The following is a 114,874-nucleotide window of genomic DNA, read 5'->3' as shown; positions in this document are numbered from 1 at the left end:
GAACATCGGCGTCATGGCGGCCACCCGCGTCTACTCGACGGCGGCCTACTACGTCGCTGCGGTCGTCGCCATCATCTTCGGCCTCTCGCCGAAGTTCGGCGCGCTCGTGGCCTCTGTGCCGGGCGGCGTGCTCGGCGGTATCACCGTCGTGCTCTACGGCATGATCGGCCTGCTCGGCGCGAAGATCTGGAAGGAGAACGGGGTCGACTTCGGCAACCCGATCAACCTCGTGCCCATCGCGGCCGGCATCATCATCGGCATCGGCGGCGTCTCGCTCGTCTTCACGTCGGACTTCACGCTCGGTGGCATCGCACTCGGCACGATCGTGACCATCGTGGCCTACCACGCGGCCCGCGCCCTCGCCCCGACAGACCTGCGTGAGCGGGCCGACGCCGCGAGCGGCACGATGATCTCGCTCGGCGAACGGGAAGGGGACTACGGCGACGCCGACGGCATCGACGACCTCTACCAGGACCGCCCGGGCGGACCGGACCTGCGCCGCCGCTGAGACAGCACGCACCACCGGCCCGTGGGCTCCCGATCTCGGATCGGGGGCCCACGGCCCGTTCACGGCAGAAGTTGCCAAAAGCCCACGGGCAGCGATGCACAACCATCACTAGTCCCCACCGGGGGTCGGAAGGCAGGATCAGTTCGGTGAAGCCCGCCCCCTTCGAGCACCACGCACCGCTCACCGTCGAGCAGGCCGTCTCCGTCCTCACCGAGGTCGGCCACGACGGCAAGGTCCTCGCGGGCGGGCAGAGTCTCATCCCGATCCTCAACATGCGCCTGGCCTCGCCGGCGCACCTCGTCGACATCAACCGCGTCGCCGGCCTCGACACCGTCGAGGTGACACCCGAGGCCGTACGCGTCGGAGCGCTCGTGCGCCACGCCGGGCTCGAGCGCTCCGCGGAGGCGTATGCCGCCCTCCCCCTCCTGCGCCAGGCGCTCGTCAACGTCGCCCACCCGGCCATCCGCAACCGCGGCACGACGGTCGGCTCCATCGCCCACGCCGACGCGGCCGGTGAGATGCCCGCGATCCTCGCCCTGACCGGCGGGGTCGTCGAGGTGGCGGGCCCGTCCGGGTCGCGCGAGATCGCGTGGTCGGACTTCTTCCTCGGCGCCCTCGAGACGTCGCTCGCGGCCGAGGAGCTCGCCGTCGCGGTGCGCTTCGGCCGCTTCCCGGCCGGCACCGGCACCGCGTTCACCGAGGCGGCCCGACGTCACGGCGACTACGCCATGGCCGGCGTCGGGGTGGCCCTGACGGTCGCCGACGGCGTCGTCTCCGGCGCCCGCGCCTCGTTCGTCTCCGTCACCGACGTGCCCTCGGTCCTCGACCTCGGACCGGCCCTCGACGGGGTCGAGCCGGGCTCGGGCGCGTGGGACGCGGCGCTCGACACCGCCGCCGAGGCGGTGCGCGGACACGTCGACCCGGAGGGCGACATCCACGCGAGCGCCGACTACCGCCGCATGCTCGTCACCGAGCTGACCCGCCGGGTCCTCCCCCAGGCCGCCGACCGCGCCCGACGCCCCGCACCGAACGCTGCGTTCGGTGAGGAAAGGGGAGGACGATGACCGACCTCGGACCCGATGTTGCCGGCATCACGGAGCGGCTCCACGACGTCACGGTCTCCGTGAACGGCGTGCGCCACTCCGCCGCCGTGCCCGCTCGCCGGCTGCTCTCGGACTTCCTGCGCCACGACCTCGAGCTGACCGGCACCCACGTCGGCTGCGAGCACGGCGTCTGCGGCGCCTGCACCGTCCTCGTCGACGGCCAGCCGATGCGCTCGTGCCTCATGTTCGCCGTCACGGCGCAGGACCACGTGATCACGACCGTCGAGGGCCTCTGCTCGGCGCCCGACGCGCGCGTCGCCCCGACCGGCGAGTCGATGAACCCGGTCCAGCAGGCCTTCGCCGAGTGCCACGGGCTCCAGTGCGGCTTCTGCACACCGGGCTTCCTCACGACCGTCACGGCCTACCTCGAGGAGAACCCCTCACCGACGAGCGAGCAAGCACGAGAGGCGATCTCGGGCAACCTCTGCCGCTGCACCGGCTACCAGAACATCGTCAAGAGCGTCCTGCGCGCCGCCGAGATCAAGGCCGAGCGGGCAGAGGAGCTGGCGTGACGACCCAGATGTTCGGCGCGCCGATCAGGCGCAAGGAGGACCCGCGCCTCGTCACCGGCGGCGGCCGCTACCTCGACGACCTCGGCCACGACGCCCTCGCGGCCGCCTTCGTCCGCAGCCCGCACGCCCACGCCCGCATCGTCGACATAGACGCCTCCGAGGCGATCGAGGTCGAGGGCGTCGTCGGTATCTACGTCCACGAGGACCTCCCGGGCCGGGTCGGCGAGCCGCTGCCCCTGCTCATCCCGCACCCGACGCTGACCCACGGCCGCACCGGCTACGCCCTGGCCAAGGACGAGGTCAACCACGTCGGCGAGCCGATCGTCATGGTGGTCGCCACCGACCGCTACGTCGCCGAGGACGCCTGCCAGCGCATCCGCGTCACCTACGACCAGCTGCCCGTCGTCGTCGGCATCGAGGCGGCCCGCTCCGGCGAGCTGCTCGTGCACGACGACGTGCCCGACAACGTCGCGGCCCACATGCTCCAGGAGGTCGGCGACGTCGACGCCGCGATGGCCGCCGCCCCGCACACCCTGACGCTCGACCTCGACATCGAGCGCAGCGCGTGCATGCCCATGGAGGGCAAGGGCGTCTACGCCCGCTGGGACCGCGACCGCGACGAGCTGCGGATGTACTCCTCGACCCAGACCTCGACCGGCGTGCGCGCCGCTGTCGCCGCCAAGCTCGACCTGCCGCTCGCGAAGGTCGAGTGCATCGCCCCCGACGTCGGCGGCGGCTTCGGCGTCAAGATCGTCCACCCGTGGCCCGAGGAGGTCCTCGTCCCGTGGGCCGCGATCCTCCTCGGCCGCCCGGTCAAGTGGGCCGAGGACCGGCGCGAGCACTTCATCAGCGCGGCGCACGAGCGCGGCCAGCTCCAGCGGGTCACCGTCGGCTTCGACGACGAGGGCCACCTGCTCGCCCTCGACGTCAAGCTCTGGCACGACAACGGCGCCTACACCCCCTACGGCATCATCGTCCCGATCATCACCTCGACCCAGCTGCTCGGCCCCTACAAGCCGGGGACCTACCGCTGCGAGTTCTGGTCGCTCTACACGAACACCGTTCTCGTGACGCCCTACCGGGGTGCCGGACGCCCGCAGGGATGCTTCGCCATGGAGCGCACGATGGACGCCATCGCCGACGAGCTCGGCCTCGACCGCGCCGAGGTGCGCTCGCGCAACTTCATCCTCCCGGCCGAGATGCCGTGGGACCACGGCCTGCTCTTCCAGGACGGACGCCCGCTCAAGTACGACTCGGGCGACTTCCCGGCGAGCCTCGCCAAGCTCAAGGACCTCGTCGGCTGGGACGACTTCGCCGACTACCGCCGCGAGGCCGAGGCCGAGGGCCGCAAGGTCGGGCTCGGCATCGGCTGCTACGTCGAGGGCACCGGCGTCGGTCCCTACGAGGGCGGCCACATCCAGATCGAGACGAGCGGCCGCGTCAACGTCTCGACGGGCCTGACGTCGCAGGGCCAGGGGCACGAGACCGTCTTCGCCCAGATCGTCGCCCAGGAGCTGGGCGTGCGCATGGAGGACGTCTACGTCACCACCGGCGACACCCGCAAGATGGCGTATGCCGTGGGCACCTTCGCGTCGCGCGCCGCGGTCATGAGCGGCAGCGCCATCGCCCTCGCCGCCCGCAACGTGCGGGCCAAGGCGCTGCGCATCGCCGCCGACGCCCTCGAGGTGTCGTCCGAGGACCTCGAGATCGTCGAGGGCACGGTGCGGGTCAAGGGTGCTCCGGCGACGTCGATGAGCCTCGGCACGGTGTCGGTGCTCTCCAACCCGCTCCGCTACGCGTTCGACGAGGCGGCCAAGGCCGCGACGCAGTTCGCCGGCACCTTCGACCCCGACAAGCCCCCGGTGGCGGACGACGAGGAGCCGGGCCTCGAGGGCAAGGACTTCTACTCCCCCACCCAGGCGACCTTCGCCAACGGCATGCACGCGGCGATCGTCGAGACCGATCCCGTCACCGCCGAGATCAAGATCCTGCGCTACTGCGTCATCCACGACTGCGGCACGATGATCAACCCGATGATCGTCGAGGGCCAGGTCCACGGTGGCGTCGCCCAGGGTGTCGGCGGCGCGCTCTACGAGCGGATGGCCTACGACGAGTCGGGGCAGCTGCTCAACGCGAGCTTCATGGACTTCCTCATGCCCTACGCGTCCGAGGTGCCGACCATAGAGGCCGACCACCTCGAGACCCCGTCGCCGCTGAACCCCTTGGGCATCAAGGGCGCCGGCGAGGCGGGCTGCATCCCCGTGTCGGCCGTCATCGCGTCGGCCATCGAGGACGCCGAGGGCTTCCCGATCACCCGGATGCCGATCTCGCCCTACGACCTCTGGGAGCTGCGCCGCCGCCACGCGGACGGCGAGATCCCGTCCCTGCACCGCACGACCCGCACGACGCACCCGTCATCGAAGGAGCCGACCGCATGAAGATCACCGGATCCGCCACCCTCGCGGCCGACCCGCAGCAGGTGTGGGACGCCTTCCACGACCCGGCCGTGCTCGCGCGCTGCCTGCCGGGCTGCGAGCGCCTCACCGAGCTCGGCCCCGACCACTACGCCATGACCGTGACGGCGGGTGTCGCCGCCATCAAGGGCACCTACGACGGCGAGGTGTCCCTGCGCGACCCGCAGCACCCCGGATCCTTCACCATGAAGGCCTCGGGTGCGGGCGCGCCCGGCACCGTCGACGCCGACGTCGTCGTGCGGCTCGCACCGTCGAGCGCCGGTGGCACCGACCTGACCTACGACGCGGACGCGTCCGTGGGAGGCGTCATCGGCGGCGTCGGCCAGCGCATGCTCGCCGGCGTCACGAAGAAGATGGCGGGACAGTTCTTCTCGGCCGTCGACGCCGACATCTCGGGCGTCCGCCCCGCCACCCCGAGCGCCCCCGCGGCCCTCACGCCGACCGCGGCACCCGGCATACCTGCTGGCGCTGCGGCGCCCGGCACCCCGGTGTCGTATGCCGGTCGGCCGGCTCCCACGGGGTCGTTCGCCGGGCGCGAGTACGCCCTCGGCGTCGTCACCGGCGGGGCCGTCGCTCTCGTCGGTGTCCTCGTCGGCTGGGCGATCGGTCGGAGGAGCTGACGATGCGTGCCTTCACCGCCGCGGCCGTCCAGGTCGCCCCCGTCCCGGCCCCCCTCAGCGCCGAGACCATCCGGGCCAACGTCGACACGTGCGTCGACATGACGCGGCAGTGTGTCGCAGCCACCGGGGCCGAGCTCGTCGTGCTCCCCGAGACCGCGACCACGGGCTTCACCCCGGGCTGCTCCAAGGAGGAGCTCTGGGACCTCGTCACCGAGCTGCCCGGACCGATGGTCGAGCCGATCCAGGCCGTGGCCCGTGAGCTCGGCGTGCACGTCTGCGTCGGCACCTACGAGCGCGGGCCCGAGCGTGGCGTCGTCTACAACTCCTCGGTGCTCGTCGGCCCCTCGGGTGAGGTCCTCGGGATCTACCGCAAGACGCACCCGTTCTGCTCCGAGATCGTCAGCGGCGGCGGCTGGGTCACCCCGGGCGACACCGTGACGGTGTGCGACACCGAGCTCGGCCGCATCGGCATGATCATCTGCTTCGACGGCGACTACCCCGAGCTCTCGCGCATCCAGGCGGTCCAGGGTGCCGAGGTGATCTGCCGGCCGTCGGCGCTGCTGCGCTCCGCCGACATCTGGGACCTCACGTCGCGCGCGCGGGCCTACGACAACCACGTCTACGTCATCGGGGCCAACGCCGTCGGTGCCGACCCCGCGGGTGTGCTCTACTTCGGCAACTCGCACATCGTGACGCCGATCGGCCACGTCGTCGCCAAGGCTGCGACGCACCCGGGCTGGGTCTCGGCCCGGCTCGACCCGGCCGACGCGCTCTCTTCGCTGACCCCCGGGTCCAACGTCGGGCAGGCGTTCGACCACCTGCGCGACCGCAACCTCGACCTCATCCGCAACCACCGGGCCGAGCTCGAGGGCGTCGCCGAGACGTCGTTCCCGCACGCCCCGATCCACCGCGGCGAGGCCGGCTGACCTCCGGCGGCGCCCCGACGCCGATCCGCCGCCGACCCGGCGCCGACCCGGCGGCGACGAACCGACGACGTGGGTACGCGCCGTCGGGGCTCAGTCCTCCGGGGGCAGCACGATCGCCCGTGGGGTCGACGTGGGCTCGTGACCCCGGCCTGCGTTGGACGTCCAGTCGTAGACGACGGACGTGCGCAGCAGGATGTCCGGTAGCGACCGGTTCTCGCGGCTGACGACGACCCAGAAGAGGACGATCGGGAACATGACGCACGCCGCGGCACGCAGGAAGGCCCGCGCGAGACCGATCGTGCGCCCGCCGTCGTCGACGACCCGAAGGCCGAGCAGGCGGTTGCCGAAGGTGCGGCCCGTCGTGGCCCACGCGACGGTGAGGTATGCCGTGAGCAGCCCGAGCACGAGCAGGAGCAGTCGCAGGCCGCCGGGGTCGGGGAAGTGGAAGGACTGCGGACCGAGCAGGAAGATCGTGCCCGCCCACGCGGCATACATGAGGGCGACGCCGAGGAGGGCGACGACGAGGTCGACGGCTCCGGCGGCCACCCGCGTGACGATGCCGGCGCGGTGCCCCTGGACCGAACGGGCCGGGCCGGGCAGGACGATCCGCGAGACCGGGTCCCGGCCGGGGCGCGACGGTGACGTCATGACGCCGCGCCGCTCATCCGGCTGACCCGGGGATCACGGGTCGGGTGGTGATCTCGGTGGCAGGGAGGCCCGGACCCGGCGCCCTCGGCCTGCGCCGGAGCATGCGGTCGACGACGTGCGCGACGCGTTCGTCGGCCCCGACGCCCTGCCAGCGCACCTCGCGCATCCCCTCTGAGGCCATGGCCCCGGACGAGCTCTGGATGATGCCGGGGAGGTCGATCTCCTCGACGACGTACTCGGCGAGGCCGATGAGATCGAGTCTGCCCACGACGGCGTCGAGGTCCAGCCGCTGCGCGACGGCGTTGACGTCGACCCGGTCCAGGATCGCGTCGAGGTCGATGCGCGCGGCGATGGCGTCGATGTCGACCCGGCCGACGATCGCGTCGATGTCCACACCCGAGACGGCACGGTCGAGGTCCACCCGGGCGACGATCCCGTCGATGTCGAGCCGCTCGATGACCGCCCCGATGTCGACCCTGGACACCGCCCGGTCGAGGTCCACCCGGGCGACGATCCCGTCGATGTCGAGCCGCTCGACGATGGCGTCGACGTCGACCCGGGAGACGATGGCGTCGATGTCGACCCGGGAGACGATCGCGTCGATGTCGACCCGGGAGACGGCACGGTCGAGGTCCACGGTGCTCACGACCGCGTCGAGGTCGACGTGGTCGACGACGATGTCGGTGAGGTCCACGACGTCGAGCACGGCCTCGACGACGGCCGCGGCCACCCGTTGGGCCGTCACCTCGACGCGTCGACCCAGCTCGCCCCGTCGCGAGTGCCCACGAAGGAGCAGCTCCTGCGACCAGTCCGCGCGACGAAGCCGGGAGCCCAGGCCGGTCAGCGCCGCAGCCATCGGAGCCTTGACGACGGCCGTGACCAGCGTCGGTGGCCGGATCGCCCCGACCACGCGGCCGACGGTCTCGACCCCGACCGCGGCCAGACCGAGCACCAGCTCGGCGAGGTCCGAGGCCGTCAGCGGCTCATAGCGCACGACGGTCTCGTCCGTCCCGCCTGCCGTGGTCTCGTCCATGCCTCGTCCTCACGCCTCGGTGCGCCGTGACCCGCGCGGCCGGCGCCGTTGACTCGTTCCGTCGACTCGTTCCGTGTCCAGCATGCGTCCGACTGCCCGCCGCCGGCATCACCCCCGACGAGTGAAGGCCCGCCGACCCGGTCCCAGCCGCGGTGGCTCAAGCCTGGGGCGAGCGCAGTCGAGCGGCTCGGGCGGCGAGGTGCTGACGCTCCGCCTCGTTCGTCGCGGTCGCCGCCGCGCGGTCGAGCAGGTCGGCAGCCGGGCCCGCGTCGCCCGCCATCTCGAGCAGCTGCCCGCGCACCGCGAGCCAGCGGTGCGTCGTGCCGAGCCTGTCCTCGACCTCGTCGACGACGGCGAGGGCAGCCTCCGGGCCCTGCGCCATGGCCACCGCCACGGCCCGGTTGAGCGTGACCACCGGGTTGCCGGTGACCTGCTCGAGCAGCCCGTAGAGCGAGAGGATCTCGTCCCAGTCGGTGTCCGCGGCGGTTGGCGCCCGGTCGTGGACCGCGGCGATGGCGGCCTGCAGCTGGTACTCCCCCACGGCCCCGAGCGTCATGGCCCGGCCGAGCAGGTCGAGCCCCTCGGCCACGAGCGAGACGTCCCACCTCGAGCGGTCTTGGTCGGGCAACGGCACGAGCGCTCCCGCGGCGTCGCTGCGCGCCGGGGTGCGCGCCTCGAGCAGCAGCATGAGCGACAGCAGACCCAGGGCCTCGGGGTGGTCGGGAGACCCGTCGACGAGCATCCGCGTCAGGCGGATCGCCTCGCGGGACAGCGAGGTCCGCTGCACCCTGTCGCCGTGGGTGCTCGCATAGCCCTCGTTGAAGACGAGGTAGAGGACGTGGAGCACGGAGCGGACACGCTCCTCGCGGTCAGCACCGGACGGCATACGAAAGCCTGCGCCGGAGGCGCGGACCGTGGCCTTGGCGCGGCTGATCCGCTGCGCCATCGTCGCCTCCGGCACGAGGAAGGCCTTGGCGATCTCGGCGGTCGTCAGGCCGCCGACGGCGCGCAGCGTCAGCGCGATCGCCGAGGCCGGGGTCAGCGACGGGTGGCAGCAGAGGAAGAGGACCGTGAGGCTGTCGTCGTGGTCGACGGGGTCGTGTGCCGGGACCTCCCAGGCGATGACGCGCGCCTCGCGCTCGCGCCGGGCCGCGTCACTGCGCCACAGGTCGACGAGCCGCCGCGAGGCGGTCGTGACGAGCCAGGCACGCGGCTCGTCCGGAAGCCCGTCGACGGGCCAGCGCCGGGCTGCGACGAGCAAGGCCTCCTGGACGGCGTCCTCGGCGGAGTCGAAGTCGCCGAACCGGCGGCTGACGATGCCGACGACCTGCGGCGCGAGCGCGCGCAGCAGGTCGTCGACGGCGGGTGCAGAGGTCAGCGGGTGCCGCCCGCGGTGCGCAGGAAGGCGTCCATCTCGTCGGTGTTCGCGGGCGCCTCCTCCATGACCTGGCGCACGTGGATCGGCTGCCGGGTGGGCACGCCACCGCGCCCCGGCACCGCCGACATGAGCGACGCGATCTCGAGGGCGCGCTCCTCCGAGTCGACCTCGACGACCTGGAAGCCGGCGAGCCACTCCTTGAACTCCTGGAACGGTCCGTCGGTGACGACCGGCGCCGCACCGTCGTACCGGACGATCTTGGCGAGGTCGGGGCCCGTGAGGATCGTCGACGAGACGAGCTCGCCGTTGGCCTCGAGCTCGCCGACAAGCCTCTCGTAGTAGTCGAGGTGGGCCTGGACCTCCGCCGGGGTCCAGTCGGACATCGGGGCCGGGTCGTCGCCGGCCTGGAAGTCCACGCCGATGAGGTACTTCGCCATGTCTCACTCGCTCCTTCGTCGGGTCGTGCCAGCGTGGCACGCTCACCCGGGGGACGGAGCGGACGGCTCGTCCTCGACATCGACGCGGCCGTCAGGTCGGTTCTGGCGAGGGTTGGCGCGGAACCGGGCAGGTGTTGGCAGCATGTGCCAACGCCCCGGGAGGCGTCCCGCCGGTTGAATCCTCACCATGACAGCAGGCACCTCCGCACGCCGCCGGATCCGCATCGGCATCGACACCGGTGGCACGTTCACCGACGTCGTCGCGCTCGACGAGGACTCGGGCGAGCTCGTCACGACGAAGACGCCCTCGACGCCGAGCAACCCTGCCGACGGCTTCCTCGCCGGCGTCCGCAAGGTCCTCGACCTCATGGACGCGAGCGGTGACGACATCAGCGCCGTCTCGCACGGCACGACCGTCGCGACGAACAAGCTCCTCGAGGGCAAGGTCGAGGCGCTCGGCTTCATCACGACGGAGGGCTACGAGTTCATCCTCGAGATCGCCCGCCAGGCGGTCCCCGACGGCTACGGCAACTCCTACTTCTGGGTCAAGCCGCCCCGCATCGTGCCGGCCGACTACGTCAAGACGGTCGGGGGCCGCTTCGACTTCGAGGGCAACGAGATCCGCCCGTTCGACGAGGAGCGCGCCGTCACGGTCGCCCGCTGGTTCAAGGAGCGCGGCATCACGACGATCGGCGTCTGCTTCCTGCACTCCTACGCCGACGACAGCCACGAGCTCGCGATGCGTGAGGTGCTCCGTCGCGAGCACCCGGACGCCGTCGTGTCGATCAGCTCGGAGGTGCTGCGCGAGTACCGCGAGTACGAGCGGTCGATGACGACCCTCGTCGACGCCGCGGTCAAGCCCAACGTGTCCCGCTACGTCGCGAACATCCACCACCGGCTCGACGAGTTCGTCGGCAGCACCGAGAAGCTGCCCTTCTACATCATGAAGTCCAACGGCGGCGTGCTCTCGGCCGACGAGGTCGTGCACCAGCCGATCACGACGGTCCTCTCGGGTCCGGCCGCCGGGGCGCTCGGCGCCGGCCTCATCGCCGGCCGGGCCGGCTTCGACAAGGTCCTCACCTGCGACGGCGGCGGCACCTCGACCGACGTGTCCGTCGTCCTCGCGGGCGAGCCGACCCTGACGACCGAGGGCACGGTCGGCGCCTACCCGAGCAAGATCCCGATGATCGACGTCGTCACCGTCGGGGCGGGCGGCGGCTCGATCGCGTGGATCTCCCCCGAGGGCTCGCTCAAGGTCGGCCCGCAGTCCGCGGGCGCCGACCCCGGCCCCCTCTGCTACGCCAAGGGCGGCACCGAGCCGACGATCACCGACGCCCACGTGACGCTCGGACGCATCCCCCCGCACCTGCTCGGCGGCGAGATCCCCCTCGACGTCGAGGCGGCCCGCACCGGCGTCGCCGCACTCGCGGACCACCTGGGCCTCGACTTCGAGCGCTGCGCGACCGGCATCCTCGAGATCTCCGCGTGGAACCAGGCCAACGCGCTGCGCCAGGTGTCGGTCAAGCGCGGTCTCGACGTGCGCGACTTCATGCTCGCGACGTTCGGTGGCTCGGGATCGCTGCTCGCCTGCCGCCTCGTCGACATCCTCGGCCTCGCCGGCGTCGTCGTCCCGCAGAACCCCGGCAACGTCTCCGCCTTCGGCCTGCTCACCGTCGACGTCAAGAACGACTACGTCCAGACGTCCGTCGCACGTCACCACGCGCTCGACCACGCCGCCGTGCAGAAGACGTTCGACGACCTCACTGCGAAGGCCGCGAGCGCCCTCGACGGCGAGGGCTTCGCGCGCGAGAGCCACCGCTACACGCGCACCGTCGACCTGCGCTACTTCGGCCAGGCCTACGAGGTCCGTGTCGCCGCGCCCGAGGGAGACGTCGACGAGGCGTATGCCGCGGGCGTCGCCTCGCGCTTCCACGACGAGCACCGCGCGCTCTACGGCTACGACTTCCGGAACGACCCGACGCAGCAGGTCGAGTGGGTCAACCTCCGCGTCACGGGTGTCGGCCCCATCACGCGCCCGGAGCTGCGTGACCTCGCGCCGTCGGAGGGCGCGGCCGACGTCCGCGAGCGGGCCCAGCGCAGCGTGCGCCCGGTCTGCTTCGACGCCGACGCCGGCTACGTCGACACGGACGTCTGGTGGCGACCCGACCTGCTCGCCGGCGACACGGTCGAGGGCCCCGCGGTCATCGAGGAGTTCGGATCGACGGTCCCGGTGCACCCCGGCTTCGCCGTCCGTGTCGACACGCTCGGCAACCTCGTCATCACCCGGTCCACCGCCGCGCCGACAACCTCCTCGACGACCACCCCGGAGGCCTGACATGTGCTTCTCCTGCCAGACCGCGGCCACCCGGCTCGCCCCCGTCGACGCCGCCACGGGGTCGCAGCACCCTGACGCCTCGGCCGCCCACGACGGCGCGGCGGTGAACCCTGCGGGGCTCCCCACCGCATACGAGCACGGCAACCGCCTGACGCCCGAGGGCACGACGGTCGACCCGATCCTCGTCGAGATCGTCGAGGGCACGCTCGCGAGCGTCGAGATGGAGGTCGAGACGGCCATCGCCCGCACGTCACGCTCCCCCATGATCCGCGACGCCCACGACTTCCGCGCCGGCATCCACGACCGCCAGCTGCGCAAGCTGACGGGTCGCTCGTACAGCGCGCTCGTGCACCCCATCGCGCGCGACTTCCCGCTCGACGAGATGAGCGAGGGCGATGTCTTCTTCCACAACGACGTCTACGAGTCGGAGGGCGGCATCGGCCACCTCCCGGACCTCTGCGTCACCGTGCCGGTCTTCTCCGGCGGAGAGGTCGTCGCGTTCGTCCAGGCGTTCGGCCACCACGACGACATCGGTGGCGCCGTCCCCGGCTCGATGCCGAGCAACGCACAGACGGTCTTCGAGGAAGGCCTCTCGGTCCCGCCGATCAAGCTGTGGGACAAGGGAGTTCCGAACCAGGCGGCCCTGCGCATCATGACGCGCAACAGCCGCATGCCCGACAGCCTCGCTGCGGACCTCGACGCCGAGTGCTCGGCCTGCCTCATGGGAGCCCGTCGCCTCGGCGAGCTCTTCGAGCGCTACGGCCGGGACACGATCGAGGCCGCCTTCGACGCGATCCTCGACAAGACGACCGAGACCTACCGCCGCGAGATCCTCAGCAAGATCCCCGACGGCACGTACGTCTGGGAGGACTACGCCGAGCACGACGGGGTCGACGAGCCGAAGCTGCACACGCAGCGGATCACCCTGACCAAGCAGTCGACCGGCGGCCCCGGCCCCGGTGACGGCGGCCCCAAGCTGATCATCGACTTCACCGGCACGGCACCGCAGGCCAAGGGCCCGATCAACCACTGCGGCGACTACGTCGGCGGCAACTTCCTCAAGAAGTGGCTCGCGCCCATCCTGCGCAACCTCGCCGACACCCCCGAGCGGATGGCCGAGCTTGACGTCAACGAGGGCATCGTGCCGCTCATCGAGATGAAGTTCCCTGAGAAGGGCACGCTCCTCACGCCGATCTACCCCGCGCCGACGAACGCCCGCACCTTCGTCATCCTGCGCCTGCTCGGCGTCCTCGCCGGCGTCGTCGCCAAGGCCGTCGACGGCAAGATGCCGGCCGACCAGGAGACGATCCGCTACACCGGCGTCTACGGCAAGGACCGCGACGGCAACGACTACCTCATGCGTGAGGTGCTCGGTGGCGGCTCCGGTGGGCGCTACTACGCCGACGGCGAGGACACGATCCACGTCGTGCCCGACAGCCGCAACCTGCCGACCGAGTTCACCGAGAGCCGGTTCCCGTTCATCGTCGAGCGGCTCGGCCTCGCCGTCGACTCCGGCGGCGCGGGGCGGCACCGCGGTGGCCTCGGCTACGAGAAGCACATCCGGATGCTCAAGGACGCCCACTTCATGTCGATCGCCGACCGGTCGATCCTCGCCTGCTGGGGCGTCAAGGGCGGCAAGGCCGGTCGTCCCTTCGAGGTCACCGTCGACGTGGGCGGTCCGGAGGAGCGCACCGTCGACGCCCTCGCCGACGCCGAGGTCGTCAAGGCCGGCCAGGTCATCCGCATCCGCACCACGGGTGGCGGCGGCTGGGGCGACCCGCTCGACCGGCCCTACGCCGAGGTCGAGCGCGACCTGCGCTGGGGCAAGGTCTCCTTCGAGGGCGCGCGCCGCGACTACGGCGTCGTCGCGACCGGCGACCTCGACGAGCCCGTCATCGACGCCGACGCCTCGGATGCCTTGCGCGAGCAGCTGCGCGGCGACCGTGCGGCCGAGCAGCCCTTCTTCGACCGCGGCCCCGGCTACGCGACGCTCGCCGCGGGACAGACTGCGGCGGATGTCGACTGGGTCTGACCGTGACGACGGTCCTCGTGATCGGCGCGGCCGGCAAGACCGGCCGCGCCGTCACGCGCTCCCTCACGTCACACGGCGTCACCGTGCGCGCTGCCGTGCGATCGCCGGAACGGGCCGAGACAGCGTATGCCGCTGGGGCCCGGTCGATCTCGGTCGTTGACCTCGACTCCGGGCTCGGTCTCGACGACGCCGTCGACGGGGTCGACGGGGTCTATCACCTGGCGCCCAACGTCCACCCCGACGAGGTCGCCATCGCCGACCGCGTCGCCGGTGCTGCCGTGCGGGCAGGCGTGGCCCGATTCGTCTTCCACTCGGTGCTGCACCCGCACGACCCGTCGATGCCGCACCATCTGCGCAAGGCGGAGGCCGAGAAGGTCGTGCGCACCCACCTGCCGGGGGCCACGGTGCTCCGCCCGGCGGCATACCACCAGAACCTCCTCGACGCCGCCCACGCGGGCCGGCTCGCGGTCCCCTACTCGCTCGAGACCCCGTTCACGAACGTCGACCTCGACGACGTGGCCGAGGTCGCTGCGACGGTGCTGACCCGCCCCGGGCACGAGGGCGTCACCTACGACCTCGCGGGGCCCGAGGTGCTCTCGGTGCGCGAGCAGGCGCACGTCGCCGCCGACGTGCTCGGGCACCCCGTCGAGGTCGTCCGCGTCGAGGTCGCGGAGTGGGTCGCCGGACCCGGCGCCTCGCTCGCGCCCCAGGCGCGCGACGACCTGCTGGCGATGTTCGGCTCCTACGACCGCGGCGGTCTCGTGGGCGAGGCCGCCGCCCTGCGCCGGCTGCTCGGCCGCGAGCCGCGCTCGTGGGCCGACGTCATCACCCACACCTGAGCGGCCGCCAGACCGGCCGCGGCTCAGTCGATGTCGCGTTCCTCGATCGTCTGTCGCACGGTGTTGGTCGGGGTCGTCGCGCCGCTCGGGCGCTCCTCGCGGGTGATGATGCGCTTGCGGCGGGTGCCCTTGCTCCCGTGCCAGATGAGCGCCGCGCCCGCGATCATGAGGATGACGCCGACGATGGGCAGGCTGATGACGGACGTGTTGGCCCGCACCGCGAAGGTCAGGATGGCCCCCACGACGGCGAGCAGGACTCCGACTCCCACGGTCCCCCACCTCTCGGTTCGGTCGGTGGCGCCCCGGACGGCGCCCCCTCGGACATTATGTTCCTCGTACCCGCCCGACCGGTATGCCGGGCGTGGTTCGTGACGGCGCCCACCCGCCGGCTCGGCACGCTCGCGCGCGGCACGGTCGCGCGCCGCACCCGACGGCATACATCTGCCAATGTCGGGGGTCGCGTTGGGCAGGAGGTGACAACGCGCCCGCTCGTCCGCGCTCCCTAGGCTCACGCCATGACGACCGAGGACGCGCCGTGAGGGTGCTCGTGGCGCTGGGCGGCAACGCCATGACCGGGCCCGACGGCAGCGCGGCTCCCCAGGCCCAGCGGGAGGCCATCGCCACCGCGAGCCACCACCTCGCCGAGCTCGTCGCCGCCGGGCACGAGGTCGTCATCACCCACGGCAACGGACCCCAGGTCGGCAACCTCCTCGTCAAGAACGAGCTCGCCGCGAGCGTCGTGCCGCCGGTGCCGCTCGACTGGTGCGGCGCGCAGACCCAGGGGACGATCGGCTTCACGCTGCTCGACACCCTCGAGGCCGCCTTCGCCGTCCGTGGCGTCGAGCGTCGCGTCGCCGCGATCATCACCCGCACGCTCGTCGACGCCGACGACCGCGGCTTCACGCACCCGACGAAGCCGATCGGACGCTTCCTGCCGCGCGACCAGGCGCAGACGCTCATCGACCACGGCGAGCGCTGGGAGGACCGCGGCGAGAAGGGCTGGCGCCGCGTCGTCGCCTCGCCCGAGCCCGTCGAGGTCCTCGAGACGCACACGCTCCACACGCTCCTCGCCGCCGGCTACGTCGTCGTGACGGCCGGCGGCGGGGGCATCCCCGTCGTCCGTGCCGCCGACGGCAGCGTCCACGGCGTCGAGGCCGTCATCGACAAGGACCTCACGGCAGCGCTGCTCGCGCGCGCCGTCGACGCCGACGTCCTCGTCATCGCCACCGACGTCGCGCACGCGGTCGCCGGCTGGGGCACCCCCGAGGCCCACGACATCGGGCGCGTCACGCTCGAGCAGATGGAGGCGTATGCCGCCGCCGGCCACTTCGCGTCCGGCTCGATGGGCCCCAAGGTCGAGGCCGCCCTGCGCTTCGTCCGCTCGGGCGGCTCGCGATCGATCATCACGGCCCTCGACCAGCTCGCCACCGCCGTCGACGGCCACGTCGGCACCGTCATCGAAAACCCTGAAAGAGAAAGGTGATTCACGTGCCCGAAGCCATTGAGGTGCGCAAGGTCCCCATCCACTCGGTCGCCGACGCGTCGGAGCTCGCCACGCTCATCGACGACGGTGTCATGGAGGCGAGCCGTGTCGTCGCCATCATCGGCAAGACCGAGGGCAACGGGGGCGTCAACGACTACACGCGGATCATCGCCGACCGCGCCTTCCGCGAGGTCCTCGTCGAGAAGGGCGCTCCGGCCGACCAGGTCAAGCAGGTCCCGATCGTGTGGTCCGGCGGCACGGACGGCATCATCAGCCCGCACGCGACGATCTTCGCCACCGTCCCGGCCGACCGGGCCGAGCAGTCCGACGAACCCCGGCTGACCGTCGGCTTCGCGATGAGCGAGCCGATCAAGCCCGAGGAGATCGGCTACGTCGCGATGGTCGAGAAGGTCGCCGACGCCGTGAAGGTCGCCATGGAGCGCGCCGGCATCACCGACCCGGCCGACGTCCACTACGTCCAGACCAAGACACCGCTGCTGACGATCCACACGATCCGCGACGCGAAGTCGCGCGGGCACCAGGTCTGGACCGAGCACACGCACGAGTCGATGGACCTCTCCAACGGCACGACCGGCCTCGGCATCGCCGTCGCCCTCGGTGAGATCGAGATGCCGACCGACGCCGACATCATGCACGACCGGTCGCTCTTCTCGTCCGTCGCCTCGTGCAGCTCGGGCGTCGAGCTCGACCAGGCGCAGGTCGTCGTCGTCGGCAACACCAAGGGCATCGGTGGCCGCTACCGCATCGGCCACTCGGTCATGCAGGACGCGCTCGACGCCGACGGCGTGTGGGGCGCGATCAAGGACGCTGGGCTCGACCTGCCGGAGCGTCCGCACAGCAGCGACATCCAGGGCCGCCTCGTCAACGTCTTCCTCAAGTGCGAGGTGAGCCAGGACGGCACCGTGCACGGTCGACGCAACGCGATGCTCGATGACTCCGACGTGCACTGGCACCGCCAGATCAAGTCGGCCGTCGGCGGCGTCACCGCCTCGGTCACCGGCGACCCGGCCGTCTTCGTGTCCGTGTCGGCTGCCCACCAGGGCCCTGACGGCGGCGGCCCGGTCGCCGCGATCGTCGACCTCGGCGAGGGCGAGCCCACCGGCTACCGCTGGACCCGCTGAACCGCTGACGCGCCGCCACCACCGTCGAGGCCACCTGTGGCCCGGTGGGCGCAGTCGAAAGGCCAGTTCCCCGTGGGGAGAACTGGCCTTTCGACGTTCCGAGAGGGGCCGGACGTGGCCTCTCGACGGTGTCAGTGGGCGAAGTGGCGTGTCCCCGTGAAGTACATCGTCACGCCGGCGGCCTTGGCCGCCTCGATGATCTCCTCGTCGCGGATCGAGCCACCGGGCGCGACGACGGCGCGCACGCCCGCGTCGAGCAGGATCTGCAGTCCGTCGGCGAACGGGAAGAACGCGTCGGACGCGGCGACGGAGCCACGGGCCCGCTCCTCCCCCGCGCGGCGCACGGCGAGGTAGCACGAGTCGACCCGGTTGACCTGGCCCATCCCGACGCCGACCGCAGCGCCGTCCTTGGCGAGCAGGATCGCGTTGGACTTCACGGCGCGGATCGCGCGCCAGGCGAACTGTAGGTCGGCGATCGTCGCCTCGTCCGCGACCTCACCCGCGACCAGCCGCCAGTTCGCGGCGTCGTCGCCACCGGTCACGGCCTCGCCCTCGCCGCGCACGACGGCGTCGACCTTGTCGACGGTCTGCACGAGCAGGCCACCGCTGATGGCGCGCGTCTCGATCGGGTCGGCTGCCTGCGCCATCCCGGCGGGCAGGCGCAGGACACGGAGGTTCTTCTTGGCCGTGAGGATCTCGAGGGCCTCGGGCTCGTAGTCGGGCGCGATGATGACCTCGGTGAAGACCGGCTTGGCGGCCGCCGCCATCGCCGCCGTGACGGTGCGGTTGGCCGCGATGATGCCGCCGTAGGCGCTCACGGGGTCGGTCGCGTTGGCCCGCTCGTAGGCCTCCTCGATGCTGCCGCCGACGGCGATGCCGCACGGGTTGGCGTGCTTGATGATCGCGACGGTCGGCTGGTCGCCGTGGTCGTGCGCGGCCCGCACGGCGGCGTCGGTGTCCACGTAGTTGTTGTAGGACATCTCCTTGCCGTGCAGTTGCTCCGCGCTGGCCACGCCCGGGCGCCAGTGGCGGTAGAGCGCGGCGCTCTGGTGCGGGTTCTCGCCGTAGCGGAGCGCTGCCGAGCGGTCGAACGTCGCACCCGTCCAGGCCGGGAAGCCGGTGCCGTCGCTCGTGTCGGCGACGACGTTGCCCATCCAGTTCGCGACGGCGTTGTCGTAGCTCGCCGTGTGCACGAACGCCTCGGCGGCGAGGCGGCGGCGCTCGGTCAGCGTGAAGCCTCCGGCCGTCACGGCCTCCGTGACGCGGGCGTATGCCGTGGGGCTCGTCACGATGGCGACGCTCGCGTGGTTCTTGGCCGAGGCGCGCACCATCGACGGGCCGCCGATGTCGATCTGCTCGACGCACTCGTCCTCGCTCGCACCCGACGCGACGGTCTCGCGGAACGGGTAGAGGTTGACGACGACGAGGTCGAAGGCCTCGACGCCGAGGTCGGCGAGCTGCTGGACGTGGTCCGGGTTGCGCGTGTCGGCCAGGATGCCGGCGTGCACCTTGGGGTGCAGCGTCTTGACCCGGCCGTCGAGGCACTCGGGGAAGCCGGTCAGCTCCTCGACCTGCGTCACGGGCACCCCCGCGGCGGCGATGGTCTTCGCCGTCGAGCCGGTCGAGACGATGGCGACCCCGGCGGCGTCGAGGGCCCGGGCCAGCTCGTCGAGACCGGTCTTGTCGTAGACGGAGACGAGGGCCCGCTTGATCGGGCGGCGGCCGTCGGTGTCGGTGGACGGCGCGGCGGACGGGGCAGCAGTCATGGGGTGCACTCCTGGTTCGGTGACATCGGTCGCGGCGCATCCGGTCGGTCTGACCAGACGGCATCCGTTCTCGCGAGGCACCCAGGCGGTCGATGCTCCCGACGTCACTCCCCGGTGGTGTCCCACCCGCGCCAGTCGTGTGCGACCAGCGTAGCGGTCAGGGCCGCCCGATCCGAACTCGTCGTCCTTCGACGGCGAAGCCCTCACGCGCCAGTCGGCTCACGACGTCGACGAGCAGGTCTCGCTCCTGGACCTTGATCCGCTCGTGCAGGCTCTCCTCCGTGTCGTCGTCCTCGACCGCCACGACCCGCTGCTCGATGATCGGACCGGTGTCGACGCCCGCGTCGACGACGTGACACGTCGTGCCGGTCACCTTGACGCCGTAGGCGAGGGCGTCGCGCACACCGTGGGCGCCGGGGAAGCTCGGCAGCAGGGCGGGGTGGGTGTTGACGACGGGCTGCGCCCCGAGGGTCGCCCGTCCGAGGATCCGCATGAAGCCTGCCGTCACGACGAAACGCGGTCCGGCCGCGGCGACCTGCTCGGCGAGGGCGCCGTCCCAGGCGGCTCGGTCCTCGAAGTCGGCGGGCCGCACGAGGAACGTCGGTATGCCGGCCCGCTCGGCCCGCTCGAGCCCCGTGCACGGGCGGTCGGCCCCCACCGCGGCGATCCGCACGCCGTAGTCCGGGTCGGCCGAGGCGTCGACGAGCGCCTGGAGCAGGGTGCCGGAGCCGGAGACGAGGACGACGACGGGCACCGGGTCACCGGCGGCACCACCGTCAGTCCACGTCGATCGGCGGGCAGCGGCGTTCGTCATGGCGCGAGTCTAGGGGGCCCTACGGAGGCCGATCCCCCCTCACCGGGGTCGCACCGTGAGCGTGGCCGCCCGGCTGGCGGCGACACCTGCCTCGTTGGTGAACACGGCGCGGTACCGGGTTCCCGTGACAGCTGGCGTGACGCCGGCGACGACGAGCCGCCTGGAGTCGGCGCCCGCGATCGTCACCCAGGTGCGGCCGCGGTCCCTCGACCTCTGCCACGTCACAGTGGGTGCGGGTGCCCCGCTCGCCGCGGCCGTGAACGTCGCGGTCGCGCCTGACCTCATGGTGACGTCCTGTGGGTCCGACGTGACGCGCGGCGCCTGGGTCAGCACGGTGAGCACGGCCACACCGGTCACGGCGGAGCCGCCGACGTTGGTGAACTCGGCGCGGTACCGCGTCCCGGACTGGGACGACCGGAGGTCGGTGAGAGTCAGCCGGGCGGTCGTGGCGCCGGCGATCTGCGTCCACGTCACGCCTCCGTCGCCCGAGCTCGACCACTGCACGTTCGGTTGGGGGTCACCGGAAGCCGCAGCCATGAAGGTCGCCGTGCCTCCAGCGAGACCGTTGGTGCTGCTGGGTGAGGTCACGACACGGGGCGCAGCCGGAAGGACCGTCAGCGTGACGATGCCCGAGTTCGCCGTCCCGGTCGCGTTGGTGTACCTGACGACGTACTGCTCACCGTTCTGGGCGTACGTCACTGCCGGCAGCGTGAGGCTCGGGCTGGTGGCATCGGGGATCGCCGTGAAGGTCGGTCCCGCCGTGACGCGGTACCACTGTGCGGTCGGGGCCGGGTTGCCCGTCGCGCTCGAGGCGAAGGTCACCGACTCGCCGGCGGTCACCGTGGTGTTCGCCGGGACGAGGCCCAGGGAGGGCGCCACGGCCGCCTCGACGACCAGGCTCTGCTCGGAGGCGGTCGCCGCGAACACCGCGTTCGGCGTGGTGCGGATGACGAGACGGTACGTGTCGGCCGGGAGACCCTCGAGCGTCCGTGCCACCAGCCCGTCCGCGTTCACTGCCTGGTTGACCACCTGGATGTCCGGCCTATCCGTCTGGTTGGCAGAGCGGAAGAGCTGGAAGTCCACACGGGCCCGGGTGATGTCGCCCGGGTGGCCGTCGTCCACCTGACCCAACGTGGCCGTCATGACGGCGAGCCCGGGCGCGGTCACCGCTCGGGTGGTGCTGGTCAGCGTGGCGTCCTCCGGGGTGACGGTGGTGGCCCCGCTGTAGCCCAGGACGTAGTGGTCGCTCGAGTAGCCGCCGCAGCCGTTCAGCGGGTAGCTGCCCGGCTCCGCCGTGACCTCCCCGGTCGCAGAGACGAGACCGATGAGCCGCTCGCATCCGGAGAGCGTGCCTGTGATCCCGTCGAGGGCGAGGGGTTCAGGGATGAAGGGTGACAGCGAAGGCGCCGGGTCCGAGTACTGCAGTGGTCCGTCGCTCACGGTGATGAGGAACGCGCTCGGCCTGACCTGGAACGCCCTGCTGACCGGGGTCGCCGCCGGGAAGACACCGTCCCCTGCCTGCGAGGCCGTGATGCTGCACGTGCCCACCCCGGTCGCGGTGACGGTGCCGGAGTCGAGCTGGCACACGCTCTGGGAGCCGGGGTCCACGGCGAACGTGACGGGAAGCTGAGACGTCGCCGAGGCACGGATGCCCTGCGTCTCGAAAGGCCGTCCGTAGATGTTGCTCTTGCTGAACTGCATGTCGGCCGGGGGTGCGAACTCGATCGCGTTCGTCGGCTCGGACACCGTGAACGAGCGTGTGTCCGAGGCGATCTGCCCTGCAGCGTTGGTGACCTTGACACCCACGTGGCTGGGCCCGCTCTGCTCGAACGCCAGGACGAGCGTGGGCGAGCCGGGAACGATGCAGAACCCGCCGGGGGCGCCCGGGCACGTGTAGAGCCACTCGTAGGTCAGCGGGCCGGAGTCGTCGAGCACAGACGCGGTGAAGGTGACCGGCACTCCTTGCGGCGCCTCCCACGGCCCATCGAGCCGGACCTGCGGCGGAGCCACCGGGGCTGCGGGGTCCGGCGGTGTGCCGTGGACCATCTCGAGCACGTTGGCGGTGCGCCCCTGACCGTCGACGTACGTGATGTCGTCCCGGAGGCACGACATCCATGACATCCCGCTCGGCGCGATGGCGCCGCCTCCGGGATAGCACGAGGTGTCCAGCGCCGTGTCGCCGACCGGGGCGATGTTGAACAGGTACTTGCCCGTCGCGTTCTGGGTGCGCTCGGCGATGTAGGTCTCACCACCAGGCCCGCGGAACGGGAACCACGTGGACTGCCATTCCGGTGTCACCGTGCCGTCGGGAAGAACCTGCTGCAGGATCCACCAGCCCTCTCCATGCGGTCGGACCCAGAGAGATCCCTCGTCATCGGGCAGGTCCACGGAGATTCTCGGCGTCTGGCCCCAGCTCGTCACGGACCCACCGGACGCGACACCGTTGAGGAACTGCGGCTCCGCCTCGGTCCACGCAGGCGCGTTGCCCTCGCTTCCCGTGGCAGGCGCGTTCGCGCACTCATGCAGCTCGACGCCGACCTGGATGAAACCGCTGCAGCCCCACTCGGGCTCGGGGAAGGTCTCGTTGAGGAAGGTGGCCATCATTCCCGGGTAGGCATCAGCCTGCTTCATCAGTGCAGCCAGATCAGGGGTCCCCTCCGCCTTCGTGAGCAGCTCGGCCAGCTTCTTCGGCGCCTCGAGGTCGCTGTTGATCTGGATCGATGCGACGGTGGTGGTGACCACGATGTCGACGATGGCGCCCACCACCGACGTGATGGCACCGAAGACCTTGATCCCGGCCGTCAGCCGGGCCTCAGCCATCGCAGCCGCCTCAGTAGCGCGAGCCGCTGTCTCCGCATCGGCGATGGCGGTCACGGCCCCAGCCTTGAGGGAGTTGGCAGCCCTGAGCGCCGCGAACGAGCGCAATGCCTGCGCGTCGGCGGCGGCAGCCTCTGCGATCTTGATCGTGGCCTCGGCCCCCTGCAGTGCGGGGCTGGCGACGAACTTCGCCCGGGCCGCGAACGGGAACAGCTTGGTCACGAAGAGGTTGTCCGGTCCCAACGGGACGGCCAATGCCCGCGCGATGGGGATCGCGGCTCCGCTGGCGGCCAAGGAGACACCCATCCCCACAAGTGCGGACACCTGCCCCGCATGAACGGTGAAGTCGTTGTACGTCAGTGGGTTCCACGCGTTCGTGACTCCCTGTGACAGCGCCTCCAGCTGGAGGTACTGCCCGTACTTCACGAACTGGTCATAGGTCGGCCGGGGTGGGGAGAAGACGAGGAAGCTGAAGATCGTGAGCCCTGACTCGGTGCAGATCGTCGTCCCTCGTCCGTTGTACTCGGCCGTGGTGTCGTACCGGCCCGGCGGGTGGTAGTTGCAGTAGCCGTCGGAGCCGTTCCGCGGCTGGGGGGCGTACGTGTCGGTCTTCGTGTACGTGCTCTCGGTGAGTCCTGACCACTTGACGTACTCACCCACGGCAGCCTTCGCAGCGCCGATCTGCGTGCGTCGCACCTTGGCCGAGAACCACGCGTGGACGAGTCCCTCCGTCGCCGTTCTGCTCGCCGCCGGCTTGAGCATGATCACCCCGAGGTCGGCCCAGAGCTGGGTGCGGATGTCGTCGCGGGCGAGCGCCCGGACGCTCAGCTCGTCGCTCGGTGGGAGCGACTTGTTCTGGAGCACCTCGGCGACCGCCTTCGTCTCGAAGGCCGTGAGCGCCGCCTGGGTCTCAGCCGGGTACGGCTGGGGCAGCGGAATGTGCAAGACCGGATCCTGCACCAGGTCGAAGAGCTTGATGATCGGTGGTGGGGCCGGTGGTTCGGCGGCCGCGGCGGAAGGTGAGGGCGTCACCGTGGCGACCGTGAGGCCTGAGGCTGTGACGAGGCCGAACACGGCCACCATTCGCGAGAATCGGCTCATCACGGTTGGGCTCCTCTGCCGAGTGCACCCCCGCCGACTCAGCATGGCAGGCCGCGCACCCGTTCCATCGACGAATCGTCAGATGGGGCAGTGCCAGCGGCTTGGAGAGGGGGTGTGGGCGCTCGGGCGCCGGGGCAGTGCCAGTCCGGACGGCTCCCGCCCTCCTGCGCCCGCTCGCGATGGGCGAGGATGGACCACATGACCGAGCCGCAGCAGGAGCAGGAGATCGCGTTCGCCCGTGAGAAGGCCAAGCGCACCCTGCCCATCGCGCTCCTCGTGCTGCTCGGCCTCGTGGCGATGTACCTCCCGCTGCCGAAGCGCTTCGTCGCCGTGCTGCCGCTCGTGCTCGCGATCGTGCTGACCGTGCGCCTGCTCCGCTTCCTGTCGGCGCGCGGCGGCAAGGAGAAGATCTGGCCCGTCGTGACGCTCGTGATCTCCGGCATGCTGCTGTCGTCCCTGGCGCTCCAGGTCGTCTTCTACGACTCGGTCCAGGCCTACGAGGAGTGCGTCGCCCGGGCGCAGACGAGCATCGCCGAGGGCGACTGCGCGCCGCTGAAGGACGCCGGGATGATCGGCCTCGTCGCCCGCTGAGGCCACCCCGACCGTCCCGCGTCAGCCCACGTCAGTCCCGTCGACACTCCCCGTCAGTCCGCATCGGGGGCTGAGGTCTCCGCGTCCGCACCCGCCTGCGTCGCGACCCCCGACTGGTGCTCGCGCTCACGCTGCTCGGCGCGACGGTCACGGAGCACGAGCACGCCCGTGAAGAGCAGCGCACCCCCGACGACCTCGGCCGTCAGGGCCGCCGCGAACGACCAGAGGTGGGCCCCGACGGCCGAGAGCCGGTCGACGCCGACCGCACCGTTGCCGAGAGCGGTCAGGACGACGACGACCGCGACCGCGACGAGCGCCGCCACGGCCGTGGCCGACAACCGGGCCCGCACGTTGCCGAAGAACTCCAGCTCGGCGTCGACCCGACGACCGAGCCACACGCCGACGAGCACCGGAGCCAGCACGACGGCATACATCGTCGCCGGGTAGTCGCTGGCCTGCGGCAGCGCACCGAGCACGGGCACGAGCGGCAGCAGCCCGGGTTGGGCGGCTCCGGCGGAGATCGTCGAGCCGAGGGCGACCTGGAAGCCCGGGCCCGCGAGGAACGAGAGCGCCCACGTGGCCGCGTTGCCGAGGAGGGCGACCTGGGCGAGCGCGATGATGGCGATCGCCCCGAGGTTGGCGCCGTACTGGTCCTGGATGTCGGCGACGGCCGACCACGACGCGACGAGTCTCACGACGACGACGACGAACCCGAGGGCGAGCAGCACGCCCGCCCCGCGCCAGCCGGTGCGCCACACCGTCGGCAGCCACGTCGGGCCGCGCCGGAACCACGTGCGCACGAACGCCGGCGCGGTCTCGTCGTCGGGCCGGAGCATGACGAAGCCGAGCGCCGCGAGCGGCACGAGCAGCGACCCCACGACCGCGGCGACACCGGGCGTCGCCGGGCCCCCGAGGGTGAAGAGCGCGAAGACCGCGGACACGAGGCCGTAGCCGATGACGAAGCCGGGCACGACGCACTGCGCGACGCGGCTCCAGTCAGTCGCACCGACGCGCAGCCGTTCCGTCGCCGCGAGACGACGGGCGAAGCGGTAGGCGATGAGGACGAAGACGAGCAGGAGCAGCAGCGGCGTCATGGAGATCGCCACGGGGCCGGCACCGACCGACTGTCCGTGGCCGAGGAACCAGACAGAGCTGGCGACCGAGACCGCCGAGAACCACCCGACCGAGCTCTCGGGCGCGGCCACCCAGCCGATGAGCGCGGGCAGGACGACGACCGACCACGTGCCGACGGCGGCGAGGGCGCCGGCGCGCAGGGCGGCCGGCATCGCCGTCGAGGGGCTGGTCGACGAGGTCGCCGACGTGGTCGTCGACGTCGTGGTCGTGCTCGGCGGGGCCAGTGGTCTCACTCCTGCGCTGCGGGTCCTGCGGGCTCGTGCGTGGTCGCTCCCATGGTCACAAGATCCCCGCCACGGAGCGAGCGCCCACGCCGATGGGACCGAGAGCAGCCGGATGTGAGGCACGGATCAGCCCCGAAGCCCCGCGCGGCCGGCCCGGTGGGCGGACGATGGAGATGAAGGGGATGACCCATCATGAACAGCAGAACCCTCCACCTGCTGGCACCCCTGCTGGCAGTGCTCGCCCTCACCGTGGCCGCCGTCGGCCCGACCGCCCCGGCCCCGACCCCGCGCGCCGGCGTCGTCGCCAGCGCGCCGCTCGAGGTCGCCTCTCTGCCCGTCGCCTACGCGGGCACCGTCTACCTCACCTTCGACGACGGTCCCAGCTCCACGTACACGCCGAAGGTCCTCGCCGTCCTGCGAAAGTACGGCGTGCACGCCGTCTTCTTCGAGCTCGGCCAGAACGTCTCGTGGTACCCGTCGATCACCCGCAGCCTGCGCACCTACGGCAACCTCATCGCCAACCACACGTGGAGCCACCCCGACCTCACGACGTTGTCGACGTCGGCCGTCACGTCGCAGCTGAACCGGATGGAGTCGGCCCTCGGCTACCGGCCACGCTGCGTGCGACCGCCCTACGGGGCGACGAGCTCGCGCATCGCGACGATCATCGCGAACCGCGGCCAGCGCCAGATCCTCTGGACCGTCGACCCGCGCGACTGGTCCCGCCCCGGCACCACGACGATCGTGAACCGCGTGCTCGCGAGCGTCCGGGGCGGCTCGCGGATCCTCCTGCACGACGGAGGCGGTGACCGGTCGCAGACGGTCGCCGCCCTCGACCTGCTCATCCCGAGGCTGCGGGCCCGCGGCTTCGTCATCGGCCTGATGGCCTGCTGACCACCGATCGCGTATGCCGTCCCGCCGGGCCACGCGCCCGGGCGCCGGGCTCGACCGGGGCCGGCCACACGGCATACGCCCTCGGGAGACAGCAGAGCGGGCGGCCACCCGGAGGTGACCGCCCGCTCGGAAACGCTGCTGGCGCAGGCTACTTCGCGAGGTTCTTCATGATCTCGCGCATGAGGTCGGCCGTCTCGGACGGCGTCTTGCCGACCTTGACGCCCGCAGCCTCGAGGGCCTCCTTCTTGGCCTGCGCGGTGCCCGAGGAGCCCGAGACGATGGCGCCGGCGTGGCCCATCGTCTTGCCCTCCGGGGCGGTGAAGCCGGCGACGTAGCCGACGACCGGCTTCGTGACGTGCTCCTTGATGTAGGCGGCCGCGCGCTCCTCGGCGTCGCCACCGATCTCGCCGATCATGACGATCGCGTCGGTGTCGGGGTCTTTCTGGAACGCCTCGAGGCAGTCGATGTGCGTCGTGCCGATGATCGGGTCGCCACCGATGCCGACGGCCGAGCTGAAGCCGAAGTCACGCAGCTCGTACATCATCTGGTAGGTCAGCGTTCCCGACTTCGAGACGAGGCCGATGCGGCCGGTGCCGGAGATGTCGGCCGGGATGATGCCGGCGTTGCTGACGCCCGGGGTGATGAGGCCGGGGCAGTTCGGGCCGACGATGCGCGTCGTGCCCTTGTCCTTGGCGTAGTTGTAGAACTCCGCCGTGTCCTTGACCGCGACGCCCTCGGTGATGACGACGGCGAGGGGGATCTCGGCCTCGATCGCCTCGACGGCCGCGGCCTTGGTGAACTGCGCGGGCACGAAGATCACGGACACGTTGGCGCCGGTGGCCTCGATGGCCTCCTTGACCGTGCCGTAGACGGGGACGGAGACGCCGCCCTCGAAGTCGACCGTCGTGCCGGCCTTGCGAGGGTTGACGCCGCCGACGATGTCGGTGCCCGACTTGAGCATGCGCTGGGTGTGCTTCATGCCCTCGGACCCGGTCATGCCCTGGACGATGACCTTCGAGTCGGCGTTGAGGAAGATAGCCATGTTCGCTCGTTCTCTCTTCTGTGGCGAGGGGGTCAGTTGGCGGCGGGCCGGGCGGCGAGCTCGGCGGCGCGGCGCGCGGCGCCGTCCATCGTCGGCTCGATCGTCACGAGCGGGTGGTTGCGCTCCTGGAGGATGCGGCGACCCTCCTCGACGTTGTTGCCGTCGAGGCGCACGACGAGCGGGCGGTCCTCCTCGTCACCGAGCGCGTCGAGCGCACCGACGATGCCGTTGGCCACGGCGTCGCAGGAGGTGATGCCACCGAAGACGTTGACGAAGACGCTCTTGACCTGGGGGTCCGACAGGATGATGTGCAGGCCGTTGGCCATGACCTCGGCGCTGGCGCCACCACCGATGTCGAGGAAGTTGGCCGGCTTCTGGCCGCCGAACTCCTCGCCGGCGTACGCGACGACGTCGAGGGTGCTCATGACGAGACCCGCACCGTTGCCGATGATGCCGACGGATCCGTCGAGCTTGACGTAGTTGAGGTCCTTCTCCTTGGCCGCTGCCTCGAGCGGGTCCGCGTGGGCGGTGTCCTCGAGCGCCTCGTGGTCGGCGTGGCGGAAGCCGGCGTTCTCGTCGAGCGTCACCTTGCCGTCGAGGGCGACGATCTGGCCGTCCTCGGTCTTGACGAGGGGGTTGACCTCGACGAGCGTGGCGTCCTCCTCGCGGTAGACCGTCCACAGCTTCTGGATGACGTCGGCGATGGCCGCCTTGTCGGCCTCGTCGAAGCCCGCGGCGTCGACGATCTCCTGCGCCTTCGCGGCGTCGATGCCCGTGTTGGGGTCGACGGCGACGCGCGCCAGGGCCTCGGGGCGCTCGACGGCGAGCTGCTCGATCTCCATGCCGCCCTCCTTGGAGCACATGGCGAGGTAGGTGCGGTTGGCACGGTCGAGCAGCACCGAGAAGTAGTACTCCTCCGCGATGCGGGCGCCCTGGGCGATCATCACGGTGCCCACGGTGTGGCCCTTGATGTCCATCCCGAGGATGGCCTCGGCAGCGGCCTGCGCCTCGTCGGGGCTCTTCGTCACCTTGACGCCACCGGCCTTGCCGCGGCCGCCGGTCTTCACCTGCGCCTTGACGACGGTGACACCGCCCGACTTCGGTCCGATCTGCTCAGCGGCCGCTCGGGCCTGCTCAGGGGTGGTGGCGATGGCGCCGGCCAGCACGGGCACCCCGTGCTTCTCGAACATGTCGCGGGCTTGGTACTCGAAGAGATCCACGGGTGGGGTCCGTCCTCGTCGTCGATTCGAATCGTCGTCGATCGCGTCGCTGCGGCGTCCCGGGGCCCACGTGCTCACGCTCTCGCGCTCGGACGGGCCCTGCGCCGAGGCGCAACCGAATCAGGCTGTCCCTCGGACTCTAGTGGCTGTGACGTGTGGCGACCCCATCGGGTGCGCCCGACCGGACGAAGATCACACCCGCATCCCACCCCGCCCCGCCCTCCGTTTCGCGCGCTCAGCGCACGAGCGCGCGAGACACGCAGGTGCGCGGGTCCTTTCGCGCGCCCCTTCACCGGATCGCGCGCTCACGCCAGGAGCGCGCGATCCGGGCGTATGCCCGGGGCCGAGCTCTGCGTGCTGGTGGCGGCGCCGGTGGTGTGCGGTCTCAGGCGGCGAGAGCGGCCAGGCGGAGGGCCTCGAGCACGCGGCCGTGGACCAGCTCCGGTCTGGCGAGCTCGGACCACGTGAACCGGACGACCACCCAACCGCAGCGGCGCAGCGCGTCCTCACGACGCTTCTCGTCGAAGAGGACCGCGCCGTCACCCGAGGCGTACTTCACCCTGCCGTCGAACTCGACGAGGACGCGGGTGCCCGTGATGCGGAAGTCGGCGCGGTAGGTCCTGCCCTCCGCCACGACCTCGAACTGCGGCTCGACGTCGTGGCCGAGCCCGCGCAGGACGTATGCCGTCAGCGACTCGCCCGGGGACTCGTGCCTGCCGTCCGCACACCGGAGCGCGGCACGCACCGGACCCACGCCGCGGTGGCCCTCGAAGTCGGCGATGGCCACGGGCAACGACTCGGCTGTCAACAGCCCTCGAGCGAGAGCGGCGTCGGCGGCCACGAGGGCTGCCGTCGGCTCGCCGACGAGTCCGGCGCCGACGGCGGCGTGCCCGACCGGAGCGAGCGGGGCCGGGTGAGTGTGGCCACCCGCGGATGGCGCGCCGACCCAAGCGACTCCCTCCTGCTCGCGGTGGAGCAGGAGCCCGGGGCGACGGCGGGACTGCCCGCTCCAGGGCTGGGGCGCCTGGGCGTCGAGCGGCCGGACGCGGGTCAGGTGCACGACGCCGAGGTCCACGCCGTGCAGTGGCAGCCCGAGCAGGACGAGTGCCGAGGAGTGACTGACCACGGCCGCTCCTTCATAGGCTCGGGAGAGCGCGATCGCACAGAGCCGGTGACGGTCACGCTCGTCCGCGGGGACGCCCACGGCATACCACCCGTGGGTCAGCCTCGTGCAGACGTAGCGATGGCACAGCAGGGCCAGCGCCCGCCCGTCGACACCGGCGCGCAGGGCGTCTCGCGCGCTGAAGACTCCGTGTCTGGCAATGAGCTCGAGGTTCACCCGAGCAGGATCTCGGCCATGCATGGTGGCGCGCCGGTCTGGCCGCGCAGCTGTGGACGGTGCGGCCCGATGGCCGAAGGGTGTGGACAGTCGGGTCCCGCGCGGCCTGGGCGCGCGAAGTATGCACCGGGCGCCCAGAACCTCCCGCGCTCCCTGCTGGTTTCGCGCGCTCGGGCGTGGAGCGCGCGAAACGTGGGCGGGCGAGGGTGACCTGGCGGGGGCTGGTCAGGGCTGGTCAGGGCTGGTCTGGGCTGGTCAGGGCTGGTCAGGCGGCGTGGATGTGCTCGCGGACCCAGCCGACGATCTCCATCGTCGTCGCGCCCGGCGTGAACACCTTGGCCACCCCGAGCTTCTCGAGCTCGGAGATGTCGTCCTCGGGGATGATGCCGCCGCCGAAGACGACGATGTCGCTCGCGTCGCGCTCGGCGAGGAGCTCGACGACGCGCGCGAAGAGGGTCATGTGGGCGCCCGAGAGGACGGAGAGCCCGACGACGTCGGCGTCCTCCTGGATGGCCGCCTCGACGATCTGCTCGGGCGTCTGGTGCAGGCCGGTGTAGATGACCTCCATGCCGGCGTCGCGCAGCGCCCGGGCCACGACCTTGGCGCCCCGGTCGTGCCCGTCCAGACCCGGCTTGGCCACGACCACGCGGATGACGTCGGTCGACGCCGCACCCGCTCCGGTCGCGCTCGCGGTCTCGTCGTCGGTCACGGCGTCGGCGCCCAGGGACTCGCTCATGCCGGGCACTCTAGCCAGCCCCGCGAGACGCGACGCGCAATAGTGATGCATCGCCCACCGGTCGGGGTACGTTCGGGACGTGGCAGTGGCAGCACGGGCGGCGATGACGCCGCGACAGGCCGGCACCCCGAAGGGTGGCGCAGCGGGCCCTCGGGGCTTCGTGGCGACCGTCGGGGAGCTCGCCGGAGCGCTCCTGACCCCCACCGGGATCGCGGGCGCGGCTCTCGAGGCGACGTGGATGGGGCTGCACCTCGGGCTCTACCCGCTCGGGCTGCTCGGCTCGCGCGCCAGCGACCGGCGCCAGGGCTACCGTCTCGGTCACCTGCCACCGAGCCAGCGGGGACTCGCGATCCAGAACGTCGAGGCCGCCGAGACGCCGATCCTCCTCGTGCACGGCATGGTCGACAACCGCTCGATCTTCACCGTCCTGCGGCGCGGCCTCGTGCGTCGCGGCTTCGGGCGCATCGAGACGATCAACTACTCCATCTTCACCGGCGACGTCCGTGCTGCGGCCGCGGCCCTGGGCGCCGAGGTCGAGCGGATCGTCGAGGAGACCGGGTACGAGCGGATCCACGTCATCGGGCACTCGATGGGCGGGCTCATCGCGCGCTACTACGTGACCCGGCTCGGCGGCGACCAGCACGTGCACACGCTCGTCACGCTCGGCACCCCGCACCAGGGCAGCTACCTCGCCTACACGTGGAACAACGGGCTGACCCGTCAGCTGCGTCCGGGCAGCGCCCTCATGGACGAGCTCGCCGCCCCGGTCAAGGAGTGCCAGACCCGGTTCCTCGTCTACTGGTCCGACCTCGACCAGGTCGTCGTGCCCCAGCGCAACGCCGCCCTGCACCACGACGACCTCATGGTCCACAACATCGCCCTGCACGGCGTCGGCCACATGAGCCTGCCGATCACGAGCAGCGTCGTGCACGGGATCTCCACGGCCCTCGCCCACCTCGACACCTCGGGAGCGACCGTCACCCCCGGGGTCAGCTCCCTGGGGAGCCGGCGCACCAGCACGTCGACGACCCGTCGGGGTGGCACCGCGGGTCGTGTGGTGCCCTCGCGCTGACCCGGCCGACCCCTGTCACGAGAGGCTGCGAATTCGCGCAGATCCTCCTGTGTACATCCCGCACCGGGGCCCCGACATGCCCTAGTGTCATGCGCAGTCGCGTCCCTCCACTGCGGCGCCGGGACGTCCAGAAACGTGGCGTGATTTTGGATAACGAAATGGTCACGTTAGGCTGGCGGCTCGCCATCTGTGACCGATAGGTATCTTTTTCGTGCCCAAAACCAGTTACTCCGGCCGGCACAGGCCGGCAGCCAAGCCTTCGCGGGGTCGACAGTTCGTCGTCCCCGTCGCTCTGCTCTCCTCGACCGTCGCCGGTGGCCTCGTCATCCGCGACGCCGGTGCGAGCGAGCTGAGCCCCGAAGCGGCTGCCATGAAGAACGTCTCCAACTCGGTCGCAGGTCTCGGTCTCACCGCGGACCCCGACGTCGTCGCCGCCGCTGCCGCGAGCCGGTCCGGCGCCCGCTCCTCGCGTGACATGGCCCGCGACGCCAAGACGCTCATCGTCAGTGCCACGGCCACTGCCGCGCAGACCGCCACGGAGGCCCAGTCCGCTGCAGACAGGGCCGCGGCCGCCAAGGCCGCCGCGGAGAAGGCGAAGGCCGACGCCGCCGCCAAGGTCAAGGCCGCAGCCCGCGAGCGTGCGATCGCGATGGCCCACCGCTGGGTCTCCCCCGTCGCCGGCTACACCCTGACCTCCGGCTTCGGCTTCCGCTGGGGCAAGATGCACCCCGCGCAGGACCTCGCGTGCCCCACGGGCAGCACGGTCCGGGCCCTCTCGAGCGGCACCGTCGTCTTCGCCGGCTGGTCCACCGAGGGCTACGGCAACATGGTCAAGATCCGCTACTGGGACGGCACCGTCTCGTGGATGGCCCACAACAGCCGCCTGCTCGTCTCCGTCGGCGACGAGGTCTCCCCCGGCCAGCGCGTCGCCTACAGCGGCAGCACCGGCAACTCGACCGGCCCGCACGTGCACCTCGAGATCCACCCCGACGACGGTTCTGCCGTCGCACCTCGCACCTGGCTCGCCAAGCACGGCGTCCACCTCTGACCGAGGCCCTTCAGTGACACGAGGCCCGTCCCCTTCCGGGGACGGGCCTCGTCGCGTTCCCCGTCCCATCGGGGCCGCTACCTCCAGTCGCCTGCCGTATGCCGTATGCCGTATGCCGTATCCCGTTGTGCCACAACGGAGCCCGGCTGACGCCAGGGCTGAGCCACACGGCATACGCCACCGACTGTGACAGCTCCAACCCGCCCCGGACGGCGGTTCAGAGCTTGACGAGCGGGGCGTAGCGCAGGAGCAGGCGCTTCGTGCCGGTGTCGGCTCCGAAGTCGACGTGCGCCATCGACTTGTCGCCGTCGCCCTCGACGCGCACGACGGTGCCGAGGCCGAAGGAGTCGTGGCTGACGCGGTCGCCCGACTGGAGCGCGATGACCGGACGCTTGCCGGCGCTGCGGACGCCCGGCCGGGCCGCGAGCGTCGCCACGGCCGGACGGTCGGAGCCGCGGGCCCCGCTGAACGACGGGCCCAGGCGCTGCCAGTCGAGCAGGTCGCCCGGGATCTCGTCGAGGAAGCGCGACGGCGGGTTGTACTGCGGCGCACCCCAGGCGGACCGGACGGCCGCGCGCGAGAGGTAGAGCCGCTCACGGGCGCGTGTGATGCCGACGTAGGCGAGGCGGCGCTCCTCCTCGAGCTCCTTGGGGTCGCCGAGCGCGCGCATGTGGGGGAACGTGCCGTCCTCCATCCCGGTGAGGAAGACGACGGGGAACTCGAGGCCCTTGGCGGTGTGCAGCGTCATGAGGGTGACGACGCCCTGTGCCTTCGCCTCGGGCTCGTCGGGGATCTCGTCGGCGTCGGCGACGAGCGAGACCTGCTCGAGGAACTCCTCGAGCGCGCCTGCGGGACCGACGTCCTCGGGCTCGACACCTGGCGCCAGCTCGCCACCCGACTCCTCGAGCTCGGTGGCGCGGCGGTCGTCGTACTCCTGCGCGACGGCGACGAGCTCGGCGAGGTTCTCGACGCGGGTCTCGTCCTGCGGGTCGTGGCTCGCGCGCAGCTCGGCGAGGTAGCCGCTCTCCTCGAGCGTCATCTCGAGCAGGGCCGCGATGCTGTCGTCGGCCTCGTAGGAGGTGCGGAGCTTCTCGAGCAGCGCCGTGAAGCCCTGGATCGCCGCGACCGAGCGCGTCGCGATGCCCGGCGCGTCCTCGGCCCGCCCGAGCGCCGCGACGAACGGGATGCGCTCGCGCTCGGCGAGGGCGGCGACGCACGCCTCGGCCCGGTCACCGATGCCACGCTTGGGGGTGTTGAGGATGCGGCGCAGGTTGACGGTGTCGGTGGGGTTGGAGACGACCCGGAGGTAGGCCAGGGCGTCCTTGACCTCGCGTCGCTCGTAGAAGCGCGTGCCGCCGACCACCTTGTAGGGCAGGCCCACCCGCACGAGCACCTCCTCGATGGCGCGGCTCTGCGCGTTGGTGCGGTAGAAGACGGCGACGTCGCCGGGCTTGACGCCCTGGTCGGCGAGGTCGTCGATCTCCTTGGCCACGAAGGCGGCTTCGTCGTGCTCGTTGTCACCGACGTAGCCGGTGATCATCGCGCCGTCGCCGGAGTCGGTCCAGAGGTTCTTGGCGCGGCGCCCCTCGTTGCGCGCGATGACGGAGTTGGCGGCCCGCAGGATGCGCTGGGTCGAGCGGTAGTTCTGCTCGAGCAGGATGGTGCGGGCGTCGGGGTAGTCGTTCTCGAACTCGAGGATGTTGCGGATCGTCGCGCCGCGGAAGGCGTAGATCGACTGGTCGGAGTCGCCGACGACGCACAGCTCGGCGGGCGGCACCGCATACGCGCCCTCGGGGCCCTTGACCTCGCCGACGAGCTCCTTGATGAGCTGGTACTGCGCCTGGTTGGTGTCCTGGTACTCGTCGACGAGCACGTGGCGGAAGCGGCGGCGGTAGTACTCCGCGACGTCGGGGAAGGCCTGGAGCACGTTGACGGTCATCATGATGATGTCGTCGAAGTCGAGGGCGTTGGCCTGGCGCAGCCGGCGTTGGTACTGGGTGTAGGCGTCGGAGACGGTCCGCTCGTAGTGGTTGCCCTCGGTGACCCGGGAGGCGTAGGTCTCCTCGTCGATGAGGTCGTTCTTGAGGTTGCTGACCTGCGCCGAGAAGCCGCGCGGCGGGTAGCGCTTCGGGTCGAGGTCGAGGTCGCGCAGCACGAGGCCCATGAGGCGCTGGCTGTCGGCGGCGTCGTAGATCGAGAAGGTCGACTTCATCCCGACCTTGGCGGCCTCGCGGCGCAGGATGCGCACGCAGGCCGAGTGGAAGGTCATGACCCACATGGCACGGGCGCGCGGGCCGACGAGCGCGGCGACCCGCTCGCGCATCTCCGCCGCGGCCTTGTTGGTGAAGGTGATGGCGAGGATCTGCCCCGGCTGGGCGCCACGCTCGCCGAGCAGCCACGCGATGCGGTGGGTGAGCACACGGGTCTTGCCCGAGCCGGCGCCCGCGACGATGAGCAGCGGCGTGCCCTCGTGGACGACGGCCTCGCGCTGCTGCGGGTTGAGGCCCTCGAGCAGCACCGTGGGGTCGAGGTCGGCACGCCCCTGAGGGGCGGTCTCGACGCCGCCGCGGGCGGCGGCCTCGGCCCACGTGGGGACGCCCTGCTCGGTGACGTCCGCGCCACGCCCGGGGCGCCCGGACCCGCCGGAGGGCGCGCCCTGACCGTGCTCGAAACCGGGGATGGGGAGGTCGTCGAAGAGCGTGCTCATGATCGACCAAGCCTACGTCGAACCACCCACAGCGCCCGACCACGACGCACAGCCACGCGCGTCGGGAGAGGATGGCGGCGTGAGCGACTTCCAGATCCGTGAGGCCTCGGCCGACGACGTCCCCGACCTCATCCGCCTCGTCCAGGGGCTCGCGGCCTACGAGAAGGAGCCCGACTCCGCGACGGCGACACCCGAGCAGTTCCGCGAGGCCCTCTTTCCCGCGCAGGGCGACCCCACGGCATACGCCCTCGTGGGGGTGCGGGAGGGCACGGTCGTCGCCATGGCGATCTGGTTCCGGAGCTTCTCGACGTGGACCGGCCGCGCCGGGATCTGGCTCGAGGACCTCTTCGTCGACCCCGAGCAGCGCGGCCACGGCCTCGGCACGGCCCTGCTCGCCCGGCTCGCCGCCATCTGCGTCGAGCGCGGCTGGACGCGACTCGAGTGGTCGGTGCTCGACTGGAACACCCCCTCCATCGACTTCTACCGCGCCCACGGCGCCCGCTCGCTCGACGACTGGACGACCTTCCGCCTCGACGGTGACGCACTCTCGCGACTGGCGGGCCCGTAGGTGCCGCGCCCGCCGCGCCCGCCACGCCGGATGGGGTCGGCCGACGTCCTCTGGCTCAACATGGACCGCCCGACCAACCTCATGGTCATCGTCTCGGTCGTCCTCCTCGAGTCGGTGCCCGACTGGGACCGCGTGCTCGACGTGGTCCGAGAGCGGATCATCGAGCCGTACCCCGTCTTCAGCCAGCTCGCGAGGCGACCCCGGGGGCTGTCCGGGCACCGCTGGGAGGACGACCCGGACTTCGACCTGGCCCGGCACGTGACCCGGGTGACCCTCTCCGGCGGGGGGACCGCGGCCGAGGCGGACGCCGAGCTGCAGGCCTACGTCGAGGAACACCTGCCGCGGCCCTTCGACCGCACGCGCCCGCTCTGGGAGGTCCACCTCGTCGACGGCCACGGAGCCGGCGCCGCCCTCGTCTTCCGCATCCACCACGCGCTCGCCGACGGCATCGCCCTGACTCGGGTGCTGCTCGGCCTCACGGAGGACGCCGACGGACGGCCCGGCGACCTCGTCGGCCCCCCGGCGACGACCGACCTCGCGACCCTGCCGCTCGCTGCCCCGACCGGCGGCACCGGCGGGGGCGTCGTCGCGTCCGGGCTCCGGCTCGCCCGGGCGACCACGCGCTCGGGTTGGGATCGCCTGCGCTCCAAGGGTGCCCGCGCTGCCGTGACGGATGCCGCCGGGCTCACCCTCCGTACCGGACAGGTCGTCTCCGACCTGCTCCTGACGACGAACCCCAGGAGTGCCGTCGGCGGCGTCCCCGGGCACCGCAAGCGCCTCGTGTGGACCGAGCCGCTGCCCCTTCCCGGGCTCAAGCAGGCCGGGCGGCTCGTCGGCGCGACGCTCAACGACGTGCTGCTGAGCGCCGTCGCCGGCGCCCTGCACACCTACCAGGACGAGCGTGGCCGCGAGCCGGTCGACCTCGTGACGATGGTGCCGGTCAACGTCCGACCGCTCGACGAGCCGCTCCCGCGCGAGCTCGGCAACCGCTTCGCGCTCGTCTTCCTGCGCTTCCCGAGTCGCGACGCGACGCCCCTCGGGCGCCTCGCCCTGTCGAAGGCGCGGATGGACTGGCTCAAGGCGTCGCCCGAGGCAGCGCTCACCTTCGCGCTCATCTCCGTCATCGGCCGCGTCCCCGCAGAGCTGGAGCGCCGGGTCGTCGACTTCTTCGCGGACAAGGCGATCGGCGTGACGACGAACGTCGCCGGCCCGCGGGAGGTCCGCTACCTCGGCGGCGTCCCCGTGACGGGCGTGCTCGGCTGGGTGCCCGGGTCGGGGCGGCACACGCTCGGCTTCTGCATCGTCACGTATGCCGACGCCGTCCGCATCGGGATCATGGCCGACGAGTCCGTCGTCCCCGACCCCGAGTCGCTCCTCGCGGCACTCGAGGACGAGCTGGCCCTGCTCGTGCGCATCGGCGAGGCCGGGTCAGCGGGAACCACCGGCCCGAGGAGGAGGCGGCCGCAGTCGTAGGGTGGCGAGCATGAACCGAGCGACCAGCGTCTTCGTCTCCGAGCCCGGCGACCGCAGCGTCCTGCAGGTCCGCGACCACGAGATCCCCGACCCCATCGACGGCGAGGTCCAGATCGACGTGGCCGCCGCGGGTGTCAACTTCATCGACGTCTACAAGCGCCAGGGCGTCTACCCCGTGCCGACCCCCTTCGTCCTCGGCGAGGAGGGCGCCGGCACCGTGACCGCGGTCGGCGCGGGCGTGACCGGCCTCGCCGTCGGTGACCGGGTGGCCTGGTGCCAGTCGTCCGGGAGCGAGTCCACGCTCGTCAACAAGCCCGCCCACCTCCTCGTCCCCGTCCCCGACGGCGTCGACCTGGAGGTCGCGGCCGCCACCATGCTCCAGGGACTCACGGCCCACTACCTCGTCACGAGCACGTATGCCGTCGGGCCCGGCACCGTCGCCCTCGTGCACGCCGCGGCCGGTGGGGTCGGGCAGCTCCTCGTGCAGATGGTGACGGCCCGCGGCGGCACCGTGGTCGCGACAGCAGGATCCGACGAGAAGCTCGAGATCGCCGAGGCGCTCGGCGCCCAGCACCTCATCAACTACTCGACCGTCGACGACCTGGCGGCCGCGGTGCGCACGGCTGCCGGACGCGGGGTCGACGTGGCCTACGACGGTGTCGGGAAGTCGACGTTCGACGCGTCGCTCGCCTCGCTGCGCCCGCGCGGGACGATGGTCCTCTTCGGTGGGGCGAGCGGGCAGGTGCCCCCCTTCGACATCCAGCGCCTCAACAGCGGCGGGTCCCTCTTCCTGACGCGTCCGACGCTGGCGCACTACGTCGCCGAGCGCGAGGAGTACGAGTGGCGGGCCGGCGAGGTGCTCGGCGCTGTGGCCGACGGCTCGCTGAAGATCGACATCGGCGGGCGCTTCCCGATGACCGAGGCGGCTGCGGCCTACGAGGCCCTCGAGGGTCGACGCACGACGGGCAAGCTCATCCTGGTGCCCACCGCATGAGCCGCACGCTCTTCCGGCACGACCGCATCTGGACCGGTGACGCCGGTGTGCCCTGGACGACGGCGCTGCTCGTCGAGGACGGCCGTGTCGTCGCGGTCGGCGGCGACGCCGTCGAGGCGGCGGGTGCGGGCACCGAGACGGTCGACCTCCCGGGGGCACTCGTCATGCCCGGCCTGCACGACGCCCACATCCACACCGAGTGGCTCGCGCGCGACCTGTCGTCCGTCGACCTGCGCGAGGCCCGGTCGATCGAGGAGACGCTCGAGCTCGTGCGGGCGCACGCCGAGACGCTGCCCGAGGGCGAGGTGCTGCACAGCGGCCGCTGGAACCACAACCGCTGGGCCGTCCCCGAGCAGCCCGACCGGCACGCGCTCGACACGGTCTCGGGCGACCGCGTGGCCGCGCTGTCGAGCGTCGACGGCCACACGATCTGGGCCAACTCCCTTGCGCTGCAACGGGCCGGCATCACGCGCGACACCCCCGACCCGGTCGGCGGCGAGATCGTGCGCGACGCGTCGGGCGAGCCCACCGGGATCCTGCGCGAGTCCGCGCAGGAGCTGCTCGCCGTCATCCCGCACGAGGAGTCGCCGCTGCGTCCCTGGCTCGAGCGGTGCCAGGACTGGCTCCTCTCCGTCGGCCTCACGAGCATCACCGACATCGACGGCGAGGACGCCCGCACCGCCTACGCCGAGCTGCACGCGGACGGCGCCCTGCGGCTGCGGGTCACGAAGTGCACGCGCGACCCCGACCTCGAGCTCGCGATCGCCGAGGGGCGACGCTCGGGCCAGGGTGACGACGTCTTCCGCGTCGGGCCGGTCAAGTTCTTCAGCGACGGCGCACTCGGATCGCACACGGCCCACATGACCGAACCGTTCATCGGCCACGAGGGCTGCGGCATCGCCGCGATGCCCTACGAGCTGCTGCTGGAGCGCACGTTGACCGCCGCCCGGGCCGGCCTCGACGTCGTCACGCACGCCATCGGCGACGAGGCCAACCGCCTCGTCCTCAGCACCTTCGAGGCCGTGCGGGCCGAAGGGCTGGAGCGGCTCCTGCGCATCGAGCACGCCCAGCACGTGCTGCCCGTCGACATCCCGCGCTTCCGCGCGCTCGACGTCGTGGCCTCGATGCAGCCCAGCCACTGCACGGCCGACCTCGAGCTCGCGGACGAGATCATCGGCCCGCGTCGGCTCGCGTCGTACGCGTGGCGCAGCTTCCTCGACGCCGGGGTGCGCGTGGCGTTCGGATCGGACGCGCCGGTCGAGGACCCGAACCCGTTCTACGGTCTGCACGCCGCCGTCACCAGGCAACGGGCCGACGGACAGCCGCTCGGCGGCTGGCGCCCCGAGGAGCGGATCACCCTGACCGAGGCCGTGCACGCCTTCACGGTCGCCGCTCACGAGTCGGTCGGCCGCAGCGACGTTGGCCGCCTCATGCCGGGCCAGCTCGCCGACCTCGTCGCCGTCGACCGCGACCTGTGGGCGCTCGAGGAGTCCTCGCCCGCCGACATCCGTGACACGGTGGTGCTGCAGACCCGGCTCGGGGGCGAGCTGGTCCACGAGCGTCGCTGACACCCCGCGGCAGGCGGCTGACCGCGGTTCGAGGCACCGCCTCAGCGGGCGGTCCCTGTCGCGGGAGTCGCCCTGCGTCCATCCTTGGAGGAGGAGGACGAGGAGGAGGAGGACGCATGCGCGAGACCGACGCCGACTTCGCCGCCTGGGCACGAGCACGGCAGCTGCGACTGCTCCGCGCCACCTTCCTCGTCAGCGGCGACCCGAAGCGGGCCGAGCGCCTCGTCCTCTCGGCCCTCACGAGCCTGGCCCTGCACTGGCACCACGTCCGTCAGGGCGACCCCGACGCGTACGTCCGGACGCGTGTGCAGCACTCAGCCGTGGCCGCGGCCGAGGGCGACCTGCACGCCGACCGCATCCCGAGCGAGCTGCCGCAGCACCTGCGTGACCTGACGCCGCGCGAACGGGCCGTTCTCGTGCTGCGCTGGTACGAGGGCCGGTCGGTGGACGACACCGCGGAGGTCGTCGGACGCTCGCCGGAGAGGGTGCGCCGGGCCGAGCGTCGGGCGCGAGCGGCTCTCGCGCCGGGGGCACAGCGTCCGCTGACGGACGACGGGGTCACCGCGGCCCTGGAGGCCGCGGTCGCCGGCGTCCGCGAGGTCGACCTGGCAGAGCGCGCCTGGCACGACGCGCTGCTGCACCGGGCGACGACGCGGCGCCGTGCCGCCACGGCCGTCGCCGCGGCCGCGCTCGTCATCGGGGGCGCCACCCTGGCCGGCCGCGACCCCGTCATCACCGCTGCCTCGGCACCGTCGCCCGTCAGTCTCACGCGGGTGCCACTGCTCCAGCAGGCCGTGTGGCACACCACCTCCGGCGGTCTGAGATACGTCGTCGCCCCGACGGCCGGCGCTGAGGCCGACCAGCCGGTCCTCGACGTGGGGATGCCCGCCGTCATCGACCCCGGGCGGCCGCATCACCTGGCCAGCGGACCGCGACCCACCGGCCTGGGCGCCTTCGGCGACGCCGTCTACCTCGAGCGGCGCGCACCCGGGCGCTGGGTGCCCGTGCTCCTCTACGGCGACGGAGAGCTGCTCACCCTCGACACCGTCGTGCTGACGGACGTCCGCACTGCCTCAGGGCAGATCCACCCGCCGCTCGGCATCTGGGCCTTCTCGGGCGACAAGACGGCGCTCGCCTTCGCCCAGCCCGGCAAGGTCGTCGTCTTCGACGTGGGCACCCGCCAGGTGCACACCGTGGCCGTCCCGTCCCGCACGCTCGAGTGGGCGGCCTGGCGGGGCAACCACCTGCTGGCCGGGTCGGCCGTGGGGCTGTGGTCGCCCGGCGTCGCGCCGAGCCGGCCCGGGCCAGAGCCGCCGCGACGGCCGGGCGCGCGTGAGTTCCGGGTCGAGGGCGGCCGCACCGTCCTCGACGAGCACGCCCCCGACGTGGGCACGCGCCCGCAAACCGTCGGCTGGCCGAGGATCACACCGGCGGGCGAGACCGTCTCCGACGCAAGGCAGTTCGCATCCGCGTTCAGACTCGCCGCAGGCGGTCCGAGCGACGTGGAGGCCGTGAGGCCTCGACAGGTCATCGTCGCGACGAACAGCCTCGGCCGCGACCGCATGCTCGTCTTCGGCGAGGAGCAGCCGCGAGCGGCGGACTGCTGCTCCGTGTTGGGCTGGACCGTGCGCGGCGACCTCGTCTACGTGTCGGACGCTCCCAGCGGGACGTGGATCATGGCGTGGAACGTCGAGACCGGCGTCGTGCGCCGGGTGTCGCACTTCCTCACCTCGCACGAGGTGCCACCGGTCATCGCCCTCGGCGCACGTTTCACCGTTGGCTAGGAGGCCGCGAGCCCGTGCGGGCGCTCAGGCGCCACCGGGCACGACGGCCAGCAGCAGGGTGGCGAACCACGTCAAGCCACCGACGGCGAGCAGGAACCAACCGATCACGGCCATGTTGCCTGCGCCCTCGGCCCGGGACGCGCGGGCGCGTCGGCGCCCGACGACCACCAGCACGAGGCCCACCGTCAGCCAGACCAAGCCGATGAGCAGACCAGCGAGAACGCCTGCGCTCCAACGCATCTCAGCAACCCTCCGGGTGCGGAGCCCTGGTCACCAGAGGGCGGCGACGAGCACGTTGACGACCGCAGCGCCGCCCGCGATGTCGAGCAGTTTGCCGGTGTCCTGGCCCTTGCGGCCGCGGGCGGCGCCGATCTCGGCGGCGACGAGCACGACGAGGGCGATGACGAGCTTGACGGCGATCTTCGTGTTGTTGACCGTGTGGTCGTCGTCCTTGATCGCCGAGGCGATGCCGACGAGCGCGAGGCCGGTGACGAGCTGTGCGCGGGCGCCCCAGACGATCGGGGCGATGACGGTGCGGCCGCTGCGGACGGCGATCCAGCCTCCGACGACCGCGGCCATGCCGAGCAGGTGGAGGGCGACGAGGAGGTTGTAGACGAGGTCCATGGCCGACATCCTACGGAGCGTCGTACGTCGCGCGAGCCGGCCCCTCCCCGGCTAGGACCCCGGCTCACCCGCCAGCTCGTGCAGGGCGGCCAGCAATCGCCACGAGGACGTCAGGCGGTAGTCGGCGATCCGGTCGTACGGCACCCATCGTGCGTCGGACGTCGTGCCCCCGATGTCGTGGATGACGATGTCCGTGGGCTCGGGACACGTTGCGGCGTAGACGATCCGGACCGCGTGGAAGTCCTCGAGCACACCCGACGGCGCATGCCCCACCCAGTGCTGCGACTGGACCGTGAGCAGCGCGCCGAGCTCGATGCGCTGCCCCGTCTCCTCCCACACCTCACGGTGGACCCCCTCGACGGGCGACTCCCCGTCGTCGAGGCCACCGCCGGGCAGCCCCCAGTCCCCCGACACGTGGGTCTGGGCGTTGAACTGCGTCAGCAGCAGGCCGCGTCCGCTCGTCACGACGGCGTACGCCGCGACCCGCTGGTAGGGCTCGCCCACCTCGTCGTCGCCGACCCCCGCGTCCCGGCGCACCGCCTCGGCCCGAGGGCGTATGCCGTCCAGCTCGCGCACGCGGTAGCCGACCTCGAGCGCCCCGTCGTCCGCCACCGTCGCGAAGACCGGGTCCTCGACGAGCCAGCCGGCCGCGCCGAGCACGACATCGGGGTGCTCGCCGTGGCCCAGTCGCGCCTCGGCCACACGCGTGCCATCGCCCCGGACCCCGACGACGCGAAGGCCGCCCGGCACGTTGGTCCTCATCGCCGCACCAGCCCGACGGCCCGCTCGTACTCCGACACGGCGAGCGCCGCGACGCGCGCCCACTCCTGCTCGGGCGGGTGCGTTACGTTCCACCGTCGCAGGCGGTCGACCTCGCCGACGTCCTTGGCCAGTCGGGCGATCGCACCAGACATCTCCGAGTCACTCGACACGACGAGGCCGTTCACCCCGTCGGTGACGAACTCGCCCACCCCGGAACCGGATCGCCCGATGACCGGCAGGCCCACCGTCCGCGCCTCGAGGGCTGCGATCCCGAACGACTCGAGACGGGCCGGCGACAGGTAGACGTCCGCGGCGGCATACCTCTCGCGCAGCTCGTCGCGCGACACGCGCCCCGGCAGCGACACCCAGTCGAGCCCACGGTCTCGCACGAGGGCCTCGACCTTGCGCCGGTCGGGCCCCTCCCCCAGCACCGTCAGCGACACCGAGCCCGGACCGGCCACCCGCTCGGCCTCCGCGACGAGCTCGACGAGCGCCGCGGGACGCTTGCGGGCTGCGAGGCGCATCGCGGTCACGAGACGCAGCGGGCCCGGCTCGCGCGTGACGGGACCGACGGCCCAGCGCGCCACGTCGATGCCGTTCGGCAGCACTCCCACCGTCGCCTCCGGTCCGACGAGCCGACGCAGCGGCTCGGCGGCCACGTCGGACACGGCCGACATCGCGACCCCGCGCGCGGCCCAGCGCCGCACGAAGCGGGCCGCGTCGAAGACCGGCGCCATCCCGGCGAGCATGCAGTGCCACGTCATCGCGGTCGGCAGTCCCAGGCCCACGGTGACCCGGGTGCAGTCCCACGCGAAGGGCGAGACGACGCCGGTCTGCACGTGGGCCACGTCGAAACCCCCGGCCACGAGCCGTCGGCGCAGCTCGGCCGGGGCGAACGGGTTGATCGGCAGCTCCCACGGCATCCGGGCCGCGAGCCGGTGCACCGGCACACCGTCGACGACCGTGACTGCGCCGTGCATCTCCCCGTCGGCGCCACGGGTCGCCGTGAAGACCTCGACCTCGTGCCCGGCCGCCTGCAGGTGCTGCGCGAGGTCGTGCGTCTGGACCTCGATCCCGCCCAGTCGGGGCAGGTAACAGTCGGACAGGAGCGCCACCTTCACGGAAGACACTGTGCCATGGGCCAAGATGGGTGACTGTGCCGCACACGCTCCTCGCCTTCCACGCGCACCCCGACGACGAGGCCCTGCTGACCTCGGGGACGATGGCGCGCGCCGCCGCGGAGGGCCACCGGGTCGTCGTCGTCGTCGCGACGGACGGCGAGCTCGGCCTGGCCTCCACCGACTTCACCGGCGAGGGGACGCTCGCCGCCACCCGGATGGACGAGCTGCGCGCGAGCGCCCAGGCCCTCGGCGTCGCCCGCGTCGAGCACCTCGGCTACGCCGACAGCGGCCTCGGCCCCGAGGTGGCACCGGACCCGCCGGGCGCGACGCGCTTCGTCCGCGCCGACGTCGAGGAGGCGGCCCAGCGCCTCGCCGCGATCCTCCGCGAGGAGCGCGTCGACGTCCTGCTCCACTACGAGCCCAACGGCGGCTACGGACACCCGGACCACCAGCAGGTCCACGTCGTCGGCACGCGCGCCGCCGAGCTCGCAGGCACCCGGAAGGTGCTCGAGGCGACGGTCCCGCGCGACACGATCTGCCGCGCCATCGACCTCGCGGCGAAGGTCTACCGCTTCCCGCCGGAGTTCGACCGGTCGAGCTTCGACCGCGCCTTCTCGGCGCGCAGCGAGATCACCCACCGGATCAGCGTCCGCCGGCACATCGCGGCCAAGCGTGCCTCGATGCGCGCCCACGCCTCGCAGGCCAGTGCCGACGGCGGCGCCGACCGCACCCTGGCCGCCTTCCTGCGGATCCCCCGCCCTCTCTACGACCTCGTCTTCGGCCGCGAGTGGTTCGTCGACCGCTCCGCGCGCCCCGGCGATCCGATCCGCCGTGACGTCTTCGACGGGCTCGCCTGACCCGGTTCGTGGCCTCTCGACGCGGCCGCACCCGCAGAACATGGCCCCTCGACGCGGGCGCACCCGCAGAACGTGGCCTCTCGACGGTGTGATGCCTGTCCCGAACGCGGTCTGCGCGGTCGCGGGCGGCGGATCATGGAGGTGTGACCTGGTGGCGCGGCCGCTCCCCGGCGGTCTTCTTCGTCGCGTCGGCCGCCTTGCTGGCCGGCGGCGCGCTCGCCGCCCTGTCGGGGAGGGAGGAGCTGTCCGGCGCCCTCTGGGTGGCGGCCACCGTGCTCGGACTCGCGCTCTCGGTCCTCTGGACGGTGCGGTCCGTCGCCGAGCGCCGCGCCACGGTCGACGTCATCGCCGTCCTGGCCCTGGCGGGTGCGCTCTGGGTCGGTGAGGAGTTCGCGGGCGCCATGGTCACCCTGATGCTCGCGAGCGGTCGCCTGCTCGAGGCCCGGGCCGCCGCACGGGCCGACCGGGAGCTGCGCCTGCTCGTCGAGCGCACGCCGCGGACGGCCCGGCGGCGCACGGATGCCCGCGTGGACCGCATACCGGTTGAGGAGGTGTCCCCGGGTGACGTGCTCGTCGTCGGGACGGGCGAGGTCGTGCCGGTCGACGGCCGGCTGCTCGCGGCCGGCACGTTCGACGAGTCGGCGCTGACGGGCGAGCCGATGCCCGTCGAGCGCCCGAACGGGGACGACGTGCGCAGCGGGGTCGTCAACGCCGGCCCTCCGGTCGACGTCGTGGCCACCTCGTCGGCCTCCGAGTCGACCTACGCGAACGTCGTGCGACTCGTCGAGCAGGCGCAGGCGACCTCGGCCCCCTTCGTCCGGACGGCCGACCGTTTCGCGGTGCTCTTCGTCCCGTTGACGCTCGCGCTGGCCGGTGCCGCCTGGGCCCTGGCCGGGTCCCCGCTGCGGGCCGTCGCGGTGCTCGTCGTGGCAACCCCGTGCCCGTTGCTGCTCGCCGCTCCGGTGGCGATCATGTCGGGCCTGTCCCGGGCCTCGCGGATCGGCGTCGTCGTCAAGGGCGGCGCCGCCCTGGAGGCTCTCGCGGCCGGTGAGGTCGTGCTCTTCGACAAGACCGGCACCCTCACCCACGGTCGGCCCGAGCTCACGGCCGTCGTCGTCGCCCCGGGCGCCCCGCCCGCCGCGGAGGTGCTGCGCCTCGCGGCCTCGCTCGACCAGGTCTCGCCCCACCCGCTCGCGAGCGCCCTCGTCGGTGCTGCTCGGACCCGCGGCCTCGACCTCGTGCTCCCGACGGCCGTCCACGAGGTGCACGGCTACGGCCTCGAGGGTCGGGTCGGCACGACGGTGGTCCGTCTCGGCAAGGCCCGGTGGATCGTCGGTGACGATCCGGCGTGGCTGCGCCAGGTGCGCCGCCGGGCCGCGCTCGACGGGTGCCTCACGGTCTTCGTCGCCGTCGACGGCGCCCCGGCCGGCGCGTTCCTGCTCGAGGACCCGGTGCGGGCGGATGCGCCCCGGATGGTCTCGGCCCTGCGCGAGGTCGGGATCCGGCGGACCGTCCTGCTCTCCGGCGACCGTGCCGACATCGCCGAGACGGTCGGCCGGATCGTCGGCGTCGACGCCGTTCTCGCCGACCGCGACCCCGCCGACAAGCTCGCGGCCATCCGCGACGAGTCGGCCACCGCGCGCACCATCATGGTCGGGGACGGCGTCAACGACGCGCCCGCCCTCGCGGCCGCCGGGGTCGGGGTCGCCCTCGCCGCCCGTGGCGCGACGGCGTCGTCGGAGGCTGCTGACGTCGTGCTGACGGTCGACCGGGTCGACGCCGTCGCCGACGCCATCCTCATCGCGCGCCGGTCCCGCCGGGTCGCGTTGGAGGCCGTCGTGGTCGGGATGGGTCTCTCGCTCGTGGCCATGGTCGCCGCAGCGGCCGGCCTGCTGCCGCCGGCGGCGGGTGCGGTGCTCCAGGAGGGCATCGACGTCCTCGCGATCGGCATCGCCCTGCGTGCCCTGCTCCCGACCCCGCTGCACAGCGTCCCCATGTCCGCCGAGGACGTCGCCACGGCGCGTCGCCTGCGCGAGGGCCACGACGTCGCCATCGCCGCTGTCGAGCAGGTCCGGGCCGTCGCCGACGGCCTGCACACCCACGCCTGCGACCTCGCTCCCGTGCGCGCGCTCCTCGACCGGCTCGAGGCCGAGCTGCTCCCCCACGAGCGGGACGACGAGGCAGAGCTCATGCCCCTCGTGGCCCGGGCTCTCGGCGGCTCGGCCACGACGACCATGCGGCGGACGCACGCGGAGATCGAGCACCAGGTGTCGCGGCTGCGCCGCCTGCTCGACGGGATCGAGCCCGGCTCCGTCACCCCCGAGGACGTCACCGAGCTGAGGCGGCTGCTCTACGGCCTCTACGCCGTCTGCCGCCTCCACAACAGCCAGGAGGAGGAGGGCGCCTTCGCGCTCGTCCCAGCAGGCCCTCTCGTCACCGCACCTGCCCGACGGGGCGGTCGGCACCGGGCACCCGGCTGACGGGGGTGGGCTCCCCCTGACCCTGCCGTCGGCGTATGCCGTGTGCCCGGGACGGGCCCGTCCGTGCAGTCCCGCCGCCCACGCCATACTGGTCGTGCCGCACTGCGCGGCAGCACCACCGGAGCGGAGGCTCGAATGACGGCGGGACTGGAGCACACGTGGGTCGCCCACTACGCCAAGGGTGTTCCGGCCGAGATCGAGCCACCTGACTCCTCACTCGTCGACCTGCTGACCGGAGCCGTGACCACCTACGGCGACCGTCCGGCGCTCGAGTTCTTCGGCGCCGAGCTGTCCTACTCCGAGCTCGGGCGCCAGGTCGACGTGGCGGCCGAGGGCCTGCGCCGGCTCGGCGTCCGTCCGGGCGACCGGGTGGCGCTCGTCCTGCCGAACTGCCCCGAGCACATCGTCGCGTTCTACGCCGTGCTCCGGCTCGGAGCCGTCGTCGTCGAGCACAACCCCCTCTACACCCCGACCGAGGTGGCCCACCAGTTCGGTGACCACGGTGCGACCGTCGCCATCGCGTGGGACCGGATGGCCACGACGATCACCGCACTCCCCGGTGTCGAGCACGTCGTCGCCGTCGACATCACCGCGTCGATGCCCTGGACGAAGCGCCTCGCCCTGCGGCTGCCGGTCGCCCGGGCCCGGGCGCTGCGCGCGCAGCTCACGGGACCGGCTCCGGGCACGACCCCGTGGTCCGACGTCGTGAGGCACGGCCCGCTCGCCCCGTCGACCCCAGGGCCGACCGTGGACGACCTCGCCGCGATCCAGTACACGAGCGGCACGACCGGCGTCCCCAAGGGCGCGATGCTCAGCCACGGCAATCTCATGGCCAACGCCGCGCAGGGACGTGCCTGGGTGCCCGGCCTCACGCCAGGTCAGGAGGTCGTCTATGCCGTGCTGCCGATGTTCCATGCCTACGGGCTCACCTTGTGCCTCACCTTTGCGATGAGCATGGGGGCTCGCCTCGTGCTCTTCCCTCGGTTCGACGTCGACCTCGTGCTCACCGCCGCGAAGAAGCACCCACCGACGTTCCTGCCTGCTGTGCCACCCATCTACGAGCGCCTCGCCACCGCCGCCCGAGAGTGCGGGATCGACCTGACGGCAACGCGGTTCGCGATCTCCGGCGCCATGGCGCTGCCCCGCGAGACGCTCGAGCTGTGGGAGGACGTGACGGGCGGGCTGCTCGTCGAGGGCTACGGCCTCACCGAGACCTCGCCCGTGGCGCTCGGCAACCCCATCGGCAGCGACCGCCGGCCCGGCGCGGTGGGCGTGCCCTTCCCGAGCACCGACATCCGCGTCGTCGACCCCGAGGACCCGACCCGGGACCGCGCGCCCGGAGAGCGCGGCGAGCTGCTCATCCGCGGGCCGCAGGTCTTCGGCGGCTACTGGGGCCGGCCGGAGGAGACCGCAGCGGCCCTGCTCGACGGCGGCTGGTTCCGCACCGGTGACATCGTCGTCGTCGACCCCGACGGCTTCGTCTCGGTCGTCGACCGCATCAAGGAGATCATCATCACCGGCGGCTTCAACGTCATGCCGTCGGAGGTCGAGGCCGTGCTCCGAACGGTCCCCGGCATCACCGATGCCGCGGTCGTCGGGCTGCCCAAGCACGACGGCAGCGAGGACGTCGTGGCGGCCGTGACGACCGAGCCGGGCGTCGAGCTCGTCGTCGAGGACGTGCGCGCCCGCTGCCGGGCGGACCTCGCCGCCTACAAGGTGCCGCGCCGCGTCGTCGTCGTCGACGATCTGCCCCGCTCGCAGATCGGCAAGGTCCTCCGCAAGCAGGTGCGCGACTCGCTCATCGAGAGCTGACGCTCGGCACCCAAGCCACCGGGCGGCATACGCCCGAAAGGTCTTCAGGGAGAAGGCGCCTCGAAGACGATGGCCATCGGCGTCTGCTCGGATCCCTGTCCCAGCGGGTTGTCGGCGAACATCAGCTCGTAGCGCTCCTTGGGTCCCGGCGCGTCCTTGCCGAGGACGTTGCGGCCGATGTCGTTGGCGTCCATGACGACCGTGCCACCGAACGTGTCGCGGTAGGCCTCGGGTACCCGCGCGCGGATGGCCGCCGAGAGGTGTGCGGCCACGTCGTCAGGGTCCTTGGGACCGAGCTTGGCCGACACGTTGGCCGGGTAGACGGAGTACTCGGTCGGACCGTCGATGGCACGGATGTCACCGCCGACGAGGTCGTAGAACAGGCCCCGCTTGCCGAGCACCTTGCCGACGGCACCGCCCGCGGAGGCGAAGAGCACCCGCGGCAGGCCAGCCTCCTCGATGGCGAGCTGCATGGTGAAGGGTGAGCCGAGGCCGATGCCGGCCGGGGTGCGCGTGACATAGCGGCTGAGCAACCGCGCCGGGCGGCCGACCTTGATGTCCCAGATGAAGTACGAGCGACCCTGGGTGATGGCGACGATCTTCTCGGAGATGAAGAAGTACCACCGCCCGCTGGTGGCGGACGCGTGCTCGGGGCCGACGTCGGGCAGGCCGGAGAAGAAGCGCTCGACGTAACCGAGCGTCTTGGCCTCGAGGTCGTCCTCGCGGGCGTAGAGCTCGGTGCGCAACGGGTAGCGGCGGACCGCGGTGCCGTCCTCCGTGACGAGGTCGAGCTGCTTGCGGGCGTTCGGCTCGTAGTCGGTCTTGACGTGCTCGGCCTGACCGGGGTCCTCCGGCTCGCGCTCGTCGAAGAACTCCTGGAGCCAGAGCTCGAGGTTGAGCATGCGCCAGACGGTCATCGAGTCGATCGAGTTCGTGCCCTTGATCCAGCCCTCGAAGGCGTGCAGCACCGCCGTCTGGTCGAAGTAGGGCCGGTTGGCGAAGGACTCGGAGAGGAACTCGCCGTAGATGTGGTTCTTGAGGCGCATGAACCACTCGCCCTGCGGCGTCGTCGCGCCGACCTTGTCGCGACGGTCGAGGACGGAGTCCGGCAGCAGTCCCCGCATCGCGTCGCGGAGCACACGCTTGCCGACGCCGTCCTTGACGAGGGCGTCGTCGGCGAGGCCGAAGACGAACCGCACGAGGTCGCGGTCGACGAACGGCATCCGCACGGCGACCCCGAAGGCTCGGGCGTTCTTGTCGGTGTAGCGCAGTCGGGCCGGCAGCGAACCGGTGAAGACGTCGTCGACGAGACGGGCCCGCAGGTCGGCCTTCTCGACGTCATAGCCCTCGGCAGCGTGGGCGCGCGCGAAGTCCGCGTCGAGCAACGAGGCCACCGGCACGTCCTTGCGGCCGTGCAGCCGGTCGCCGATGAGCGGCCGGCCCCGCCGGTAGAGCACGTCGAGCGAGCGCCCGAGCTCCGAGGCGGCGCCCACCGCGCTGAGGTGACGCAGCTCGCGCAGGTGGATCAGGTGGTGCGGACCGAAGCCGGCCAGGGTCTCGTCGCCGCCGTGTCCGTCGAGGACCACGCTGTCGGTCTCGGACGCCTCGCGCAGCACGCGGTACTGCGTGTAGGCACCGGTCGAGACGAGCGGCTCCTCCTGGGTGCGCACGAGGTCGCGGAGGTCCTGCTTGAACTCGGTCGGCGTCGGTTCGATGCGGTGCTCCTGCACCCGCCCGTCCAGCGCTGCCACGACGGCGTCGACGTGCTCGACCTCGTCGTTGCGCGAACCGGGGTAGATGGCGGACCACGTGTCCTGGACGGCATCGGCGGCCGAGCGACCGGACTCGTGCTCGACGACGTCGAGCAGCGCCGCGATGGCGGCCGAGTCGAGGCCACCGGACAGGGCCGTCCCGACCCGCCCCGACGACGTGGCGCGGCGCCGTACGGCCGCCGTCAGCAGGGTGCGGAACTCGGCGGCGACCGCCGGGGAGTATGCCCGGGGGGCCTTCCCCAGCGCGGCCAGCTCCTCGCGGAGCCGCGTGTAGGGACGACGCTCGAGCCCTCCCGGCACGTCGGCGCCCAGGGTGACGACCTCGCCCGCGCCGACGCGCTCGATCCCGGCGAAGAACGTGGACCGGCCGTCGTCGTGGACGCGGAAGCGCAGGTAGCGGTAGATGGTGCGGTCATCGGGACGACGCTCGTGCAGGCCGCTCTCGAGGATGCCGCGGATCTCGCTCGCGACGAGCCACCCGTCACCGGCCCGGGCGAGGTAGAGCGGACGCACGCCGAAGTGGTCTCGCGCCAGCGTCATCCGCCGGGTGTCACGGTCCCAGACCGCGAGCGCGAAGGCGCCGTCGAGCCGGTCGAGGCCGTCGGTGCCCCACTCGGTGAAGGCTGCGAGGACGACCTCCGCGTCGCTGCCCACGCCGAAGTCGTGACCGAGGGTCTCGAGGTCGGCGCGCAGCTCGGCGCGGTTGTAGAGCTCGCCGTCGAGGGCGAGGGTGAACCGTCCACCGCGGGCCACCGCGAGCCTCGCGACGCCCTGCCCGTCGTCGTCCTCGGTGGTCACGCCCGGGCGCGCCTCCCGCACCCCGACGCCGGCGTCACCGTCCCGCGCGGTCGCCGCATCGCCCGAGCCCGGATGCGTCGCGAGCAGTCGGTCGAGCAGTCGGTCGAGCTGGGCCTCGTCGGCGTGGACACCCAGGTGTCCGGCGATTCCGCACATGAGGTCAACCCTAGACGGGCGGGGACCGGCCCCGCCCACCCACCGCCGGCGGCGACGCGCGGCTTTCCGAGCAGTTCTCTTGTGAAGTGAACCGGATCACGTCGGGTGAGCGTCGTCCAGAAAGGGAGCACCCAAGGCACCTCAACCACAAGGAGCACGACATGCACGGACCGACCCGCACCGCCACCCTCGTCGCCGGCGCCGTCCTCGGCATCTCCGCGCTCGTGGCACCCGCCGCATCCGCGAGCGACGGCCACTCGAGCAGCTCAGGCCACACGATCCTGCACTCTGACCTGATGGGCAGCATGCCCGACGGTCCGACGATCGCGATGGTTCCCCCGGCCCCGTTCGCCTGGGTCGTCGACGAGGGCTTCGCCCGCGTTCGTGAGGACGGCCGAGTCCGCGTCCGTGTCGAGGGCCTCGTCATCCCTGGCGTCGGCACCGGCACGGTGACCTCGATCAGCGCCTCCGTGGTCTGCAACGACATGGTCGTCGGCACGACGGGGACCGCGACCCTGGACATGGAAGGTGACGCCCGACTGGACGGCATGGTCATGCTTCCGAAGTACTGCCACATGCCGAGGGTCCTGGTGAACCCCAACGGGAACACGGCCCGCTACATCGCCGCCACCGGCCTCTGATCTCCGGCACGAGCTTTCACCGATCCTCACGGCCGACGGCCGACCCGGTGCCACCGCGCACCGGGCCGGCCGTCGCTGACCGTCAGTCCTCGACGCTGAACGGCGTCGTCGGCACGGTGAGGCTGCCGCCGGCGCTGCTACGGATCGTCACCCACCCCGGGTCGCTGCGCTCGTAGGCGAAGACGGTGCCGCCGTAGCGCTGCCCGCGGCCGTTGCCGACGTCCCCGATGAGCGAGCCGTCCGGCCGGTAGGCGCGCAGGTGCGCGGCCGGGTCCGAGCTCCTCGCGCTGATGAGCAGCTGTCCACCCTGGCTCTTCGTCGCATTGGTCCAGCACTTGCCGACCTCGATCCGGTCGACGTGGCCGCCACGGGTCGAGGACGTGGCGTCCCGGGCCGGGGCCTGCGAGGCGGTGGCCGTGGCCGGTGCGGGCCCGGCGTCCACGGGACCTGCCACGCGACCTGCCACGCGACCTGTCACGGAGGACAGCCCCGCCGCGGAGCTCGCCGCGGGGGCGGCGCCGTGCGCGTCGGGCCCGGCCCCACACCCCGAGAGGACTCCGCCCGCGAGCAGGACCGCGACGCCTGCCCCGACGAGCCGAAGGGTCCGAGTGGGCATCGGTCGACGTGACATCGGGTCCTCCTCGTCGTGAACGGGGCCCGGTGGGCCGCCTCTCCGGGGAGATGGAGGCGGCCCACCGGGTTCGCCGCCGGGGCCGGAGGTGCGGGTCCGACCCCGGCGGTACCTGCGGTGAGCTGTCGGTGTCGGGGGGTGCGACCCCGACAGCCACCGTTGACGGCGCCCTACTGCCGGATCTTGTCGAGCCTCGACGGGGCGCTGGTGCCGATCACCGCTCCTGCGGTGTTGAGCGACTTCACCGTCAGGGGCGCCTGTGCACACGGAGTGGCGTACACGCCACCCAGGTTGCAGGCCGGGGCGGGTGCCCCGACGGCCGTGACGGTGAACGAGCCGGGCGCGACGAGCGAGACCGTGAGGTTCGCAGCACCCAGGGTGGCGGGGTCGAACATCGTGCCCGACTCCGTGAGGTACGGCAGGAGCACCATGCTGCTGACCGTCGTGTCCGTCGACGTCGCGGTCACGATCAGCCGCTGCTTGGACGTCCGGTACTCGACCGGGGTCAGCGTGACGTTCGTCGGCACCGAGGCCGTGACGGTCACCGTGACCGACGTGGCCGGCGAGGACCCGTTGGCGTTCGTCGCCGTGACGCCGAAGGTGTACGTCCCCGCGACGGTGGACGTGAACTTCAGCTGCGACGTGCCCGTGGCCGTTGCCGCCGACGGCGTCTGGCTCAGGGCCGGGTTGGCCGGGCCCGACGTCTGGCTCCACACCCAGGTGGGCGCCGGCAGCGAGCTGCTCGAGGCCGTCAGGGTCACGAGGTTGCCCGCCGTCACCGTCTGGTTCTGGATGGGGGCGATGGTCGGCTTCGGCGCGGCCTGGACGACGATCGTCGTGGCGGCCGAGGCGACGCCGCAGGCGTTCGAGACGGTGAACGTCAGGTGGTAGGTGCCGGCCGCGAGTCCCGTCGCGTTGAACGTCGGGGTCGTGGTGCCGGCACCGGTGAGCGCACCGCCCAGGTTCGTGCCTCCGGCCGAGGTCCCGGCCGTCCACCGGAGCGTGACCGGGGTGGAGGCACCGGCGGTGACGCTGCCGGACAGCGGGATGGTCCCACCGTTGGCGACGGAGTACGGAGCACCGTTGATCGTCGGCACGGCACACACGACGGCCGGTGCCGCCACGCTGCTCGGCCACGGGCTCAGGACGCCTGCCTGGACGCCGGTGAGCGACGAGTACCCGCCGTACGCGAGGAACGGGATCGAGTTGAAGTTGTTCTCCGGCACCGGGGAGCCGGGGACGTTCTCCGGGAAGATGTACTCACCGATCGGGGCGTGGTACTGGCCGTAGTAGATCCCGTTGGCCGCGGTCTTGGCACTCGTGGTGCCGGGGACCTGGCTGCGGGGGTTCGCGTCCAGGGTGCCCGGGACGAACTCGGACAGCCCGTCGACGACGGCGCGGACCTCACGCGTGGGCGGGATGAACTGCCCGGCCGGAGGAGGCGTGCAGGCCTTCTGGGTGGGGACCGTCGCGGTGCACGGCGGCCGGAACCGCCAGCGTCCTCGCACCGCTCCGCCGGGAGGACCGGGGTCGGGCATGATCGTGCCCCACTCACGGTCGCTCGTGGCGCCGGTGGCCGGGTTGACGTCGATGCCGTAGAGACGGACCATCCGGCTCTCGTCCGTGGTCATGCCCTCGAACCTCGTTCGCACGGCTGCCTCACCGGCACCGAAGATCGTCAGGCCACCGGTGCCGAGGATCGACACGTCGACGGACACGTAGGCGGGGTCGACACCCGGCTGGGTGTAGATGCCCAGGCTGGCCACGATGGTGTGGGCGGAGATGTACTGGCCACCGTTGGCGCCACCGTCCTGCACGAGGTTGCCGGCGAACGTCACGTAGTCACCGATCTCGAACGGCGCCTGCTTGCGCGGGTCGGCGCACGTTCCGCGGGCGCACGTGTTGGCGTCGACGTCGGACGGCGCGTCCATCCGGAACATCGTGTATGCCGCGCCCACCGCAGGCAGCGCCGGCTGGGGGGTGATGCCCGAGGTGTCGGTCCCGGTGTAGACGGGCCGGTTGGTCTGCGGGCACTCGGCGTCGTCGTTCGTCGTCGTCGGCGCGGTGCGCGGGATGCACATCGGGAACCCGGTCTCGGCGAGGATCGTCGGGTTGTCCTGGTCGACCTGGAAGCGGTCGTCCGGCGACATCGCACGTCCATAGCGTCCGGACGTCGTCGACCCGGCGATGGCCGGGTCGTTGATCCGCACGCGCGTGCCGGTGCCGGCGACGCCCGGCGTGCCACCGACCTCCATCTCGCCGGTGGAGTAGTTGAGGTAGTTCACGTAGCCGGCCCCGTTGTTGAGGTCCTGCTCGGAGATGTCGACCATGCCGGCGATGTAGCGGTCACCGCTGCCGTTGATGACGCGGTTGCCGACGACGTGCACCTCGTACGTCGTGAGCGGCTTCGGGCTGTCGCCCAGGGCCATGCCGGTCTGCGTGGGGCCGTACGGCGCCGGTGCGTGGGTGAAGAGCTCCTGCCACGTCAGAGCGCTGGCCGGGAGGATGACGATCGTCTCCTTGGGGACGACGACCGTGTGACCGTTCAGCGTCAGCGTGCCACCCGAGTGCGGGTCGGCCGCCGAGTCGAGGGTCGCGGACTGCAGGAAGCCAGTGATGTCGAACTGCGTGCTCGAGGCCACCACGGGGTTGATCGCCGGAGCGACCAGCGGGGTGGCGGCGCCGTGCGCGGCGTTGCTCGCGACCGGGGCCAGGCCCGCCGCGAGTGCGATGGCGGCCGCGGCCGAGAGCAGTCGGCGCCGTCGGACACCGCCTCCCGGGTCGGGTCCGCCGACGTGGCGCTTCGAGAGCGCACCCCCCAGTTGACTAGACATCTCCGTCCTCCATCCATCTCCTGCTGCGTTGACTGGCATTGACATGGGGTGACCGGCCCTGGTCAGGGCTCCGCGACCGATCCCACGGGTCGGGGCGGCACGGTGCCCGGGTGTCGGCTCCCGGGTCCGGGGTGCGCGTGGCGGCGGCATCGCGCCGGCGGGGTCCGTGGACGTCGGTGACGGTCAAGCCGGTCGGGCCAGCACAGCGGCGAGCGGTCGCCGGTCGATCCGTTGCCGGACGAGCGTCACATCGACTCATCACGATCCCCCCTCAAGGACTTGCGTCCATCGTGGGAGCGTCGACACCGAGGGGCATGCGCCACGGTGGGGGGTGACACTCCCCGAGAATTGGGGGGCGACGGTCTGGGGTTATCCCGACGGGCGACACCCGGAAGTGCTACGCGCGACGCCGGGCGAGGTCACGGTCCGGGATGCGACGAGGGCGGCTCCGACCGTCAGGTCGGGGCCGCCCTCGTCGGGTCGTCCGGTCTCAGCGGGTCACTCCCACTCGATGGTGCCCGGCGGCTTGCTCGTGACGTCGAGGACGACGCGGTTGACCTCTTCGACCTCGTTGGTGATGCGGGTCGAGATCGTCGCGAGCACGTCGTAGGGCACCCGGGCCCAGTCGGCCGTCATGGCGTCCTCCGACGCCACGGGGCGCAGCACGACGGGGTGGCCGTAGGTACGGCCGTCACCCTGGACGCCGACCGAACGGACGTCGGCGAGGAGCACGACCGGGCACTGCCAGATGTCGCGGTCGAGGCCCGCCCGCGTCAGCTCCTCGCGGGCGATGGCGTCGGCGCGGCGCAGGATCGCGAGGCGCTCGGCGTCGACGGCGCCGATGATCCGGATGCCGAGGCCGGGGCCGGGGAACGGCTGGCGCCACACGATGACCTCGGGCACGCCCAGCTCGAGACCGACCTGCCGCACCTCGTCCTTGAAGAGGGTGCGGAGCGGCTCGATGAGCGAGAACTGGAGGTCGTCGGGCAGGCCGCCGACGTTGTGGTGGCTCTTGATGTTGGCCGCCCCCTCGCCGCCGCCGGACTCGACGACGTCGGGGTAGAGCGTGCCCTGGACGAGCCACTTGACGGGGTGCTCCTCGTCGCCGCGGTCGTGCACGACGTCGCGCGCGGCCTGCTCGAAGACGCGGATGAACTGCTCGCCGATGATCTTGCGCTTCGTCTCGGGGTCGGTGACCCCGGCGAGCGCCTCGAGGAAGCGCTCACGGGCGTCGACGACGACGAGGTCGACACCGGTGGCCTGGACGAAGTCCTGCTCGACCTGCTCGGCCTCGCCCTCACGGAGGAGCCCGTGGTCGACGAAGACGCAGGTCAGCTGGTCGCCGACGGCCTTCTGCACCAAGGCTGCCGCGACGGAGGAGTCGACTCCGCCGGACAGGGCGCAGAGGACGCGGTCCTCGCCGACCTGCTCGCGGATCGTCGACACGAGGTCGTCGACGACGTGACCGGGCGTCCAGTCGGGTGCGATGCCCGCGCCCTTCCAGAGGAAGTTCTCGAGGACGCGCTGGCCCTGCTCGGAGTGGAGCACCTCGGGGTGCCACTGGACGCCGTAGAGGCGTCGGTCGTCGTCCTCGAAGGCGGCGACCGGCGTGCCCGCGGTCGTGGCCGTGACCGCGAAACCCTCGGGAGCGGCGCTGACGGAGTCACCGTGCGACATCCAGACGGTCTGGCTCGGCGGCTGGCCGGCGAAGAGCGTCGACTCGACGTCGCTGATCGCGGCGTCGGTCTTGCCGTACTCACGCGCTCCGGTGCGGGCCACGGTGCCGCCGAGAGCCTGGGCCATCGACTGGAAGCCGTAGCACATGCCGAAGACCGGGACACCGGCCTCGAGCAGCGCCGGGTCGAGGCGCGGGGCGCCGTCCTCGTAGACCGAGCTCGGGCCGCCGGACAGGATGATCGCGGCCGGCTCCTTGGCGAGCAGGTCGGCCACGGCCATCGAGTGGGGCACGACCTCGCTGTAGACCTGCGCCTCACGGACGCGCCGCGCGATCAGCTGGGCGTACTGGGCGCCGAAGTCGACGACGAGGACGGGGTGGCTCTGGAGGTCGGTCGGCTCGTTCGGCACGGCGTCAGTCACGCGCCAAGACTATCGGCCCGCTGAGGGCTCCTCCGACGACGTCCCGTCGCCCGCGACGTAGGCGCGCGCGAGCAGCGCCTCGGTCTGGACGGTGTTGCGCCGCTCGGCGATCCACGGGACCACCGGAACGAAGCCGGCGAGGAGGTTCTTGACGATGCGCACCGGGCCCCACGCGGCCTTGAGGCCGAGGTTGGCGACCGACACGGCATACGCGAAGTAGATGATCCCGTGGATCGGGCTCCAGTACTCCGTGAGGACGTTCGTCTGCTTGAAGACGTACTTCATGACCATCTCGAGGATGAGCACGAAGAGGGCGATGCCGGCGACCGTCGCGAGGACCCGGTAGATCGACAGCGCCGACCGGATCTGTTGCGGCTTGGCCAGGGTCTGGGGGTACGTGCTCACGTGGTCGCGCCTTCTCTCCGTGCAGCGACGGGCTCGTCCGCCTGCTGCTCTGCTCGGAACATCTTCCACCACATCCAGATCGCGAAGATCCCGAAGACCCACCACTGGACCGCGTAGGCCGCGTTGCGCAGGTTGAGCGGGGCATCGAGCGGGGGCGGCGGGACGCGGCTCAGACCGGCGGCCGCGAGCGGGGTGCCCACCGTGCGCCCGGCGGACTCCGCCGACGCCAGCACGACGACGTTGTAGAGGTCGCCGGGCCACTCGTTGACGAGCGAGGCGAGGTCGACCGAGCGCACCTGCGGCGCGGGCAGCGGGGCGCCGTCGCGAGGCGACTCCCCCGGGCCCAGCGTGCCCGTCACCGTGACGACACCGGTGGGGGGCGCCGGCACGGACGCCGGCGTGCCGTCGACGAAGCCGCGCAGCACCGGGACGGTGCCGGCCGCGGTCTCGAGCGGCGTCACGACCCACGAGCCGACCCGGCCGTCGAGCCGACGGTCGACGACGAGCAGGCTGCGCCCAGCGGCATACGTCCCCGTCACGGTGACGGCGCGGTTGGAGTAGTCGCTCTTGAAGTCGCTGTGCGGCGCGGTCACCTGCTCGAGGGGCGCACGCTCGAGCGTCGACGCTGCGGCCACGGCGTCCTGGCGACCGGAGTCGCGGGCCACGCCGAGCTGCCACAGGCCGAGCAGGACGCAGGCGGCGACGACGACGGCCAGGGCGGCGAGCATGCCGACCCAGCGAGGGGTGAGCAGGCGCCGGAACACGCCCCAAGGGTAGGTCACCTTCCCGGCTCGGACCTGACCCGGGGCGTCCATCCGTGCCAGACTCCTGCGCCATGTCCTCGTTGCGCCGACGCCGAGCAGGTATGCCGGGAGTCGCGGTCGTCGTCCCCGCCATCCTCGCCGTGGCGTCCCTGCTCGCCTCGTGCGGCGCCACCGACATCCCGACGCCGCGACGCACGGTCACCGTCACCGTCGACGCGCCGAGCACGGCGCCGGCCGGCACGCCGGCAGCGACGACGACCCAGGTGGCGACCAGCGCGCCGACGTCGACGGATGTCCCGACGGCCCTCGCGGTCGGCAGGCTGCGCGGCGCACCCAGGTCGTTCGACGAGGCCAAGGCGCGCCTCGACGCCGCCCGCCCCGCGGCCTCCGTGAGCGACCGCTTCCGCAGCCCGAGCGGCAACATCGTGTGCCGCCGCAGCACCGACTCCGGCCTGGCCGCGTGCGAGGTGGAGAAGGGTCGGATCGACCCACCGCTGCCCTCGATCTGCCCGGCCGGTGGACCGTCGGACATCGGCCGCATCGAGCTCGGACCGAAGGGCGCGCTGCCGGTGTGCAACTCCGACACGATCCGCACGGGCGGCGAGCCCGAGCTCGGCTACGGCTCACGCACCCCACCGTCAGGGACGACCGCCTGTCTCAGCGAGAGCTTCGGCGTGACGTGCATCGACGAGTCGAGCCGGCACGGCTTCTTCCTGGCCCGCGACACGTTCACCACCTTCTGAGGCGCCGACGCCCAGAAGGCACAAGCGGGCGCAGACGTCGACGAACGCGTACCGACCTCACGAACGGACGTCACGACGGGACGTCCCGGCGACGCGGTTCGGAGCGGTCCTGATCCGCAGCTGACGGGGAGGGCCCCGCCGACCAGTGGTCGGCGGGGTCCTTCGCTGCACCTAGGATTGGGTCACGACCGACGCAGAACTGGACCGAGCTCGACACACCCGACGACCGAGGGGCCGCCGTGGCGCAACTGTTGCTCCTGCACCTGCTCGCCGCCGCCCTCGCGCCGTGGCTGGCCAAGGCCCTGCGCACGAAGGCCTTCCCCGTCCTCGCGCTCGCCCCCGCCGTGTCGTTCGTCTGGCTCGTCTCCGTCTCGAACGACGTCCGCGCGGGCAACCTTCCGACCCAACGGATCTCGTGGGTCCCCGGTCTCGGGATCGATCTCGACTTCCGGGTCACGACGCTCTCGTGGGTGCTCGGCCTTCTCGTCACCGGCGTCGGCGCGCTCGTCCTGCTCTACTGCACGTGGTACTTCACGGACCGCGATCCGACGCTGTGGCGCTTCACCTCGGTGTTCACGGCCTTTGCCGGCGCCATGCTCGGCCTCGTCCTCACCGACAACCTTCTCGTGCTCTACGTGTTCTGGGAGCTGACGACGGTCTTCTCCTACCTGCTCATCGGCCACAACCCGGCGAGCTCGACCAACCGGCGCGCGGCGATGCAGGCGCTCATCGTCACGACGTTCGGCGGCCTCGCGATGCTCGTCGGCATCATCATCCTCGGGGTCCACCACACCTACTCGATCTCGGCGCTGATCGCCGACCCACCGCCTCTCGACACCCTCACCGTGACCGCCGTCGTGCTGCTGCTCGTCGGCGCCCTGTCGAAGTCGGCGCTCGTGCCATTCCACTTCTGGCTGCCCGGCGCGATGGCCGCACCCACTCCGGTCAGCGCCTACCTCCACGCAGCCGCGATGGTCAAGGCCGGCATCTACCTCGTCGCCCTGCTCGCCCCGGCCTTCGCCGGCGCCCCCGCCTGGCACGCCCTGACCGTGGGCCTCGGCCTCTTCACGATGCTCGTCGGCGGGTGGCGTGCCCTGCGCCAGCACGACATCAAGCTGCTCCTCGCCTACGGCACCGTGAGCCAGCTCGGCTTCATCGTCGCCATCGCCGGTCTCGGCACCAAGGCGTCCGCGCTCTCGGCGCTGGCCCTCGTCATCGCGCACGCCCTCTTCAAGTCGACGCTCTTCCTCACCGTCGGGGTCGTCGACAAGTGCACCGGCACCCGCGACCTGCGCGAGCTGTCCGGCGTCGGGCGTCGGCTGCTCCCGGTCGCCGTGCCGGCGACGTTCGCCGGTCTCTCGATGGCCGGCATCGTGCCGCTGGCCGGGTTCGTGTCCAAGGAGAGCGCGCTCGAGTCGCTATGGGAGGACGTCCAGACCTCCGCGCCGCTCCCGGCTCCGTGGAGCTGGCTGACGATCATCGGGGTCGTCGCCGGGTCGGCGCTGACCGTCGCCTACACGGCGCGCTTCCTCTGGGGCACCTTCGCCACCAAGCCCGGCGTCGCCCCGACGCCCGTCAAGGCCGCCCACCCCGGCTTCGTCCTCGCACCGGTGCTGCTCGGCGTGGCGTGCCTGCTCGTCGGCCTCCTGTCGCCACTCGAGTCCCCGTGGCTGCTCCCGTATGCCGTGGGCTTCCCCGTCGGGGCCGAGCCGCAGTCGCTCGCCCTGTGGCACGGCCTGACGGTGCCGCTGATGCTCTCGCTCGTGTCGGTGGCCGTCGGCCTCGTCCTCTTCGCCCAGCGCGACCTCGTCGCCCGGGTGCAGTCCGGCGTTCCGTCGCTCGTCGACGGCGAGCGCGGCTTCGCCCGCACGCTGCGGTGGGTCGACCGCGGGGCGGTCGAGACGACCGCCGTGACCCAACGCGGCTCGCTCCCGATCTACCTCGCCGGCATCCTCATCGTCTTCGTCGCCCTGCCGGGTCTCGCGGCCGTGACCCGCGGCACGGTCCCGGACGTCCGGCTCTGGGACAACCCCGGGCAGGCCGTGGTCGGGGTCGTCGTCGTGACCGCCGCGGTGCTCGTGCTCGTGACCCGCCGCCGGCTCACGGCGGTCATGCTCGTCGGCGCGACCGGCTACGGCGTCTCGCTGCTCTTCATCCTCCACGGGGCTCCCGACCTCGCGATCACCCAGATGCTCGTCGAGACGGTGGCGCTCGTCGTCTTCGTTCTCGCGCTGCGCCGCCTGCCGACGAAGTTCACCCGCCACCCCCACTCGCCTTCGCGCACGTGGCGCATCGCGCTCGGTGTGGCCGTCGGAGCCTCCGTCGGAGCCATCGCGCTGGTGGCCTCCGGGGGCCGCACCGCCGTGCCCGTGTCGGCCGGGTTCCCCACGGAGGCCTATGCGTTCGGCCACGGCAAGAACATCGTCAACGTCACGCTCGTCGACATCCGCGCCTGGGACACCCTCGGCGAGGTGTCGGTCCTCGTGGCCGCCGCGACCGGCATCGCCAGCCTCATCTTCGTCCGCACCCGCAACACCCGGCTCTCCCGGGCGACCTCGAAGTCGTTGCCGTCGACCAATGCCAGCCGCGGCACGTGGCTGCACGGGGGGCGGACGATGCGCAAGGAGAAGCGCTCGGTCATCTTCGAGGTCGTGACGAGGCTCGTCTTCCACATCATGCTCGCGGCCTCGCTCTTCCTCCTCTTCGCCGGCCACAACCAGCCCGGTGGCGGTTTCGCCGGAGGGCTCGTCGCGGGACTCGCGCTCGTCGTGCGCTACCTCGCGGGTGGCCGCTACGAGCTCGACGAGGCCGCGCCGTTCGACGCCGGACTGCTCGTCGGCCTGGGCCTGCTCGTCGCGGTCGGCTCCGCGCTCGCCCCGCTCGCGTTCGGCGGGACGATCCTCGAGACGACGGCCGTCGACTTCACGCTCCCGCCGTGGGGCGAGGTGCACCTCGTGACGTCGCTCGTCTTCGACATCGGCGTCTACCTCATCGTCGTCGGCATGATGCTCGACATCGTCCGCAGCCTCGGCACCGGCATCGACCGTCAGATCGCCGAGGAGGAGGCCGCGGAGACCGAGGAGACGGATGCCTCCGCGGGCGGCCAGGCGGAGGTGGCCCGCCCATGACGACGCTCGCTCCCGCACTCATCGAGTCGACGCTCCAGCCCAACATCACGCTCGTCCTCGTCACCGTCGGGCTCGTCGCCGCCGGCACGGCACTCGCGCTCGACCGCAGCCTCGTGCGCGTCCTGCTCGGCATGGTGCTCATCGGCAACGGCATCGCCGTGCTCTACCTCGTCATCAGCGGACGCGCCGGGCGCGCACCGTTCGTCGGCGAGGACCCCGCGGCGATCAGCGACCCGCTGCCACAGGCCATGGTGCTGACGGCGATCGTCATCTCCCTCGCGACCATCGGCTTCCTGCTCGCCCTGTCCTACCGGCTGTGGCAGATCTCGGGCACCGACGACGTGCCCGACGACGCCGAGGACGCCCGCATCCAGCGCCTCGCCCTCGAGGACCAGACGTCGTCGACCTACGACCCGTCCGAGGAGTCGACGACGACGTCGGACGAGCTCGCGGACGGCGACGGGAGCCCCCGCCCATGAACCTCACCGACATCGCCGTGCCCAACCTCGTGCCGCTGCCCGTGCTGCTCCCGCTCCTCGGCGCGGCCCTGACCCTCGCCTTCCGCCGGTCCCCGCGCCTGCAGCGGAGCGTCAGCATCGCCGTGCTCGCCGCCGTCGTCGCGGTCGCCGGCGTCCTCGTGTGGCAGACCGACGCCAACGGCCCGCAGGTGCTGTGGCTCGGCGCTTGGCAGGAGCCCCTCGGCATCTCGCTCGTCGCAGACCGCCTCAGCGCCCTCATGCTCCTCGTCTCGGGCATCGTCACGCTGCTCGTGCTCGTCTTCGCCATCGGGCAGGGCCAGGCCGACAGCGACGACGAGAGGGAGAGCGAGACCCCGCTCACGATCTTCCACCCGACCTACCTCGTGCTCTCGGCCGGCGTCGCCAACGCGTTCCTCGCCGGAGACCTCTTCAACCTCTTCGTCGGCTTCGAGATCCTCCTCTTCAGCTCGTACGTCCTCATCACGCTCGGCGGCTCGGCCGCGCGCATCCACGCGGGCACGACGTACGTCGTCGTCAGCCTGCTCAGCTCCGCGCTCTTCCTCGTCGCCATCGCCGCCGCGTATGCCGCGACCGGCACCGTCAACCTCGCCCAGCTGGCGATCCGCATCGGCGACCTCGCCCCCGGCGTCGCGCTCGTGCTCCAGCTCTCGCTGCTCACGGCGTTCGCCATCAAGGCCGCCGTCTTCCCGATGTCGGCGTGGCTGCCCGACAGCTACCCGACCGCGCCGGCGCCGGTCACGGCCGTCTTCGCCGGCCTGCTGACGAAGGTCGGCGTCTACGCGATCATCCGCACCCAGACGCTGCTCTTCCCGGACTCGCCGTTGCAGGGACTGCTCATGTGGGCCGCGCTGCTCACCATGGTCATCGGCATCCTCGGCGCCGTGTCCCAGTCGGGCCTCAAGAGGATCCTGTCGTTCACGCTCGTCAGCCACATCGGCTACATGATCTTCGGCATCGCGCTGGCGACGCCCGAGGGCACCGCCGGTGCGATCTTCTACGTCGCGCACCACATCACGATCCAGACGGCGCTCTTCCTCATCACCGGCCTCGTCGAACGTCTCGCCGGCACGACGTCGCTCGACCGTCTCGGCGGCCTCGCCGTCGCTTCCCCCGTGCTCGCGACCCTCTTCTTCGTCTCGGCGATGAACCTCTCGGGCATCCCGCCGCTCTCCGGCTTCCTCGCCAAGGTCGGGCTGCTCAACGCCGGGATCGAGCTCGGCACCCCGCTCGCCTGGTTGCTCGTCGTCGGCGGCGTCGTCACGAGCCTGCTCACCCTCTACGCCCTGACCAAGGTCTGGAGCCAGGCGTTCTGGCGCACGCTCGCCGACGCCCCGCGCTCGACCGAGACGGCAGCCACCATCGAGGCGGGCACCCGCGACGTCGAGCCGGGCGCCGACCCCGCCGGCACCGTCCTCGTCGACACCGTCCGCGTCGACACCGGCCCCCGAGCGCTGCCCCGCACCATGCTCGGAGCCACCGCCGCCATGACGGTCGTCGGGCTGCTCATCACCGTCGTCGCCGGACCGCTCTTCGCCTACACCCAGCGTGCGGCCACCGACCTCATGAGCCGCGAGCCCTACATCACGAGCGTCCTTCCCGTGGAGGTCCGCCGATGACCGACATCAGGACGGCCACGGCCCCGCGCGAGCCCGAGTCGCCGCGCCGTCGGCGGCGGGTGCTGCAACCGCGTGCCGTTGCGACGATCGCCCTCGCCTGGGTGCTGCTGTGGGACCGCCTCACGTGGGGCAACGTCGTCAACGGCGTCCTCGTCGGCCTGCTCGTGACGTATGCGTTCCCACTCCCCTCGATCGAGTTCCAGGGGCGGCTGCGACCGCACCGCGTGCTCCTGCTCATCGCGCACTTCCTCGTCGACCTCGTCGGCGCCTCGTGGCAGGTCATGCGGCTCGCCTTCGGGCGTCGGCGCCTGCGCAACGCCGTCATCGAGGTGCAGCTGCGCTCGCGATCGGACTTCTACCTCACCCTGACCGCCGAGCTCGTGGCCCTCGTGCCCGGCTCGGTCGTCGTCGACGCCCGGCGCTCGACGTCGGTGCTCTACCTGCACCTGCTCGACGTCAGGGGCGAAAGCGCCATCGAGGCACAGCGGGCCCACGTCCTCGCGATCGAGCGGCGCGTCGTCCGAGCCCTCGGGTCCCGTGAGGAGATCGCGGCGCTCGAGGCGGGCGGTCCGCGGCCGGTGGCAACCGGCTCGGCGAGCGCCCCTCGGGGTGCAGGCGACCACCTCGACGCCACCGAGGGCCCGGACCTCGACGACACCAGCCCCCGCGACGGGGAGGAGCGCCCGTGACCATCGTCCTCGGCATCTCGCTCGCCATGCTCGGCGCCGCGGCGGCGCTCGTCCTCGTGCGCCTCTTCCGTGGCCCGAGCAACCTCGACCGCATCATCGCCGCCGAGATCCTCCTCGTCATCGTCATCGCCGGTGTCGCGCTCGAGTCGGCCCGCCAGCGGACCACGACCTACCTGCCGCTGCTCATGATCCTCGGCCTCGTCGGCTTCGTCGGCGGCGTCGCCGTCACCCGCTTCATGTCCCGTGACTCCGACGAGCACGACGCCGTCGAGGTGGACCACCCGGAGCCACGACAGCAGCCCGAGGGGTGGGAGCAGTCATGACGTGGTCGTCCGCCCTCGACGTCGCCGGAGCCGTGTGCCTCCTGCTCGGCTCGTTCCTCTGCATGGCCGGGGCCGTCGGCCTCATCCGCTTCCCCGACACGCTCTCCCGCCTGCACGCGGCGACGAAGCCGCAGACCCTCGGCCTCATCCTCATCCTCGCCGGGCTCGCCCTGACGCTACGCACGTGGGCGGCGGTCACGACGCTCGTCCTGCTCGCCGCGACGCAGTTCTTCACCTCCCCGGTGTCCGCACACCTCGTCGCCCGGGCGGCCTACCGCAACCGCCTCGTCGACCCCGAGACCCTCGAGGTCGACGAGCTGTCCGAGGCCCTTGACCGCTCGGGTCAGGACCCCGCGCCCTGACCTCGAGGCGGCCACACGGCATACGCCCTCGTGGTTGACCTCAAGCATGCTTGAGCTCCTACGGTCGGCCCCGTGACCGTGACGAAAAATGGCATGAGGCATACCCGCGCCGAACGTACGATGAACCAAGTGATCTCGCTGCCCCACGCCGACCCCGGCACTCCCGACCTGACCAGCCCGACGGCCTACCTCCGCTGGGTCGGCAAGGGCCAGTGGCGCACCCTCGTCGTCGCCATCGCCTTCGGCATCGTGTGGCTCGTCAGCCAGGCACTCTTCCCCGCCGCGATGGGCAAGGCCATCGACGAGGGCATCATCGGTGGCGACCCAGGCTCACTCCTGCAGTGGTGCGGCATCCTCATCGGTCTCGTGACCATCAGCGCCCTGTCCGGCGCGATGCGGCACAAGTACGCCGTCGCCAACTGGATGCAGGGCGCCTTCCGCTCGGCCCAGCTCATCGGTCACAAGGCGGCTGACACCGGTGAGGCCCTGTCGCGCTCGGTCCCGACCGGCGACGTCGTCGCGACGGTCAGCTCCGACGCGATGCGCATCGGTGGGCTCTACGACGTGTCAGCCCGATTCGCCGGCGCCGTCGTGTCCTACGTCGTCGTCGCGCTCATCCTGCTCGGCGCCTCGACCCCACTCGGCCTCGTCGTCCTCATCGGCGTCCCGGTGCTCGTCGCCTGCCTCACCTTCATCGTCCGCCCGCTCCAGGCGCGCCAGCTCGCCCAGCGCGAGGAGTCCGGCAAGCTCATCGGGCTCGGCGCCGACACCGTCGCCGGGCTGCGGGTGCTGCGCGGCATCGGCGGCGAGCACACGTTCCTGAGCAGGTATGCCGTCCAGTCGCAGTCCGTGCGCCAGGTGGGCAACCGGGTGGCCGGCTACCAGGCAGCGCTCGACGCCGCACAGGTGCTGCTGCCCGGGCTCTTCGTCCTCGTCGTCGTGTGGCTCGGGGCACGCTTCGCCATCGCCGGCGAGATCACGGCCGGGCAGCTCGTCGCCTTCTACGGCTACACCGCCTTCCTCGTCATCCCGCTCCGCACGGCGACCGAGATGGTCGACCGGGCGACCCGCGCCCACATCGGTGCCCGCAAGCTGACGAAGATCCTGCGCATCCAGCCCGACCACGTCGAGACGCCGGACGCCCAGCCGCTGCCCACCGGGCCCGCCCGCCTCTACGACCCGCGCAGCGGCGTCACCATCGAGCCCGGCCGGTTCACCGTCGTGGTGTCTGCGCGCCCGGAGGAGTCCGCGGCCCTCGCCGACCGACTCGGCCGCTTCGGTGTCGGAGAGACGGACGTTCGGCTCGACGGCACGCGCCTCGCCGACGCCTCGCTGGCCGAGGTGCGCCGCCGGGTCGTCGTGTCCGAGACCGACCCCCGCCTCTTCACCGGCACGCTGCGCGACGAGCTCGACCCGTGGGGTGACCACGACGACGCCTCGATCCTCGACGCCCTGTCGGTGGCGAGCGGCGACGACGTGCTCGAGGCGCTGCCCGGCGGCCTCGACAACGAGGTCGAGGAGCGCGGCCGGGCCTTCTCCGGCGGCCAGCGCCAGCGGCTCGCCCTGACCCGCGCCCTCCTCACCCAGGCCGACACCCTCGTGCTCGTCGAGCCGACGAGCGCCGTCGACGCCCACACCGAGGCCCGCATCGCCGGTCGCCTCACCGCGGCGCGCGCCGGACGCACGACGGTCGTCATGTCGGCCAGCCCGCTCATCCTCGACCAGGCCGACCACGTCGTCTTCCTGCGCGAGGGCAAGGTCGCCGCATCCGGCACCCACGGTCGTCTCATGGCCGACGAACCCGCCTACCGACGCACCGTCGTCCGAGGAGAGGAGGACTGATGTCGCTGACACCAGCGCCGTCCACGCGCACCCTTCCCGTGGCCGACATGGACTCGGTCAAGGACCACACCCGCGGCCTGCTCCGCCGCCACCGCGGCAGCCTGCTCACGGTCATCGGCCTGCATGCCGTCGCCGCGTGCGCCGCCCTCGTGGCGCCCCGCGTCATCGGCCTGCTCGTCGACGAGATCAGCCACGGCCGGTCGCTCGAGGTCGTCAACCGGCTCGCCCTCTGGATCGCCGGCGCTGTCGTCGTCCAGACCGTCGTCACGTGGTTCGCCCGGCGCGCCTCGTTCGTCATGGGCGAGACGATCTTCGCCGAGCTGCGCGAGCAGTTCATGGGGCGCGTCGTCGAGCTCCCCCTGTCGACCGTCGAGCGCGCCGGCACCGGCGACCTCGTCTCGCGCACGACGAACGACGTCGAGGCACTCTCGCACGTCATCCGCTTCGGCATCCCGTCGATCTTCGTCGGCGCCGTCACGACGACGATCACGGTCGTCGCGGCCTTCCTCACCGGCTGGCAGGTGGCGCTCGCCATCGTCGTCGGCGTGCCGATCCTCGTGCTCTCGACGCGCCGCTACCTGCGGTACGCGCCCGACGGCTACCTGCGCGAGCGCGCGACGTACGCCGTGCTCAACGGTGTCGTCACCGAGTCGGCCGACGGCGCCCGCACCGTCGACGCCCTCGGCCTGCGCAGCCGCCGGCGGCAGCGCATGGACGACGCCCTGCACGACTGCTATGACGCCGAGCTCTACACGCTGAAGCTGCGGATGCGGTGGTTCCCCTCCGTCGAGTTCGCCTTCTTCGCTCCCGTCGCCGTCACCCTCCTCTGGGGCGGCTACCTCATCTCGCGCGACGTCGCGACGGCCGGCACCGTCACGGCGGTGGCCCTCTACGTCCAGCAGATGGCCGGGCCGCTCGACGAGCTCATCTCGTGGCTCGACGAGATTCAGGTCGGTGCGACCTCGCTCGCCCGCGTCATCGGCATCGCCGACGTCCCGGCCGACCGCGCCGCGACGGGCGAGGAGCCGGAGGACGACCACCTCGAGGTCGAGGACGTCCACTACTCCTACCGCGCGGGTCGTGACGTGCTGCGTGGCGTCTCGCTCGACCTCCAGCCCGGCGAGCGCCTCGCCATCGTCGGTCCCTCCGGAGCAGGCAAGTCGACGCTCGGGCGGCTCATGGCCGGGATCGACGGCCCGCGCCAGGGCCGCGTCGACGTCGGCGGGGTCCGCCTCGTCGACCTCGAGCTCGCCCAGCTGCGCGGCCAGGTCGCGCTCGTGACGCAGGAGCACCACGTCTTCGTCGGCTCGCTCGAGGACAACCTGCGTCTCGCCCGCCCCGAGGCCTCGCGCGAGCAGCTGCTCGAGGCCCTCGCGGCCGTCGACGCGCGCAGCTGGGCGCTCGAGCTGCCCGACGGGCTCGACACCGTCGTCGGCTCCGGTGGCCACCGGCTCACCGAACCGCAGGCGCAGCAGCTCGCCCTCGCACGGCTCGTCCTCGCCGACCCCCACACACTGGTCCTCGACGAGGCGACCTCGCTGCTCGACCCGCGTGCAGCCCGCCACCTCGAACGATCGCTCGCCGCGGTCGTCGACGGCCGCACCGTGGTCGCCATCGCGCACCGGCTCATGACCGCGCACGACGCCGACCGCGTGTGCGTCGTCGAGGACGGACGGATCAGCGAGATCGGCTCGCACGACGAGCTGCTCGAGGCCGACGGGGCGTATGCCGCCCTGTGGCGCTCATGGCGCGACGAGCCGCAGCCCGCCCGCTGACAGCCGCTGGGACGAGCCGGCACCAGACCGCACCAGGCGGCACCGCATGACGACGGGGCCACTCGACGACCACGTCGAGTGGCCCCGTCGTCACTGCGTCCGGGAAGCGGTCTCGACAACTTCCGCAAATAAACGACAGAAGCCGTAACCCCCCTCGGCCTGCGTCGTTGTCAGCGCGGTGCCGGGCTGTTTCTCGACCGGTTGCTAGCCCGCACCGTCGGGTGGGGCCGTCTCTGAGGGGTGACGGCCTCACCCTCCCTCATCTCCCGGCCGGGTGCGCCCGACCCGACCGGTCAGGGGCACCACAGGCTCCCGGTGACGGCCGAGAAGAGCAGGAGCGGCACTCGCTGGGGTCGTCCGGTCGTGTGTGCACCTGCGGGGGTCAGGGCACCGTCGACCGCACCCAGCAGGGTCGCGGCCCGTCAGCAGGGTCGCGGCCCGACAGCCCGGACGCGCTCAGGCGTCGACGAGTCGGTAGGCCTCGCCCTGGGCCGGGCGCCGGTCGGCCTCGCCGCGCACGGGCCACAGCGACACGGCCCGCTCGGCCTGCGCCGTGATGGTCAGGCTCGGGTTGACCCCGAGGTTCGCCGAGACGGCCGATCCGTCGAGCACGTGCAGGCCGGGGTAGCCCCACACCCGCTGGTACGGGTCGACGACCCCGTGCTCCGGCGAGTCCGAGATGACCGCCCCGCCGAGGAAGTGCGCCGTCATCGGGATGTCGAGGACCTCGCCGACCGACGACCCGGGCCAGGCCCGCTCCCCCGTCGTGCGCTCGAGCCGCGCCGCCATGGCGCGCACGGCCTCGTTGCCCTCGGGGATGTAGGTTGGGTTGGGTTCGCCGTGGCCCTGCGTCGAGGTCAGGTGCCACCCGAGGAGGCCGCGCCGGCGGCGCACCTTGATCGAGTTGTCGCTGCTCTGCATGACGAGGGCGATGACGGTGCGCTCGCTCCAGCGCCGGCTCGACAGCGACCGGGCGAAGACCCACGGATGGCGCGCGACGGTGCCGGCGAAACGCACCCAGCGGGGGACGCGTCCGCCGCCGTCGACCTGCATGACGGCGAGCGCTCCCATGAGGTTGGACCCCTTGCCGTAGCGGCAGTTCTCGACGTGCGTCGTGTCGTTGACGTGGAAGCTCGACGTGATCGCCACGCCTCGCGTCAGGTCGACGCCGTCGGGCACCCGCGCCGTCATCGCCCCACCCAGGGCCTCCGAGTTCGTGCGGGTCAGCTCCCCGAGCGTGTCCGACAGGCGCGGCAGCCCCCGCCCCTCGGGCTCGGCCTTCATGGCCTGGAGCAGCTGGGCCGTGCCCCACGCCCCTGCCGCGACGACGACCTGGCCGGCCGTGACGGTGCGCTCCCCCGCCCGACGCCGACCCCACGACCCGCTGCGGACGGTCGTGACGGCATACCCCTGCTCCGGCGCGGCCGGGTCGAGCGGCCGCACCCGGGTCACCGTGCGCAGCGGCTCGATGCTGACACCGCGTCGCTCGGCGAGCGCGAGGTAGTTCTTGACGAGGGTGTTCTTGGCACCGACGCGGCACCCGACCATGCAGTTGCCGCACTCCGTGCACCCGGTGCGGGCCGGCCCCTCACCGCCGAAGTAGGGGTCGGGGACGCGCTTGCCCGGCTCGCCGAAGAAGACGCCGACCGGGGTCTTGCGGAACGTCTCGCCGACACCGAGGTCGGTGGCCGTGTCGCGCATCAACTGCTCGACCGGGCCGTGGCACGGGTTGACGGTCACCCCGAGCATGCGCTGGGCCGTCGCGTAGTGCGGCGCGAGCTCGGCCTGCCAGTCGGTGATGTGCCCCCACTGGCGGTCGCGGAAGAACGGCGCCGGCGGCACGTAGAGGGTGTTGGCGTAGTTGAGCGACCCACCACCGACGCCGGCGCCCGCGAGGACGAGGCAGTCGGGCAGTCGGTGGATGCGCTGGACCCCGAAGAGGCCGAGGCGCGGTGCCCAGAGGTAGCGGCGCACGTCCCAGCTCGTCCGGGCGAAGTCGTCGTCCTCGAAGCGGCGGCCCGCCTCGTAGACGTGGACGCCGTAGCCCTTCTCGGCGAGACGCAGCGCGGCCACGGACCCGCCGAAGCCGGACCCGATGACGACGACGTCGTGGTCGTGGTCGTGGTCGTGGACGGTCTTCATGGACGTCAGGCTAACGGTCCGAACACCCTAGGCTACCGAGAGTAAGTTCCTTGCGACGGCTTGGCGAGTGTCCGGGCCCGTGGTCGGCCGCGTGTAGAGTGGCCTCCCGTGGAGGGGAGAACTGAGTCGTCGGACCGCGCCGTGGAACTGTCCATCGTGGTCCCCTGCTACAACGAGGAGGCGACCCTCGAAGCCCTCTACTCGGCCCTCGTCAACGAGTTGTCCGACCGGGTCGGCTCCTGGGAGATCCTGCTCGTCGACGACGGCAGCCGCGACGACACGCGCCTGCTCGCGGGATCGATGGCGACCTCGGACCCACGGGTGCGAGCGTTGGGCCTGAGCCGCAACTTCGGCAAGGAAGCGGCTATGTACGCCGGGTTGCAGGCGGCGCGCGGACGGTTCGTCATCATCATGGACGCCGACCTCCAGCATCCGCCGGAGCTCATCCCGGCGATGCTCGACTACGGACGTCGGGGCTGGGACCAAGTCGTCGCCCGACGCACGCGAGGCCAGGAGAAGGTCGTCCGCAAGAGCGTGTCCCGCCTCTACTACCGCCTGGTCAACGGCCTCATGGAGGTCCGCCTGACCGACGGCGCCGGGGACTTCCGTCTCATCAGCCGCCGCTGCGTGGACGCCCTGCTCCAGCTCGGTGAGGTGCACCGCTTCTCCAAGGGCATGTTCGCGTGGGTGGGCTTCTCCCAGATGGAGATCAAGTACGACGACGTCGCGAGCTCTCGTGACGGGTCGACGTGGACCATGCGCTCGCTGTTCAACTACGCGATCGAAGGTGTGCTGTCGTTCAACAGCAGACCGCTCCGTCTGGCCATCTGGATGGGCGTGATCGTCATCTGCATCACCGTCGCATACTCGATGTGGATTCTCCTGGCGGCCCTCATCAACGGCGTCGACACCCCAGGTTACGTGACGACCATCGCGATCAGCTCTCTCATGGGCGGGGTCCAGCTGCTGACGCTCGGGATCATCGGAGAGTATGTCGGCCGGATCTTCAACGAGACCAAACGACGCCCGATCTTCCTGCTCTCCTACGACAGCCAAGGGTCCATGGCGAGCCCCCAGATCGCGCCACACGCGTTCGACGGGTCGCTCGATGAGGAGCCCGAGGTCGTCGACCTGGCCGAGACCGGCCACACGTCGACATGAGGGCGATGATCGACGAGCACTTCCGTCCCCTGATGCGGTTCGCGCTGGTCGGAGTGCTCAACACGGGGGTCTACTACGGCATCTACCTGCTCCTCGTCCAGGTCGCCCCATACCTCGTCGCCCACGTCGTGGGCTGGTTCGTCTCCATCAGTTTCTCCTTCCTCATGAACTGTCGATTCACCTACCACGTCAGGCCGACGTGGAAGAGATACCTGCTCTTCCCGCTCTCCAACCTCCCGAACATCCTCTTCACCTCGGTGGGGGTCGTGGGGCTCGTCGAGCTGCTTCACGTCAACGTGCGGCTCGCGCCTCTGATCGCGGGGATCTGCGCCATCCCGTTCTCGTACCTGCTAGGAAGCCATCTCATGCGTGACCGCGACCCGTTCAGTGACGTCGAAGCGTCGGCGGACGGCGCCGTGGTCGGAACGACCAGGTGAACCCGATCGTCTGGCGCGGGCCGGCGGAGCGGCTGCCGCGGCTGCTCGAGGTCGCGGTCCTGGCCGTCATCGTCGTGACCTTCGGCGTGCTGGCCGACCTGTTCCCCTACAGCGGGGACGACTGGGCCTGGGGCTCGCAGATCGGCGTCGACCGGCTGTCGACCTTCTTCGCCGACTACAACGGCCGCTACGCCGGCAACCTCGCCGTCCTCGTCCTCACGAGGTCGAGTGCCGCGATGGCGGTGACGATGGCCCTGGCGGTGGCAGCGGCCGCCTTCCTCGTCCTGCACCTCGCTCGTTTCCGGACGCTCACCGGATACGTGCTCGTCTATGCGCTCCTGCTCGCGACCCCTGTCGACGTCTGGCGCCAGGGCATCGTCTGGACCTCGGGTTTCAGCAACTACATGCTCGCGACGCTTTCCATGCTGGGCGTCATGGTGGCCCTCCGGTCTGCGCTGACGCGGACCTCCAACCGCCCCACTCACCCCGTCCTGCGGGGTGTCGCGCTCTTCCTGCTCGCCTTCGTCGGCCAGCTCTTCATCGAGCACGTGACGATCCTCGTCGTCGCCGTCACGGGTGGGTGCGTCCTCTGGTCGGTCGTCACGCGTCGAGGCGTCGGGGCGTCCCTGTGGTGCCTCTTCGTGGGCGCGGTGCTCGGGGCCGCCGCCATGTTCTCGAACGGCGCGTATCGTCGCGCCTTCTCAGGCGCGGATGGCTACCAGAAGATCGGGTCGCAGGGCGGGAGCCGAACGGAGCAGATGCTCACCTCGCTCGACACGATCATCGGGACATACGGCGTCGCTCTCAACACCGCACTCAACGTCGTCCTGTTGGGTCTGCTGGGCCTGGTGGCGGCACGCCGAGCGACTCACGCGAGCCGGGCCACCGCCCGACTCTTCTTCGGCGCCATCGGCGTGGTCGCCCTCTTGGCCGCTGTCCTCGTCGTGTGGTGGGTGCCACACGACGCGTCCGCTCTTACGTCGGGAGGAATCGCCAGTCTGGTGCTCGTGCTCGTGACGATGGCGTGTGCCATGGTCACCGTGGAGGACCACGAGGACCGGCGGCTCCTGCTGTTCGTCACCATTGGCTTCGTCCTCCTCATCGCGCCGCTCCTGGTGGTGAAGCCGCTCGGGCCCAGGTGCTTCGTTCCCTCGTACGTCCTTCTCCTCGTGGCGGTCGCCGTGCTCGCACGCGTCGGCCTGCGACACCTGGGCCGCGTCCCCGCTCGGGCCTCGGCCTACATCCTCGTCGCCGCTGCGGCGGTCATCGGGGTCACGGCCTTCGTCGTCCGCTACGAGATCTACCACCGCATCGACGAAGCCTCCGCGGCGCGACAGGCGACCGCTCGGACGGCCGTGGCGGATGGCGCGTCGCGCGTCGTGCTCAGGCACCTACCGTACGGCGGGCGGTGGGTCCATGCCCCCGACCCCGACTTCGAGCCGTGGGAGACGCGCTACAAGCTCTTCTACGACCTGCCGGCGTCCCTGGCGATCACCGTCAAGTAGTCGCCAGGGCGTGCACACCGTGCATGTCGGCCGCCGCTCAGGCGTTCCTCCTGGGGTCAGGGACGCAATGCCCTCGTCACCGCTGAGGCCACCTCGGGGTAGAGCGTCATGGAGTACTGCGTCGTCATGTGCCCGTGATCGAAGTACGTGATCAGACCCCCGACGACGGCGGGACACCTGCCGGACTTGCACAGCAGGCTGGTGGCATCCAGGGTGCTCACCGCTCCTGCTGGAAACCCACCCTGGAGTGCTGCTGAGGTCAGAGGGTCGGGTTCGAGGCCCTTGTCCACGTCGATTCCGCACCGCGTGAGGTCGTCCGCGTAGCGGGCCACGCAGTCCGGCACATTTCCTCCCGCGTCGGGGGTGTCGCGAATGACGAGCACCCGCAGGCCTTGGCGAACGAAGCCCTCGAGCACACGTCGGTAGGCCTGCTGCGCCACCACCGTCTTACGGTTGGCGGGCACACCGACCAGCGGTTGGAGCGTACGGTCCGACATGACCACGAGGTCGTAGCCGCCCGAGTTGATGCGCTGACGAGTCCAGTCGTTCCACGCTTGGCAGTTCGCCCCGATCTCGGGCGGGTTGAAGGAGATGGGCACGTCTACCGAGTAGCACTCGGAGGTGAGGTAGGTGTCGATCCGCCATCCGCGTTCGCGGGCCAGGCTGTGCAGCGGGGGAAACCAGGCACCCGCGTGCGAGTTGCCGTACAGGGCGATCCGCACGGGGGTCGAGCGTGGGCCGTAGCCGCACACCTTTCGTCGGGTGAACGGGCGTTCGTTCCAGCAGCCGTCGGAGTAGACCTCGGGTTTGTCCTTGGCAGCCGCGACCGGCGAGGTCAGCAATGGCATGTCGCGGGTGGCGCAGGCAGCGGTGCGGAAGAAGTCTGCACCCACGCACCTCGCCGAAGGGTCGACGACGACGGTCGCGGCAGACTCAGTGACCCGCTGGGCGTGCCACAGGGCGAGGCCCGCGAGGCCGGCCGAGAGCGCGAGGCAGGCCCCGAGCAGCACGAAGGAGCGCCTGACGCTCTGAGTCAGCTTCGGCGCGAGGCGGAACGGCTCCTCGACCCAGCGTTTCGACAGGCCCGACAGGCAGAGCACACCGGCGATCAGGACGCACTTTTGCCACGCCCGCATGTCGTCCTCGTCGAGCACGAACGGCGCGATCACGATCGCGGGCCAGTGCCACAGGTAGACCGAGTACGAGACGTCGCCGAGCCACTGGACGTGACGCCCGGACCAGAGCCGCCGTGGACCAGTTCGGAGGTCGTCGGACCTTGCCGCGATGACTGCCGCAGCTCCCAACGTGGGCACCAGTGCCGCGACACCCGGAAAGGAGGTCTCAACGGTGAACGCCACGGCGGACCACAGAATGGCGGCCAGGCCTCCCCAGACGAGCAGGGAGCGGACGACGGCGCCCCGGGCGCGAAGGCCGGCGTGGACCGCCGCAGCGACCGCCGCCCCGACCCCGAGCTCCCACACCCGGGTCGTGGTGACGAAGTAGGCCTGACCGGCATCCTCGCGGGTGAACCAGGCCGAGAAGGCAAGGGACACGAGGCTGACGACGCCGATCACCAGCAGCGGTGGGAAGCGGAACGAGAGCCCGCGGCGACGGCATACGAGCAGGGCCAGGCCGATGAGCACTGGCCAGACGATGTAGAACTGCTCCTCCACCGACAGCGACCAGTAGTGCTGGGTCGGCGACTGCAGCTGGTCGGTCGCGAGATAGTCGGTCGAGGTCAGGGCGAGCAACCAGTTCTCGACGTAGAACGCCGAGGCGAGGACCTCCTTCGCCACCCGCTCATGGACCGTCTGGGGAAGCCAGACGATGCTCGCCGCGAGCGTCGTCACGAGCACGAGGGTGGCCGCTGGGATGAGCCGTCGGATGCGACGAGACCAGAAGGAGAAGAGATCTTCGGCGCTACGGATCGGACGTTCGAGGAGGTGGAGCGTGATGAGGAAGCCGGAGATCACGAGGAAGACGTCGACCCCGACGTAGCCTCCGGTGAGGCGCTGCGGCCAGGAGTGGTAGACCACGACGAGCGCGACTGCGACGGCGCGCAGCGCCTGGATGTCCCTGCGCGGTTGCGCGACCTGAGCGAGGATCTCTCGGGGGCTGGTGACGACGTCCTCGGCGTCGCCGACGATCGCCACACTCGGTCTTTCGGGCAGTGCCAAGGGATCTACTCCGGATTGCTGGTACTCCTGTGCGGGCTGTGCCCCTGCCCACCGCGAAATGACCCAGACAAACTAACGCACGAACCTGCCGGAGACCGATTCGCCGGGCTCGTGGGGCGCTCGCGAGCACAGGCTCCGCTCAGACAACGGCCCATAGGATGGGCCGACCCTCCTCGACCGGAAGAGAACCTGCGTGCCCTCCGCCGCTCCCCTGCTGACCGTCATCTGCAATGTCCACAACGACGCCGCACGGCTCCCGAGGGCCGTCGGGTCGGCCCTCGCCGCGTGCGAGGGACCCGACGTCGAGGTCCTCGTCGTCGACGACGGCTCGACCGACGACACCGGCGCCGTCGCCGACCGGCTGGCCGCCGAGGACGATCGCGTACGCGTCGTGCACCGTGGCGTCAACGACGGCGCCCCGGGGGCGCCGCGCAACCTCGGCCTCGACGAGGCCCGCGGGGACTGGGTGGCCTTCGTCGACAGTGACGACACGTACGTCGCGGGTTCCCTGCGCCGGCTCCTCGAGGCCGCGGTCGCCCAGGACGCCGACGTCGCGGCCGGCGCCGTGGCCCGCTACAACGAGCGGACCGACCGCGTCACACCGCTTCCGGCGACCGGCTACACCACGGGGCCGGTCGACCCGCTGTCGCCCGGCTCACCCCTGTGGCAGGACACCATCGCCGTCGCGAAGGTCATGCGGCGGGCGCTGCTCGACGAGGAGGCGATCCGCTTCCCGGAGGGCATCCTCTACGAGGACCAGCCCTTCACCGTGGCGCTCTGGTCGACGGCGCGACGGGTCGCGACCCTCGACGAGGTCGTCTACCACTGGTACGTCAACAACGTCGCGGGCGAGGAGTCGATCACCGCGCGACGCCACGAGATCGCCAACGTCCACGACCGCCTCGCCGCCAACCGGGCCATCGACGTCCAGTTGACCGGCCGGCCGGACCTCGCGTCGGCCAAGCTCGACAAGTTCGTCCGACACGACCTGTCGCTCTACGGCAAGGACCTGGACTCCCGGGACGCCGACTACCGGACGGCCTTCCTCGCAGCGGTGCGGGACTACCTCACCGAGCTGCCCACCGAGCTGCGTGAGGGTCTCGACCAGCCCTACCGCCTCGCGGTCCGCGAGCTCGTCGACGGCAGCTCCGAGAGCGCCGTGGCCGCCTGCCTCTTCGCCTACCGCCGCCTCCACGTCGACCGCCCGCTCGCGTTGCGCGCCGACCGGTGGTGGTGGCCGTACCGACCCGCGGGCGAAGCGTCTGCCGACCACGACCTGACGTCGGTCGTCGCGACGGAGCATGCCCGGCGAGGCCGCATCTGGACGGCCACCTGTCGCGAGGTGCACGTGGTGCAGGGCGCCCTGCACCTCTCCGGCACGGTCGTCGACGGGGACGGCGCCATCGGTGCGCACGCGCGTCTCGCCGTCTCGCTCGTCGATCGTGACAGCAGCGCACGCCTGTCCTCGGCCGTCGCACGGCTGCGCCGCGACGGCGCCTTCGACGCGGTCCTCGAGCTGCCGTCACGCGGCGCGGCCGCGACACCTGCCACTGCATGGGACGTCAGGGTCGACGTCGTGGGTGCGCTGCGCAGCCGGCTCCCGGTGCGGACCCGCAAGCCACACCCCGTCGAGCTGCCCACGACCGTCGGACTCCCGTCGCTCGACGGCATCGAGGCCTACCGCACGCGCAACGGCAACCTGTCGCTCCGGCCGTCCAGCGACCGTGCGGGCCCGGCCGGCGACGCCGGCTGAGCCCGCGGCCGTCAGCGGCTCACAGCCGCGGGCTGGTCCTTCTTCGGGCGGCCAGGCTCACCCTGGCGGGCCTTGTCGAGCTCCTCGATGGCCGCAGTGACGCGGGCGCAGCACTGGCCGTCACGCATCGGGAACGTCGCGTCGATGCGGCTCTGGAAGTCCGGGCGGGCGGCATACCCGTTGTCGGCGATGTCGACGACGGCCGCGACAGCGGCCTCGACGTCCTCGACGACCGGCCCGAAACCGTCACGGGGGTACTGGAAGTAGCCGGCCCGGCCGACGTGCCCGCCGGCCATGACCCGCTGCGCGTCGAACTGGAAGTAGACGACGGGGCGGTCCATGTAGGCGGCGTTGAACGCCATCGACGAGTAGTCGGTGACGAGCACGGCGGACCGCGCGAAGTACTCCTGCACGTCAGCGCCGTCGAAGGACAGGCGCAGCACCGAGTCGGGCAGGTCCATCTTGGCCAGGACCGGCTGGATGTTCGGGTGCGGCAGGAACGCCACGGTGCGCCCGGTGCGGGCGGCGAGCTCGGTCAGCTCGGGGCTGCGCAGGAAGGCCGTCCACGCCTTGGCGTACTCGGTCTCGAAGAAGTGCGAGTCGATGACGCGACGCTGGCTGCCCGGCTTGAGGGGCGGGACGAGCCAGTTGCGCCAGGTCGGTGCGACGAGGATGAGGTCGCACGCGTCGCCCTGGATCCGCTGCGCCTTGGCGTGCAGGCGGTCGAAGCGCGGCAGACCGGTGAGGGCCACCTCCTTGGCCGTGAAGACGTAGGGCGAGCCGTCACCCGCGATCGACTCGTACTCCCCCGGCGTCGACGTGACGAAGATGTCCATCTGCTTCGGGTTGAGCCAGCGGGACAGGTCGTCCTTGATGACGCCGTGCTGGAGGAAGGTGAACTTCCAGCGCGGGTCGATGTGCTTGAGGATGGCCGGCGGCCTCTGCACGGGCGCGTCGATGTGCGAGGAGATGAGGTGCCCGGCGTTGATCATGAGCAGCTTCCACCGCAGCGTGCCGTGGGCGACGAGGCGCGAGCCGTAGCCCTCGGCCTTGAGCCGCTTCCAGTCCGGGGTGTCCTTCTCGAGGACGAACCACGCGTTGACGTCCTCACGGTTGTCGCGCAGCCACCGGAAGAGGATCTCGCCCGAGTCGTTGGCGTCGTGGATGCGGTCCATGAGCACCCAGGCGCCCTCGAACTGCTTGCGCACCTGGGCCCGGGAGGCGAGCACGCGCACCGGGTCGACCTTGAGCCGGTCGAGAGCCTCGCGACGCCGCCGACCCGGACGACGGAAGCGGTTGGCGATCGCCCGGGCGCCCAGGGCACGCGTGCGGACGCCCTTCCAGGCCCCGAGCAGCTCGACTCGCGAGCCGTCGAGACGCAGCTCGAGGGTGCCCCGGGCATCGACCCAGAGGACGCGCTCCCACATGAGCGTGTCACCGAAGAACTCGATGGCGCGCGTCTTGGCGTAGCGCGGGGCCTTGAGCTCACCGCGCGAGTAGACCGCCTCCTCGGGCGGTTCGCCGATGTAGCGGTAGAGCACGCGCACCATGCGCTTGGTGCGGTCGTACTTGTCCGTCACGGCGTACGAGGTGTGCCAGTCCCGGCCGCGGAGGCCGTGCAGCAGGATGTCGCGCCAGTGCGGCTGGAACTTGCGGATCGTGAAGGAGTCGACGACGTCAGGCGCGAGCAGCTCGGCGATCTCGCCGAGGGTCTCGCGGAACGTCGCCGCGAGGTCACCACTGATGGCGGACGCCGAGTTGGCCATGGCGTCCTCGGACGAGAAGTACCAGGACAGCTCGTAGAGGATGACGTGCTGGACCCACATCGGGACGGCGCCGTGGCGGCGACGCGCCTCGCGGAGCAGCTCGAGGTAGCCGTCGCGGGGGACGGTCGAGTAGCGGCCCGTCGCGGAGATGCCGGTCTGCAGCGTCGAGCTCTGATCGGCACGCTTGCGGTAGTAGTAGCACGCCGACCCGACGAAGCCGGTCTGCCGGCTGGGCGCCGCGAGCAGGTAGCGCACGGCGAAGTCGCCGTCCTCGAAGTTCGGGCGCAGCCCCGCGTTGAAGCGCAGGTCGCCGATGACGTCGCGGCGCATCAACGAGGTGGTCGAGCTACCCGGGATGTAGGAGGTCGCGACGTCGAGGTCGACGAGGCGGTCCTCGGCGTACATCTTCCAGCGCGGGTGCTTGCCGAGCTCGCCCGTGCCCTCGTTGCGCAGCACGACGTTGGCCGAGAGGAACTGGACCTCCGGGTGCGCGGCGGCGAAGGCGGCCATCGAGGCGAAGAACGTCGCGTTGACGGTGTCGTCGGGGTCGATGAAGGTGATCCACTCACCGGTGGCGCGCTCGAGGCCGGCATTGCGGGCTGCGGCCTGCCCGGCGTTCTCCTGGTGCAGCACGACGACCTCGCAGCGGGCGCGGGTGGCCCACTCCTCGAGGACGGCCCGCGAGTCGTCGGTCGAGCCGTCGTCGACGAGGACGAGTTGGAGTCGCGCGAGGTCGAAGGTCTGCGCCTCGATCGAGGCGATGTACTCCTCGAGGTAGCGCGAGACGTTGTAGACGGCCGAGACCACCGAGAAGAGTGGCCTGCCCGGACTCGGCAGGGTCACGTGCTCGGGAGTCGCCTCGGTCATGTCTGGTGCCTTTCCCGCACGGGGCGGCCTCGTGGCTCCCGTGCTCCGGTGGATCTGGTCTCGCGGCGGGAGTCCCCTGACACCATCCCGGCCGCGCCACCCCGCTCGGGGCGATTGCCGCACAAATACTATCTGTCCCGAACGGGGGCCGTTCGGGACGCCGTAGCCGCCCCCGAGGGGACGGCTGGGCGCTCAGTTGCCGAGGTAGGGCGAGACGACGACCTCGACGCGCTGGAACTCCTTGACGTCGGAGTAGCCGGTCGTGGCCATGGCCCGCTTCAGGGCTCCGATGACGTTGGTGGCGCCGTCGGCCTGTCGGCCCGGGCCGAAGAGGATCTCCTCGAGGGAGGCCTGGGTGCCGAGCGCGATGCGCTCTCCGCGCGGCAGCTGCTGGTGGTGGGCCTCCGGGCCCCAGTGGTAGCCGCCGCCGGGGGCGTCGGTGGCCCGGGCGAGGGCCGCCCCGAGCATGACCGCGTCGGCGCCGCAGGCGACGGCCTTGACGATGTCGCCGGACGTACCGACGCCGCCATCGGCGATGACGTGGACGTAGCGGCCACCCGACTCGTCGAGGTAGTCGCGGCGCGCGGCTGCGACGTCGGCGACGGCCGAGGCCATCGGGGCGTGGATGCCGAGGGCCGTGCGAGTCGTGTGCGCCGCGCCACCACCGAAGCCGACGAGGACACCGGCCGCGCCCGTGCGCATGAGGTGCAGGGCCGCCGTGTAGGACGCGGCGCCGCCAACGATGACGGGCACGTCGAGCTCGTAGATGAAGCGCTTGAGGTTGAGCGGCTCCGCGCGACCGGAGACGTGCTCGGCCGACACCGTCGTGCCACGGATGACGAAGAGGTCGACGCCGGCATCGACGACGGTCTTCCAGTGCTGCTGCGTGCGCTGCGGCGACAGGGCGCCGGCGACCGTGACCCCCGCCTCGCGCAGCTGGCGCAGCCGCTCGGTGATGAGCTCGGGCTTGATCGGCTCGGCGTAGATCTGCTGCATGCGCGCCGTGGCGGCCTCCGGCTCGATCTCGGCGATCTCACGCAGCTGCGCGGTCGGGTCCTCGTAGCGGGTCCACAGGCCCTCGAGGTCGAGCACCGGCAGGGCACCGAGCTTGCCGAGCACCGTCGCGCTCTCGGGCGAGACGACGGAGTCCATCGGCGCCGCCATGACCGGGATGTCGAAGTGGTAGGCGTCGATCTGCCACGACACCGAGACCTCCTCGGGGTCGCGCGTGCGCCGCGAGGGCACGACGGCGATGTCGTCGAAGGAGTAGGCGCGCCGTCCGCGCTTGCCTCGGCCAATCTCGATCTCGGTCACCGGCCGATCCTACCGACCCGGTCACGAGCGGACGTATGCCGTCCCGCGGGCTCCGCGGGACGGCATACGTCATCGGGTGGTGCGCCGGGTGGCCCGGAGCGCGGTGTCAGGCGATCGAGTAGTTGGGCGCCTCGACGATGCCCTGGATGTCGTGCGGGTGGCTCTCCTTGAGCGAGGCCGACGTGATGCGCACGAACTGGCCCTTGTCCTGCAGCTCGGGGATCGTGCGCGCGCCGACGTAGAACATCGACTGGCGCAGGCCACCGAGCATCTGGTGGGCGACGGCCGCGAGCGGACCACGGTAGGCCACGCGGCCCTCGATGCCCTCGGGCACGATCTTGTCGTCGGAGTCGACCTCGGCCTGGAAGTAGCGGTCCTTGGAGTAGGACTTCTTGCCCCGGCTGCTCATCGCGCCGAGCGAGCCCATGCCCCGGTAGGCCTTGAACTGCTTGCCGTTGACGAAGATCAGCTCTCCCGGGCTCTCCTCGCAGCCGGCGAGGAGCGAGCCGACCATGACCGAGTCGGCCCCGGCGACGATGGCCTTGGCGATGTCGCCGGAGTACTGGAGGCCGCCGTCGGCGATCACCGGCACACCGGCCGGCTTGCACGCCTGGGCGGCGGCGTGGACCGCGGTGACCTGCGGGGCACCCACCCCGGTGACGATGCGCGTCGTGCAGATCGAGCCCGGACCCACGCCGACCTTGACGGCGTCGGCGCCGGCGTCGACGAACGCCTGGGCGCCCTCGCGGGTAGCGACGTTGCCGCCGATGACCTGGACGTGGCGGGTCGCGGGGTCGCTCTTGAGGCGCGCGACCATCTCGATGAGCAGGCGCACGTGGCCGTGGGCGGTGTCGGCCACGAGCACGTCGACCCCGGCCTCGATGAGCGTGGTGGCGCGCTCCCACGCGTCGCCGAAGTAGCCGATGGCCGCACCGACCATGAGGCGGCCGTCGGCGTCGTTGCTCGCATCGGGGAACTGCTCGCCCTTGACGAAGTCCTTGACCGTGATGAGCCCGGCGAGGTGGCCCTCGGAGTCGACGATCGGCAGGCGCTCGCGCTTGTGCTGGCGCAGCAGTGCCGTCGCCTCGTCGCGCCCGATGCCCACCGGGCCGGTGATGAGCGGCATCGGGGTCATGACGTCGCTCACGAGCGTCGTGGCCCACTCGGCGACGGGCGTGAAGCGCAGGTCGCGGTTGGTCACCATGCCGATGAGCTTCTTGTCGTCGCCGATGACCGGCAGACCCGAGACGCGGTACTCGCCGCAGATCGTGTCGAGCTCCTCGAGGGTGCGGTCGGGACCGATGGTGATCGGGTTGGAGATCATCCCGGTCTGGGTCCGCTTGACGAGGTCGACCTGGTAGGCCTGGTCCTGGATCGAGAGGTTGCGGTGGAGGACACCGAGACCACCCTGGCGGGCCATCGCGATGGCCATCCGGGCCTCGGTGACGGTGTCCATCGCCGCCGAGATGAGCGGGGACCGGATCGACAGCTCGCGCGTCAGGCGCGTCGTCGTGTCGATGTCGTTGGGGGCGAGGTCGCTGTAGCCCGGCAGGAGCAGGACGTCGTCGTACGTCAGCCCCATCGAGGCGAAAGCAGCGGGCACGTCAGACGATCCGAGGCTCATTGCCCGATTCTACGGGCTGCCGGGGGTGCGACCGAACGTGCCTCAGAGGGTGGGCACGACGGGCAGCGTGAGGGCGCCGACGACGTTCGCCGTCGTCGAGGCGGCGCCGTCGAGCGTGCCCGACAGGGTGTCGGTGAGGCCCTCGGTGCCGCTGGTGCCGCTGGTGCCGCTGGTGCCGCCGGTGCCGCCGGTGCCGCCGCTCGTGCTGCCGGAGGTGCCGGACGATCCCGATTCGCTCGAGCCGCCCGTGGTTCCGGTCGGGCGCGGACGGACGGGTCCCGTCGGGCGCGTCTTGGACGCCGGGGCCGTGGGGGTGCTCGTGGCGAGCGTGGCCTGCGGGACGACCTCGGACGTGCCCGTCGGGGTGGGAGTCGGCGTGGCCGTCGGCGTCGCGGTCGCCTTCTTCCCGCCCTTGGTGCCGGCGGCAGGCTTCTTGCCGTTGTTCGTCGCCCGCGGCGTGCCGGTCTGGCCCCCGCCGGCCGCGGTGCCGCCCTGCGGGTTGCCGACCTGGCCCTTGCCGACCTGGCCCTTGCCGACCTGACCGTTGCCGACCTGGCCCTTGCCGACCTGACCGTTCGCGACCGGACGACCGCCCGCCGCACCGGCGACGGCTCCGGGCATGCCGTTGATCCCCGCAGCAGCCGCGCGGCCCTGGGCGACGACCACCGCGGCGGGCAGCAGCACGATCGTGCCGTCCTCGGCGCGCGCGAGGACGAGTCCCTTGGCCTCGGTGGTGCCCGAGGTCTGCGGGAGGCCGAGTCGCGCGAGCAGCGCGCTGGGGCTGTCGCTCCGGGCGCTCTCGTCCATCTTCCTGACGATGCGGGCGCGGTCGGCCTGGCTCGGACCGTTGGTCGGGAGCGTGACGGCCGCCGCGACCCCGGCGCCGGACGCTGCGACCGCGAGGGCGGCGAAGGCCCCGAGGTAGCGGTGCTTGTTGGCGATCCGTCGGCGCCCGGTGCGCGAGGGCAGCGGGGTGTCGGCGTGGGCCGCGAGGGCACCGAGCAACGTGGCGACCGGCTCGGACCCGGCGTCCACGCGGCCGGCGAGGCGGTCGAGCAGCAGGTCGTCGGCGATGAGGTCGCTCAGGGGAGACAGGTCGTTCACGCGACGTCACCCGCCCCGGCCTCGGCGACCATCGCGCGTAGCCTCGTCAGAGCCCGGTGCTGGGCGACGCGGATCGCGCCGGCGGACATGCCGAGCGCGGCCGCGGTCTCGTCGGTGCTCATGCCGACGGCGACGCGCAGCGTGAGGATCTCGCGCTGCGCGCTGGGCAGCTGCTGCATGAGGGCCATCGCCGTGGCGGCGTCGTCGCGCATGACGGCGACGGACTCGGGCGACGGACCGTCGTCGGGTCCGTCGGGGACGTCGGCGACGGGTGAGGGTCCGCGCATCGCGGCACGCTGGGCGTCGGCGAGCTTGCGGGAGGTGATGGTGTAGACGAACGCCTCGAAGGGCAGCCCGCGCTCCTGGTAGGTCGGCAGGGCGGTCACGACGGCCATGCACACCTCCTGAGCGACGTCCTGGGCTGTGTCCTCGGCGCCGAAGCGGCCGAGGCGGACGCGGGAGTACCGCAGGGCCATGTCCCTGACGCGCGCCAGCAGCACGTCGCGCGCGTTGTCGTCACGCGCGGCGAGGGCCACGAGCTCACGAAGCGATGGAGCGTCCATCCGCTCCATCGCACCAACGCCGCCGGGTGTTACGCCGGCGTGCGTGGACCAACCAAGACCCATGTGAGTCCTCGTCCCCCCGAACTGTTGTCTGTGCAGGCGACGCCTTCGTCTGCGCCGCCGTCGGTGCTCGCCCAGAGCGGGGCCATGGTAGTGCGAACGGACCCCTCGGGACGAGTTCGGATGGTCGGATCCGCCTCCTTGGACGAGCATGCCATCCAGATGGCAATTCTTGAACAAGTCCTTAAGATTCCGCTCTTTATCCGTGATCGCGTGCCCGGTTAGCGTCGATTCCGCGGCCCCGCGACCCACCACACGCACCGAGCGGGCCGGTACGACACGGCGGGCACCCCCGCCCGACCGAGAGACGAGTTCATGGCCGAGATCACCCGCCTGCCCGGACCGGTAGCCGACCTCTGGGACTGGCAGCTGGACGGGGCCTGCCGAGGCGTCAGCCCCGAGGTCTTCTTCCACCCCGAGGGCGAGCGCGGACCACGCCGTCGCAACCGGGACGCCCAGGCCAAGGCCGTGTGCGCCGCCTGTCCCGTCGTGGCCCAGTGCCGCTCGCACGCCCTCGAGGTCCGCGAGCCGTACGGCGTCTGGGGCGGGCTGACCGAGGCCGAGCGCGAGGTCCTCTACGACGGCATCCAGGAGGCCTCCTGACCGTCTGACGGTCGCCGGCACACGCCGCCGACGACCGACGCAGCCGCTCGACCGGACCGCGAGACACGACGGGGTCGCGGAGGTCGAGACGCAGCGAGGGCCGCTCCCCGTCGGGGAGCGGCCCTCGCTGTCGTGCCGGGGCGTGGGACCAGGGCCCGTGAAGGACCCCGGTCGTATGCCGTGTCGCGCGGTCGGTCAGTGACCGTGACCGTGGCCGTGACCGCCGGCCGCCGGCTCCTCGTCCTCGGGCTTGTCGACGACGAGCGTGTCGGTCGTGAGGATCATCGACGCGATGGACTCGGCGTTGCGCAGCGCGGAACGGGTGACCTTGACCGGGTCGATGACGCCCGCGGCGATGAGGTCGCCGTACTCGCCCGTCGCCGCGTTGAGGCCCTGGCCGATGGGCAGCTCGGCCACCTTGGAGGTGACGACGTAGCCCTGGAGGCCGGCGTTCTCGGCGATCCAGCGCAGCGGCTCGGCGACGGCCTTGCGCACGATGGACGCGCCAGTGGCCTCGTCACCGGTCAGCTCGAGGGCGTCGATGGCCGACGCGGCGTGGATGAGGGCGGTGCCGCCACCGGCGACGATGCCCTCCTCGATGGCCGCGCGGGTCGCCGAGATGGCGTCCTCGATGCGGTGCTTCTTCTCCTTGAGCTCGACCTCGGTGTGCGCGCCGACCTTGATGACGCAGACGCCACCGGCAAGCTTGGCGAGGCGCTCCTGGAGCTTCTCGCGGTCCCAGTCGGAGTCGGTGCGCTCGATCTCGGCCTTGATCTGGTGGACGCGGCCGGAGACCTCGCCCTCCTCGCCGTTGCCGTCGATGATCGTCGTGTTGTCCTTGGTCAGGACGACGCGGCGGGCCTGGCCGAGGACGGTCAGGTCGGCCTGGTCGAGGCTGAGGCCGACCTCGGGCGCGATGACCTGGCCACCGGTGAGGATGGCGATGTCCTGGAGCATGGCCTTGCGGCGGTCGCCGAAGCCGGGGGCCTTGACGGCCGCGACGTTGAAGGTGCCGCGGATCTTGTTGACGACGAGCGTCGAGAGGGCCTCGCCGTCGACGTCCTCGGCGATGATGAGCAGCGGCTTGCCGGACTGCACGACCTTCTCGAGGACCGGGAGCACCTCGGCGACCGAGGAGATCTTGCCCTGGTTGATGAGCACGTAGGCGTCCTCGAGGACGGTCTCCATGCGCTCGGTGTCGGTGACGAAGTACGCCGAGAGGTAGCCCTTGTCGAACTGCATGCCCTCGGTGAACTCGAGCTCGGTCGCCGTCGTCGAGGACTCCTCGACGGTGATGACGCCGTCCTTGCCGACCTTGTCGAACGCCTCGCCGATGAGGCCACCGAGGGTGGCGTCCTGGGCGGAGAGCGTGGCCACGGAGGCGATCTCGTCCTTGCCGTCGACCTCGCGGGCGTTCTCGAGGAGGCGGTCGTTGACCGCGGTCACGGCCTTGTCCATGCCGCGCTTGAGCGCGGCCGGGGCGGCACCCGCGGCGACGTTGCGCAGGCCCTCCTTGACCATGGCCTGGGCGAGCACGGTCGCGGTCGTCGTGCCGTCACCGGCGACGTCGTTGGTCTTGGTCGCGACCTCCTTGGCGAGCTGGGCGCCGAGGTTCTCGTAGGGGTCCTCGAGCTCGATCTCGCGGGCGATGGTCACGCCGTCGTTCGTGATCGTGGGGGCGCCCCACTTCTTGTCGATGACGACGTTGCGGCCCTTCGGGCCGAGCGTCACCTTGACGGCGTTGGCGAGCGCGTCAACGCCGCGCTCGAGCGACTTGCGGGCGGAGTCGTCGAACTCCAGCTGCTTGGCCATGGTGTTCCTTTGGCTCGGGTTGCTTTGTGGTTCTTGGGAATCCGGGCATCTGCGAGCATGCCCGGTCAAACGAGACGCACCCCGGGGAGACCCCAGCGGGGCTCACCGGGGTGCGATCACGGCATACGGCTGGGTCAGCCGACGATGGCGAGGACGTCGCGGGCCGAGAGGATCAGGAACTCCTCGCCGCCGTACTTGACCTCGGTGCCGCCGTACTTGCTGTAGATGACCTTGTCGCCGACCTTGACGTCGAGCGGGACGCGCTCGGTGCCGGTGTCGTTGAAGCGGCCGGGGCCGACAGCGAGGACCTCGCCCTCCTGGGGCTTCTCCTTGGCCGTGTCCGGGATGACGAGGCCGGAAGCAGTGGTCTGCTCGGCCTCGAGGGACTTGACGACGATGCGGTCTTCGAGCGGCTTGATGGAAACCGACACGGTGGTGACCTTCCCTTCGGGACAGTCGGAAAACTGACTACGGACTGTGGGCTCTTCGAGGCTGGCCGCCGTCGCGGGGGTCGACCTCCCTCGATGAGGGTGCTGGCACTTTCAGGTCGAGAGTGCCAACAAGATGAAATCTAGGTTTGTCATTAGCACTCGGTCAAGTCGAGTGCCAGATTCGTCGGCGCGCCGCGTCCCGGACGGGGGCACCCACCGGCGCTGGCAGGATGAGGCCATGGATGCCGCCATGGTCGATCGCCTCTCCGCAGGTGAGGGCTGGGCCCTGCTCCAGTCGCTGCCTCCCTACGACGAGGACGGCTCGCTGCACCTGCAGGGCCGGCTGCGCGAGGCGGGCTTCGCGGCCGACCTCGTCGCGGCCGCGATGACCCAGTCGCGGCTGCGCTCGCGGGGGACCGAGAAGTTCGGCGACTTCGCCGCCGGCATGCTCTTCACCTCCGACGGGCTCGAGCAGTCGACGCGCCTCGCCATCGCCGCACGGCACGCGCACCGGTATGCCGCCGCCGGGGTCCGCGACGTCTACGACCTCGGGTGCGGGCTGGGCGCCGACGCCATGGCGTTCGCCGGGTTGGACCTGACAGTTCACGCCGTCGACGCCGACGACACGACCGCCCGCGTCGCCGCGGTCAACCTGCGCCACTGGCCGTCAGCCCGGGTGACGCACGGGCTCGCCGAGGACGTACGCCTGCCGCAGGGCGAGGGGCGACGTCACCTCGGGCTGTGGCTCGACCCGGCCCGCCGCGTCACCGGCGTGGCCGACATCAGCGGGCGCACGAAGCGCGTCTTCTCGCTCGACGCGATCTCGCCGTCGTGGTCACAGGTGCTCGACTTCGCGGCGCAGGTGCCGGCGACGGGGGCCAAGCTCTCCCCCGCGTTCCCGCACGGCTCGGTCCCGTCGGGGGCGGAGGCGCAGTGGACGTCGTGGCACGGCGAGGTGCTCGAGTGCGCAGTCTGGTGGGGACCGCTCGTCGCGACCGCCGGACGGACCGCCGCCGTGTGCACCGAGACCTCGACCTCCGTCGTCACGGATCAGGATGCGGTCGACGGCGGCCAGAGGCCCGGCCTCGGTTCGGTGACCGACATCGGCGAGTGGCTCTACGAGCCGGACCGGGCCGTCATCCGGGCCGGGCTCACGGGGGCGCTCGTGGCGGCCGTCGACGGCGCCGAGCTCGCGACGGGCGTCGGCTACGTCTCGAGCGGCGTCGCGCGCGAGCTGCCGTGGGCGCGGCGCTTCCGGGTCGTCGAGGCGATGCCCCTGTCGACGAAGCGCCTCGCCCGCTGGCTGCGCGATCACGGCCACGACCGGGTCACCATCAAGAAGCGCGGCGTGACCCTCGACGCCGACCTGCTGCGCCGGCAGCTGAAGATGACCGGCCGGGGCAAGGGTGGCTCCGAGGCGACGCTCGTCCTGACACGCGTCGGCGGCGGCCAGGTCGCCCTCGTCGTCACCCCCGCCTGACCGGCAGCCCCGGCTGACCGGCGCCCAGGCTGCCAAAGCGACCGCCACCGCTCGCGGCGGGAGCGTCGGCGGGCGTCCGTCTCCGACGTGGCGTTCCAGCGTCAGCGGCCCGCCGCCGATGCCGCTCCCGGCAACGGACGCCTCGTCGCTCCTCGACCGAGCGCGACGGCCGTCACGGGCTTCAGGCGATGGCGGCGTAGAGCGCGTGCAGGGCGCTCCACGTGGCGTCCCAGTCCGCCATCGCAGCATCCGCGACGTCCGACTCCAGGCGACGCACGTAGGTGTCCCAGCCCGCGGCATACCCCGCTGCCTGGGCGCCGCTGAGCCGCTCGTGCCGCAGGTGCAGACGGGCGCCCTCCCCGTCGGCGATGACCTCGGCGGTGACGACCGACCGCACGTCGCCGATCGGCCACTCCCAGACGAGCCGGCTCGGCGCCTCGCACACCACCACGCGGCACACCGGGGTGTCGGCGTCGTCGAAGTGGATGGTGAAGTCGCCACCGGGTCGCAGCTCCCCCTGGACGGGGGCGAACCAACGCGCGAGGCGGCCGGGCTCGGTGCACGCCCGCCAGAGGTCGTCGGGCGACGTCGCGTAGTGCCGGTCGAAGACGACCGCCACCTCCTCGCCGTCGCGCTCGATCCGGCCCAGCACCTGCGTCAGCTCGCTCATCGGTGTCCCTGTCCCTGTCGTCGGGCCCGCGCGCCGCGGGCGATCTCGGTGTCGAGGGCGTCGAGGCGCTGCCCCCAGAACGAGCGGACCTCGCGGCACCACTGCTCGACCTCGTCGAGGGCGCCCGGCGGGAGCCGGTAGACCCGCCGTTGCCCGACGGACTCGGCCTCGACGACGCCGGCCTCCCGCAGCACCCGCAGGTGCCTCGAGATCCCGGGCCGCGAGGCATCGAAGAGCGCCGCGACCTCGCCGGCCGTCAGCTCCTCACGGGCGAGGTGCTCGACGATGGTCCGCCGCGTCGGGTCGGTCAGTGCTTCCCAGGTCCCGCTCACGAGCACAGAGCAACTCGCTCGTTACGTAACACACAAGGTACGCCTTGCGGCTCAGAGCGCGGCGTCCGGCTGTGCCCCGACCCAGCGCACGGCGGCCGCGCCGGCCGCGTTGGCCGCCTCGAGGGCGGCCTGACGGTCCGCTCCCACGGCGAGCGCCGCCGCGAGCGCCCCGCAGAACGCGTCCCCGGCACCGACCGTGTCACCGAGGTCGCGCTTCGCCACGGGTATGCCGTCCACGCCGTCCATCCCCCAGCGCGCGCCCGCTGCCCCGAAGGTCACGAGCAACGACTCCGGCACGAGGTCGGAGTCGGACAGGTCGCGCATCTCCGACTCGTTGACGACGACCGGGTCGGCGAGCGCGATGACGTCGGGCGGGAGGGCGGCATACGGCGCGAGGTTGAGGACGACCCGGGCTCCTGCGGCGTGGGCCGCGCGAGCGGCGTCGGCCACCGTCGCGAGGTCGACCTCGAGCGAGCAGAGCAGCACGTCGTCGGGTCCGAGCCCTCCGGCCTGCTCGACGAGCGCCCGGTCACACTCACCGTTGGCGCCGGCCACGACGATGATCGAGTTCTCGCCCTGCTCGTCGACGGTGATGAAGGCCGTGCCGGTCGGGGCGCTTCCGCTCGTCGACACCGCTGCGGTGTCGATGCCGAGACCGGTGAGGCGGTCGAGGTAGGCCCGGCCGGGTCCGTCGTCGCCGACCCGGGCGAGCATCGAGACGGCGGCCCCGGCCCGAGCGGCAGCCGCGGCCTGGTTGCCACCCTTGCCACCGGCATATGTGCCCCCTGCCTCACCGAGGAGGGTCTCCCCGGGCACCGGGTGCCGCTCGACGAGGATGACGACGTCGACGTTGAGCGAGCCGAGGACCGCGACGCGGCCCATCAGCGCTCGCCCGCCCGACCGAGCACGGTGTCGGCCCAGAGCCGTGCGTAGCGGGGACCGTCGACCTCGAGCGCCACGTCGACGCGCACCGGCGCCTCGCCGTGCGGGTCGTGGGCCATGTCGCCGCTCCAGTCACGCCGGTCGACGATGGTGCGTCCCCGTGACCACGTGCCGGCGAGCTCGACGCGCAGCGGCAGCGGTTCGGTCCGGATCCCGGCCCGGTCGATGACGACGCAGACGGCGCCGGCGTCACCGATGGTCGACGCCGCCCGGTCGAAGCGGGCGTTCTGGAAGCGGATCAGGCTGCCCGCGAGCTCGGCAGGGCCACGCCCACCCACGGCGACCAGCTGGTCGGCCAGCTCGCCCGACACGACCGGCTCGTAGAAGACGTCGAGGCCGTACATCGTCACCGGGATGCCGAGGTCGGCCGCGGCGTCGAGGGCGATCGCCGCCGCCTCGGGGTCGTGGAAGACGTTGAACTCCGCCGACGCCGTCGCGTTGCCGACGTTGGCGGCGCCGCCCATGAAGACGATCTCGGAGATGCCCGACACGACGTCCGGATAGGTCCGCAGCAGCAGGGCGATGTTCGTCAGCGGCGCCAGGGGCACGAGCGTGATCGGCCGGTCCTCCGCCGCGGCCTCACGGCAGACGTCCCGGAGCAGCTCCACGGCGTGGCGCGGGTCGGCCTTCATGGCGGCGGGCGGCCAGTGCAGGTCGCCCATGCCGTCGTCCCCGTGCACGTGGCGGGCGTCGACGGGCGGCTCCAGCAGGGGGCGCTCGGCACCACGGGCCACCGGGACGTCGGTGCGTCCTGCGGTCTCGAGGACGAGCAGCGTGTTGCGCACGACGTCGTCGACGGGGGCGTTGCCCCCGACGCACGACACGGCGCGCAGGTCGAGGGCCGGGTGCAGGGCGGCGAGGAGCAGGGCGCACGCGTCGTCGACTCCGGTGTCGACGTCGAGCACGATGGGGGTGGGTTCGGTCGTCACAGCGGCAACGTACCGGTCGGGTGGCCGCCGCGGCCCCGCTGGGGACGACCGGCGTCCGACGATAGGCTCGAACGATGCGCCCGAGCCACAGCCGACGCCGCCCGTCCATCGCCCGGGGGGCCGTCCTCGCGGTCGCCGTGACGTCCCTCGTGACCGCCTGCTCCTCCGCCCCGCCGGCAGCCGGGCCCACCGCGACGGGCACCACGACCGTCCCCTCCACCTCGGCATCGAGCGCGCCCACGACGGTACCGCCGACGAGCGCCACCCCGTCGACGACGACCACTCCCGCCGCCACGACCAGCACACCGTCGACGCCCTCCTCGTGCGCACCGGCGATCGTCGCCGGCATGGACGACGACGAACGCGCGGGGCAGCTGCTCATGGTCGGCCTCGACAACGGGGCGAGCCGCACGAGCCTCGACGCTCTCGTGGCCCGGCGCCACCTCGGCGGGGTCATCCTGCTCGGCGGCTGGGACGGCGGCACCGAACGCGTCCGCGCGACGACCCGACACCTCGCGGCGCTCGCCTCGAAGGAGGACACCGCGGGCCTCGGCCTGCTCGTCGCCGCCGACCAGGAGGGCGGGGCCGTGCAGCAGCTGCGTGGCGACGGCTTCAGCCGCATGCCGTCCGCCCGCGTCCAGGACCAGGGCTCGGCCAGCGCCCTCACCGCCGACGCCACCCGGTGGGCCGACCAGCTGCGCACCGCGGGCATCAACGTCAACCTCGCGCCGGTCGCCGACACGGTGCCGACGTCGATCGGGCGCGACAACGGGCCGATCGGTCAGTACGACCGTCAGTTCTCGAGCGACCCAGAGCGCAACGCGCGCATGGTCGGTGCCTTCATCGCCGGCATGCGCGCGGGTGGCATCGCCTCGACCGTCAAGCACTTCCCCGGCCTCGGCCGCATCACCGGCAACACCGACGTCACGTCACGCGGCATCACCGACCGCACGACGACCGTCGACGACCCCTACCTCGAGCCGTTCCGCACCGGCATCCAGGACGGCGTCGAGCTCGTCATGGTCGGCTCGGCCATCTACAGCCGCATCGACCCGGGCACCAACGCCGTCTTCTCGAGGCCGATCGTCACCGACCTGCTCCGCGACCGGCTCTCCTACGACGGGGTCGTCATCACCGACGACGTCGGCGCTGCGAAGGCCGTCGCCGACGTGCCCGTCGGAGCGCGCGCCACCCGCTTCATCGAGGCCGGTGGTGACATCACCCTGACCGCCCGCCCGGCCACGGTGCCCGCCATGCACGACGCCATCACGAAGAAGATGAACGCGAGCCCCGCCTTCGCGAAGCAGGTCCAGACCGCCGCGACGAGAGTCGTCGACCTCAAGCTCAGGATGGGCCTGGCCCGCTGCCCGTAGGCCCAGACAGCAACACCCAGACCGCGGCCCCGACCCAGTCACCAGCCCCACCGAACCCCACCCTCCCAGGCGTGAGCCGACGACCAAGGGTGGGTGCAGATCAGCTGCAGCCGGTCACACCCCGCCAGCACGAGAGGGCCTCGGGCGGGTCCAGGAGGCGCACGCAGGGTGCGCAGTACAACAGGCCGGGAGGTGGGCAGCCGTTCGTCCGCGCGGCATCGAAGGCGGCACCGTGTCCCTGCAAGGCCACGTGCCCGCATACGCCGCCTTCGCTCCACGCCGCGCGGGCGAGCGGGTGCCCGCCGACACCACGTCGCGGGCGCAGCGCCCACGACCCAGCCACGCGGGCCGGGACGTCACCTACGCCTGGACGAGGGTGACCGGCATCGACGAGTCGGTGGGAAGTCCGAGGTCGCTGGGCTCGCGCCCCTTCGCCACCATCTGCGCCCCGAGAGCCGCGACCATAGCCCCGTTGTCGGTGCAGAGTCCGGGGCGCGGGACGCGAAGTGTGACGCCGGCCTTGGCGCACCGCTCCTCGGCGAGCGCGCGCAGGCGCGAGTTCGCCGCGACCCCGCCGCCGATGAGCAGGTGGTCGACGTCGTGCTCCTTGCAGGCGAGCAGGGCCTTGCGGGTGAGGACGTCGACGACGGCCTCCTGGAAGCTGGCGGCGACGTCCTCGACCGGCACGGCCTCGCCGGCGCGCTGTCGCGTCTCGACCCACCGCGCGACGGCGGTCTTGAGCCCCGAGAAGGAGAAGTCGAAGCGGTGCCGCTCCATGTCGCGCCCGGTGGTGAGCCCTCGTGGGAAGTCGATGGCGATCCGGTTGCCTTCTCGCGCAGCGCGATCCACGTGCGGCCCTCCGGGGAAGGGCAGTCCGAGCACGCGCGCGACCTTGTCGAAGGCCTCACCGGCGGCGTCGTCCATCGTCGAGCCGAGCGAGCGGACGTCGTTGGTGACGTCGGGCACGAGGAGCAGCGAGGAGTGCCCGCCGGAGACGAGCATCGCCATCGTCGGCTCGGGCAGCGGCCCGTGCTCGACGATGTCGACGGCGACGTGCGAGGCGAGGTGGTTGACGCCGTAGATCGGCTTGCCGAGGGCGAGCGCCAGGGCCTTGGCCGAGGCGACGCCGACGAGCAGCGCACCCGCGAGACCGGGACCCGAGGTCACCGAGATGGCGTCGAGGTCACGGAGCTGGACGCCCGCCTCACGACACGCGCGCTCGATCGTCGGCACCATGGCCTCGAGGTGGGCGCGGCTCGCGACCTCGGGCACGACGCCACCGAAGCGGGCGTGCTCCTCGACGCTGCTCGCGACGGTGTCGACGAGGAGCGTCTGGCCGCGCACGATGCCGACACCGGTCTCGTCGCAGGACGTCTCGATGCCGAGGACGAGGGGCTCGTCGCTCATGCGTCTCCCTTCGTGACGAGGAGGCGCATGACGAGCGCGTCCACGTTGCCTGGTTGGTAGTAGCGGCTGCGCACCGAGATGACCTCGAAGCCGGCGCGGTCGTAGAGGCGCCGCGCCGCGTCGTTGTCGGCGCGCACCTCGAGCAGCACCGCGTCCACCCCTCGCAGCGTCGCCCGGCGGACGAGCTCGTCGAGCAGGAGCCGCCCCGTGCCACGGCCCTGGTGGCCGGGGCTGGTGGCGATGGTCATGACGTCGGCGACGTCCCCCGCGACGTCGAGGCCGGCATACCCGGCGATCGTGCCGTCGGGCGTCGTGGCGACGACGTAGTCGCGACGCGGGCGCCCGGCGAGCTCGCTCCACCACGTGGCCTCGGACCACGCGTCGTCGGCGAAGAGCTGCTGCTCGAGCGTCGCGAGGTGGGCGAGGTCGGTCCACTGGAGGTCGCGCAGCACGACCTCCTCGCCGGGGTTCGTGTGCGGCTGCGCCACGGTCATCCGAGGGTCGACTTCGTCGAGGGCGGCGCGGGTGCCGCGTCGGGTCGACGCAGGTAGAGCGGCTCGAGCCCGTCGAAGCCGTGGCCGGGATCGACCCCCTGCAGCTCACCGGAGGCCGGTGCGGTCTCGCCCAGTCGGCGCACCGCGAGGTCGGCGAGCGCTCCCCCGCTGACGTCGAGCGGTGCCACGGCGCGCGGGAGCGCCTCTGCGTAGAGGGAGGGACCACGACCTGCGGTCGGCAGGGCGCGGGTCGCAGCCGGCAGGTCGGCCGCGCGGGACACTGCGGGCTCGGTCACGCGGTCGGCGCGGTGGTCCCCGAGGACGTACGCGGCGGCATACACCTCCTTGCGGCGGGCGTCGGTCGCGACGAGCAGGTCACCGCGCCGGCCCCCCAGCCACGCCTCGTGCGCGATGGCGTCGAGACTCGTCAGGCCGCGCACGGGAAGGCCGAGCGCGAAGGCGAAGGTGCGACCGGTGACGATTCCGACACGCAGGCCGGTGAACGGGCCCGGGCCGATGCCGACGACGACGTCGGTGACGTCGCCGGGCTCTGCGCCGGCCGAGGCGAGCGCGTCGCGGATGTTGGGGGCGAGGTGCTCGGCGTGCGCCCGGGCGTCGAGCGTCGAGACCTCCGCAACGACCGAGGTGCCGTCGTGCAGGCCGACGGCGATGGCGGTCGTGGAGGTGTCGATCGCGAGCAGGAGCACGTCGGTCAGGCTATCCGAGCACCCGCCGGGTCCCCGAACCCGCACGCGCTTGCCGTCCGCCCGGCTCACGCGGACGGGTCAGGTCAGGTCGGGTCGGGTCGCCGGCGCCACGGCCTCGAGGACGTCGTCCCACCGTTCGCCCACTCCCACCAGCCGCGCCGTGCGCACGTCGTCACCGGTGACCGTCAGCTCGAGCCGCGTGTCGCTCAGCTGCTCGGCGAGACCTGCGCCCCACTCGACGACCGTGACACTCGCGTCGAGGTCGGCGTCGAGGTCGAGGTCGTCGAGCTCGAGGGCGCTGCCGAGGCGGTAGGCGTCGACGTGGACGAGCAGCGGGCCGCCGACGAGCGACGGGTGCACCCGCGCGATGACGAAGGTCGGCGACGTGATCGGCCCGCGCACCCCGAGCCCCTCGGCGATGCCCTGGGTCAGCGTCGTCTTGCCGGCACCGAGGTCGCCGGTGAGGACGAGGACGTCGCCACCGCGCAGCAGGGCGCCGAGCCGTCGGCCGAAGTCCTGGGTGTCGTCAGTGGTGGCCCAGCGCACCTGGCGCTCCACCTGGTCACGCCCCCTTGGTGCGCGCCTGCTTGCCGCGGCCGGACCGGACGAGCTCGGCGGCCTCCTTCTCGAGGCGGCGCTGGCGGCGGTTCTTGGCGACGTCGGTGACGATGCGGCGCACCCGCGGCTGCTGGGCGACGTCGATCTGCTCGGCTCGCGCCCGCGCCGACTGGTCGACGAGCTGGACGAGGTGCGCGTTGAGCAGGTCGGGGTGCTCGAGCATGATGACGTGCCCGGCGTCGTTGACGACGATGTGCTCTGCGCCCGGGATGCCCTCGACGATGAGCTCGCTGTGCGACGGCGGCGTGAGGATGTCGTCGCGCCCGTTGAAGACGAGGACGACGGCGTGCCGGAACTCGAGCAGCGCGGGCCGCTTGTCGAAGCCGTCGAACGTCTGGAGGTAGTCGTTGACGACGTCGAGGGGCGTGCTGAGGAGGATGTCGCTCGTGTAGCGCACGACAGAGCGCGGCACCGGCGAGGCGAACGAGTTCTGCTCGACCATGAAGTGCTCGATGTCTCGGCCGACGCGTCGGATCCGGGTGAAGAGCTCGGGCCGGTGGCTCAGCGGGCCGAGCACGCCCGGTCCGAGGCGCTCGAGCATGAGGCGGCCGAGGGTCGCGGTGCGCCCGCCGTTGGCGAGCATGATGCCCCCCGGGCTCGTCGCGACGAAGGCGGCGCCGACGACCCGGTCGACGACCAGGCGCGGGTGATGCTCGCCGAGCGCGAGCATCGTCATGCCGCCCATCGAGTGGCCGACGAGGACGATGTCGCCCTCGGGCACGAGCTCTCTGATGACGGTGTGGAGGTCCTGACCGAGCCGGTCGATCGTGTAGCTGTCCTTCTCGCCGCGTCCCGAGCGGCCGTGGCCGCGCTGGTCCCAGCTGACGACGCGGTAGCCAGCCTCCTTGAGGGCCCGGCGTTGGTAGACCCAGCAGCGCAGGCTGAGGCAGTAGCCGTGGGTCAGCACGATGGTGGGCAGCTCGTCGGGACGGCCGTGGCGGGTGGTGCCGTCGGCGGCCGCGGCGGCTGCGGCCGCGGCCGGGAGGTCGATCTCGACGTGGAGCGGGACGCCGTCGTCGGTGAGGACGACGTGCTCCTCGTCGGGGGTGATCTCGAGCAGCTCTGGGGTCTCGAGAGCGGCCATCGCCGCGCGGTGCTTGCCCGCACGGTCGGCGGCGATGCCGGCCGCCACACCCGCGGCGACACCGAGGGTCGCGGCGGCGATGCCGATGACGGGGTTGCGACGCGGGCTCATGCGTCGGCCTCCGAGCCGCCGACGTAGAGCCTCGGCACGCGGGCCCCGAGCCGCGTCACGATCTCGTAGCTGATGGTGTCGGTCGCGTCGGCCCACTCCTGAGCCGTCGGCTCGCCCGGGGCGCCACCGAAGAGCGTGACGACGTCACCGGCCTGCGCCGTGGACCCCGGTCCGAGGTCGACGACGAACTGGTCCATGCAGACGCGCCCGGCGATGGTGGTGCGCCGGCCGTCGACGAGGAGCGGCCCGACGTTGGTCGCGTTGCGGGGGACGCCGTCGGCGTAGCCGGCGGGCACGAGCCCGACGACGGTGTCGACGTCCGGGACGTACGCGTGGCCGTAGCTGATCCCCTGTCCCGCGGGGAGCGCCTTGACGAGGGCGAGGCGCGCACGGAGGGTCATGACCGGACGCAGCCCGAAGTCGTCGTCGACCTGGGGCACCGGCGTCAGGCCGTACATCGCGATCCCGGGGCGCACGAGATCGGCGTGCGCCGACGGGTGCACGAGCGTCGCGGCTGAGTTCGCGAGGTGGCGCAGCTCGGGTCGCAGGCCGGCCTGCTCGGCCTCGGTGACGGCCTCGAAGAAGCGCTCCTGCTGCGCGAGGACCGTGGGGTGCTCGGGCGAGTCGGCGTGGGCGAAGTGGGTCCACACGCCGACGACCGAGACGGCACCCTCCTCCTCGAGGTGACGCGCGTGCTGCACGAGCGTGGTCCAGTCCCCGCCGTAGGCTCCCCCGCGCCCGAGGCCGGTGTCGACCTTGAGGTGCACACGGGCGACGCTCCCGAGCGCGGACGCGGCGGCCGCGATCTCGTCGAGGACCCACGGCGCCGAGGCCGAGAGGTCGATGTCGCGTCGGATGGCGCCGCCGACGTCCGATCCGGGCACCGTGAGCCACGTCAGCAGCGGCGTCGTGAGGCCCGCGTCGCGCAGCGCGAACGCCTCGGCGAGCTGGGCCGCGCCGAGCCAGGTGGCGCCGCCGCGCACCGCTGCACGCGCGACGGGCAGCAGGCCGTGCCCGTAGGCGTCCGCCTTGACGACGGCCATGAACTGGGAGCCGGGAGCGAGGGCGCGCAGCGTGCGCACGTTGGCCTCGAGCGCGCCGAGGTCGATCTCGGCCCACACCGTCAGGCCGTGGGTCTCCGGCGCCGCGGGGCGTGCGGCCGCCGTGGGCGTCGCGGTCCGCTCGGCGTCGGAGGCGTCGATCTGGCTCATCGGTTCAGTCTCGCAGTTCGTGTGGGAGGTCCGGGTGCAGGGCCACGCGTGCAGGGCGCGCGGGCCGGCTCAGCCGGGCGCGGACCGTCCCCGGGCCAGCAGGTCGCGCACCGTCGGTCGTATGCCGTGGGCCACCGCGAGCGCCCGCAACGGGCCGCCGCCGGAGACCCGGTCGGCGGTGACGCCGTGGACGAGCGCGCCGAGCGAGGCCGCGTCGAGCGGGGACAGCCCCGCCGCGAGCAGGGCCCCGATGACGCCGGAGAGCACGTCACCGGCTCCGGCCGTGGCGAGCCACGGCGGCGCATCGGCCTGGGAACGCACGGGCAGGTCGCCGTGGCTGACGACGAGCGTCGTGGCTCCCTTGAGCAGCACGGTGCCGCCGATGAGCCCGGCGAGGTCCCGGGCGGAGCGCAGTGGCTCGGCCTGGACGTCGGCGGCGGTGATCTCGAGCTCGCCTGGCTCGGCGCCGGGCCGGACCATCCGTGCCAGCAGGCGGCCGAGCTCTCCCGCGTGCGGTGTGACCACGGTCGGCGCGTCGCGCCAGCCCTCGATGAGGTCGAGCCCGCCCGCGTCGATGACGACGGGCAGGTCGGAGGCAAGGGCGGCCCGGGCCACCGCCACCTGGGCCTGCGCCTCCGGGTCGGTGCTCTCGACGTCGAGGCCCGGGCCGATGACCCAGGCCTGGACCCGACCGTCGCCCATGACCGCCTCGGGCACGGCCTGGTGCACGAGACCCACCGGGGTCGGCGTGCCGACGTAGCGGAGCATCCCGACGCCGGCCTCGGCAGCCGACGTCGCGCACAGCACGGCTGCGCCGGGGTAGGCCTCGCTCCCTGCCACGACGCCGAGGACGCCGCGGGAGTACTTGTCGTCACCCCGTCCGGGGACGGGCCACAGCTCGGCGACGTCGTCCCAGGTCAGGCGCTCGACGGCCGCAGGCACCTCGTCGACGTCGATCCCGATGTCGACGACCGTGAGCCGGCCGGTCGCGGCCTCTCCCGCCGGGAGCAGGTGCACGGGCTTCGGGGTGCCGAAGGTGACGGTCTCGTCGGCCCAGACGGCGTCGTCCTCGCCGGACTCACCCGCGGGGTCGAGCCCGCTGGCGAGGTCGACGGCGAGCACCCACGCGTCGTCGTCCACCGCGTCCACGAGGTGAGCGGCCTCGGGCCGGAGGCCGGGGCGACCACCGATGCCGACGATGCCGTCGAGCACGAGGTCGGCCTCGGCGACGACGTCGGCGGCAGCGGCCGGGTCGTCGGCGGCGACGTGGACCATGACACCGGCTGCCTCGGCGACCTCGAGGCCTCCCGGGTGGACGCCCGCACGGCCCGAGGCCGGCACGAGCACCACGGCGCAGGCGAAACCCGACTCCGCGAGGTGGGCGACGGCATACAACGTGTCGCCGCCGTTGTCGCCGGCGCCGATCAGCCCGACGACGGTCGTGCCCTCGACGTCGGCGAGGCGGGCCACCGCGACCTCGGCGAGCCCGAGTGCCGCCCGGGACATGAGCTCACCCTCGGGGAGCTGCGCCTGGGCGGCGGCCTCGGCGGTGCGGACCGCGTCGACGGAGTGCGCGCGGATCATCAGCCCTCCGCGATGACGACGGCCGACGCCACGCCGGCGTCGTGCGACAGGGACACGTGGAAGGAGTCGACGCCGAGGTCGGTGGCCCGCGCGAGAACGGTGCCGCCGATCTCGAGCGTGGGGCGGCCGTCGTCGTTCGTCACGACCCGGGCATCGGTCCAGTGCAGGCCCACGGGCGCACCGAGCGACTTGGCGAGCGCCTCCTTCGCGGCGAACCGCGCCGCGAGCGAGGCGATGCCGAGGTGGCGCTCCTCGAGCGTGAAGAGCCGCTCGCGCAGCGCCGGGGTGCGCTCGAGGGTGGACTCGAAACGCGCGATGTCGACGACGTCGATCCCGACCCCGACGATCACGTCACTCGACCGTGACCGACTTGGCGAGGTTGCGCGGCTGGTCGACGTCGAGGCCCTTGGCCGTCGAGAGCCACAGCGCGAAGACCTGGAGCGGCACGACGGTGAGCAGCGGCGCGAGCAGTGACGACGTCGCGGGCACCCGGATGACCTCGTCGGCGAAGGGCTCGACGGAGTCGTCGCCCTCCTCGGCGATCACGAGGGTGCGGGCGCCGCGCGCGCGGACCTCCTGGATGTTGCTGACGACCTTGCCGTGCAGGCCGTGCTCGCTCGTCGGCGACGGCACGACGACGAAGACGGGCTGGCCGGGCTCGATGAGCGCGATCGGGCCGTGCTTCAGCTCGCCGGCCGCGAAGCCCTCGGCGTGGATGTAGGCGAGCTCCTTGAGCTTGAGCGCGCCCTCCATGGCGATCGGGTAGCCGACGTGGCGCCCGAGGAAGAGGACCGAGCGGGTGTCGGCCATGAACTTGGCGATCTCCTTGACGCGGCCCATCTGGCCGAGCAGGGTCTCGATCTTGGCGGGGACGCCGCTCAGCTCCTTCATGACCGACTGCGCGTCGTCGGCGAACGAGCCGCCGCGCAGCTGCGCGAGGTAGAGACCGAGGACGTAGCAGGCGGTGATCTGGGCGAGGAACGCCTTGGTCGAGGCCACCGCGATCTCGGGGCCCGCGTGCGTGTAGAGCACGGCGTCGGACTCGCGCGGGATCGTCGAGCCGTGCGTGTTGCACACCGAGACCGTGATGGCACCGAGCTCGCGGGCGTGCTTGACGGCCATGAGGGTGTCCATCGTCTCGCCGGACTGGCTGATCGAGACGACGAGGGTGCGCTCGTTGACGATGGGGTCGCAGTAGCGGAACTCGTGGGCGAGGGCGACCTCGACGGGGATGCGCGTCCAGTGCTCGATGGCGTACTTCGCGACCATGCCGGCGTACGCGGCGGTGCCACAGGCCACGATCGTGATGCGGTCGATGGAGCGGAGCTGCTCCTCGGAGATGCTCATCTCGTCGAGGACGAGCCGGCCCTCGGCGTCGGTGCGCCCGAGGAGCGTGTCGGCGACGGCGTGCGGCTGGTCGTGGATCTCCTTCTCCATGAACGTCGCGTAGCCGCCCTTCTCGGCAGCCGCGGCGTCCCACGTGACCTCGTAGGCCTTGCCCTCGGCGGGCGTACCGTCGAAGTTGATGACACTGGCACCCTCGGGCGTGATCGTGACGATCTGGTCCTGGGCGAGCTCGAGCGCGTGGCGCGTGTGACCGATGAAGGCCGCGACGTCGGAGCCGAGGTAGTTGGCGTCGTCGCCGAGGCCGACGACGAGCGGGCTGTTGCGGCGGGCGCCGACGACGACACCGGGCTGGTCGGCGTGGATCGCGAGGAGCGTGAACGCGCCCTCGAGCTCGGCGACGACGGCGCGCATGGCGTCGGTCAGGTCCTGCTCGCGCTCGTAGGCGGCGGCGACGAGGTGGGCGACGACCTCGGTGTCGGTCTCGCTCGTGAACTCGACGCCGTCGGCCTGCAGGCCCTTCTTCAGGCTGTGGAAGTTCTCGATGATGCCGTTGTGGATGAGGGCGAGCTTGCCGTCCTTGCCACCGCGGTGCGGGTGGGCGTTCTGGTCGGTGGGGCCGCCGTGCGTGGCCCAGCGGGTGTGGCCGATGCCGGTCGTCGACGACGGCATCGGGTCGGCCTCGAGCTCGGCCGTCAGGTTGGCCAGCTTGCCCGACTTCTTGCGCGTCTCGACGTGGTCTCCGTCGATGAGCGCCACGCCGGCCGAGTCGTAGCCGCGGTACTCCAGACGCGCCAGACCCTCCATGACGACGTCGAGCGCCGTTCCGTCGTCGGTCCGCCCGACGTATCCCACGATTCCGCACATGGGGTCCAGCCTAAGGGACCGTCCGGGGGCCCAATGCCACCCCCGGCGGTGGCGTCCGCAAGAATGTCGCTCGTGTCGGAGCCATCCAGCGGTACCGGCGGGAACGGCGGCAACGGCGCCAACGGGACCGCGATCCCGTCGCCGTACGTCGAGTTCGACCGGGCCGCGTGGTCCCGGTTGCGCGAGAACCACCCCCTCAACCTCGACGACGCCGACCTCGCGCGACTGCGCGGCCTCGGTGACCGCGTCGACCTCAACGAGGTCGAGGAGGTCTACCTCCCGCTCTCGCGCCTGCTCAACTTCTACGTGGGGGCCACCCGCCAGCTCCACCAGGTGACGAGCGACTTCCTCGGCGAGCGCCCGGCCAAGACGCCGTTCGTCATCGGCGTCGCGGGCTCGGTCGCCGTCGGCAAGTCGACGACGGCCCGCATCCTGCGCGAGATGCTGGCCCGCTGGCCCGACACGCCGCGCGTTGCGCTCGTCACGACCGACGGCTTCCTCTTCCCCAATGCCGAGCTCGAGCGCCGGGGCATCCTGCAGCGCAAGGGCTTCCCCGAGTCCTACGACCGTCGTGCCCTGCTCCGCTTCGTCGCCGAGATCAAGTCCGGCCGGGCCGAGGTCACGGCCCCCGTCTACTCGCACCTGACCTACGACATCGTCCCGGGCGAGCGCATCGTCGTGCGCCAACCCGACGTGCTCATCGTCGAGGGCCTCAACGTGCTCCAGGCGCCGGAGGTGCACCCCGTGCGCGGGACCGGTCTCGCGGTCAGTGACTTCTTCGACTTCTCGGTCTACGTCGACGCGTGGGTCGACGACGTGCGCAAGTGGTACGTCGAACGCTTCCTGCGGCTGCGCGAGACGGCGTTCTCGGACCCCGACTCGTACTTCCACCGGTATGCCGTGCTGTCCGACGACGAGGCGGTCGCGACCGCCAACCGGATCTGGCGCGAGATCAACGGCCCGAACCTCGTCGAGAACATCCTCCCGACGCGCTCACGGGCGAGCCTCGTGCTGTCCAAGGGCGACAACCACGAGGTACGCCGGGTGCGGCTCCGCAAGATCTGACCGACGGCCCTGGCCGCAGCCTCGGGCCGCCCTGCCCACGACGCACGTATGCCGTGTGGCGCGCTGCCGCTGGGAGCCGGCCACACGGCATACGGCTGGGTCAGGTCAGTACCAGTGCGGCGAGCGCGCCTGCCACGTGGACCAGGCGTTGCACGGGTTGCCGTAGGACATCTCGATGTACCAGAGACCCCACTTGATCTGGGTCAGCGGGTTGGTGCGGTAGTCGGCACCGAACTGCGACATCTTGCGGGCGGGCAGGGACTGCGGGATGCCGTACGCGCCCGAGCTGGGGTTCTCGGCGAACCAGCGCCAGTCGCTCTCGCCGGTCCAGAGGTTGACGAGGCAGTTGTACTGCGCGTCGCTCGTCCAGCCGTGGTCGGCCATGAGGACGCGGGCGGCGGCCTGCGGGTCGTCCTTGGCGTTGTCGATGGCGCGCTGGCGCTCCTTGGCGCGCTCGGCCTTGGCGGCCTCCTCGCGGGCCAGCACGGCCTGCTTGGCGGCTTCCTTCTTCTTCTTGGCCTCGAGCTCCTTGGCCGTGCGCAGGCCGGTGGCCGCGATGGCGGTGCGGCGCTCGTTGCGTGAGACGGAGGCGGCGGCGCGGTAGGTCGTGTCGACCGTCGAGGCGCGGGCCAGCTCGTCGGTCTGGGCGACGACGCCGCTGCCGACGACGAACGCGGCCGCGTCGGCGCCGATGAGGTTCGTGGCCTTGGCGTAGGCGAACCCCGAGGCGCCGAGACCGAGGGCGAGTGCGCCGGCGAGGATGGGTCGGCCGACGTGACGCCGGCGCGCCGAGGGCTTGTGGTGTCGGCTGCTGCGCGTTCCGTGCGCCTGGGCCGACGACGAGCGGCGGGCGTCGGGGCCCGCAGCGGTCTTGGCGGAGGCGGCGCGGTCAGCGGCCGGGGTGACGGGGATGGCACGCGTCGGGTCGAAGGCCCGGCGGGCCCCCTGGGTCGCACCCTTCGCGTCTGGAGCACCTGACGCGACTGCCGCGCCGGTCGAGCCGTGGCTCGCCGGGCGGGGGCTGCGGGGGACGGCCGGAGCCGTCTCGGGGTGGACGCGGCCGGACCGCGCCGAGGGTGTGGCGGGGTTCGGGCGCGGAGCGGTCGAGGGAGCCGGTGCGTTGCGGTGCCGGCCTTCATACCGTGCCATGAACAGACGTCACGCCTTCCTGTGTCGAGGGGAGTGCCCGGCGCGCGCGTCTGCGGGCGCTGGCCCGTCGACGGCTGCGCCCGACGTGTGGTGGTGACCCGGCCGGTTGCGCTCACACCCCGAGGCGAGCGTTACCGTTCCGAGATCTTTCAACCTCACACGGTGCCATTCGACCGCCCCGCGGGGCAAGTCGGCATCCACCGTCGAGGGGTGATCCAAGGGTCGTGGCGAGTGGCCCAGCGCACAGCGTCCCCGAGCTGCGTGCTCGGGGAGCGCCGTGCGGTCTGTGACTCAGGTCACATCTCGAGACCTTCGAGCATGTCGGTGACGAGCGCCGCGATCGGGCTGCGCTCGCTCCGCGTCAGCGTGACGTGGGCGAAGAGCGGGTGCCCCTTGAGCTTCTCGATGACGGCGGCCACGCCGTCGTGCCGTCCGACGCGCAGGTTGTCACGCTGGGCCACGTCGTGGGTCAGCACGACCTTGCTGTTCTGGCCGATGCGCGACAGGACGGTGAGGAGCACGTTGCGCTCGAGCGACTGGGCCTCGTCGACGATGACGAACGCGTCGTGGAGCGAGCGTCCGCGGATGTGCGTCAGCGGCAGGACCTCGAGCAGGCCGCGGTCCATGATCTCCTCGACGACCTCCGTCGAGACGAGCGCCCCCAGGGTGTCGAAGACCGCCTGGCCCCACGGGTTCATCTTCTCCTGCTCGGTGCCGGGCAGGTAGCCGAGCTCTTGGCCACCGACGGCGAAGAGCGGGCGGAAGACGAGGACCTTGCGCTGGGCCCGGCGCTCCATGACCGACTCGAGGCCCGCACAGAGCGCCAGGGCCGACTTGCCGGTGCCGGCCCGACCGCCGAGGCTGACGATGCCCACATCGGGGTCGAGGAGCAGGTCGAGGGCGATCCGCTGCTCGGCGCTGCGGCCGTGCAGGCCGAACGCGTCACGGTCGCCGCGCACGAGCCGGATCTGCTTGTCGGCGCCGACCCGCCCCAGGCCGCTTCCCCGCGGCGAGAGCAGGACGAGACCGGTGTGGCACGGCAGCTCGGCGGCGCCGGCGTGCTCGATGCGGCCACGGTCGTAGAGCTGGTCGAGCTCCTCGCTGCTGACCTCGAGCTCCTGCAGCCCGGTCCAGCCCGAGTCGATGCCCTGCTCGTGGCGGTACTCCTCCGCCTCGAGACCGCAGGCCGAGGCCTTGACGCGCATCGGGAGGTCCTTGGACACGATGGTGACGTCGGCGCCCTCGTTGGCGAGGTTGCGGGCCACCGCGAGGATCCGGGTGTCGTTGTCGCCGAGGCGGAAGCCCGCCGGCAGCGAGGACGGGTCGGTGTGGTTGAGCTCGACGCGCAGTGTCCCGCCGTCGGTGCCGACGGCGACCGGCTTGTCGAGCCGGCCCTCGCTGACGCGCAGGTCGTCGAGCAGGCGCAGGGCCTGGCGGGCGAAGTAGCCGAGCTCGGGGTGGTGCCGCTTGCCCTCGAGCTCGGTCACCACGACGACCGGCAGGACGACCTCGTGCTCGGCGAAGCGGAGCATGGCCCGGGGATCGGACAGGAGCACCGACGTGTCGAGGACGTACGTCTTGTGCTCGGGCTCGCGTTCGCGGGCCGTCGTGCGCGTGGAGGCGCGAGTCGTGGCGCGTGTGGAGGCCGCGGCCGGCTTGGTGTTCGTGCTGGCGGGGTCCGACGTGACCTGACGGGTCGTACGAGCCATGTGCCACTCCCTACGCGGCGCGCGTCGCGCGCCTAATCGCTCCCGAGATGCCGGGCGGTGACCACCAGAGGGTGGCGCACTGCCCGACCCTCCGTCCTGAGCGATCGCTCCATGGGTGGGCCTCCTGGCAACGCCCGACGGGTGTCGGCCGTTGGGACGACGGTACGACCCGGAGGCGACGGCGACGGGGATTGAGTGACGTCGTGTCGTCGTGTCGCCGCAGAGTTCACGTGGGCGTCACACACCGGTCGCCGCCGGCCCCGGTCGTGGACCGGGACCGACGGCGAGGTGGCGCACTCGGGTGCTCGCGCCGAGGTCGACGCGACGGGGCGTCAGGCCCAGGGAGAGCGGCCCATGACGCGGACGTACTCACGCTTCCAGCGCCAGCGCACGGCGGCGATGGCCATGCCGATGACGCCGAGGCCGCCGAAGATCGCGAGGATGAGGTAGGCGACGCCCATGGCGCCCTCGGCGCCCTGGTCGGCACCCTTCTTGACCATGGAGAAGAAGATGACGCCGACGACCGTGAAGGCGAGGAAGAAGAGGAACATCAGCGCGGGCTCACGGATCTTGAGCGTGAGCAGCCCGCGCTCCTGACTGACGTAGGAGAACGGCTCCTTCGGCGGGGTCTGCCCGGTCGGATCGGTCTGGCGGGGCGTCGGGGCGCTCATGCGTCGACCTTCTCGGTGTAGAGGGCGGACACGGCAGCCTGGAGGCCCTCGGCGTCGACGACCCCGCCCGTGCCGGTGCCCGGCCCGGCGACGTCGGTCAGCGCCTCGAAGTCGGTGCCGGAGCGGCGGATCGCGAGGTTGGTGCTGCCCTCGAGGGTCTGCACCTCGAGGAAGACGCCGGACTCGGCGCTCGCCGCGAACCGCTCGCGCACGAGCCCGGTCACGAGGGCACCGGTGTTGCCGTCGCGCTCGCCGAGGCGGATGAACCACGATGCGAGCTGGCGCGGCTGCATCAGGGCGATCACGGTGTCGGACTCGACGAGGATCGCGAAGTCGGCCTGGCTGACGTTCTCACCCACGAGCCCGATGCGCGTCCACCGCGTGGCCGCGCCCACGGCGTACTCGACGAGGGCGGCGTTCGAGCGCGACTGCGGCGTGCCGTCGTCGCTGACCGTGAGCCAGCCGCGAGACGCGAGGCTCGAGGCGCCGGCGAGCAGGGCGGCGTCGTCGGCCGCACGGGGGTCGAGCATGAGCAGGCGGCGTGAGCGCTCACCGGCCGGGGTCTCGTGGCGGGCCATCAGGTAGGCGAGCTCGGCGGCTCCCAACCCGAAGACGTCCTCGGGGAGCTCGAAGCCCTCGAGCGGGGTGCCCTTCATCGGGTCAGCCATGGTTCTCCTCGGTCGTGGTCTGTGTGTCGTTCGCGGGATGGTCGTGCGGTCGGCGCGTGGGCCCTGTCGTCACGTCAACGATGCCGGGTGCCCCGGGGTTTCGCCTCCCGGGGCCCTCGGGACCGGTCAGAACGGCCACGCCTTGTCGGCCAGGTCGCCGATCGCGTCGCCGGCGTCGGAGGCGAAGTCGCCGACGGCGTCGACGGCGTCACCGGTGAAGTCGGTGATCGTGTCCCAGTTGTCGTAGACGAGCTGGCCGACCGCCATGCCGCCGGCGGCGATGCCGCAGACGACGTCGACGGGGGGCGGCGTCATGAGCGCCGCGGCACCGAGGCCCGTCATGACGGAGTCGTAGCCGGCACGGCCGTAGTTGCCCTCGGAGATGTCGTTGGCCACGGTGAAGCCACCGAAGGCCACACCGATCGGGCCCAGCGCCTTGCCGACGGTGCCGAGCGTGCGGGCCAACGCCCCGCCCTCGGCGAGCGACGGCATGAAGCGCGAGAGGGTGCTCCAGTTCTTCGGGTTGAGCGCGTCGCCGAACTCGGCGAGCCGGCCGGTGCTCCACGCGTTCTTGAGGTTGGCGAACAGGCCCGTCGCGCGGTCCCAGCTGCCGAGGTTGGAGAGGAAGTTCTTGATCTTCATGCCCGTGCCGAGCAGACCGACGGCCGTACCGAGACCCTTGATCGGGGTCCACAGCGACTTGAGCAGGTCGTAGCCCGGGATGCCGCCGCTGCCCCCGCTGCCACCGGCTCCGCCGGGTCCCCCGCCGGAGCCGGAACCGCCCTGGCCGCTCGTGCTGTCCTGGGCGCCGGCGTTGCGGCGCAGCGCCTCGGCGAGCTTGCCGAGGTCGGTGCCGAACTGGGTCAGCTGCGCCTCGACCGGCGGCCAGCGGTCCATCAGGTGGTCGAGGTCGGCGCCGCCCCACTGGCCCTTGAGGGCATGGACCGCACGGCTCGCCTCTCCCTTGAGGGTGTCGCACTCACGGGCGTGCCCGGTGAAGCGGTCGGCCGACGCCCGCAGGGCCACCGGGTCGGCACCCTTCTTGTAGATCGCCATCTCTCGTACTCCCCTGATGTCGTCGCCGTGTTCGTCGTGCACGTGCCGGCCGGCTCGGAGCCGCTGTGCATGCCCCGGCGTCTCGGCCCACCCGCAACCTACGCAACCGCACCAACCCGGACAATGGGGAGGACTCCCCACGGCTGCGGCGTGTCGCAGCAGGTCGGTCGAGCGATCGGTCGAGCGGTCGGGCGAGCGGTCGGTCGAGCGGTCGGTCGAGCGGTCGGTCGAGCGGTCGGTCAGCCGCCGAAGCGACGGTGCCGGCCGGCATACGCCCTGAGCGCCCGGAGGAAGTCGACGTGGCGGAAGTCGGGCCAGTAGGCCTCGCAGAAGTAGAACTCCGACGTCGCGCTCTGCCACAACAGGAAGCCACCGAGCCGCTGCTCGCCCGACGTGCGGATGACGAGGTCGGGGTCGGGCTGGCCCTTGGTGTAGAGGTGCCCGGCGATGTCCTCGACCGTGAGCTCCGCGGCGATCTGCTCGATGGTCTCGCCGTCAGCGGCCCGCGCGAGCAGCAGGTCGCGCACGGCGTCGGCGATCTCGCGGCGGCCGCCGTAGCCGACGGCGACGTTGACGATCATCCCGTGGACGTCCTGGGTGCGCTCGGCCGACGCGCTGAGGCTCGCGGCCGTCTCGGGCGGCAGGAGCTCGAGGGCGCCGACGATCTTGAGGTGCCAGTGCCTCGACTCGGCGAGGTCGGCGACGGCCGTCTCGATGATCTTGAGGAGCGGAGCGAGCTCCTCCTCGGCGCGGCGCAGGTTGTCGGTCGAGAGCAGCCAGAGGGTGACGTACTCGACGCCGGCCTCGCGGCACCACTCGAGCAGCTCCTCGATCTTGTCGGCCCCGGCCTGGTGGCCGCTGGCCGTGCCGGCGCCGCGGGCCTTGGCCCACCGCCGGTTGCCGTCGAGCATGACGGCGACGTGCCGCGGGAGCGCCTCCTTGGGGAGGTCCTTGAGGACTCGGCGCTCGTACGCGCCGTAGACCACATCGCGCCACCCCACGGGGCCTCCTCGTCGACTCGCTCGTGTCATCGCCGGTCACGGTCTGGGCAGCCCCGAGCGGGCCGCGGTCCCACCGTACCGCTCGCCCGTCGGCGTACCGAGGCGGTCGGGTGGGAGTCGTCGCGAGGCTTTGGTGACGACCTCGTGAGGGTCTCGTGGAGGTGTCCGGGGGCCCGGGGCACTCAGGAATCCTTGAACCTACGTTGCCGTAACTTACGGTCGCGTAGGTTACAGTGGGGCGATGAGCAGCACCCCCGAGCCCACCGCTGGCCACAGCCCTGACCCCAGCACCGAGGACCCGTCGGGCACCCCCGTCGCCGACCTCGTTGCGATCGTCAAGCCCCGCCTGCGCGGCTGGCTGCACCTCGGCATGTTCCCCGTCGCCCTCATCGGCGGCCTGGTCCTCGTGCTCCTCTCCGAACCCGGGTCCGTGCGCACGGCCTCGATCGTCTTCACGATCAGCGCCGCCCTGCTCTTCGGGGTCTCGGCCGTCTACCACCGCGGCACGTGGGGCCCGAAGATGTCGGGCCTGCTCAAGCGGTTCGACCACTCGAACATCTACCTCATCATCGCGGGCACCTACACGCCGTTCGCCGTGACGCTCCTGCCGGCCGACCAGGCCCGGCTGCTGCTCCTCGTCATCTGGGGCGGCGCCATCGCCGGCGTCCTCTTCCGGGTCTTCTGGGTCGGCGCCCCGCGCTGGCTCTACACGGCGCTCTACCTCGCGCTCGGCTGGGCCGCCATCTTCTACGTCGTGCCGTTCTGGCGCGAGGGTGGCCCGCTCATCGGCTCGCTCATCGGCCTCGGCGGCCTCATGTACACCGCCGGCGGGATCGTCTACGGCACGAAGCGGCCCAACCCGTGGCCCCGGTGGTTCGGGTTCCACGAGGTCTTCCACGCCTTCACCCTCGGCGGCTTCCTCACCCACTTCGTGGCGGTGACGCTCGCCGTCATCGGCTATCAGGCAGCGACGTGACGTCGGCAGGTTTCGCGACCTGAGCCCAGAACGTCCGAACGCCCCGGCACCGTGCCGGGGCGTTCGTCGTGTCCGAGGGCGTATGCCGCCCGCAGCGTCTCAGGGGCGCGGGGTCTCGCCGTCCGAGCGAGGGTCGTCGCCCGGCTCGTCCGCGTCGGGGTCCGGCGTGCCGGCCGTCGCCGGCTCGTCCTTCGTGCCGACGACGTCGGCGTCCGCGGCGAACTGCTCGGCCCGGTCCCGGTCGCGGTAGGCCATCCGGCGCAGCCGGCTGTTCATGTTGCGCACGAGGAACCACAGCGCGATCGCGAGCACGAAGAACGCGATGAAGCCCCAGATGCCGGGTCCGATCGGGAGGTTGCCGCCGCCGCTCATCGCGCGTCCGCCTTCTCGCTGTCGCTGTCCGCGTCGTCGTCCTCGTCGGTGTGCGTGTCGGAGCTGTCGCCGTGGGCGCGTCCGGACTCCTGCTCGGCCTCGTCGGGCTCGGGCTCGTCGGCGACCCGGCCGTCGTGGACGAGCTCGAGGTCGGCGCGGGTCGCGAGCGCGTCGGCCTCTGCGGGGGTCCCGAGCCCGGCGAAGAGGTCGTCCTCCCCGTCGGCGATCTCGACGTAGGACAGGGCGGCCTCGAACTCCTCGACGCCCCAGACCCGTGTCTGGATCTCGAGCGGCACCTGGAACCAGAAGCCGTCGGGGTCGACCTGCGTCGCGTGCGCCATGAGCGCGCGGTCACGCGTCTCGAAGAACTCGCCGCAGGCGATCGTCGTCGTCGGGCGTCCGGAACGCCGCGGCTTCCAGTTGGCCAGCCACTCGGCATACGGGCTCTCGAGTCCCTCGGCGAGCATCGCGTCGTGGATCGCCTCGAGGCGGTCCTTGGACCAGCCGCCGTTGTAGTAGATCTTGAGCGGCTGCCACGGCTCGCCGGCGTGCGGGTAGCGGGACGGGTCGCCCGCCGCCTCGAAGGCCGCCATGGAGACCGTGTGGCACATGATGTGGTCGGGGTGGGGGTAGCCACCCTT

The 114,874-nt window shown here is 72.0% G+C and carries 96 protein-coding genes and 1 riboswitch (2 of these 97 cut by a window edge); of the genes, 42 read left to right on the top strand and 54 right to left on the bottom strand.

Annotated elements, in window-relative coordinates; all coding sequences use genetic code 11:
• The 6 genes from AB4Y83_RS14290 to AB4Y83_RS14265 form a co-directional block, all read left to right on the top strand.
• On the top strand, positions 1 to 508 hold the 3' end of the coding sequence (locus AB4Y83_RS14290; protein WP_442297288.1) for a uracil-xanthine permease family protein. It extends 986 nt beyond the left edge of the window; only the last 508 of its 1,494 coding nucleotides appear in the window; the start codon falls outside the window, past its left edge; its stop codon occupies positions 506 to 508.
• A gap of 146 nt (positions 509 to 654) precedes the next feature.
• Entirely contained in the window at positions 655 to 1,572 is a 918-nt protein-coding gene (locus AB4Y83_RS14285) for an FAD binding domain-containing protein (protein WP_442297287.1), read from the top strand.
• The gene (locus AB4Y83_RS14280) at positions 1,569 to 2,123 is read left to right on the top strand and encodes a (2Fe-2S)-binding protein (protein ID WP_442297286.1); all 555 of its coding nucleotides are present in this window, start codon (positions 1,569 to 1,571) and stop codon (positions 2,121 to 2,123) included. Before AB4Y83_RS14285 ends, AB4Y83_RS14280 begins: the two co-directional genes overlap by 4 nt.
• A complete protein-coding gene (gene cutA / locus AB4Y83_RS14275) occupies positions 2,120 to 4,561 on the top strand; it encodes an aerobic carbon-monoxide dehydrogenase large subunit (protein WP_442297285.1) in 2,442 nt (813 codons plus the stop codon). Before AB4Y83_RS14280 ends, cutA begins: the two co-directional genes overlap by 4 nt.
• Positions 4,558 to 5,217 carry an SRPBCC family protein gene (locus tag AB4Y83_RS14270; protein WP_442273930.1) on the top strand — a complete coding sequence of 220 codons (660 nt, stop codon included), beginning with the start codon at positions 4,558 to 4,560 and terminating at the stop codon, positions 5,215 to 5,217. The genes cutA and AB4Y83_RS14270 overlap by 4 nt, the downstream gene beginning before the upstream one ends.
• A gap of 2 nt (positions 5,218 to 5,219) precedes the next feature.
• Positions 5,220 to 6,143 (top strand): carbon-nitrogen hydrolase family protein, encoded by a 924-nt coding sequence (locus AB4Y83_RS14265; RefSeq protein ID WP_442297284.1) that lies wholly within the window; start codon positions 5,220 to 5,222, stop codon positions 6,141 to 6,143.
• Positions 6,144 to 6,233: 90 nt separating this feature from the next.
• Here the strand turns inward: AB4Y83_RS14265 and AB4Y83_RS14260 are convergent, their stop codons facing one another.
• The 4 genes from AB4Y83_RS14260 to AB4Y83_RS14245 form a co-directional block, all read right to left on the bottom strand.
• Complete coding sequence (locus AB4Y83_RS14260) at positions 6,234 to 6,791, bottom strand: RDD family protein (RefSeq protein WP_082619924.1); 558 nt, start codon at positions 6,789 to 6,791, stop codon at positions 6,234 to 6,236.
• Positions 6,792 to 6,804: 13 nt separating this feature from the next.
• Positions 6,805 to 7,824, bottom strand: coding sequence for a hypothetical protein (locus AB4Y83_RS14255; protein WP_442297283.1), 1,020 nt, complete (start codon positions 7,822 to 7,824; stop codon positions 6,805 to 6,807).
• Between the two features lie 157 nt (positions 7,825 to 7,981).
• On the bottom strand, positions 7,982 to 9,172 hold the full coding sequence (locus AB4Y83_RS14250; RefSeq protein WP_442297302.1) for an RNA polymerase sigma factor: 1,191 nt from the start codon (positions 9,170 to 9,172) through the stop codon (positions 7,982 to 7,984).
• 26 nt (positions 9,173 to 9,198) lie between these two features.
• Entirely contained in the window at positions 9,199 to 9,639 is a 441-nt protein-coding gene (locus AB4Y83_RS14245; protein WP_442297282.1) for a YciI family protein, read from the bottom strand.
• Between the two features lie 187 nt (positions 9,640 to 9,826).
• Between AB4Y83_RS14245 and AB4Y83_RS14240 the strand changes: the two genes are divergently transcribed.
• Genes AB4Y83_RS14240 through AB4Y83_RS14230 form a run of 3 tightly spaced genes read left to right on the top strand, consistent with a single transcriptional unit; the run spans position 9,827 to position 14,845 of the window.
• A complete protein-coding gene (locus AB4Y83_RS14240; RefSeq protein ID WP_442297281.1) occupies positions 9,827 to 11,974 on the top strand; it encodes a hydantoinase/oxoprolinase family protein in 2,148 nt (715 codons plus the stop codon).
• A gap of 1 nt (position 11,975) precedes the next feature.
• Entirely contained in the window at positions 11,976 to 14,006 is a 2,031-nt protein-coding gene (locus tag AB4Y83_RS14235; protein ID WP_442297280.1) for a hydantoinase B/oxoprolinase family protein, read from the top strand.
• 2 nt (positions 14,007 to 14,008) lie between these two features.
• A complete protein-coding gene (locus AB4Y83_RS14230) occupies positions 14,009 to 14,845 on the top strand; it encodes an SDR family oxidoreductase (protein WP_442297279.1) in 837 nt (278 codons plus the stop codon).
• Between the two features lie 23 nt (positions 14,846 to 14,868).
• On the opposite strand, the gene AB4Y83_RS14225 is transcribed toward AB4Y83_RS14230, so the two are convergent.
• Entirely contained in the window at positions 14,869 to 15,114 is a 246-nt protein-coding gene (locus AB4Y83_RS14225) for a hypothetical protein (RefSeq protein ID WP_056778362.1), read from the bottom strand.
• Between the two features lie 266 nt (positions 15,115 to 15,380).
• On the opposite strand from AB4Y83_RS14225, the gene AB4Y83_RS14220 reads away from it, so the two are divergent.
• Together AB4Y83_RS14220 and AB4Y83_RS14215 are read left to right on the top strand one after the other, a co-directional pair.
• A complete protein-coding gene (locus AB4Y83_RS14220; RefSeq protein WP_442297278.1) occupies positions 15,381 to 16,328 on the top strand; it encodes a carbamate kinase in 948 nt (315 codons plus the stop codon).
• 5 nt (positions 16,329 to 16,333) lie between these two features.
• Positions 16,334 to 17,470 carry a ring-opening amidohydrolase gene (locus AB4Y83_RS14215; protein ID WP_442297277.1) on the top strand — a complete coding sequence of 379 codons (1,137 nt, stop codon included), beginning with the start codon at positions 16,334 to 16,336 and terminating at the stop codon, positions 17,468 to 17,470.
• Positions 17,471 to 17,601: 131 nt separating this feature from the next.
• Here the strand turns inward: AB4Y83_RS14215 and purH are convergent, their stop codons facing one another.
• The 3 genes from purH to AB4Y83_RS14200 form a co-directional block, all read right to left on the bottom strand.
• Positions 17,602 to 19,236 carry a bifunctional phosphoribosylaminoimidazolecarboxamide formyltransferase/IMP cyclohydrolase gene (gene purH / locus AB4Y83_RS14210; protein ID WP_442297276.1) on the bottom strand — a complete coding sequence of 545 codons (1,635 nt, stop codon included), beginning with the start codon at positions 19,234 to 19,236 and terminating at the stop codon, positions 17,602 to 17,604.
• A gap of 72 nt (positions 19,237 to 19,308) precedes the next feature.
• A riboswitch (ZMP/ZTP riboswitch) is annotated at positions 19,309 to 19,385 on the bottom strand.
• A gap of 8 nt (positions 19,386 to 19,393) precedes the next feature.
• A complete protein-coding gene (purN, locus tag AB4Y83_RS14205) occupies positions 19,394 to 20,050 on the bottom strand; it encodes a phosphoribosylglycinamide formyltransferase (RefSeq protein ID WP_442297275.1) in 657 nt (218 codons plus the stop codon).
• A gap of 39 nt (positions 20,051 to 20,089) precedes the next feature.
• Entirely contained in the window at positions 20,090 to 23,899 is a 3,810-nt protein-coding gene (locus AB4Y83_RS14200; protein WP_442297274.1) for a hypothetical protein, read from the bottom strand.
• A 267-nt stretch (positions 23,900 to 24,166) separates the two neighbouring features.
• Here AB4Y83_RS14200 and AB4Y83_RS14195 point away from each other — a divergent pair, with 267 nt between their 5' ends.
• The gene (locus AB4Y83_RS14195; RefSeq protein ID WP_442273919.1) at positions 24,167 to 24,559 is read left to right on the top strand and encodes a hypothetical protein; all 393 of its coding nucleotides are present in this window, start codon (positions 24,167 to 24,169) and stop codon (positions 24,557 to 24,559) included.
• A 53-nt stretch (positions 24,560 to 24,612) separates the two neighbouring features.
• Here the strand turns inward: AB4Y83_RS14195 and AB4Y83_RS14190 are convergent, their stop codons facing one another.
• Positions 24,613 to 25,926 (bottom strand): cell division protein PerM, encoded by a 1,314-nt coding sequence (locus AB4Y83_RS14190; RefSeq protein WP_442297273.1) that lies wholly within the window; start codon positions 25,924 to 25,926, stop codon positions 24,613 to 24,615.
• 183 nt (positions 25,927 to 26,109) lie between these two features.
• Between AB4Y83_RS14190 and AB4Y83_RS14185 the strand changes: the two genes are divergently transcribed.
• A complete protein-coding gene (locus AB4Y83_RS14185) occupies positions 26,110 to 26,811 on the top strand; it encodes a polysaccharide deacetylase family protein (RefSeq protein WP_442297272.1) in 702 nt (233 codons plus the stop codon).
• Positions 26,812 to 26,959: 148 nt separating this feature from the next.
• Here AB4Y83_RS14185 and sucD read toward each other — a convergent pair whose 3' ends face one another.
• The 4 genes from sucD to AB4Y83_RS14165 all read right to left on the bottom strand — a co-directional run bounded on the left by sucD (position 26,960) and on the right by AB4Y83_RS14165 (position 31,148).
• The gene (gene sucD / locus AB4Y83_RS14180; protein WP_442297271.1) at positions 26,960 to 27,853 is read right to left on the bottom strand and encodes a succinate--CoA ligase subunit alpha; all 894 of its coding nucleotides are present in this window, start codon (positions 27,851 to 27,853) and stop codon (positions 26,960 to 26,962) included.
• Positions 27,854 to 27,885: 32 nt separating this feature from the next.
• Positions 27,886 to 29,073, bottom strand: coding sequence for an ADP-forming succinate--CoA ligase subunit beta (sucC, locus tag AB4Y83_RS14175; protein ID WP_442297270.1), 1,188 nt, complete (start codon positions 29,071 to 29,073; stop codon positions 27,886 to 27,888).
• A gap of 385 nt (positions 29,074 to 29,458) precedes the next feature.
• Positions 29,459 to 30,412, bottom strand: coding sequence for a DUF559 domain-containing protein (locus AB4Y83_RS14170; RefSeq protein ID WP_442297269.1), 954 nt, complete (start codon positions 30,410 to 30,412; stop codon positions 29,459 to 29,461).
• A 265-nt stretch (positions 30,413 to 30,677) separates the two neighbouring features.
• Complete coding sequence (locus AB4Y83_RS14165; protein ID WP_442297268.1) at positions 30,678 to 31,148, bottom strand: cobalamin B12-binding domain-containing protein; 471 nt, start codon at positions 31,146 to 31,148, stop codon at positions 30,678 to 30,680.
• Between the two features lie 79 nt (positions 31,149 to 31,227).
• On the opposite strand from AB4Y83_RS14165, the gene AB4Y83_RS14160 reads away from it, so the two are divergent.
• Entirely contained in the window at positions 31,228 to 32,220 is a 993-nt protein-coding gene (locus tag AB4Y83_RS14160; RefSeq protein ID WP_442297267.1) for a lipase family alpha/beta hydrolase, read from the top strand.
• Between the two features lie 211 nt (positions 32,221 to 32,431).
• Positions 32,432 to 33,268: a M23 family metallopeptidase gene (locus AB4Y83_RS14155; RefSeq protein WP_442273912.1), complete on the top strand. Its 837-nt coding sequence runs from the start codon at positions 32,432 to 32,434 to the stop codon at positions 33,266 to 33,268.
• A 217-nt stretch (positions 33,269 to 33,485) separates the two neighbouring features.
• Here the strand turns inward: AB4Y83_RS14155 and pcrA are convergent, their stop codons facing one another.
• Positions 33,486 to 35,975 carry a DNA helicase PcrA gene (pcrA, locus tag AB4Y83_RS14150; RefSeq protein ID WP_442297266.1) on the bottom strand — a complete coding sequence of 830 codons (2,490 nt, stop codon included), beginning with the start codon at positions 35,973 to 35,975 and terminating at the stop codon, positions 33,486 to 33,488.
• Between pcrA and AB4Y83_RS14145 the strand changes: the two genes are divergently transcribed.
• The 5 genes from AB4Y83_RS14145 (at position 35,947) to AB4Y83_RS14125 (ending at position 42,362) form a co-directional block, all read left to right on the top strand.
• Positions 35,947 to 36,543, top strand: a complete 597-nt coding sequence (locus AB4Y83_RS14145) for a GNAT family N-acetyltransferase (RefSeq protein ID WP_442273910.1) — start codon at positions 35,947 to 35,949, stop codon at positions 36,541 to 36,543. The genes pcrA and AB4Y83_RS14145 overlap by 29 nt on opposite strands.
• A gap of 30 nt (positions 36,544 to 36,573) precedes the next feature.
• Positions 36,574 to 38,016, top strand: a complete 1,443-nt coding sequence (locus AB4Y83_RS14140; protein ID WP_442274019.1) for a wax ester/triacylglycerol synthase family O-acyltransferase — start codon at positions 36,574 to 36,576, stop codon at positions 38,014 to 38,016.
• 10 nt (positions 38,017 to 38,026) lie between these two features.
• Positions 38,027 to 39,010, top strand: a complete 984-nt coding sequence (locus tag AB4Y83_RS14135) for a quinone oxidoreductase family protein (protein WP_442273909.1) — start codon at positions 38,027 to 38,029, stop codon at positions 39,008 to 39,010.
• On the top strand, positions 39,007 to 40,578 hold the full coding sequence (locus AB4Y83_RS14130) for an amidohydrolase (protein WP_442297265.1): 1,572 nt from the start codon (positions 39,007 to 39,009) through the stop codon (positions 40,576 to 40,578). The genes AB4Y83_RS14135 and AB4Y83_RS14130 overlap by 4 nt, the downstream gene beginning before the upstream one ends.
• Positions 40,579 to 40,694: 116 nt before the next feature.
• Positions 40,695 to 42,362, top strand: a complete 1,668-nt coding sequence (locus tag AB4Y83_RS14125; protein WP_442297264.1) for a sigma factor-like helix-turn-helix DNA-binding protein — start codon at positions 40,695 to 40,697, stop codon at positions 42,360 to 42,362.
• A gap of 24 nt (positions 42,363 to 42,386) precedes the next feature.
• Here AB4Y83_RS14125 and AB4Y83_RS14120 read toward each other — a convergent pair whose 3' ends face one another.
• The 4 genes from AB4Y83_RS14120 to AB4Y83_RS14105 are packed head-to-tail and all read right to left on the bottom strand — an operon-like array spanning position 42,387 to position 44,869.
• Positions 42,387 to 42,602 (bottom strand): hypothetical protein, encoded by a 216-nt coding sequence (locus AB4Y83_RS14120; RefSeq protein ID WP_056778315.1) that lies wholly within the window; start codon positions 42,600 to 42,602, stop codon positions 42,387 to 42,389.
• Between the two features lie 30 nt (positions 42,603 to 42,632).
• Complete coding sequence (locus AB4Y83_RS14115) at positions 42,633 to 42,986, bottom strand: hypothetical protein (RefSeq protein ID WP_442273906.1); 354 nt, start codon at positions 42,984 to 42,986, stop codon at positions 42,633 to 42,635.
• A gap of 51 nt (positions 42,987 to 43,037) precedes the next feature.
• Complete coding sequence (locus AB4Y83_RS14110; protein ID WP_442297263.1) at positions 43,038 to 43,748, bottom strand: NUDIX hydrolase; 711 nt, start codon at positions 43,746 to 43,748, stop codon at positions 43,038 to 43,040.
• A complete protein-coding gene (locus tag AB4Y83_RS14105; protein ID WP_442297262.1) occupies positions 43,745 to 44,869 on the bottom strand; it encodes a glycosyltransferase family 4 protein in 1,125 nt (374 codons plus the stop codon). The genes AB4Y83_RS14110 and AB4Y83_RS14105 overlap by 4 nt, the downstream gene beginning before the upstream one ends.
• Before the next feature lie 35 nt (positions 44,870 to 44,904).
• Between AB4Y83_RS14105 and AB4Y83_RS14100 the strand changes: the two genes are divergently transcribed.
• The 3 genes from AB4Y83_RS14100 to AB4Y83_RS14090 all read left to right on the top strand — a co-directional run bounded on the left by AB4Y83_RS14100 (position 44,905) and on the right by AB4Y83_RS14090 (position 50,018).
• Positions 44,905 to 45,726, top strand: coding sequence for a PIG-L deacetylase family protein (locus tag AB4Y83_RS14100; protein WP_442297261.1), 822 nt, complete (start codon positions 44,905 to 44,907; stop codon positions 45,724 to 45,726).
• A 143-nt stretch (positions 45,727 to 45,869) separates the two neighbouring features.
• Entirely contained in the window at positions 45,870 to 48,206 is a 2,337-nt protein-coding gene (locus tag AB4Y83_RS14095; protein WP_442297260.1) for a heavy metal translocating P-type ATPase, read from the top strand.
• Between the two features lie 135 nt (positions 48,207 to 48,341).
• The gene (locus AB4Y83_RS14090) at positions 48,342 to 50,018 is read left to right on the top strand and encodes a long-chain-fatty-acid--CoA ligase (RefSeq protein WP_442297259.1); all 1,677 of its coding nucleotides are present in this window, start codon (positions 48,342 to 48,344) and stop codon (positions 50,016 to 50,018) included.
• A 44-nt stretch (positions 50,019 to 50,062) separates the two neighbouring features.
• Here AB4Y83_RS14090 and AB4Y83_RS14085 read toward each other — a convergent pair whose 3' ends face one another.
• Complete coding sequence (locus AB4Y83_RS14085) at positions 50,063 to 52,744, bottom strand: asparagine synthase-related protein (protein ID WP_442297258.1); 2,682 nt, start codon at positions 52,742 to 52,744, stop codon at positions 50,063 to 50,065.
• A gap of 161 nt (positions 52,745 to 52,905) precedes the next feature.
• Between AB4Y83_RS14085 and AB4Y83_RS14080 the strand changes: the two genes are divergently transcribed.
• Entirely contained in the window at positions 52,906 to 53,385 is a 480-nt protein-coding gene (locus tag AB4Y83_RS14080) for a hypothetical protein (protein ID WP_442273899.1), read from the top strand.
• 82 nt (positions 53,386 to 53,467) lie between these two features.
• Here the strand turns inward: AB4Y83_RS14080 and AB4Y83_RS14075 are convergent, their stop codons facing one another.
• The 5 genes from AB4Y83_RS14075 to AB4Y83_RS14055 form a co-directional block, all read right to left on the bottom strand.
• Positions 53,468 to 54,016, bottom strand: a complete 549-nt coding sequence (locus AB4Y83_RS14075; protein ID WP_442273898.1) for a hypothetical protein — start codon at positions 54,014 to 54,016, stop codon at positions 53,468 to 53,470.
• Between the two features lie 170 nt (positions 54,017 to 54,186).
• The gene (locus AB4Y83_RS14070) at positions 54,187 to 56,850 is read right to left on the bottom strand and encodes a PKD domain-containing protein (protein ID WP_442297257.1); all 2,664 of its coding nucleotides are present in this window, start codon (positions 56,848 to 56,850) and stop codon (positions 54,187 to 54,189) included.
• Between the two features lie 498 nt (positions 56,851 to 57,348).
• Positions 57,349 to 58,947: a glutamine-hydrolyzing GMP synthase gene (gene guaA / locus AB4Y83_RS14065; RefSeq protein ID WP_056826788.1), complete on the bottom strand. Its 1,599-nt coding sequence runs from the start codon at positions 58,945 to 58,947 to the stop codon at positions 57,349 to 57,351.
• Between the two features lie 9 nt (positions 58,948 to 58,956).
• Positions 58,957 to 59,352, bottom strand: a complete 396-nt coding sequence (locus AB4Y83_RS14060; RefSeq protein WP_442297256.1) for a DUF3817 domain-containing protein — start codon at positions 59,350 to 59,352, stop codon at positions 58,957 to 58,959.
• Positions 59,349 to 60,116: an SURF1 family protein gene (locus AB4Y83_RS14055; protein ID WP_442297255.1), complete on the bottom strand. Its 768-nt coding sequence runs from the start codon at positions 60,114 to 60,116 to the stop codon at positions 59,349 to 59,351. The genes AB4Y83_RS14060 and AB4Y83_RS14055 overlap by 4 nt, the downstream gene beginning before the upstream one ends.
• A gap of 71 nt (positions 60,117 to 60,187) precedes the next feature.
• On the opposite strand from AB4Y83_RS14055, the gene AB4Y83_RS14050 reads away from it, so the two are divergent.
• The 9 genes from AB4Y83_RS14050 (at position 60,188) to AB4Y83_RS14010 (ending at position 71,094) form a co-directional block, all read left to right on the top strand.
• Positions 60,188 to 60,859: a hypothetical protein gene (locus tag AB4Y83_RS14050; protein ID WP_442297254.1), complete on the top strand. Its 672-nt coding sequence runs from the start codon at positions 60,188 to 60,190 to the stop codon at positions 60,857 to 60,859.
• A 239-nt stretch (positions 60,860 to 61,098) separates the two neighbouring features.
• Positions 61,099 to 63,987, top strand: a complete 2,889-nt coding sequence (locus AB4Y83_RS14045) for a Na+/H+ antiporter subunit A (RefSeq protein ID WP_442273892.1) — start codon at positions 61,099 to 61,101, stop codon at positions 63,985 to 63,987.
• Positions 63,984 to 64,466 (top strand): Na(+)/H(+) antiporter subunit C, encoded by a 483-nt coding sequence (locus tag AB4Y83_RS14040; protein WP_442273891.1) that lies wholly within the window; start codon positions 63,984 to 63,986, stop codon positions 64,464 to 64,466. The genes AB4Y83_RS14045 and AB4Y83_RS14040 overlap by 4 nt, the downstream gene beginning before the upstream one ends.
• Entirely contained in the window at positions 64,463 to 66,103 is a 1,641-nt protein-coding gene (locus tag AB4Y83_RS14035) for a Na+/H+ antiporter subunit D (RefSeq protein WP_442273890.1), read from the top strand. Before AB4Y83_RS14040 ends, AB4Y83_RS14035 begins: the two co-directional genes overlap by 4 nt.
• The gene (locus tag AB4Y83_RS14030) at positions 66,100 to 66,792 is read left to right on the top strand and encodes a Na+/H+ antiporter subunit E (RefSeq protein WP_442273889.1); all 693 of its coding nucleotides are present in this window, start codon (positions 66,100 to 66,102) and stop codon (positions 66,790 to 66,792) included. The genes AB4Y83_RS14035 and AB4Y83_RS14030 overlap by 4 nt, the downstream gene beginning before the upstream one ends.
• Complete coding sequence (locus AB4Y83_RS14025; protein WP_442297253.1) at positions 66,789 to 67,115, top strand: monovalent cation/H+ antiporter complex subunit F; 327 nt, start codon at positions 66,789 to 66,791, stop codon at positions 67,113 to 67,115. Before AB4Y83_RS14030 ends, AB4Y83_RS14025 begins: the two co-directional genes overlap by 4 nt.
• Entirely contained in the window at positions 67,112 to 67,477 is a 366-nt protein-coding gene (mnhG, locus tag AB4Y83_RS14020; protein WP_442273887.1) for a monovalent cation/H(+) antiporter subunit G, read from the top strand. The genes AB4Y83_RS14025 and mnhG overlap by 4 nt, the downstream gene beginning before the upstream one ends.
• 129 nt (positions 67,478 to 67,606) lie before the next feature.
• Positions 67,607 to 69,319, top strand: coding sequence for an ABC transporter ATP-binding protein (locus tag AB4Y83_RS14015; RefSeq protein ID WP_442297252.1), 1,713 nt, complete (start codon positions 67,607 to 67,609; stop codon positions 69,317 to 69,319).
• Positions 69,319 to 71,094: an ABC transporter ATP-binding protein gene (locus tag AB4Y83_RS14010; protein ID WP_442273885.1), complete on the top strand. Its 1,776-nt coding sequence runs from the start codon at positions 69,319 to 69,321 to the stop codon at positions 71,092 to 71,094. The genes AB4Y83_RS14015 and AB4Y83_RS14010 overlap by 1 nt, the downstream gene beginning before the upstream one ends.
• 456 nt (positions 71,095 to 71,550) lie before the next feature.
• On the opposite strand, the gene AB4Y83_RS14005 is transcribed toward AB4Y83_RS14010, so the two are convergent.
• Positions 71,551 to 73,236 carry a GMC oxidoreductase gene (locus AB4Y83_RS14005; RefSeq protein ID WP_442297251.1) on the bottom strand — a complete coding sequence of 562 codons (1,686 nt, stop codon included), beginning with the start codon at positions 73,234 to 73,236 and terminating at the stop codon, positions 71,551 to 71,553.
• Between the two features lie 141 nt (positions 73,237 to 73,377).
• Between AB4Y83_RS14005 and AB4Y83_RS14000 the strand changes: the two genes are divergently transcribed.
• The 3 genes from AB4Y83_RS14000 to AB4Y83_RS13990 are packed head-to-tail and all read left to right on the top strand — an operon-like array spanning position 73,378 to position 76,339.
• A complete protein-coding gene (locus AB4Y83_RS14000; protein WP_442273883.1) occupies positions 73,378 to 74,397 on the top strand; it encodes a glycosyltransferase family 2 protein in 1,020 nt (339 codons plus the stop codon).
• A 5-nt stretch (positions 74,398 to 74,402) separates the two neighbouring features.
• Positions 74,403 to 74,834 (top strand): GtrA family protein, encoded by a 432-nt coding sequence (locus AB4Y83_RS13995; RefSeq protein ID WP_442273882.1) that lies wholly within the window; start codon positions 74,403 to 74,405, stop codon positions 74,832 to 74,834.
• On the top strand, positions 74,831 to 76,339 hold the full coding sequence (locus AB4Y83_RS13990) for a DUF6056 family protein (RefSeq protein WP_442297250.1): 1,509 nt from the start codon (positions 74,831 to 74,833) through the stop codon (positions 76,337 to 76,339). The genes AB4Y83_RS13995 and AB4Y83_RS13990 overlap by 4 nt, the downstream gene beginning before the upstream one ends.
• 56 nt (positions 76,340 to 76,395) lie before the next feature.
• Here AB4Y83_RS13990 and AB4Y83_RS13985 read toward each other — a convergent pair whose 3' ends face one another.
• On the bottom strand, positions 76,396 to 78,492 hold the full coding sequence (locus tag AB4Y83_RS13985) for an acyltransferase family protein (RefSeq protein ID WP_442297249.1): 2,097 nt from the start codon (positions 78,490 to 78,492) through the stop codon (positions 76,396 to 76,398).
• Between the two features lie 217 nt (positions 78,493 to 78,709).
• Here AB4Y83_RS13985 and AB4Y83_RS13980 point away from each other — a divergent pair, with 217 nt between their 5' ends.
• On the top strand, positions 78,710 to 80,269 hold the full coding sequence (locus AB4Y83_RS13980) for a glycosyltransferase family 2 protein (protein WP_442297248.1): 1,560 nt from the start codon (positions 78,710 to 78,712) through the stop codon (positions 80,267 to 80,269).
• An 11-nt stretch (positions 80,270 to 80,280) separates the two neighbouring features.
• Here the strand turns inward: AB4Y83_RS13980 and AB4Y83_RS13975 are convergent, their stop codons facing one another.
• The 5 genes from AB4Y83_RS13975 to AB4Y83_RS13955 all read right to left on the bottom strand — a co-directional run bounded on the left by AB4Y83_RS13975 (position 80,281) and on the right by AB4Y83_RS13955 (position 87,507).
• Positions 80,281 to 82,902 carry a bifunctional glycosyltransferase/CDP-glycerol:glycerophosphate glycerophosphotransferase gene (locus AB4Y83_RS13975; protein ID WP_442297247.1) on the bottom strand — a complete coding sequence of 874 codons (2,622 nt, stop codon included), beginning with the start codon at positions 82,900 to 82,902 and terminating at the stop codon, positions 80,281 to 80,283.
• 192 nt (positions 82,903 to 83,094) lie between these two features.
• Complete coding sequence (locus AB4Y83_RS13970; RefSeq protein WP_020144860.1) at positions 83,095 to 84,216, bottom strand: GuaB3 family IMP dehydrogenase-related protein; 1,122 nt, start codon at positions 84,214 to 84,216, stop codon at positions 83,095 to 83,097.
• A gap of 106 nt (positions 84,217 to 84,322) precedes the next feature.
• A complete protein-coding gene (guaB, locus tag AB4Y83_RS13965; protein WP_442297246.1) occupies positions 84,323 to 85,840 on the bottom strand; it encodes an IMP dehydrogenase in 1,518 nt (505 codons plus the stop codon).
• Positions 85,841 to 85,882: 42 nt separating this feature from the next.
• Positions 85,883 to 86,944 (bottom strand): hypothetical protein, encoded by a 1,062-nt coding sequence (locus tag AB4Y83_RS13960; protein WP_442297245.1) that lies wholly within the window; start codon positions 86,942 to 86,944, stop codon positions 85,883 to 85,885.
• Entirely contained in the window at positions 86,941 to 87,507 is a 567-nt protein-coding gene (locus AB4Y83_RS13955; protein WP_442273875.1) for a sigma-70 family RNA polymerase sigma factor, read from the bottom strand. Before AB4Y83_RS13955 ends, AB4Y83_RS13960 begins: the two co-directional genes overlap by 4 nt.
• 375 nt (positions 87,508 to 87,882) lie before the next feature.
• Here AB4Y83_RS13955 and AB4Y83_RS13950 point away from each other — a divergent pair, with 375 nt between their 5' ends.
• A complete protein-coding gene (locus tag AB4Y83_RS13950; protein ID WP_020144864.1) occupies positions 87,883 to 88,170 on the top strand; it encodes a WhiB family transcriptional regulator in 288 nt (95 codons plus the stop codon).
• A gap of 195 nt (positions 88,171 to 88,365) precedes the next feature.
• Here AB4Y83_RS13950 and groL read toward each other — a convergent pair whose 3' ends face one another.
• Together groL and groES are read right to left on the bottom strand one after the other, a co-directional pair.
• Complete coding sequence (groL, locus tag AB4Y83_RS13945; protein ID WP_056778228.1) at positions 88,366 to 89,982, bottom strand: chaperonin GroEL; 1,617 nt, start codon at positions 89,980 to 89,982, stop codon at positions 88,366 to 88,368.
• Between the two features lie 134 nt (positions 89,983 to 90,116).
• Positions 90,117 to 90,413, bottom strand: a complete 297-nt coding sequence (groES, locus tag AB4Y83_RS13940; RefSeq protein WP_020144866.1) for a co-chaperone GroES — start codon at positions 90,411 to 90,413, stop codon at positions 90,117 to 90,119.
• Between the two features lie 238 nt (positions 90,414 to 90,651).
• On the opposite strand from groES, the gene AB4Y83_RS13935 reads away from it, so the two are divergent.
• Complete coding sequence (locus AB4Y83_RS13935) at positions 90,652 to 91,893, top strand: THUMP-like domain-containing protein (protein WP_442297244.1); 1,242 nt, start codon at positions 90,652 to 90,654, stop codon at positions 91,891 to 91,893.
• 181 nt (positions 91,894 to 92,074) lie between these two features.
• Here the strand turns inward: AB4Y83_RS13935 and AB4Y83_RS13930 are convergent, their stop codons facing one another.
• Genes AB4Y83_RS13930 through AB4Y83_RS13915 form a run of 4 tightly spaced genes read right to left on the bottom strand, consistent with a single transcriptional unit; the run spans position 92,075 to position 94,766 of the window.
• The gene (locus tag AB4Y83_RS13930; protein ID WP_442297243.1) at positions 92,075 to 92,563 is read right to left on the bottom strand and encodes an SRPBCC domain-containing protein; all 489 of its coding nucleotides are present in this window, start codon (positions 92,561 to 92,563) and stop codon (positions 92,075 to 92,077) included.
• Positions 92,560 to 92,895, bottom strand: coding sequence for a metalloregulator ArsR/SmtB family transcription factor (locus tag AB4Y83_RS13925; protein ID WP_442297242.1), 336 nt, complete (start codon positions 92,893 to 92,895; stop codon positions 92,560 to 92,562). The genes AB4Y83_RS13930 and AB4Y83_RS13925 overlap by 4 nt, the downstream gene beginning before the upstream one ends.
• A gap of 51 nt (positions 92,896 to 92,946) precedes the next feature.
• Positions 92,947 to 93,777, bottom strand: coding sequence for a PfkB family carbohydrate kinase (locus AB4Y83_RS13920; RefSeq protein WP_442297241.1), 831 nt, complete (start codon positions 93,775 to 93,777; stop codon positions 92,947 to 92,949).
• The gene (locus tag AB4Y83_RS13915) at positions 93,777 to 94,766 is read right to left on the bottom strand and encodes a nucleoside hydrolase (protein ID WP_442297240.1); all 990 of its coding nucleotides are present in this window, start codon (positions 94,764 to 94,766) and stop codon (positions 93,777 to 93,779) included. The genes AB4Y83_RS13920 and AB4Y83_RS13915 overlap by 1 nt, the downstream gene beginning before the upstream one ends.
• Positions 94,767 to 94,840: 74 nt before the next feature.
• Here AB4Y83_RS13915 and AB4Y83_RS13910 point away from each other — a divergent pair, with 74 nt between their 5' ends.
• Positions 94,841 to 96,139 (top strand): glycoside hydrolase family 3 N-terminal domain-containing protein, encoded by a 1,299-nt coding sequence (locus AB4Y83_RS13910; protein WP_442297239.1) that lies wholly within the window; start codon positions 94,841 to 94,843, stop codon positions 96,137 to 96,139.
• 360 nt (positions 96,140 to 96,499) lie between these two features.
• Here the strand turns inward: AB4Y83_RS13910 and tsaD are convergent, their stop codons facing one another.
• The 9 genes from tsaD to glmS form a co-directional block, all read right to left on the bottom strand.
• Positions 96,500 to 97,546 (bottom strand): tRNA (adenosine(37)-N6)-threonylcarbamoyltransferase complex transferase subunit TsaD, encoded by a 1,047-nt coding sequence (gene tsaD, locus AB4Y83_RS13905; RefSeq protein ID WP_442297238.1) that lies wholly within the window; start codon positions 97,544 to 97,546, stop codon positions 96,500 to 96,502.
• Entirely contained in the window at positions 97,543 to 98,040 is a 498-nt protein-coding gene (rimI, locus tag AB4Y83_RS13900; RefSeq protein WP_442297237.1) for a ribosomal protein S18-alanine N-acetyltransferase, read from the bottom strand. The genes tsaD and rimI overlap by 4 nt, the downstream gene beginning before the upstream one ends.
• Complete coding sequence (tsaB, locus tag AB4Y83_RS13895) at positions 98,037 to 98,747, bottom strand: tRNA (adenosine(37)-N6)-threonylcarbamoyltransferase complex dimerization subunit type 1 TsaB (protein WP_442273866.1); 711 nt, start codon at positions 98,745 to 98,747, stop codon at positions 98,037 to 98,039. Before tsaB ends, rimI begins: the two co-directional genes overlap by 4 nt.
• 78 nt (positions 98,748 to 98,825) lie before the next feature.
• Complete coding sequence (tsaE, locus tag AB4Y83_RS13890; RefSeq protein ID WP_442273865.1) at positions 98,826 to 99,305, bottom strand: tRNA (adenosine(37)-N6)-threonylcarbamoyltransferase complex ATPase subunit type 1 TsaE; 480 nt, start codon at positions 99,303 to 99,305, stop codon at positions 98,826 to 98,828.
• Between the two features lie 4 nt (positions 99,306 to 99,309).
• Positions 99,310 to 100,560, bottom strand: coding sequence for an alpha/beta fold hydrolase (locus AB4Y83_RS13885; protein WP_442297236.1), 1,251 nt, complete (start codon positions 100,558 to 100,560; stop codon positions 99,310 to 99,312).
• On the bottom strand, positions 100,557 to 101,771 hold the full coding sequence (alr, locus tag AB4Y83_RS13880; protein WP_442273863.1) for an alanine racemase: 1,215 nt from the start codon (positions 101,769 to 101,771) through the stop codon (positions 100,557 to 100,559). The genes AB4Y83_RS13885 and alr overlap by 4 nt, the downstream gene beginning before the upstream one ends.
• Before the next feature lie 69 nt (positions 101,772 to 101,840).
• Entirely contained in the window at positions 101,841 to 103,355 is a 1,515-nt protein-coding gene (locus AB4Y83_RS13875; protein WP_442297235.1) for a bifunctional ADP-dependent NAD(P)H-hydrate dehydratase/NAD(P)H-hydrate epimerase, read from the bottom strand.
• Entirely contained in the window at positions 103,355 to 103,705 is a 351-nt protein-coding gene (locus tag AB4Y83_RS13870) for a holo-ACP synthase (protein ID WP_442297234.1), read from the bottom strand. The genes AB4Y83_RS13875 and AB4Y83_RS13870 overlap by 1 nt, the downstream gene beginning before the upstream one ends.
• Position 103,706: 1 nt before the next feature.
• The gene (glmS, locus tag AB4Y83_RS13865; RefSeq protein ID WP_442297233.1) at positions 103,707 to 105,566 is read right to left on the bottom strand and encodes a glutamine--fructose-6-phosphate transaminase (isomerizing); all 1,860 of its coding nucleotides are present in this window, start codon (positions 105,564 to 105,566) and stop codon (positions 103,707 to 103,709) included.
• Between the two features lie 63 nt (positions 105,567 to 105,629).
• Here glmS and coaA point away from each other — a divergent pair, with 63 nt between their 5' ends.
• A complete protein-coding gene (gene coaA / locus AB4Y83_RS13860; RefSeq protein ID WP_435986839.1) occupies positions 105,630 to 106,631 on the top strand; it encodes a type I pantothenate kinase in 1,002 nt (333 codons plus the stop codon).
• Positions 106,632 to 106,736: 105 nt separating this feature from the next.
• Here the strand turns inward: coaA and AB4Y83_RS13855 are convergent, their stop codons facing one another.
• The 6 genes from AB4Y83_RS13855 to AB4Y83_RS13830 form a co-directional block, all read right to left on the bottom strand.
• A complete protein-coding gene (locus AB4Y83_RS13855) occupies positions 106,737 to 107,780 on the bottom strand; it encodes a lytic transglycosylase domain-containing protein (RefSeq protein ID WP_442297232.1) in 1,044 nt (347 codons plus the stop codon).
• 296 nt (positions 107,781 to 108,076) lie between these two features.
• The gene (locus AB4Y83_RS13850; RefSeq protein WP_442274018.1) at positions 108,077 to 109,312 is read right to left on the bottom strand and encodes a PhoH family protein; all 1,236 of its coding nucleotides are present in this window, start codon (positions 109,310 to 109,312) and stop codon (positions 108,077 to 108,079) included.
• A gap of 509 nt (positions 109,313 to 109,821) precedes the next feature.
• Entirely contained in the window at positions 109,822 to 110,160 is a 339-nt protein-coding gene (locus AB4Y83_RS13845) for a hypothetical protein (RefSeq protein ID WP_442297231.1), read from the bottom strand.
• Positions 110,157 to 110,828, bottom strand: coding sequence for a hypothetical protein (locus AB4Y83_RS13840; protein WP_442297230.1), 672 nt, complete (start codon positions 110,826 to 110,828; stop codon positions 110,157 to 110,159). Before AB4Y83_RS13840 ends, AB4Y83_RS13845 begins: the two co-directional genes overlap by 4 nt.
• A 126-nt stretch (positions 110,829 to 110,954) precedes the next feature.
• Positions 110,955 to 111,884, bottom strand: a complete 930-nt coding sequence (locus AB4Y83_RS13835) for a hypothetical protein (RefSeq protein WP_442297229.1) — start codon at positions 111,882 to 111,884, stop codon at positions 110,955 to 110,957.
• A gap of 239 nt (positions 111,885 to 112,123) precedes the next feature.
• Positions 112,124 to 112,915, bottom strand: coding sequence for an isoprenyl transferase (locus AB4Y83_RS13830; RefSeq protein WP_442297228.1), 792 nt, complete (start codon positions 112,913 to 112,915; stop codon positions 112,124 to 112,126).
• Between the two features lie 211 nt (positions 112,916 to 113,126).
• Here AB4Y83_RS13830 and trhA point away from each other — a divergent pair, with 211 nt between their 5' ends.
• Positions 113,127 to 113,861 carry a PAQR family membrane homeostasis protein TrhA gene (trhA, locus tag AB4Y83_RS13825; protein ID WP_442273855.1) on the top strand — a complete coding sequence of 245 codons (735 nt, stop codon included), beginning with the start codon at positions 113,127 to 113,129 and terminating at the stop codon, positions 113,859 to 113,861.
• A 99-nt stretch (positions 113,862 to 113,960) separates the two neighbouring features.
• Here trhA and AB4Y83_RS13820 read toward each other — a convergent pair whose 3' ends face one another.
• Together AB4Y83_RS13820 and mca are read right to left on the bottom strand one after the other, a co-directional pair.
• The gene (locus AB4Y83_RS13820) at positions 113,961 to 114,233 is read right to left on the bottom strand and encodes a hypothetical protein (RefSeq protein WP_442297227.1); all 273 of its coding nucleotides are present in this window, start codon (positions 114,231 to 114,233) and stop codon (positions 113,961 to 113,963) included.
• Positions 114,230 to 114,874: the 3' portion of a mycothiol conjugate amidase Mca gene (gene mca / locus AB4Y83_RS13815; RefSeq protein WP_442297226.1), read on the bottom strand. Its footprint extends 405 nt past the window's final position; the window shows 645 of its 1,050 coding nt (coding positions 406-1,050); its start codon lies beyond the right edge, outside the window; the stop codon is at positions 114,230 to 114,232. The genes AB4Y83_RS13820 and mca overlap by 4 nt, the downstream gene beginning before the upstream one ends.

The organism is Terrabacter sp. RAF57 (assembly GCF_052113925.1).
Lineage (GTDB): Bacteria > Actinomycetota > Actinomycetes > Actinomycetales > Dermatophilaceae > Terrabacter.
Note: the sequence above shows the minus strand (reverse complement) of the source record. Positions and strands in the feature narration are given on the sequence as shown.

What these genes read in the sequence shown, in the direction of transcription:
- AB4Y83_RS14280 (WP_442297286.1), top strand. Translation starts at nt 1,569, where the DNA reads ATGACCGACCTCGGACCCGATGTTGCCGGCATCACGGAGCGGCTCCAC.
- AB4Y83_RS14270 (WP_442273930.1), top strand. Translation starts at nt 4,558, where the DNA reads ATGAAGATCACCGGATCCGCCACCCTCGCGGCCGACCCGCAGCAGGTG.
- AB4Y83_RS14265 (WP_442297284.1), top strand. Translation starts at nt 5,220, where the DNA reads ATGCGTGCCTTCACCGCCGCGGCCGTCCAGGTCGCCCCCGTCCCGGCC.
- AB4Y83_RS14260 (WP_082619924.1), bottom strand. Translation starts at nt 6,791, where the DNA reads ATGACGTCACCGTCGCGCCCCGGCCGGGACCCGGTCTCGCGGATCGTC.
- AB4Y83_RS14255 (WP_442297283.1), bottom strand. Translation starts at nt 7,824, where the DNA reads ATGGACGAGACCACGGCAGGCGGGACGGACGAGACCGTCGTGCGCTAT.
- AB4Y83_RS14245 (WP_442297282.1), bottom strand. Translation starts at nt 9,639, where the DNA reads ATGGCGAAGTACCTCATCGGCGTGGACTTCCAGGCCGGCGACGACCCG.
- AB4Y83_RS14240 (WP_442297281.1), top strand. Translation starts at nt 9,827, where the DNA reads ATGACAGCAGGCACCTCCGCACGCCGCCGGATCCGCATCGGCATCGAC.
- AB4Y83_RS14235 (WP_442297280.1), top strand. Translation starts at nt 11,976, where the DNA reads ATGTGCTTCTCCTGCCAGACCGCGGCCACCCGGCTCGCCCCCGTCGAC.
- purH (WP_442297276.1), bottom strand. Translation starts at nt 19,236, where the DNA reads ATGACTGCTGCCCCGTCCGCCGCGCCGTCCACCGACACCGACGGCCGC.
- purN (WP_442297275.1), bottom strand. Translation starts at nt 20,050, where the DNA reads ATGACGAACGCCGCTGCCCGCCGATCGACGTGGACTGACGGTGGTGCC.
- AB4Y83_RS14195 (WP_442273919.1), top strand. Translation starts at nt 24,167, where the DNA reads ATGACCGAGCCGCAGCAGGAGCAGGAGATCGCGTTCGCCCGTGAGAAG.
- AB4Y83_RS14185 (WP_442297272.1), top strand. Translation starts at nt 26,110, where the DNA reads ATGAACAGCAGAACCCTCCACCTGCTGGCACCCCTGCTGGCAGTGCTC.
- sucD (WP_442297271.1), bottom strand. Translation starts at nt 27,853, where the DNA reads ATGGCTATCTTCCTCAACGCCGACTCGAAGGTCATCGTCCAGGGCATG.
- AB4Y83_RS14165 (WP_442297268.1), bottom strand. Translation starts at nt 31,148, where the DNA reads ATGAGCGAGTCCCTGGGCGCCGACGCCGTGACCGACGACGAGACCGCG.
- AB4Y83_RS14145 (WP_442273910.1), top strand. Translation starts at nt 35,947, where the DNA reads ATGGGGAGGTCGTCGAAGAGCGTGCTCATGATCGACCAAGCCTACGTC.
- pcrA (WP_442297266.1), bottom strand. Translation starts at nt 35,975, where the DNA reads ATGAGCACGCTCTTCGACGACCTCCCCATCCCCGGTTTCGAGCACGGT.
- AB4Y83_RS14140 (WP_442274019.1), top strand. Translation starts at nt 36,574, where the DNA reads ATGGGGTCGGCCGACGTCCTCTGGCTCAACATGGACCGCCCGACCAAC.
- AB4Y83_RS14135 (WP_442273909.1), top strand. Translation starts at nt 38,027, where the DNA reads ATGAACCGAGCGACCAGCGTCTTCGTCTCCGAGCCCGGCGACCGCAGC.
- AB4Y83_RS14130 (WP_442297265.1), top strand. Translation starts at nt 39,007, where the DNA reads ATGAGCCGCACGCTCTTCCGGCACGACCGCATCTGGACCGGTGACGCC.
- AB4Y83_RS14125 (WP_442297264.1), top strand. Translation starts at nt 40,695, where the DNA reads ATGCGCGAGACCGACGCCGACTTCGCCGCCTGGGCACGAGCACGGCAG.
- AB4Y83_RS14120 (WP_056778315.1), bottom strand. Translation starts at nt 42,602, where the DNA reads ATGCGTTGGAGCGCAGGCGTTCTCGCTGGTCTGCTCATCGGCTTGGTC.
- AB4Y83_RS14115 (WP_442273906.1), bottom strand. Translation starts at nt 42,986, where the DNA reads ATGGACCTCGTCTACAACCTCCTCGTCGCCCTCCACCTGCTCGGCATG.
- AB4Y83_RS14110 (WP_442297263.1), bottom strand. Translation starts at nt 43,748, where the DNA reads ATGAGGACCAACGTGCCGGGCGGCCTTCGCGTCGTCGGGGTCCGGGGC.
- AB4Y83_RS14090 (WP_442297259.1), top strand. Translation starts at nt 48,342, where the DNA reads ATGACGGCGGGACTGGAGCACACGTGGGTCGCCCACTACGCCAAGGGT.
- AB4Y83_RS14085 (WP_442297258.1), bottom strand. Translation starts at nt 52,744, where the DNA reads ATGTGCGGAATCGCCGGACACCTGGGTGTCCACGCCGACGAGGCCCAG.
- AB4Y83_RS14080 (WP_442273899.1), top strand. Translation starts at nt 52,906, where the DNA reads ATGCACGGACCGACCCGCACCGCCACCCTCGTCGCCGGCGCCGTCCTC.
- AB4Y83_RS14075 (WP_442273898.1), bottom strand. Translation starts at nt 54,016, where the DNA reads ATGTCACGTCGACCGATGCCCACTCGGACCCTTCGGCTCGTCGGGGCA.
- AB4Y83_RS14070 (WP_442297257.1), bottom strand. Translation starts at nt 56,850, where the DNA reads ATGTCTAGTCAACTGGGGGGTGCGCTCTCGAAGCGCCACGTCGGCGGA.
- AB4Y83_RS14050 (WP_442297254.1), top strand. Translation starts at nt 60,188, where the DNA reads ATGTCCTCGTTGCGCCGACGCCGAGCAGGTATGCCGGGAGTCGCGGTC.
- AB4Y83_RS14040 (WP_442273891.1), top strand. Translation starts at nt 63,984, where the DNA reads ATGACGACGCTCGCTCCCGCACTCATCGAGTCGACGCTCCAGCCCAAC.
- AB4Y83_RS14035 (WP_442273890.1), top strand. Translation starts at nt 64,463, where the DNA reads ATGAACCTCACCGACATCGCCGTGCCCAACCTCGTGCCGCTGCCCGTG.
- AB4Y83_RS14030 (WP_442273889.1), top strand. Translation starts at nt 66,100, where the DNA reads ATGACCGACATCAGGACGGCCACGGCCCCGCGCGAGCCCGAGTCGCCG.
- mnhG (WP_442273887.1), top strand. Translation starts at nt 67,112, where the DNA reads ATGACGTGGTCGTCCGCCCTCGACGTCGCCGGAGCCGTGTGCCTCCTG.
- AB4Y83_RS14010 (WP_442273885.1), top strand. Translation starts at nt 69,319, where the DNA reads ATGTCGCTGACACCAGCGCCGTCCACGCGCACCCTTCCCGTGGCCGAC.
- AB4Y83_RS14005 (WP_442297251.1), bottom strand. Translation starts at nt 73,236, where the DNA reads ATGAAGACCGTCCACGACCACGACCACGACCACGACGTCGTCGTCATC.
- AB4Y83_RS13995 (WP_442273882.1), top strand. Translation starts at nt 74,403, where the DNA reads ATGATCGACGAGCACTTCCGTCCCCTGATGCGGTTCGCGCTGGTCGGA.
- AB4Y83_RS13975 (WP_442297247.1), bottom strand. Translation starts at nt 82,902, where the DNA reads ATGACCGAGGCGACTCCCGAGCACGTGACCCTGCCGAGTCCGGGCAGG.
- guaB (WP_442297246.1), bottom strand. Translation starts at nt 85,840, where the DNA reads ATGAGCCTCGGATCGTCTGACGTGCCCGCTGCTTTCGCCTCGATGGGG.
- AB4Y83_RS13955 (WP_442273875.1), bottom strand. Translation starts at nt 87,507, where the DNA reads ATGGACGCTCCATCGCTTCGTGAGCTCGTGGCCCTCGCCGCGCGTGAC.
- AB4Y83_RS13950 (WP_020144864.1), top strand. Translation starts at nt 87,883, where the DNA reads ATGGCCGAGATCACCCGCCTGCCCGGACCGGTAGCCGACCTCTGGGAC.
- groL (WP_056778228.1), bottom strand. Translation starts at nt 89,982, where the DNA reads ATGGCCAAGCAGCTGGAGTTCGACGACTCCGCCCGCAAGTCGCTCGAG.
- AB4Y83_RS13935 (WP_442297244.1), top strand. Translation starts at nt 90,652, where the DNA reads ATGGATGCCGCCATGGTCGATCGCCTCTCCGCAGGTGAGGGCTGGGCC.
- AB4Y83_RS13930 (WP_442297243.1), bottom strand. Translation starts at nt 92,563, where the DNA reads ATGAGCGAGCTGACGCAGGTGCTGGGCCGGATCGAGCGCGACGGCGAG.
- AB4Y83_RS13920 (WP_442297241.1), bottom strand. Translation starts at nt 93,777, where the DNA reads ATGGGCCGCGTCGCGGTCCTCGGCTCGCTCAACGTCGACGTCGTCATC.
- AB4Y83_RS13910 (WP_442297239.1), top strand. Translation starts at nt 94,841, where the DNA reads ATGCGCCCGAGCCACAGCCGACGCCGCCCGTCCATCGCCCGGGGGGCC.
- tsaD (WP_442297238.1), bottom strand. Translation starts at nt 97,546, where the DNA reads ATGAGCGACGAGCCCCTCGTCCTCGGCATCGAGACGTCCTGCGACGAG.
- rimI (WP_442297237.1), bottom strand. Translation starts at nt 98,040, where the DNA reads ATGACCGTGGCGCAGCCGCACACGAACCCCGGCGAGGAGGTCGTGCTG.
- AB4Y83_RS13885 (WP_442297236.1), bottom strand. Translation starts at nt 100,560, where the DNA reads ATGAGCCCGCGTCGCAACCCCGTCATCGGCATCGCCGCCGCGACCCTC.
- alr (WP_442273863.1), bottom strand. Translation starts at nt 101,771, where the DNA reads ATGAGCCAGATCGACGCCTCCGACGCCGAGCGGACCGCGACGCCCACG.
- AB4Y83_RS13875 (WP_442297235.1), bottom strand. Translation starts at nt 103,355, where the DNA reads ATGATCCGCGCGCACTCCGTCGACGCGGTCCGCACCGCCGAGGCCGCC.
- glmS (WP_442297233.1), bottom strand. Translation starts at nt 105,566, where the DNA reads ATGTGCGGAATCGTGGGATACGTCGGGCGGACCGACGACGGAACGGCG.
- coaA (WP_435986839.1), top strand. Translation starts at nt 105,630, where the DNA reads ATGTCGCTCGTGTCGGAGCCATCCAGCGGTACCGGCGGGAACGGCGGC.
- AB4Y83_RS13855 (WP_442297232.1), bottom strand. Translation starts at nt 107,780, where the DNA reads ATGGCACGGTATGAAGGCCGGCACCGCAACGCACCGGCTCCCTCGACC.
- AB4Y83_RS13850 (WP_442274018.1), bottom strand. Translation starts at nt 109,312, where the DNA reads ATGCTCCGCTTCGCCGAGCACGAGGTCGTCCTGCCGGTCGTCGTGGTG.
- AB4Y83_RS13845 (WP_442297231.1), bottom strand. Translation starts at nt 110,160, where the DNA reads ATGAGCGCCCCGACGCCCCGCCAGACCGATCCGACCGGGCAGACCCCG.
- AB4Y83_RS13840 (WP_442297230.1), bottom strand. Translation starts at nt 110,828, where the DNA reads ATGGCTGACCCGATGAAGGGCACCCCGCTCGAGGGCTTCGAGCTCCCC.
- AB4Y83_RS13835 (WP_442297229.1), bottom strand. Translation starts at nt 111,884, where the DNA reads ATGGCGATCTACAAGAAGGGTGCCGACCCGGTGGCCCTGCGGGCGTCG.
- AB4Y83_RS13830 (WP_442297228.1), bottom strand. Translation starts at nt 112,915, where the DNA reads ATGACACGAGCGAGTCGACGAGGAGGCCCCGTGGGGTGGCGCGATGTG.
- trhA (WP_442273855.1), top strand. Translation starts at nt 113,127, where the DNA reads ATGAGCAGCACCCCCGAGCCCACCGCTGGCCACAGCCCTGACCCCAGC.
- AB4Y83_RS13820 (WP_442297227.1), bottom strand. Translation starts at nt 114,233, where the DNA reads ATGAGCGGCGGCGGCAACCTCCCGATCGGACCCGGCATCTGGGGCTTC.